Source organism: Aeromonas sp. CA23 (assembly GCF_002587065.1).
In the GTDB taxonomy this organism is placed as follows: domain Bacteria; phylum Pseudomonadota; class Gammaproteobacteria; order Enterobacterales; family Aeromonadaceae; genus Aeromonas; species Aeromonas bestiarum.
The window spans coordinates 275,001-386,960 of the sequence record NZ_CP023818.1 but is presented as its reverse complement, the minus strand read 5'-3'; the positions used below and the strand labels follow the sequence as shown (position 1 = coordinate 386,960).

113 protein-coding genes and 1 pseudogene are annotated in these 111,960 nt (G+C 60.2%); 80 read left to right on the top strand and 34 right to left on the bottom strand.

Going from position 1 to position 111,960, the window contains the following annotated elements; all coding sequences use genetic code 11:
• Positions 1-83: 83 nt before the first annotated feature.
• The gene (locus CK910_RS01815) at positions 84-383 is read right to left on the bottom strand and encodes a hypothetical protein (RefSeq protein WP_005313598.1); all 300 of its coding nucleotides are present in this window, start codon (positions 381-383) and stop codon (positions 84-86) included.
• 50 nt (positions 384-433) lie between these two features.
• The gene (locus tag CK910_RS01810) at positions 434-808 is read right to left on the bottom strand and encodes a YacL family protein (RefSeq protein ID WP_043140571.1); all 375 of its coding nucleotides are present in this window, start codon (positions 806-808) and stop codon (positions 434-436) included.
• Positions 809-1,016: 208 nt separating this feature from the next.
• Between CK910_RS01810 and CK910_RS01805 the strand changes: the two genes are divergently transcribed.
• From CK910_RS01805 to CK910_RS01775, 7 genes are all read left to right on the top strand, one after another.
• The gene (locus tag CK910_RS01805; protein ID WP_098980801.1) at positions 1,017-2,132 is read left to right on the top strand and encodes a sugar diacid recognition domain-containing protein; all 1,116 of its coding nucleotides are present in this window, start codon (positions 1,017-1,019) and stop codon (positions 2,130-2,132) included.
• Positions 2,133-2,251: 119 nt separating this feature from the next.
• The gene (locus CK910_RS01800) at positions 2,252-3,514 is read left to right on the top strand and encodes a GntP family permease (RefSeq protein ID WP_042869080.1); all 1,263 of its coding nucleotides are present in this window, start codon (positions 2,252-2,254) and stop codon (positions 3,512-3,514) included.
• Between the two features lie 9 nt (positions 3,515-3,523).
• A complete protein-coding gene (locus CK910_RS01795) occupies positions 3,524-4,657 on the top strand; it encodes a glycerate kinase (protein WP_098980800.1) in 1,134 nt (377 codons plus the stop codon).
• A gap of 212 nt (positions 4,658-4,869) precedes the next feature.
• The gene (locus CK910_RS01790) at positions 4,870-5,433 is read left to right on the top strand and encodes an NnrU family protein (RefSeq protein ID WP_098980799.1); all 564 of its coding nucleotides are present in this window, start codon (positions 4,870-4,872) and stop codon (positions 5,431-5,433) included.
• A gap of 65 nt (positions 5,434-5,498) precedes the next feature.
• A complete protein-coding gene (locus tag CK910_RS01785) occupies positions 5,499-6,032 on the top strand; it encodes a glutathione peroxidase (protein WP_098980798.1) in 534 nt (177 codons plus the stop codon).
• An 82-nt stretch (positions 6,033-6,114) separates the two neighbouring features.
• On the top strand, positions 6,115-7,050 hold the full coding sequence (locus CK910_RS01780) for a LysR family transcriptional regulator (protein WP_016349403.1): 936 nt from the start codon (positions 6,115-6,117) through the stop codon (positions 7,048-7,050).
• Between the two features lie 182 nt (positions 7,051-7,232).
• Positions 7,233-8,429, top strand: coding sequence for a NupC/NupG family nucleoside CNT transporter (locus CK910_RS01775; RefSeq protein ID WP_098980797.1), 1,197 nt, complete (start codon positions 7,233-7,235; stop codon positions 8,427-8,429).
• A gap of 298 nt (positions 8,430-8,727) precedes the next feature.
• Here the strand turns inward: CK910_RS01775 and CK910_RS01770 are convergent, their stop codons facing one another.
• Together CK910_RS01770 and arfB are read right to left on the bottom strand one after the other, a co-directional pair.
• Positions 8,728-9,222, bottom strand: coding sequence for a methylated-DNA--[protein]-cysteine S-methyltransferase (locus tag CK910_RS01770; RefSeq protein ID WP_043557503.1), 495 nt, complete (start codon positions 9,220-9,222; stop codon positions 8,728-8,730).
• Between the two features lie 43 nt (positions 9,223-9,265).
• Positions 9,266-9,682 carry an alternative ribosome rescue aminoacyl-tRNA hydrolase ArfB gene (gene arfB, locus CK910_RS01765; RefSeq protein ID WP_042038790.1) on the bottom strand — a complete coding sequence of 139 codons (417 nt, stop codon included), beginning with the start codon at positions 9,680-9,682 and terminating at the stop codon, positions 9,266-9,268.
• 201 nt (positions 9,683-9,883) lie between these two features.
• Here arfB and glnK point away from each other — a divergent pair, with 201 nt between their 5' ends.
• The 6 genes from glnK to CK910_RS01740 all read left to right on the top strand — a co-directional run bounded on the left by glnK (position 9,884) and on the right by CK910_RS01740 (position 15,418).
• The gene (gene glnK, locus CK910_RS01760) at positions 9,884-10,222 is read left to right on the top strand and encodes a P-II family nitrogen regulator (RefSeq protein ID WP_042869091.1); all 339 of its coding nucleotides are present in this window, start codon (positions 9,884-9,886) and stop codon (positions 10,220-10,222) included.
• Between the two features lie 251 nt (positions 10,223-10,473).
• Entirely contained in the window at positions 10,474-11,481 is a 1,008-nt protein-coding gene (locus tag CK910_RS01755; RefSeq protein ID WP_098980796.1) for a Fe(3+) ABC transporter substrate-binding protein, read from the top strand.
• A gap of 39 nt (positions 11,482-11,520) precedes the next feature.
• A complete protein-coding gene (locus CK910_RS01750; RefSeq protein WP_098980795.1) occupies positions 11,521-13,146 on the top strand; it encodes an ABC transporter permease in 1,626 nt (541 codons plus the stop codon).
• 74 nt (positions 13,147-13,220) lie between these two features.
• The gene (locus CK910_RS24480) at positions 13,221-13,355 is read left to right on the top strand and encodes a hypothetical protein (RefSeq protein ID WP_276329632.1); all 135 of its coding nucleotides are present in this window, start codon (positions 13,221-13,223) and stop codon (positions 13,353-13,355) included.
• A gap of 20 nt (positions 13,356-13,375) precedes the next feature.
• Positions 13,376-14,410 (top strand): ABC transporter ATP-binding protein, encoded by a 1,035-nt coding sequence (locus CK910_RS01745; protein WP_098980794.1) that lies wholly within the window; start codon positions 13,376-13,378, stop codon positions 14,408-14,410.
• Between the two features lie 102 nt (positions 14,411-14,512).
• Positions 14,513-15,418, top strand: a complete 906-nt coding sequence (locus CK910_RS01740; RefSeq protein ID WP_098980793.1) for a Dyp-type peroxidase — start codon at positions 14,513-14,515, stop codon at positions 15,416-15,418.
• 88 nt (positions 15,419-15,506) lie between these two features.
• Here CK910_RS01740 and argR read toward each other — a convergent pair whose 3' ends face one another.
• Positions 15,507-15,977, bottom strand: coding sequence for a transcriptional regulator ArgR (argR, locus tag CK910_RS01735; RefSeq protein WP_005308670.1), 471 nt, complete (start codon positions 15,975-15,977; stop codon positions 15,507-15,509).
• A 201-nt stretch (positions 15,978-16,178) separates the two neighbouring features.
• Here argR and CK910_RS01730 point away from each other — a divergent pair, with 201 nt between their 5' ends.
• The 7 genes from CK910_RS01730 (at position 16,179) to CK910_RS24015 (ending at position 21,413) form a co-directional block, all read left to right on the top strand.
• Entirely contained in the window at positions 16,179-16,919 is a 741-nt protein-coding gene (locus CK910_RS01730; protein ID WP_043557508.1) for an ATP-binding cassette domain-containing protein, read from the top strand.
• Between the two features lie 25 nt (positions 16,920-16,944).
• Complete coding sequence (locus CK910_RS01725; RefSeq protein WP_043140605.1) at positions 16,945-17,682, top strand: transporter substrate-binding domain-containing protein; 738 nt, start codon at positions 16,945-16,947, stop codon at positions 17,680-17,682.
• A gap of 3 nt (positions 17,683-17,685) precedes the next feature.
• Positions 17,686-18,336 carry an arginine ABC transporter permease ArtQ gene (artQ, locus tag CK910_RS01720; protein WP_043140609.1) on the top strand — a complete coding sequence of 217 codons (651 nt, stop codon included), beginning with the start codon at positions 17,686-17,688 and terminating at the stop codon, positions 18,334-18,336.
• A gap of 2 nt (positions 18,337-18,338) precedes the next feature.
• Positions 18,339-18,464, top strand: coding sequence for a hypothetical protein (locus CK910_RS24475; protein WP_301336237.1), 126 nt, complete (start codon positions 18,339-18,341; stop codon positions 18,462-18,464).
• A gap of 2 nt (positions 18,465-18,466) precedes the next feature.
• Entirely contained in the window at positions 18,467-19,129 is a 663-nt protein-coding gene (gene artM, locus CK910_RS01715) for an arginine ABC transporter permease ArtM (protein ID WP_043140611.1), read from the top strand.
• A 221-nt stretch (positions 19,130-19,350) separates the two neighbouring features.
• Positions 19,351-20,286, top strand: coding sequence for a malate dehydrogenase (mdh, locus tag CK910_RS01710; RefSeq protein ID WP_098980792.1), 936 nt, complete (start codon positions 19,351-19,353; stop codon positions 20,284-20,286).
• A gap of 527 nt (positions 20,287-20,813) precedes the next feature.
• Positions 20,814-21,413, top strand: coding sequence for a tetratricopeptide repeat protein (locus tag CK910_RS24015; RefSeq protein WP_043140619.1), 600 nt, complete (start codon positions 20,814-20,816; stop codon positions 21,411-21,413).
• Between the two features lie 97 nt (positions 21,414-21,510).
• On the opposite strand, the gene hmpA is transcribed toward CK910_RS24015, so the two are convergent.
• The gene (hmpA, locus tag CK910_RS01700) at positions 21,511-22,704 is read right to left on the bottom strand and encodes an NO-inducible flavohemoprotein (protein ID WP_098980790.1); all 1,194 of its coding nucleotides are present in this window, start codon (positions 22,702-22,704) and stop codon (positions 21,511-21,513) included.
• 111 nt (positions 22,705-22,815) lie between these two features.
• On the opposite strand from hmpA, the gene CK910_RS01695 reads away from it, so the two are divergent.
• Positions 22,816-23,283, top strand: coding sequence for an Rrf2 family transcriptional regulator (locus tag CK910_RS01695; protein WP_042869116.1), 468 nt, complete (start codon positions 22,816-22,818; stop codon positions 23,281-23,283).
• 31 nt (positions 23,284-23,314) lie between these two features.
• Here the strand turns inward: CK910_RS01695 and CK910_RS01690 are convergent, their stop codons facing one another.
• Both CK910_RS01690 and CK910_RS01685 read right to left on the bottom strand, forming a co-directional pair.
• Entirely contained in the window at positions 23,315-24,595 is a 1,281-nt protein-coding gene (locus CK910_RS01690) for an HlyC/CorC family transporter (RefSeq protein ID WP_043140623.1), read from the bottom strand.
• A 43-nt stretch (positions 24,596-24,638) separates the two neighbouring features.
• Positions 24,639-25,430 (bottom strand): cytochrome C assembly family protein, encoded by a 792-nt coding sequence (locus CK910_RS01685; protein WP_065402074.1) that lies wholly within the window; start codon positions 25,428-25,430, stop codon positions 24,639-24,641.
• 202 nt (positions 25,431-25,632) lie between these two features.
• On the opposite strand from CK910_RS01685, the gene ffh reads away from it, so the two are divergent.
• The 5 genes from ffh to rplS all read left to right on the top strand — a co-directional run bounded on the left by ffh (position 25,633) and on the right by rplS (position 29,153).
• On the top strand, positions 25,633-27,009 hold the full coding sequence (gene ffh, locus CK910_RS01680; protein WP_042038808.1) for a signal recognition particle protein: 1,377 nt from the start codon (positions 25,633-25,635) through the stop codon (positions 27,007-27,009).
• Between the two features lie 182 nt (positions 27,010-27,191).
• Positions 27,192-27,440, top strand: coding sequence for a 30S ribosomal protein S16 (gene rpsP, locus CK910_RS01675; RefSeq protein WP_021141082.1), 249 nt, complete (start codon positions 27,192-27,194; stop codon positions 27,438-27,440).
• A 24-nt stretch (positions 27,441-27,464) separates the two neighbouring features.
• Positions 27,465-27,986: a ribosome maturation factor RimM gene (gene rimM / locus CK910_RS01670; RefSeq protein WP_098980789.1), complete on the top strand. Its 522-nt coding sequence runs from the start codon at positions 27,465-27,467 to the stop codon at positions 27,984-27,986.
• A gap of 34 nt (positions 27,987-28,020) precedes the next feature.
• Positions 28,021-28,770: a tRNA (guanosine(37)-N1)-methyltransferase TrmD gene (trmD, locus tag CK910_RS01665; RefSeq protein WP_042652118.1), complete on the top strand. Its 750-nt coding sequence runs from the start codon at positions 28,021-28,023 to the stop codon at positions 28,768-28,770.
• Between the two features lie 35 nt (positions 28,771-28,805).
• The gene (gene rplS, locus CK910_RS01660; protein ID WP_005313505.1) at positions 28,806-29,153 is read left to right on the top strand and encodes a 50S ribosomal protein L19; all 348 of its coding nucleotides are present in this window, start codon (positions 28,806-28,808) and stop codon (positions 29,151-29,153) included.
• A 129-nt stretch (positions 29,154-29,282) separates the two neighbouring features.
• Here rplS and CK910_RS01655 read toward each other — a convergent pair whose 3' ends face one another.
• Positions 29,283-29,606 carry an isoamylase early set domain-containing protein gene (locus CK910_RS01655; RefSeq protein ID WP_043141863.1) on the bottom strand — a complete coding sequence of 108 codons (324 nt, stop codon included), beginning with the start codon at positions 29,604-29,606 and terminating at the stop codon, positions 29,283-29,285.
• An 83-nt stretch (positions 29,607-29,689) separates the two neighbouring features.
• Entirely contained in the window at positions 29,690-30,364 is a 675-nt protein-coding gene (gene mutH / locus CK910_RS01650) for a DNA mismatch repair endonuclease MutH (protein WP_098980788.1), read from the bottom strand.
• 733 nt (positions 30,365-31,097) lie between these two features.
• Between mutH and rppH the strand changes: the two genes are divergently transcribed.
• From rppH to CK910_RS01610, 8 genes are all read left to right on the top strand, one after another.
• On the top strand, positions 31,098-31,625 hold the full coding sequence (gene rppH, locus CK910_RS01645; RefSeq protein ID WP_043141866.1) for an RNA pyrophosphohydrolase: 528 nt from the start codon (positions 31,098-31,100) through the stop codon (positions 31,623-31,625).
• A gap of 13 nt (positions 31,626-31,638) precedes the next feature.
• On the top strand, positions 31,639-33,918 hold the full coding sequence (ptsP, locus tag CK910_RS01640; protein ID WP_098980787.1) for a phosphoenolpyruvate--protein phosphotransferase: 2,280 nt from the start codon (positions 31,639-31,641) through the stop codon (positions 33,916-33,918).
• Between the two features lie 67 nt (positions 33,919-33,985).
• Entirely contained in the window at positions 33,986-34,813 is an 828-nt protein-coding gene (gene lgt / locus CK910_RS01635; RefSeq protein ID WP_043141870.1) for a prolipoprotein diacylglyceryl transferase, read from the top strand.
• A gap of 91 nt (positions 34,814-34,904) precedes the next feature.
• On the top strand, positions 34,905-35,699 hold the full coding sequence (gene thyA / locus CK910_RS01630; RefSeq protein ID WP_098980786.1) for a thymidylate synthase: 795 nt from the start codon (positions 34,905-34,907) through the stop codon (positions 35,697-35,699).
• 225 nt (positions 35,700-35,924) lie between these two features.
• Entirely contained in the window at positions 35,925-37,115 is a 1,191-nt protein-coding gene (nhaA, locus tag CK910_RS01625; protein ID WP_098980785.1) for a Na+/H+ antiporter NhaA, read from the top strand.
• Positions 37,116-37,135: 20 nt separating this feature from the next.
• Entirely contained in the window at positions 37,136-37,516 is a 381-nt protein-coding gene (locus CK910_RS01620; RefSeq protein ID WP_172955414.1) for a hypothetical protein, read from the top strand.
• Positions 37,503-38,435: a transcriptional activator NhaR gene (gene nhaR / locus CK910_RS01615; RefSeq protein ID WP_043557518.1), complete on the top strand. Its 933-nt coding sequence runs from the start codon at positions 37,503-37,505 to the stop codon at positions 38,433-38,435. The genes CK910_RS01620 and nhaR overlap by 14 nt, the downstream gene beginning before the upstream one ends.
• A 49-nt stretch (positions 38,436-38,484) precedes the next feature.
• Positions 38,485-38,787, top strand: coding sequence for an ArsR/SmtB family transcription factor (locus CK910_RS01610; protein WP_042869139.1), 303 nt, complete (start codon positions 38,485-38,487; stop codon positions 38,785-38,787).
• Between the two features lie 49 nt (positions 38,788-38,836).
• Here CK910_RS01610 and rpsT read toward each other — a convergent pair whose 3' ends face one another.
• Entirely contained in the window at positions 38,837-39,100 is a 264-nt protein-coding gene (gene rpsT, locus CK910_RS01605; RefSeq protein WP_005892298.1) for a 30S ribosomal protein S20, read from the bottom strand.
• 191 nt (positions 39,101-39,291) lie between these two features.
• Between rpsT and murJ the strand changes: the two genes are divergently transcribed.
• The 12 genes from murJ to CK910_RS01545 all read left to right on the top strand — a co-directional run bounded on the left by murJ (position 39,292) and on the right by CK910_RS01545 (position 53,161).
• Positions 39,292-40,851, top strand: coding sequence for a murein biosynthesis integral membrane protein MurJ (gene murJ, locus CK910_RS01600; RefSeq protein WP_098980783.1), 1,560 nt, complete (start codon positions 39,292-39,294; stop codon positions 40,849-40,851).
• Between the two features lie 171 nt (positions 40,852-41,022).
• Positions 41,023-41,997, top strand: coding sequence for a bifunctional riboflavin kinase/FAD synthetase (gene ribF / locus CK910_RS01595; protein WP_098980782.1), 975 nt, complete (start codon positions 41,023-41,025; stop codon positions 41,995-41,997).
• Positions 41,997-44,858, top strand: a complete 2,862-nt coding sequence (ileS, locus tag CK910_RS01590; RefSeq protein ID WP_098980781.1) for an isoleucine--tRNA ligase — start codon at positions 41,997-41,999, stop codon at positions 44,856-44,858. Before ribF ends, ileS begins: the two co-directional genes overlap by 1 nt.
• Complete coding sequence (gene lspA / locus CK910_RS01585) at positions 44,858-45,358, top strand: signal peptidase II (RefSeq protein WP_043141560.1); 501 nt, start codon at positions 44,858-44,860, stop codon at positions 45,356-45,358. The genes ileS and lspA overlap by 1 nt, the downstream gene beginning before the upstream one ends.
• A gap of 8 nt (positions 45,359-45,366) precedes the next feature.
• Positions 45,367-45,819: an FKBP-type peptidyl-prolyl cis-trans isomerase gene (gene fkpB / locus CK910_RS01580; protein ID WP_216640194.1), complete on the top strand. Its 453-nt coding sequence runs from the start codon at positions 45,367-45,369 to the stop codon at positions 45,817-45,819.
• Positions 45,819-46,754 (top strand): 4-hydroxy-3-methylbut-2-enyl diphosphate reductase, encoded by a 936-nt coding sequence (ispH, locus tag CK910_RS01575; RefSeq protein ID WP_098980779.1) that lies wholly within the window; start codon positions 45,819-45,821, stop codon positions 46,752-46,754. Before fkpB ends, ispH begins: the two co-directional genes overlap by 1 nt.
• A 110-nt stretch (positions 46,755-46,864) precedes the next feature.
• On the top strand, positions 46,865-47,272 hold the full coding sequence (tppA, locus tag CK910_RS01570; protein WP_098980778.1) for a type IVa pilus pseudopilin TppA: 408 nt from the start codon (positions 46,865-46,867) through the stop codon (positions 47,270-47,272).
• A 3-nt stretch (positions 47,273-47,275) separates the two neighbouring features.
• Complete coding sequence (gene pilV, locus CK910_RS01565) at positions 47,276-47,848, top strand: type IV pilus modification protein PilV (protein ID WP_290021784.1); 573 nt, start codon at positions 47,276-47,278, stop codon at positions 47,846-47,848.
• Positions 47,845-48,837: a PilW family protein gene (locus CK910_RS01560; RefSeq protein ID WP_098980777.1), complete on the top strand. Its 993-nt coding sequence runs from the start codon at positions 47,845-47,847 to the stop codon at positions 48,835-48,837. Before pilV ends, CK910_RS01560 begins: the two co-directional genes overlap by 4 nt.
• Positions 48,834-49,268 (top strand): pilus assembly PilX family protein, encoded by a 435-nt coding sequence (locus CK910_RS01555; protein ID WP_098980776.1) that lies wholly within the window; start codon positions 48,834-48,836, stop codon positions 49,266-49,268. Before CK910_RS01560 ends, CK910_RS01555 begins: the two co-directional genes overlap by 4 nt.
• A gap of 12 nt (positions 49,269-49,280) precedes the next feature.
• Positions 49,281-52,883, top strand: coding sequence for a pilus assembly protein (locus CK910_RS01550; protein WP_098980775.1), 3,603 nt, complete (start codon positions 49,281-49,283; stop codon positions 52,881-52,883).
• Positions 52,883-53,161, top strand: a complete 279-nt coding sequence (locus tag CK910_RS01545; RefSeq protein WP_098980774.1) for a TapY2 family type IVa secretion system protein — start codon at positions 52,883-52,885, stop codon at positions 53,159-53,161. The genes CK910_RS01550 and CK910_RS01545 overlap by 1 nt, the downstream gene beginning before the upstream one ends.
• A 3-nt stretch (positions 53,162-53,164) precedes the next feature.
• On the opposite strand, the gene CK910_RS01540 is transcribed toward CK910_RS01545, so the two are convergent.
• Entirely contained in the window at positions 53,165-53,686 is a 522-nt protein-coding gene (locus CK910_RS01540; protein WP_253852790.1) for a GspH/FimT family pseudopilin, read from the bottom strand.
• A gap of 121 nt (positions 53,687-53,807) precedes the next feature.
• On the opposite strand from CK910_RS01540, the gene CK910_RS01535 reads away from it, so the two are divergent.
• The 4 genes from CK910_RS01535 to luxS all read left to right on the top strand — a co-directional run bounded on the left by CK910_RS01535 (position 53,808) and on the right by luxS (position 56,961).
• The gene (locus CK910_RS01535) at positions 53,808-55,430 is read left to right on the top strand and encodes an NAD+ synthase (RefSeq protein WP_098980772.1); all 1,623 of its coding nucleotides are present in this window, start codon (positions 53,808-53,810) and stop codon (positions 55,428-55,430) included.
• Between the two features lie 9 nt (positions 55,431-55,439).
• Positions 55,440-55,778, top strand: coding sequence for a nitrogen regulatory protein P-II (gene glnB, locus CK910_RS01530; protein WP_005308848.1), 339 nt, complete (start codon positions 55,440-55,442; stop codon positions 55,776-55,778).
• 61 nt (positions 55,779-55,839) lie between these two features.
• Positions 55,840-56,433: a transglycosylase SLT domain-containing protein gene (locus tag CK910_RS01525; protein ID WP_276203889.1), complete on the top strand. Its 594-nt coding sequence runs from the start codon at positions 55,840-55,842 to the stop codon at positions 56,431-56,433.
• Between the two features lie 18 nt (positions 56,434-56,451).
• Entirely contained in the window at positions 56,452-56,961 is a 510-nt protein-coding gene (gene luxS / locus CK910_RS01520; protein WP_042869168.1) for an S-ribosylhomocysteine lyase, read from the top strand.
• A 62-nt stretch (positions 56,962-57,023) separates the two neighbouring features.
• Here luxS and CK910_RS01515 read toward each other — a convergent pair whose 3' ends face one another.
• Complete coding sequence (locus tag CK910_RS01515; protein ID WP_172955203.1) at positions 57,024-58,046, bottom strand: GGDEF domain-containing protein; 1,023 nt, start codon at positions 58,044-58,046, stop codon at positions 57,024-57,026.
• Positions 58,047-58,180: 134 nt separating this feature from the next.
• Here CK910_RS01515 and rnr point away from each other — a divergent pair, with 134 nt between their 5' ends.
• The 6 genes from rnr (at position 58,181) to CK910_RS01485 (ending at position 64,447) form a co-directional block, all read left to right on the top strand.
• Complete coding sequence (gene rnr / locus CK910_RS01510; RefSeq protein ID WP_098980771.1) at positions 58,181-60,574, top strand: ribonuclease R; 2,394 nt, start codon at positions 58,181-58,183, stop codon at positions 60,572-60,574.
• Positions 60,571-61,320 (top strand): 23S rRNA (guanosine(2251)-2'-O)-methyltransferase RlmB, encoded by a 750-nt coding sequence (rlmB, locus tag CK910_RS01505; protein ID WP_098980770.1) that lies wholly within the window; start codon positions 60,571-60,573, stop codon positions 61,318-61,320. Before rnr ends, rlmB begins: the two co-directional genes overlap by 4 nt.
• A gap of 10 nt (positions 61,321-61,330) precedes the next feature.
• Positions 61,331-61,897, top strand: coding sequence for a Crp/Fnr family transcriptional regulator (locus CK910_RS01500; RefSeq protein WP_098980769.1), 567 nt, complete (start codon positions 61,331-61,333; stop codon positions 61,895-61,897).
• A 57-nt stretch (positions 61,898-61,954) separates the two neighbouring features.
• Positions 61,955-62,404, top strand: coding sequence for a GNAT family N-acetyltransferase (locus CK910_RS01495; RefSeq protein ID WP_098980768.1), 450 nt, complete (start codon positions 61,955-61,957; stop codon positions 62,402-62,404).
• 217 nt (positions 62,405-62,621) lie between these two features.
• A complete protein-coding gene (locus tag CK910_RS01490; RefSeq protein ID WP_172955202.1) occupies positions 62,622-63,482 on the top strand; it encodes a DMT family transporter in 861 nt (286 codons plus the stop codon).
• 128 nt (positions 63,483-63,610) lie between these two features.
• Positions 63,611-64,447 (top strand): DMT family transporter, encoded by an 837-nt coding sequence (locus tag CK910_RS01485; RefSeq protein ID WP_098980767.1) that lies wholly within the window; start codon positions 63,611-63,613, stop codon positions 64,445-64,447.
• 45 nt (positions 64,448-64,492) lie between these two features.
• Here CK910_RS01485 and CK910_RS01480 read toward each other — a convergent pair whose 3' ends face one another.
• The gene (locus tag CK910_RS01480; protein ID WP_098980766.1) at positions 64,493-65,341 is read right to left on the bottom strand and encodes a hypothetical protein; all 849 of its coding nucleotides are present in this window, start codon (positions 65,339-65,341) and stop codon (positions 64,493-64,495) included.
• Positions 65,342-65,451: 110 nt separating this feature from the next.
• Positions 65,452-66,675, bottom strand: a complete 1,224-nt coding sequence (locus CK910_RS01475; protein WP_172955201.1) for an Nramp family divalent metal transporter — start codon at positions 66,673-66,675, stop codon at positions 65,452-65,454.
• 237 nt (positions 66,676-66,912) lie between these two features.
• Between CK910_RS01475 and rpsF the strand changes: the two genes are divergently transcribed.
• The 4 genes from rpsF (at position 66,913) to CK910_RS01455 (ending at position 68,903) form a co-directional block, all read left to right on the top strand.
• Positions 66,913-67,302: a 30S ribosomal protein S6 gene (gene rpsF, locus CK910_RS01470; protein ID WP_005313395.1), complete on the top strand. Its 390-nt coding sequence runs from the start codon at positions 66,913-66,915 to the stop codon at positions 67,300-67,302.
• 30 nt (positions 67,303-67,332) lie between these two features.
• Complete coding sequence (rpsR, locus tag CK910_RS01465) at positions 67,333-67,563, top strand: 30S ribosomal protein S18 (RefSeq protein ID WP_005313392.1); 231 nt, start codon at positions 67,333-67,335, stop codon at positions 67,561-67,563.
• Between the two features lie 49 nt (positions 67,564-67,612).
• A complete protein-coding gene (gene rplI / locus CK910_RS01460; protein WP_043135484.1) occupies positions 67,613-68,059 on the top strand; it encodes a 50S ribosomal protein L9 in 447 nt (148 codons plus the stop codon).
• A 100-nt stretch (positions 68,060-68,159) separates the two neighbouring features.
• Positions 68,160-68,903, top strand: coding sequence for a ferredoxin--NADP reductase (locus CK910_RS01455; protein ID WP_098980764.1), 744 nt, complete (start codon positions 68,160-68,162; stop codon positions 68,901-68,903).
• 53 nt (positions 68,904-68,956) lie between these two features.
• On the opposite strand, the gene CK910_RS01450 is transcribed toward CK910_RS01455, so the two are convergent.
• Positions 68,957-69,286, bottom strand: a complete 330-nt coding sequence (locus CK910_RS01450; protein WP_098980763.1) for a hypothetical protein — start codon at positions 69,284-69,286, stop codon at positions 68,957-68,959.
• A 345-nt stretch (positions 69,287-69,631) separates the two neighbouring features.
• On the opposite strand from CK910_RS01450, the gene CK910_RS01445 reads away from it, so the two are divergent.
• Positions 69,632-70,630: a Preprotein translocase subunit SecY gene (locus CK910_RS01445; RefSeq protein WP_172955200.1), complete on the top strand. Its 999-nt coding sequence runs from the start codon at positions 69,632-69,634 to the stop codon at positions 70,628-70,630.
• Positions 70,631-70,679: 49 nt separating this feature from the next.
• On the opposite strand, the gene CK910_RS01440 is transcribed toward CK910_RS01445, so the two are convergent.
• Positions 70,680-70,847 carry a hypothetical protein gene (locus CK910_RS01440; protein WP_172955186.1) on the bottom strand — a complete coding sequence of 56 codons (168 nt, stop codon included), beginning with the start codon at positions 70,845-70,847 and terminating at the stop codon, positions 70,680-70,682.
• 44 nt (positions 70,848-70,891) lie between these two features.
• On the opposite strand from CK910_RS01440, the gene CK910_RS01435 reads away from it, so the two are divergent.
• The 5 genes from CK910_RS01435 to CK910_RS01415 all read left to right on the top strand — a co-directional run bounded on the left by CK910_RS01435 (position 70,892) and on the right by CK910_RS01415 (position 78,320).
• Complete coding sequence (locus tag CK910_RS01435) at positions 70,892-71,881, top strand: NADP-dependent oxidoreductase (protein ID WP_098980761.1); 990 nt, start codon at positions 70,892-70,894, stop codon at positions 71,879-71,881.
• On the top strand, positions 71,878-72,315 hold the full coding sequence (locus tag CK910_RS01430) for a YqaA family protein (protein ID WP_043135490.1): 438 nt from the start codon (positions 71,878-71,880) through the stop codon (positions 72,313-72,315). The genes CK910_RS01435 and CK910_RS01430 overlap by 4 nt, the downstream gene beginning before the upstream one ends.
• Positions 72,316-72,341: 26 nt before the next feature.
• Complete coding sequence (locus CK910_RS01425) at positions 72,342-75,155, top strand: M16 family metallopeptidase (RefSeq protein WP_098980760.1); 2,814 nt, start codon at positions 72,342-72,344, stop codon at positions 75,153-75,155.
• Between the two features lie 59 nt (positions 75,156-75,214).
• Positions 75,215-76,813, top strand: a complete 1,599-nt coding sequence (gene gshA, locus CK910_RS01420; protein WP_098980759.1) for a glutamate--cysteine ligase — start codon at positions 75,215-75,217, stop codon at positions 76,811-76,813.
• A gap of 292 nt (positions 76,814-77,105) precedes the next feature.
• Positions 77,106-78,320 carry an aldose 1-epimerase family protein gene (locus CK910_RS01415; RefSeq protein WP_098980758.1) on the top strand — a complete coding sequence of 405 codons (1,215 nt, stop codon included), beginning with the start codon at positions 77,106-77,108 and terminating at the stop codon, positions 78,318-78,320.
• 63 nt (positions 78,321-78,383) lie between these two features.
• On the opposite strand, the gene CK910_RS01410 is transcribed toward CK910_RS01415, so the two are convergent.
• The gene (locus tag CK910_RS01410; RefSeq protein ID WP_098980757.1) at positions 78,384-80,174 is read right to left on the bottom strand and encodes an AMP-dependent synthetase/ligase; all 1,791 of its coding nucleotides are present in this window, start codon (positions 80,172-80,174) and stop codon (positions 78,384-78,386) included.
• Positions 80,175-80,360: 186 nt separating this feature from the next.
• On the opposite strand from CK910_RS01410, the gene CK910_RS01405 reads away from it, so the two are divergent.
• The gene (locus CK910_RS01405) at positions 80,361-80,906 is read left to right on the top strand and encodes a hypothetical protein (protein ID WP_098980756.1); all 546 of its coding nucleotides are present in this window, start codon (positions 80,361-80,363) and stop codon (positions 80,904-80,906) included.
• 9 nt (positions 80,907-80,915) lie between these two features.
• Here the strand turns inward: CK910_RS01405 and rimI are convergent, their stop codons facing one another.
• On the bottom strand, positions 80,916-81,365 hold the full coding sequence (rimI, locus tag CK910_RS01400; protein WP_098980755.1) for a ribosomal protein S18-alanine N-acetyltransferase: 450 nt from the start codon (positions 81,363-81,365) through the stop codon (positions 80,916-80,918).
• 58 nt (positions 81,366-81,423) lie between these two features.
• Entirely contained in the window at positions 81,424-81,912 is a 489-nt protein-coding gene (locus tag CK910_RS01395; RefSeq protein ID WP_416016144.1) for a hypothetical protein, read from the bottom strand.
• Positions 81,913-82,149: 237 nt separating this feature from the next.
• Between CK910_RS01395 and CK910_RS01390 the strand changes: the two genes are divergently transcribed.
• A complete protein-coding gene (locus CK910_RS01390) occupies positions 82,150-83,757 on the top strand; it encodes an ATPase RavA domain-containing protein (RefSeq protein ID WP_043135499.1) in 1,608 nt (535 codons plus the stop codon).
• A gap of 52 nt (positions 83,758-83,809) precedes the next feature.
• Positions 83,810-85,264 carry an ATPase RavA stimulator ViaA gene (gene viaA / locus CK910_RS01385; protein WP_098984954.1) on the top strand — a complete coding sequence of 485 codons (1,455 nt, stop codon included), beginning with the start codon at positions 83,810-83,812 and terminating at the stop codon, positions 85,262-85,264.
• On the opposite strand, the gene CK910_RS01380 is transcribed toward viaA, so the two are convergent.
• A complete protein-coding gene (locus CK910_RS01380; RefSeq protein ID WP_098980753.1) occupies positions 85,211-86,134 on the bottom strand; it encodes a DMT family transporter in 924 nt (307 codons plus the stop codon). The two genes, viaA and CK910_RS01380, sit on opposite strands and share 54 nt — an antisense overlap.
• A 137-nt stretch (positions 86,135-86,271) precedes the next feature.
• Between CK910_RS01380 and CK910_RS01375 the strand changes: the two genes are divergently transcribed.
• A complete protein-coding gene (locus CK910_RS01375) occupies positions 86,272-86,724 on the top strand; it encodes an Lrp/AsnC family transcriptional regulator (RefSeq protein ID WP_098980752.1) in 453 nt (150 codons plus the stop codon).
• Positions 86,725-86,730: 6 nt separating this feature from the next.
• Here the strand turns inward: CK910_RS01375 and CK910_RS01370 are convergent, their stop codons facing one another.
• Complete coding sequence (locus CK910_RS01370; RefSeq protein WP_098980751.1) at positions 86,731-87,735, bottom strand: sensor domain-containing diguanylate cyclase; 1,005 nt, start codon at positions 87,733-87,735, stop codon at positions 86,731-86,733.
• A 213-nt stretch (positions 87,736-87,948) separates the two neighbouring features.
• On the opposite strand from CK910_RS01370, the gene CK910_RS24010 reads away from it, so the two are divergent.
• Together CK910_RS24010 and prfC are read left to right on the top strand one after the other, a co-directional pair.
• Complete coding sequence (locus tag CK910_RS24010; RefSeq protein ID WP_172955413.1) at positions 87,949-89,811, top strand: GGDEF domain-containing protein; 1,863 nt, start codon at positions 87,949-87,951, stop codon at positions 89,809-89,811.
• A 298-nt stretch (positions 89,812-90,109) separates the two neighbouring features.
• Positions 90,110-91,699, top strand: coding sequence for a peptide chain release factor 3 (gene prfC, locus CK910_RS01355; protein ID WP_098980750.1), 1,590 nt, complete (start codon positions 90,110-90,112; stop codon positions 91,697-91,699).
• Positions 91,700-91,821: 122 nt separating this feature from the next.
• On the opposite strand, the gene CK910_RS01350 is transcribed toward prfC, so the two are convergent.
• Complete coding sequence (locus tag CK910_RS01350; RefSeq protein WP_241325772.1) at positions 91,822-92,286, bottom strand: MarR family winged helix-turn-helix transcriptional regulator; 465 nt, start codon at positions 92,284-92,286, stop codon at positions 91,822-91,824.
• A gap of 92 nt (positions 92,287-92,378) precedes the next feature.
• On the opposite strand from CK910_RS01350, the gene CK910_RS01345 reads away from it, so the two are divergent.
• Entirely contained in the window at positions 92,379-92,837 is a 459-nt protein-coding gene (locus tag CK910_RS01345; RefSeq protein WP_098980748.1) for a carboxymuconolactone decarboxylase family protein, read from the top strand.
• A 54-nt stretch (positions 92,838-92,891) separates the two neighbouring features.
• Here CK910_RS01345 and CK910_RS01340 read toward each other — a convergent pair whose 3' ends face one another.
• Both CK910_RS01340 and CK910_RS01335 read right to left on the bottom strand, forming a co-directional pair.
• A complete protein-coding gene (locus CK910_RS01340; RefSeq protein WP_098980747.1) occupies positions 92,892-93,830 on the bottom strand; it encodes a bifunctional helix-turn-helix transcriptional regulator/GNAT family N-acetyltransferase in 939 nt (312 codons plus the stop codon).
• A 206-nt stretch (positions 93,831-94,036) separates the two neighbouring features.
• The gene (locus tag CK910_RS01335) at positions 94,037-95,074 is read right to left on the bottom strand and encodes an alkene reductase (RefSeq protein WP_172955199.1); all 1,038 of its coding nucleotides are present in this window, start codon (positions 95,072-95,074) and stop codon (positions 94,037-94,039) included.
• Between the two features lie 187 nt (positions 95,075-95,261).
• Between CK910_RS01335 and CK910_RS01330 the strand changes: the two genes are divergently transcribed.
• On the top strand, positions 95,262-95,828 hold the full coding sequence (locus CK910_RS01330; protein ID WP_005313321.1) for a TetR/AcrR family transcriptional regulator: 567 nt from the start codon (positions 95,262-95,264) through the stop codon (positions 95,826-95,828).
• A 130-nt stretch (positions 95,829-95,958) separates the two neighbouring features.
• Here the strand turns inward: CK910_RS01330 and CK910_RS01325 are convergent, their stop codons facing one another.
• A complete protein-coding gene (locus CK910_RS01325) occupies positions 95,959-96,294 on the bottom strand; it encodes an endonuclease domain-containing protein (protein ID WP_098980745.1) in 336 nt (111 codons plus the stop codon).
• Between the two features lie 317 nt (positions 96,295-96,611).
• On the bottom strand, positions 96,612-97,565 hold the full coding sequence (locus CK910_RS01320; protein ID WP_098980744.1) for a LysR family transcriptional regulator: 954 nt from the start codon (positions 97,563-97,565) through the stop codon (positions 96,612-96,614).
• A gap of 203 nt (positions 97,566-97,768) precedes the next feature.
• On the opposite strand from CK910_RS01320, the gene aguA reads away from it, so the two are divergent.
• Together aguA and CK910_RS01310 are read left to right on the top strand one after the other, a co-directional pair.
• Entirely contained in the window at positions 97,769-98,866 is a 1,098-nt protein-coding gene (gene aguA / locus CK910_RS01315) for an agmatine deiminase (protein WP_098980743.1), read from the top strand.
• A 268-nt stretch (positions 98,867-99,134) separates the two neighbouring features.
• A complete protein-coding gene (locus CK910_RS01310; protein ID WP_098980742.1) occupies positions 99,135-100,838 on the top strand; it encodes an amidase in 1,704 nt (567 codons plus the stop codon).
• 214 nt (positions 100,839-101,052) lie between these two features.
• Here CK910_RS01310 and CK910_RS01305 read toward each other — a convergent pair whose 3' ends face one another.
• Positions 101,053-101,781, bottom strand: coding sequence for an HNH endonuclease (locus CK910_RS01305; protein ID WP_216640172.1), 729 nt, complete (start codon positions 101,779-101,781; stop codon positions 101,053-101,055).
• A gap of 792 nt (positions 101,782-102,573) precedes the next feature.
• Here CK910_RS01305 and cphA point away from each other — a divergent pair.
• Positions 102,574-103,338 (top strand): CphA family subclass B2 metallo-beta-lactamase, encoded by a 765-nt coding sequence (cphA, locus tag CK910_RS01300; RefSeq protein WP_098980740.1) that lies wholly within the window; start codon positions 102,574-102,576, stop codon positions 103,336-103,338.
• A gap of 224 nt (positions 103,339-103,562) precedes the next feature.
• Complete coding sequence (locus tag CK910_RS01295; protein ID WP_098980739.1) at positions 103,563-104,834, top strand: hypothetical protein; 1,272 nt, start codon at positions 103,563-103,565, stop codon at positions 104,832-104,834.
• Between the two features lie 88 nt (positions 104,835-104,922).
• Here the strand turns inward: CK910_RS01295 and CK910_RS01290 are convergent, their stop codons facing one another.
• Both CK910_RS01290 and CK910_RS01285 read right to left on the bottom strand, forming a co-directional pair.
• Positions 104,923-106,176: a DEAD/DEAH box helicase gene (locus CK910_RS01290; RefSeq protein ID WP_098980738.1), complete on the bottom strand. Its 1,254-nt coding sequence runs from the start codon at positions 106,174-106,176 to the stop codon at positions 104,923-104,925.
• A 182-nt stretch (positions 106,177-106,358) separates the two neighbouring features.
• Positions 106,359-107,245: pseudogene (locus CK910_RS01285) on the bottom strand (LysR family transcriptional regulator).
• 223 nt (positions 107,246-107,468) lie between these two features.
• Here CK910_RS01285 and CK910_RS01280 point away from each other — a divergent pair.
• A complete protein-coding gene (locus CK910_RS01280) occupies positions 107,469-108,698 on the top strand; it encodes an MFS transporter (RefSeq protein ID WP_098980737.1) in 1,230 nt (409 codons plus the stop codon).
• Between the two features lie 12 nt (positions 108,699-108,710).
• Here CK910_RS01280 and CK910_RS01275 read toward each other — a convergent pair whose 3' ends face one another.
• Complete coding sequence (locus tag CK910_RS01275) at positions 108,711-109,166, bottom strand: hypothetical protein (RefSeq protein WP_098980736.1); 456 nt, start codon at positions 109,164-109,166, stop codon at positions 108,711-108,713.
• Between the two features lie 170 nt (positions 109,167-109,336).
• Between CK910_RS01275 and CK910_RS01270 the strand changes: the two genes are divergently transcribed.
• Positions 109,337-110,245 (top strand): SAM hydrolase/SAM-dependent halogenase family protein, encoded by a 909-nt coding sequence (locus tag CK910_RS01270; RefSeq protein WP_098980735.1) that lies wholly within the window; start codon positions 109,337-109,339, stop codon positions 110,243-110,245.
• A gap of 53 nt (positions 110,246-110,298) precedes the next feature.
• Here CK910_RS01270 and CK910_RS24240 read toward each other — a convergent pair whose 3' ends face one another.
• From CK910_RS24240 to CK910_RS01255, 3 genes are all read right to left on the bottom strand, one after another.
• Positions 110,299-110,562, bottom strand: coding sequence for a DUF6515 family protein (locus CK910_RS24240; protein ID WP_367582015.1), 264 nt, complete (start codon positions 110,560-110,562; stop codon positions 110,299-110,301).
• Positions 110,563-110,731: 169 nt separating this feature from the next.
• The gene (locus CK910_RS01260; protein ID WP_172955198.1) at positions 110,732-111,025 is read right to left on the bottom strand and encodes a hypothetical protein; all 294 of its coding nucleotides are present in this window, start codon (positions 111,023-111,025) and stop codon (positions 110,732-110,734) included.
• 146 nt (positions 111,026-111,171) lie between these two features.
• The gene (locus CK910_RS01255) at positions 111,172-111,732 is read right to left on the bottom strand and encodes a gamma carbonic anhydrase family protein (RefSeq protein ID WP_042869323.1); all 561 of its coding nucleotides are present in this window, start codon (positions 111,730-111,732) and stop codon (positions 111,172-111,174) included.
• Positions 111,733-111,960 lie beyond the last annotated feature (228 nt).

Here is a 111,960-nt window from a genome sequence, read left to right as displayed (position 1 = left end):
CGGAGCTGAGGCTCCGGCTTTTCTGATACGGCATTGCCAGGTCTGGGGCATTTTCGCGGCCCGCCCCGGCAATTACCCGGGATTTATCGACCGGATTCGGCGATGACGCGGGCTATGATGTCGGCACGCTTGGTGGCTTCCAGCTCGCCCAGGGCGATGAGGCCGGCCTTGAAGATGACGTTCTTCGGCAGGCTGACGTCGTCCAGAGTGGTGATGGCTTCGACGTGCAGGCCGTTCAGACGGCTGGCATCGCGCGGGCTCAGGTTGACCTGAGTGTTCATCACCTGCTTGCCTTTCTTCTTGGCAGGCACGGCCTGTTTGGTCTGGTCCTGCTCGTCTTCCGGCTGTTCTGGTTGTTCGCCGTCAAAATCGTAAATAGACATAGTCAATCCTGTTGGGTTGCAAGGGGCATGCTCGCCCGAAATGTGGGTATTCAGCCCATATCCTCGTTGCGGATAAAGGCGCGCCAGGAGCCGAGCACCTGGGCAAAGTCTTCCAGTCCGCACATGGCCAGCTGCTCATCATCGTAGTAGGCGAGATCGTCGAGATCCTCATCCAGCTCGATATTGAGGACGTTGGCCTTCACTTCGGCCTCCTCAGGGGTGAGCAGCAGTGAATAGTCACCGCCGTGCAGCAGGTATTCAGTGCGGGTGCGATTGGACAGCTGGTCGATGATGGAGAAGAGCTCGTCGAGCTTCTCCTCATCCTTGCCAACTTCATCGATCAACCACTGACCGATGGCCTCATGGCCCATGGAGAACCGGGCGCGATAGCCACCGAACGGGTCGCGGCGAAATTCATAGTCCATAGCGGAGTCCATATCGGAAGGATGAAGCCACCACGCCACACAGCGGCATAACGCCAGATCCATGATCCATGGTGGGGCACACATAGCGTAAAGTGGCCTATTCTAGCGATCCCCCCCGCGCTTGTCTTGATGATGTGGGATCTTTGCGCGTCGGCCCATGCGATTGTGGGCCCCCAGGCGTCATGCCAGCTTGTTGTCCGGAGATGTTATGCAGCTAAACGATACCCTGGCCCGTCAGATTGTCAGTCGGGCGATGAAGATATTGTCGTTCTCGGTCAACGTGATGGATGAACACGGTTTGATCATCGCCTCCGGCAATCCCGAGCGCCTGCATCAGCGCCACGAAGGGGCCGTGCTGGCGCTGACCGAGAACCGGGTGGTGGAGATAAGCGAGGCGACCGCCCGGCAGCTCAAGGGGGTGAGGCCCGGCATCAACCTGCCCATCGCCTATCAGGGGGAGCTGCTCGGCGTCATCGGTATCTCGGGCGATCCGGACGAAGTGCGTGCTTACGCAGAGCTGGTGCGCATGACGGCCGAGCTCATTCTGGAGCAGGCGGCGCTCACCGAGCAGTTGCAGTGGGACAAGCGCCACAAGGAGGAGCTGGTGCTGCAGCTGATCCGTGGTGAGGGGCGGGTCGATCAGCTGCAGCAGGCGGCCCGTTTCCTCGAGCTGGATCTCGACCAGCCTCGGGTGGTGGCCGTGCTGGCGCTGGAGGAGGCGGATCCGGCCCGCCTGCGGGAGCTGGTGCACCTGCTGGAAAATCCGGAGCGGGACAACCTGGTGGCCATCAACGGCCTCGACGAGATAGTGGTGCTCAAGCCGGCCCAGCTCAGCGAGGGTGTCTGGCAATCGGAGCAGGAGCGCAGCCGCATCAAGCAGTTGCTGGCCCGCATTCCCCACTTCAAGGTGCGCATCGGGGTGGGTGATTACTTCGGCGGCATAGACGGGCTGGCACGCTCCTACCAGACGGCGCGGGATACCTTGCGCCGGGGCATGCGGCAGGCGCCGCGCAAGCAGGTCTACTTCTTCGAGGATTACCGGCTGCCTGTGCTGCTCGGCAGTCTGGCGGACTCCTGGCAGGCGGATCAGCTGCGGGCCCCCTTGCTCAAGCTGGCGCAGGAGGACACAAAGGGAACGCTGCAAAAGACGCTACGCCAATATTTCTTGCAGGATTGTGATCTGCATCCCTGTGCCGAAGCCCTGTTCATCCACCCCAATACACTGCGCTACCGGCTGACCCGGATTGAGCAGATAACCGGGTTGAATTTCAACAAGTTAGATGACAAGTTCCTGCTCTACCTCGGGCTCAATCTCGATAGCTGATTTGTTGTAATGAACAAGAAACATCTCTTTAGAGAGACCTTATTTGGCTTTTTAGCCAAAGCATTCCGATCCCGGATCACCATAATGGCCACCACTCACTCATTTGAAAGGTGCCCGTCATGATCCCTGTATCCGCGCTTGGCGCTCTCGCCGCGCTCTCCATCGCCATCTTCCTCATCCTGAAGAAGGTGCCGCCCGCCTACGGCATGATAGTCGGCGCCCTGGCCGGTGGCCTGATCGGCGGGGCCGATCTGACCCAGACGGTCGCCCTGATGATAGGTGGCGCCCAGGGGATCACCACGGCTGTGATGCGGATCCTGGCGGCCGGTGTGCTGGCGGGCGTGCTGATCGAATCGGGCGCCGCCACCACCATAGCCGAGACCATAGTCAAGAAGCTGGGCGAGACCCGCGCCCTGCTGGCGCTGGCACTGGCCACCCTGATCCTGACCGCGGTCGGCGTCTTCGTGGACGTGGCCGTTATCACGGTCGCCCCCATAGCGCTCGCCATTGCCCGTCGCGCCGATCTCTCCAAGGCCGCCATACTGCTGGCCATGATAGGGGGCGGCAAGGCGGGCAACGTCATGTCCCCCAACCCGAATGCCATAGCCGCATCCGACGCCTTCCATCTGCCCCTCACCTCTGTGATGGCGGCCGGCATCATCCCGGGTCTGTTCGGGCTGGTGATGGCCTACTGGCTGGCCAAACGGCTGAACAACAAGGGCAGCAAGGTCGCCGCCGACGAGGTGGTTAGCTTCAGTGGCAGCAAGCTGCCCGGCTTTGCCGCCGCCATCAGTGCCCCCCTGGTCGCCATACTGCTGCTGGCCCTGCGTCCGCTGGCCGGTATAGTCGTGGATCCGCTCATCGCCCTGCCCCTCGGCGGTCTGGTCGGCGCCCTTATGATGGGCAAGTTCAGCAAGGTGAACCAGTTTGCGGTCTCGGGCCTGGCCCGCATGGCGCCGGTGGCCATCATGCTGCTGGGTACAGGTACTCTGGCGGGCATAATAGCCAACTCGGGTCTGAAGGATGTGCTGATCAGCGGCCTGACCGCCTCAGGTCTGCCCTCCTACCTGCTGGCCCCCATCTCGGGCGCCCTGATGTCGCTGGCGACCGCCTCGACCACGGCCGGGACTGTAGTGGCTTCCAACGTGTTCAGCTCCACCCTGATCGAGCTCGGCATCAGCAGCCTGGCGGGGGCCGCCATGATCCATGCCGGTGCCACCGTGTTTGACCACATGCCCCACGGCTCCTTCTTCCATGCCACCGGCGGCAGCGTCCACATGGGCGTGGGTGAGCGGCTCAAGCTCATCCCCTACGAAACCGCGGTCGGCCTGACCATTGCTGCCGTCTCCACCCTGATGTTCGGCGTGTTTGGCCTCGCCTAAGGAATTGATATGAAAATTGTTATCGCCCCCGATTCATTCAAGGAGAGCCTCAGCGCCATGGCGGTGGCCGATGCCATCGAGGCGGGTTTCAAGCAGGTGTTGCCAGATGCCACCTACATCAAGCTGCCCATGGCCGATGGCGGCGAGGGCACTGTGCAATCCCTGGTGGATGCCACGGGGGGCAGCATACTGCCGTTTTATGTGACAGCGCCGCTCGGCAACCAGGTGCAGGGCTTCGTCGGCCTGCTGGGGGATGGCGAACGCGCCGTCATCGAGATGGCGGCTGCCTCCGGCCTGCACCTTGTCCCCCCCGAGCTGCGCAATCCGCTGCACACCTCCAGCGTCGGCACAGGTGAGCTGATCCTGGCGGCCCTCGACATGGGGGTGAAGCACCTGATCCTCGGCATAGGCGGCAGTGCTACCAACGATGGCGGTGCCGGCATGATACAGGCGCTCGGCGGCAAGCTGCTCAAAAGCGATGGCACCCCCATAGCGCCGGGCGGCGCCGGGCTGGCGGAGCTGGCCACCATAGATCTGAGCGGGCTGGATTCGCGTTTGAGCAAGATCACCATAGAGGTGGCCTGTGACGTGGACAATCCGCTGTGCGGCCCGACAGGCGCCTCCGCCGTGTTTGGCCCGCAGAAGGGAGCCAACGCCGAGATGGTGGCCCAGCTGGATGCCAACCTCTCCCACTACGCCGACTGCATCGAGCACGCACTCGGTTGCCAGGTGAAGGCGATCCCGGGGGCCGGCGCTGCCGGTGGCATGGGCGCGGCCCTGGTGGGCCTGCTCGGTGCCGAGCTGAAACCCGGCATCCAGATCGTCATAGCGGCGTTGAAACTGGCCGAGGCGGTGGCCGATGCGGATCTCGTCATCACGGGGGAGGGACGCATCGACAGCCAGACCATTTACGGCAAGACGCCAATCGGTGTCGCACGCTGTGCCAAGCAGTTTGGCAAGCCGGTGATAGGTATTTCGGGCTGCCTCACCGACGATTACGGTGTGGTGCATGAGCACGGACTGGATGCGGTGTTCGCCGTGGTCAACCGCGCCATGTCCCTGCCGGAGGCGCTGGCCACCGCCACCACCAACCTGCAGCTCACGGCCCGCAACGTGGCCGCGCTCTATATGCTGCGCAGTTAATCCTTTTCTGGCTGGTGCCTGGCACCGGCCAAATCCTGCCCCGTGTCGCGGTGATGACCGGCATCCACTGCCGGTCTGCCCGAAACACCTTGCCGATCTGTCGATCGGCTTTTTTCATTATCCTGCTGTATCCCCACCACTTTTCTGCGGTTTCTGTGTTCCGGTTGCGCACTTTGCGGCATAGTGATCCCCCATAGTACAAGGAGCAACCCATGATCTTGCTGACCCTGGGGGTACTGCTGTTTACCCTTATCCACCTCTACCCCTGCTTCGCCGCTGCCCACAGGGACCGCCTGCGCGACCGGCTGGGGGAGAATCGTTACAAGGGACTCTTCTCGCTGCTGGTATTTGTCGCCATCGGCTTCATTCTTGCCGGCTGGCGCAGTGCCAGCCCCATGCCGCTCTACTTGCTGCCCGCCTGGGGGCCGACCCTGATGATGGCCGCCATGCCGATCGCGCTGATCCTGTTTTTCTCCGGCCAGGGGCCCAATCACCTGCGGCGCTGGCTGGTGCATCCCCAGTTGCTCGGCACCCTGATCTGGGCCGGTGCCCATCTGGCGGTCAACAGCGAGGCCCGCTCCCTGGTGCTGTTCGGTGGCATAGGTCTGTGGGCGCTGATCAGCATCATCTGGATTTCGGTGCGTGACTGGCAGCGTCATCCCCGTCCCGCGGCGAACTGGGTTGGCACCGGGATAAGCGTGGGGGCCGGGCTCGCGGTCACGGCGCTGCTGATCTTCTGGGGCCATGGCTGGCTGACCGGCATTCCGCTGCGCTGAGGCAGGGTTGAACCGGCTGCGCCGTTTGTGCGTATGACGCTCATCTGTTCAAAAGGAGTTGCCCGATGAAATGGTTCACTTTGTTATTGCTGCTCGGTGCGGGAGCCGTGTCTGCCGCCTGTCCCGACTACTTCAATGTGGAGATGCGAGAGCTCAACAACACCCAGCGCCACAACCTCTGCCAGCTGACCGAGGGCAAGGTGGTATTGGTGGTCAATACCGCCTCCTATTGTGGCTATCGCGGCCAGTTTCGGGATCTGGAGCAGCTCTACCAGACCTACAAGGACAAGGGATTGATAGTGCTGGGCTTTCCGTCCAACGACTTCTGGCAGGAGGCGGGGGATGAGGGCAAGACAGCCGCCGTCTGTCGCCGTGACTACGGGGTGACCTTCCCCATGTTCAACCGGCTGGCGGTGCGCGGTGACGATGCCAGCCCGCTCTACAAGGGGCTGGCCGCGGCGGCGGGCGAGGCGCCGGGCTGGAACTTTCACAAGTACCTGATCGGGCGCGACGGCAAGCTGGTCGCGAGTTATGGTGCGAACCAGAATCCGGCCGACGATCCCCTGCAAAAAGAGGTCAAACGGGCGCTCGGTCTTTAGGCCTACCCCGCTGCGGGCGGCTCTGGAATAATGGAGGCCCGCTTTCCTATCTGGTAATCCCGTGCTGCAACGTCTGCCCCAAATGGTGATCTTCGATGCCCTGGTCCGTGAACAGGGCATCTCGGCGGCCGCGCGACGGCTCGGCGTCTCCAAGTCCCACATCAGCAAGCAGCTGGCCCAGCTTGAGACCGAGCTCGGTGCCCAGCTGGTGCAGCGCACCACTCGCCGCTTCTCCCTGACCGAACTCGGCCAAGAGTATGCCCGTCACTGCCGCGCTCTGGTGGCGGTGGCGCTGGAGGCGGACTCCATGGTAGCGGAGCGCCGTGGCAAGGTAAGCGGCATCCTGCATCTGGGGGTCGGTCAGTCATTTGGCCGGTTGCACGTGATCCCGCGCCTCAAGGCGTTTCAGGATCGCTACCCAGAGCTGGAGCTGGAAGTCTCCCTGTTCGATCACAGAACCAACCTGGTGGATGAGGGGCTGGATCTCTGGATCACCACCTATGAAGACAAGCCAGAGGCGCTGGTGGGGCAGCGACTGGCGGATATCCACTTCGTGCTGGTGGCCTCGCCGGACTATCTGCTGAGCCACGGCACCCCGCTGCACCCCAGGGATCTGGCCCAGCACAACTGCATTACCTACCAGAGTCGGGAGCGGCGCTACCATGAGTGGTCGTTTCGCCAGGGCAAGGAGCGCCAGACGGTGCAGGTGGCCGGCAACTACCGGGTGGATCTGGCTGAGGCGGTACGGGATGCCGCCCTGGCTGGGCTCGGCATCGCCTATGTCGCCAACTACTTGCTGGACAAGGAGTTGCAGTCCGGCCAGTTGATCCCCCTGCTGCCCCAGTGGCGGCCGAACCAGAAGATGGCGGTGCACGCCGTCTACGCCAGACGCGAACATCTGGATCCCAAGATCCGGCTGTTCATCGATTTCCTCAAGGAGAGCTTCGGCCCGAATCCCTACTGGGAGCAGCGACTCGCCCCCTGGCTCGGTGGCAAATTGTCCGGCACAGAGGAATAATCGTTTCCATACACGAACACTGGCTTTCGCGTGATACCAAAATTGAACCAAATCAGCGGGTTGGCGCAACCGGTATCGTGCAAACGTTTTTGCTAACAGGGCTGTAACCAAGCGGGCTTGCAGTGGCGGAGCATGGAGCGCAGAATCCGCGCCCATCTTTTGCCCCACCTGATGGAATCCCTATGATAGCCCTGCTCGGCATACTGAGTATCCTGGCCCTGGCCGTGCTCTGCTCTGATAATCGTCGTCGTATCCCGTTGCGAACAGTGGGTCTCGCCCTCTGCCTGCAAGTCCTCTTCGCCGGCCTGGTGCTCTGGCTGCCTGCCGGTCAGCACGTGCTGAACGGGGTCAGCGAGAGCGTCAGCAGCGTGATCGGTTACGGTCAGGAGGGGATCGCCTTCCTGTTCGGCGATCTGGCCAAGTTCAAGCTGGGCTTCATCTTTGCGTTCAACGTACTGCCGGTCATCATCTTCTTCTCCGCGGTGATCGCCATCCTCTACCACATAGGCCTGATGCCGCGCGTCATAGCCCTGCTGGGCGGCGGCCTGCAGAAGCTGCTGGGTACCGGCCGTGCCGAGAGCCTCTCCGCCACCGCCAACATCTTCGTCGGCATGGTGGAGGCGCCGCTGGTGGTCAAACCCTATCTCTCCAAGATGTCCGACTCCCAGTTCTTCGCCGTGATGAGCTGCGGTCTCGCCTCCGTGGCCGGCGGCACTCTGGTGGGCTACGCCAGCATCGGGGTCGAGCTGAAATACCTGATAGCCGCGGCCTTCATGTCGGCCCCGGCCGGTCTGGCCATGGCCAAGATCCTGGTACCGCCCGGAATCGGCGAGGTGGATCACCATCAGGACGTGGAGATCCCCCGTGCGACCAACGTGATCGAAGCGGCGGCCGACGGTGCCATGGCTGGCCTCAACATAGCGGTCGCGGTCGGTGCGACTCTGCTGGCCTTCGTCGGGGTGATCGCCATGCTCAACGGCCTGCTGGGCTGGGCCGGTGATCTGGTGGGGCTGGAGCTGAGCTTCCAGATCATCCTGGGCTGGCTGTTCGCCCCCGTCTCCTGGCTGATCGGCGTGCCCTGGGATCAGGCCCAGGCCGCTGGCGCCCTGATAGGGACCAAGATAGTCATCAACGAATTCGTCGCCTTCATTGCCCTGGTGCAGGATCAGACTCTGAGTGAGTCGAGCAAGGCCATAGTCACCTTCGCCCTGTGCGGTTTCGCCAACATCTCCTCCATGGCGATCCTCATCGGTGGTCTGGGTGCCATGGTGCCGGAGCGCAAATCCTTCATCGCCCGTTACGGCATGCGCGCCATACTGGCGGGTGTGCTGGCGAACCTGATGAGTGCCTCGCTGGCGGGGCTCTTCCTCGCACTCTGATTGACCCTGAAGTTAGCACCTTCCGGTCAGAGCCCGCTTCGGCGGGCTTTTTTGTGGCCGCGTTCGGGCAAAAAAAAAAGCGCCTCAGAGGAGGCGCGGGGAAAAAAGACAGATTGGAAGCGTCACATGGGTGCCACTTGAATGAGGGATGAGCCATGCCATCCAAGTGTGAAGCCATGATGCCTGACCCTGTCTGAAGCCCTTCTGAGGCGATTCTTCATACTGTGTTCATTTTGCTAAACGCAAAACGGGGCCAAACCAGCGGCTGAAGCCCACGTTTACAGGGATGCCGCTGTTGTCAGGGAGTCAATTCAAATGAACCAGCGGTCTGTTGTTCCAGTGCCAGCAACCAGCGTTTGATGGGTATGCCGCCGGCATAACCGGTCAGCTCGCCACTGCGCCCTATCACCCTGTGACAGGGCACTATGATGCTGAGGGGGTTGCGGCCATTGGCTGCGCCCACCGCCCGCACCGCCTTGTGGTTGCCGATGGACTGGGCTATTTCGAGATAGCTGACGGTCTCGCCGTAGGGAATGTCGCACAGGGCGCGCCATACCGATTGCTGGAACGGGGTGCCTTTGGCGGCGAGCGGCAGCTCGAAGCGCTGCAGCCGGCCGGCGAAATAGGCGGCGAACTGTTCGACATAGGGCGCCAGCGCCAGATCATCCTGACGCCACTGCTGGGTCGGCATTATGGGACGCTCACCCTGCATGAACTCCACGTGGCGCAGGCCATCTTTATCGATGGCGATGAGCAGGGGGCCGTGGGCGCTGTCGCAAAAACTGTATCTCATCTTCTCTCATCCTTGGCGTGGGCAAGTCGTAAGGCTGGCGGTATTACTCCAGCACGGGTTTGCCGCGGGCCGACTTGATGTCGCCCTTGCGCTTCTTGGCGTCGACCCGCTTGCGCTGGGAGCTGCGGGTCGGCTTGGTGGCATGACGGGCCTTGGGGCGCCAGGCGGCCTTCTTCAGCAGCTCCACCAGGCGGCTCATGGCCTCCTTGCGGTTCATGTCCTGGCTGCGATGGGTCTCGACGCGGATCTGGATAAAGCCGTCGTGTACCCGGCTGTCGCTCAGCTTGTCGAGTCCCTCCTTGTAGAGATCCGGCAGGCTGGGGGAGCTGCGGTAATCGAAGCGCAACCAGACGGCGGAGTCGGTCTTGTTGACGTGCTGGCCGCCGGCACCCTGAGCCCGCATGGCTTGAAACTGCAGCTCATGCCAGGGCAGGGTCACGCTGTTGGAGATGACTAACATACTGCTGTGCTCTTGTTTGGTGCATCGGGAGAGGCTGGTTCAGCTTGGTGCCTCATTATGGGGCGAGATGCGCTCCCTTGGTGATGTTGGGGGGTATCTATCCCGGACACAAACACTATCCTTTTGAAATTAAACAATAAAAAGACTTGGCACAAGAATTGATTCCCAATTCATGACATACCATGGATTGGGAGCAACCAGATGAAGCTGATTACTGCGATTATCAAACCCTTCAAGTTGGACGATGTGCGCGAAGCCGTCGCCAACCTGGGGGTCGAGGGTCTGACCGTGTCCGAGGTCAAAGGGTTTGGCCGCCAGAAGGGGCACACCGAATTATACCGGGGAGCCGAGTACCAGGTCGACTTCTTACCCAAGGTGAAGCTGGAAATAGCGACGGCCGATGACAATGTCGAAGGTGTGATAGAGGCGATCTGCAAGGCGGCCTACACAGGCAAGATCGGTGACGGCAAGATCTTCGTATACGACCTGCTGCAGGCGGTGCGCATTCGCACCGGCGAGAGCGACGACGAGGCGCTCTGATCCCTCGCGCCTGATACCGGTTCGAGCAAGGGCACTCTGTTACTGATTGGCCGGACCGGACAGATTGCCGATGTGAAGTCGCGGATGGACTCCATGGTGGGGCTGGATAGGATTCTATCCGGCCCTTTTGTTTGCACGGCGTTTAAATATGTGATCCCGCACTCGATGTTTTCTTGATCCCGCTGTCGCGGCCAATGCAAAATACAAACAGCAATGGTTATCACTCGATATAGCAACTCAAGGAATGGATGATGAAAATGAAGATGCTGGCTCTGGTTTTCTCGACTCTGGCTGCTCAGGGAGCGTTGGCGGCAGGGGAGGTGAACGTCTACTCCAACCGGCAGGATGAGCTGATCAAGCCCATCATCCAGCAGTTCGAGAAGGAATCGGGTATCAAGGTCAACGTGGTGTTCGCCAAAGAGGGGTTGAACGAGCGTCTGGAGCGGGAAGGCAAGCTCTCCCCGGCCGATCTCATGCTGACCGTCGATATCAGCCGGTTGACCGATCTGGTGGACAAGGATCTGGTGCAGCCGGTGGACAGCAAGATACTGCAGGAGAATATCCCCGCCATCTATCGCGATCCGGACAACAAGTGGTTTGCCCTGACCACCCGGGTGCGTGCCATCTATTCCAGCAAGGATCGCCTCGGCAAGCTCGACACCATCAGCTATGAAGATCTGGTGAAGCCTGAATTCAAAGGGAAAATTTGTACCCGCAGCGGCAAGCACGAGTACAATGTGGCGCTGGTCTCCTCCATGATCGCCCATCACGGCATGGCAGATGCCAAGACCTGGCTGGAAGGGGTCAAGGCCAACCTGGCGCGCAAACCGCAGGGCAACGACCGGGATCAGGTCAAGGCGATCAAGGATGGCATCTGTGACCTGTCGCTCGGCAACAGCTACTATCTGGGCGCCATGCTGAAAGATCCGGCGCAGAAGTCCTGGGCCGATGCGGTCTACATCAACTTCCCGAACCAGGCCGACCGCGGTGCCCACGTCAACGTGAGCGGCGTGGCCATGACCAGGTACGCCAAGAACAAGGATGAAGCCCGCAAGCTGATGGAGTTTCTGGCTGGCGACACTGCCCAGCACATGTATGCGGACGTGAATGCCGAGTATCCGGTCAAGGCCGGGGTGGCGCCGTCCGCCATGGTCAAGTCCTGGGGCAGTTTCAAGTCTGACCCCATGCCGGTCAGCGATTATGCCAAGCACCGCAAAGACGCCTTGCAGCTGCTGGATGAAGTGAAATTCGACTTGTAATCAGATGGGGCCAAGGGCCCCATCAACTTCTGTGGTCTCATGAAAAATTGTGGATGGATTGCCGGCAGCTGGGCCACCGCCCTGCTGCTGGGTTTGCCGGTGCTCGCCCTGATCTTCTCCGCCTTCTCGGCAGAGGAAGACCTGTTTCGCCACCTCGCCGATACGGTACTGCTCGACTACCTCGGCAATACGCTGGGGCTGGTGGCGGGTGTGGTGCTGCTCAGCCTGCTGTTCGGGGTGCCCACCGCCTGGCTGGTCGCCATGTGCCAGGTGCCGGGGCGCCGCGCCCTGCAGTGGGCGCTGATGCTGCCCATGGCCATGCCCTCCTATATCGTTGCCTACGTCTATACCGACCTGCTCGACTACTCGGGGCCGCTGCAGGCGGGATTGCGAACCCTGTTTGAGTGGAGCAGACCGACGGATTACTGGTTCCCGGCCATTCGATCCCTCGGTGGCGCCGCCTGGGTGCTGGCGCTGGTGCTCTTCCCCTACGTCTATCTGCTGGCCCGCGCCTCGTTTCTGGAGCAGTCGGTCAGCCTGATCCACTCCAGCCGTTTGTTCGGCTGTACCCCCTGGCAGAGTTTTCGTCGTCTCAGCCTGCCGCTGGCGCGACCGGCCATCATGGTGGCCATCTCCCTGGTGGCGATGGAGACCCTGGCCGACTTCGCCACAGTCCACTTCTTTGCCATCAACACCCTGACCACGGCGGTCTACGACACCTGGCTCGGCTACGGCAGCCTGGCCACCGCCGCCAAGCTCTCCTGCCTGATGCTGCTGGCCGTGGTGCTGCTGATCGCCGTCGAGCGTCGCTCCCGTCGCCGGCAGCAGGTGTTCCAGAAATCCATGGGTCATGAGCCGCCGCTACGCTACCCGCTCAAGGGAATGAGTCGTTGGCTGGCCGGTCTCTGGTGCTGGGGACTGGTACTGGCCGGTTTCGGCCTGCCGTTCGTCATCCTGCTTGATTACGGGGTGCGCTATTTCGAACTCTCCTGGACGCCGGAGTTTGTCCGCTTCGCCGGCAACAGTCTGCTCATCTCGACGCTGACCGCTCTGCTCGCCATGGGCATAGCCCTGCTGCTCGGCTTCTTCCGCCGCCTCGATGGCGGAGTCAGGAGCCTGCTGCCCCTGCGCATCTCTGCCATGGGGTACGCCATGCCGGGCACTGTGCTGGCCATCGGCGTGCTGGTGCCGCTGACGGCCCTCGATTTTGCCATCAACGATCTGGCCGAGTGGCTCGGCCGCCAGGGCCCCGGCCTGCTGCTGACCGGCACCATCACCGCCATCGTGTTCGGCTACCTGGTGCGCTTCGTGGCCATCGCCATCGGCTCGGTAGAGAGCAGCATGGGCAAGATCTCCCCCAGCCTTGACATGGCGGCCCGCTCCCTGGGGCAGGGGGATGGCGGCATGCTGCGACGGGTTCATCTGCCGTTGGTGCGGCGCGGCCTGTTTGCCGGCGCCATGCTGGTGTTCATCGAATCCATGAAGGAGCTGCCCGCCGCCCTGCTGCTGCGGCCCTTCAACTTCGATACCCTGGCGACCCACGTCTATCAATTCGTCTCGGACGAGATGCTGGAGCGGGGGGCGCTCGGCGCCATCGTCATAGTGCTGGTGGGCTTGCTGCCGCTGATCTGGGTCAACCGCAGCCTGGACAGTCCGGGCCACTGAACGGGCAGATGAATCTCTGCAATCTTGTCCGGCCGCAGGTCGGTTCGAACCAAAAGAATATGAGGAAGTCAGCCGTGTCTTGCTTGCAGGTTGAAAATGTCAGTTGCCGTTACAACGGCCGCAATGTGCTGGAGCAGCTCTCCCTGACGGTGGCCGACAACGAGATCGTCTGCCTGTTTGAGGGTAGCGAGTGGTTGCGTCGAATTTAAAATATAAGGGGAAGCCAGCCGTGTCTTGCTTGCAGGTTGAAAATGTCAGTTGCCGTTACAACGGCCGCAATGTGCTGGAGCAGCTCTCCCTGACGGTGGCTGACAACGAGATCGTCTGCCTGCTGGGGGCGAGCGGTTGCGGCAAGACCACGCTGCTCAAGGCCATTGCCGGTCTGCTGCCGCTGGCAGGGGGCGCTATTCGCCTTGGCGATACCCTGCTGGATGGGCCCGGTGGCTGCGTGCCCCCCGAGGCGCGCAACATCGGCATGATTTTTCAGGATTACGCCCTCTTTCCGCACCTGACGGTGGCCGACAACGTCGGCTTCGGCCTGACCCGGCTCGATCGCAGCGCTCGCCAGCAGCAGGTGGATGAGGCGCTGACGCTGGTCAATCTGCAGGGGCTGGGTGCGCGTTATCCGCATGAACTCTCCGGCGGCCAGCAGCAGAGGGTCGCCATCGCCCGCGCCCTGGTGTGCAAGCCCAGGCTGATGCTGCTGGACGAGCCTTTCTCCAACATAGATACCCAGGTGCGGATGAAGCTTATTCTCGAGATCCGCGCCCTGCTCAAGCAGCAGGGGATAGGCGCCATCTTCGTCAGCCACAGCAAGGAGGAGGCGTTTGCCTTCGCCGACCGGCTGGCGCTGTTTCGGGCGGGTCACATCGAGCAGGTGGGCCAGCCGGAGCAGCTCTATCGTCGCCCGCAGAACCGCTTCGTGGCGGAGTTTCTCGGCGGGGTCAACTACCTGGCGGCCGAGGTGGTGGACAGCCACTGCGTGCAGACGTCGCTGGGGGTGGTGTGCGGCACCGAGCCTCACGGCCGTGCCGTGGGCGAGCTGCTGCAATTGATGCTCAGACCCCAGCAGCTGTTGCTGGAGGCCGTCGACGGCGGTGAGCTGGCGGTGCTGGAGCAGCAGTTCCTCGGCCATCACTGCCGGGTGTTGTTCGAGTGTGGCGGCCAGCGGCTCGAGGCCAGCATTGGCGAGCCGCTTGGCGGGATGCGGGCCAGGGTCAACCTTGCCCCGCATGCGCTGGTGCTGTTTGATCCATTGCCGTGACAGACCTGATATCGTTGTGAAATCAAGGAACTGGATTCACTCTGGTTTATAATCGCGCAACGCAACGCCAACATAGCTAATGCCTGTTCAGGGGAGAGATATATGAAAGCCCAAGCCGGGATCTGTGCAGAGCCGAATCTGCACGCCCTCTATCTGATGTTCAATCGCACCGGTGACGGAGCCGAACTGGTGGCCCGTCTGGCCAGCTTGCCTGCCCTGTGGGAAGCAGTTGCCGCCGATTTCCCCGATGCCAGTTTCAGCGGTCTGGTCGCCGTCGGCGCCGATGCCTGGGATGGTCTCTACCCTGCCGCCCGTCCGCCCCAGTTCCGTGGCTTTATGGCTCAGGAAGCCAATGGTCATAAGGCGCCGAATACCCCGTTTGATCTCTTCGTGCAGCTGCGCGCCGATCGGGTCGATGTGCTGCACCACGCCGGTCAGCGCGTGATGGCCCTGCTGGCGGGGCTGGTGGCCCTGGCGGAAGAGGTGCGTGGTTTCCGCAATCTGGATTGCCGGGATCTGACCGGCTTCGTCGACGGCACCGAAAACCCGCAGGATGAGCATAGGGCCGAAGTGGCGCTGCTCGAGGGGGGCGAATTTGCCGGTGGCTCCTATATCCACGTCCAGCGCTGGGTGCACGCCATGAGCGACTGGGAGAGGCTGGCCCTGAAAGAGCAGGAAGACATCATAGGTCGCACCAAGGCCGACAACATAGAGTATGAGTCGGCCGACAAGCCGCTGACCGCCCACATCAAGCGGGTCAACCTCAAGACCCCGAAGGGCGAGTCCATGGAGATACTGCGCCAGAGCATGCCCTGGGGCACCATGACAGAGCAGGGGCTCTACTTCATCTCCTGCTGTCGCACGCCGCAGCACTTCAACGCCATGCTGGCCAGCATGTACAAGGGGGAGGGCAGTCACTTCGACCACCTGCTGCGCTTCACCAGCGCCGTGACCGGGGCCGCCTTCTTCGCGCCGTCCGAGGATTATCTGGTGTCGCAGGGTAAATAAGCGCGGTTGAGATGACCAACAAAAATCCCGGCCTTGGCCGGGATTTTTCGTTCAGGGGGCGTCACCACAGCGGGACGGACGTGCCTGATTAAGGGGTCTGTTCGAACAGCTCGAGGGCGGAGAGGTAGAGCTCTTCGATGTCGGTGTCGCTGGTCGGGGTGATGAAGATGGTGTCATCACCGGCTATGGTGCCGAGGATCCCTTCGGCCTTGCCGAGGGAGTCGAGCAGGCGGGCGATGAGCTGGGCCGCCCCCGGACTGGTGTGGATCACCACCAGGGCGCCGTTGTGGTCGACGTCCAGTACCAGGTTCTTGAGCGGGCTGGAGGTGGTGGGCACGCCCAGTTCCACCGGCAGGCAGTAGACCATCTCCATCTTGGCATTGCGGGTGCGAACGGCGCCGAAGCGGCTCAGCATGCGCGATACCTTGGACTGGTTGATGTTTTCGAAGCCCATCTCTTGCAGGGCAGTCACTATCTCTGCCTGGGAGCCAAATCGTTCTTCTTTCAGCAAGGCTTTAAAGGCCTTGGCCAGTTTTTCTTGCTTGTCGTTATGCTTCATCTTGGACTCACGAATGAGGAGGTGTGGCTGCCTGTCACGCTCAGGCGGCAGATATGAACAGCGTGCCCATTTTGCATTCATGTGCCTATTTTTGCAAGGAAGCGGCGCTTGTTCTGCATATTGATTCAAAATTAGCTTGCATCCACCCATGTTGGGGCTAAAATCGGGACGAAATTTTGAAAACTTATTCAATTGGGCTGTATGGGTATTGAATTAATCGGTATCGAAAAATCCTGGCACAAGGTGCCGGTACTGCAAGATGTCAGCTTTCGGACTGCACCCGGTGAGACCTTGGTGCTGCTGGGCCCGAGCGGTGCCGGCAAGAGTTCGCTGCTGCGCATGATGAACCTGCTGGACACCCCGGATGCCGGTGTATTGCGCATAGGTGAAAGTGAATTTTCTTTCCCGTCCAGCCTCTCTGCCGCCGAATTCAACCGTCAGGCACAGGCGCTGCGCCGCAAGGTGGGCATGGTGTTTCAGCAGTACAATCTGTGGCCACATCTGACCGTGATGGAGAACCTGATCGAGGCCCCCGTCAAGCTGCTCGGCATGAGCAAGGCGGCGGCCACCGAGAAGGGCGCCTACCTGCTGACCCAGTTGCAACTGGCCGACAAGCGCGATGCCTGGCCTGCCCGGCTCTCCGGCGGCCAGCAGCAGCGGGTGGCCATCGCTCGTACCCTGATGATGGATCCCCAGGTGCTGCTGTTTGACGAGCCGACGGCGGCCCTCGATCCCGAGATCACCAAAGAGGTGGCGGAGATCATCCGCAATCTGGGCCAGACCGGCATCACCCAGGTGGTGGTGACCCACGAGGTGGAGTTCGCCCGCAAGGTGGCCAGTCAGGTGATCTATCTGGAGAAGGGACGGATCATCGAATCCGGCTCCGCCGCCATTTTCACATCCCCGCAAACCAGCCGGTTTGCCGAGTTCTTGATGCATTGATATTCAAATCGATAAGGAAGCTGTCATGAAAAAGAGTCTGTTGCTGGTTGCTGCCATGGGCCTGTTGAGCACCTCGGTGCTGGCCAAGGAGATCAAGTTCGCCACCGAGGCCACTTATGCTCCGTTCGAATACCTGGATGACAAGAACGAGTTCCAGGGTTTTGACATCGATCTGGCCCGTGCCATCTGCACCCAGGCCAAGCTGGAGTGCAGCTTCCACAACCAGGCCTTCGACAGCCTGATCCCCAGCCTCAAGTTCCGTCGCTATGACGCCGCCATCGCCGCCATGGACGTGACCCCGGAGCGGGCCGCCCAGGTCGACTTCTCCGACATCTATTACGAGAACTCCGCCGTGTTCGTGGCCAAGAAGGGCGCCTTCAAGGGGCCGGAAGAGCTGGTGGACAAGACGGTCGGCGTGCAGAACGGCACCTCCCACCAGTCCTATCTGGTGGACAACTGGATCAGCAAGGGCCTGCTGACCGTACCCTACGCCAGCTACCAGAGCGCTTTCCTCGACATGATGAACGGCCGTACCGACGGCGTCTTTGCCGATACCGCAGTCGCCGCCGACTGGCTCAAGCAGCACAAGGAATATGCCGTGATCGGCACCCCTGTGACCGACGCCAAGTATTTCGGTACCGGCTTTGGCATCGCGGTCGCCAAGGGCAATCAGGAGCTGTTGACTCAGCTGAACAAGGGGCTGGCCGAGATCAAGGCCAATGGCACCTATCAGAAAATCTTCGACAAATACTTCGCGCACTAAGCCATGTTGAGCCTGTTGTTGGATGCAGCCTGGATGACCCTGGGGCTGGCCTTGGCATCACTGGTCGGGGGCATGGTGCTGGCGCTGGCGTTCAGCGCCGCCGAACTGAGCAAGCAGCGCGCGCTGGTGTGGCCGGTGGCCACACTCACCACGCTGATCCGTGGCCTGCCCGAGTTGTTGGTGGTGCTGTTCATCTACTTCGGCTCGACCCAGGTGCTGTTCCTCATCACCGGCGAGTATGTGGAGTTCAGCCCGTTCGCCTGCGGCGTGCTGGCGCTCTCCCTGCTGTTTGCCAGCTATGCCACCCAGACCCTGCGGGCTGCGCTCAATGCGGTGCCCGCCGGACAGCGGCTGGCGGCGCTGGCGCTCGGCCTTGGCAAGGGACACATCTTCTTTCGCATCGTGCTGCCCCAGGCCTGGCGTCATGCCCTGCCGGGGCTCGGCAACCAGTGGCTGGTGCTGCTCAAGGACACGGCGCTGGTCTCCCTCATAGGGGTGAACGAGATGATGCGTCAGGCCCAGATGGCCTCGGCCAGCACCTATGAACCCTTTACCTGGTATGCCGCCGCGGCCCTCATCTATCTGGCCATCAGTCTGGTGAGTGAGTTCGGCCTCAAGCAGGCAGCCCGCTATACCCGCCGCTACGGAGGTTGACCATGCAGGACTATCTCATGACTCTGCTGGGGGGATTGGTGATCACCCTGCAATCGACCGTCTTCAGTCAGCTGAGTGAATGCGGTTTTAAGCAGACAGCTCGCTATACCCATCGCTACGGAGGTTGACCATGCAGGACTATCTTATGACGCTGCTGGGTGGGCTGGCGATTACCCTGCAACTTACGGCACTGAGCTTGCTGCTCGGCGTGCTGCTGGCCGCCGCCATGACCTGGGTGCTGGAACGACGGATTCCGGTGGCGACCCAGCTGGTACAGCTGTGGGTGCTGATCTTCACCGGCACGCCGCTGCTCATCCAGATCTTCCTCATCTATTACGGGCCGGGCCAGTTCGAGTGGCTCAAGTCCGGGCCGCTCTGGCCGCTGCTCAAGCAGCCCTGGTTCTGCGCCGTGCTGGCCCTTGGCTTCAACACGGCGGCTTACTCCACCCGGTTGTTCAAGGGGGCGCTGGATGCCATTCCATCCGGCGAGGTGGAGGCGTGCCGTGCACTCGGTTTCTCGGCCGGGCAGACCCTGTGGATGAAGGTGCGCCACGCCGCACGGCGGCTGGTACCCGCCTATTCCAACGAGGTGATCCTGGTGCTCAAGGGGAGTTCGCTCGCCAGCACCATCACCATCATGGATGTGATGGGTCTGGCCCAGCGCCTCAACGCCCAGACTTATGACACTCTGGCGGTGTTCACCGTGGCCGGTGGCCTCTATCTGACCATGAACGGATTGTTAACAATTGGGTTTCGCTGGTGTGAACGGCGAGCCCTGGCATTCCAGGCCTGAGTTCGGTAGATCTACCTATTTATGGTAAGGGGAAGTGCAGGGAATCTGTGCTTCCCCTCTGATTTTCTGCATTTCCCCCCATTTTTATTCACCGCCTGTTTCTTGGCTCACAGAACCCGTGATTGCAACTGTTATCAGATTGTTTTTTAGGGGGGGATCCATTAAGGTTGGGCCCACAACAAGAAACAACCTTAAACCTACGCTTAAACATGGAGTTGATCATGAAAGTTGCCGTTCTGGGTGCCGCCGGTGGCATAGGCCAAGCCCTCGCTCTGCTGTTGAAAAATCGCCTTCCTGCCGGTTCCGAACTGAGCCTGTATGACATAGCCCCGGTCACTCCGGGTGTGGCGGTCGATCTGAGCCATATCCCGACTGACGTGAAAGTAAAAGGTTTCTGCGGTGAAGATCCGAGCCTGGCTCTGGTCGGCGCCGATGTGGTGCTGATCTCCGCCGGTGTGGCGCGCAAGCCCGGTATGGATCGTTCCGATCTGTTCAATATCAACGCCGGTATCGTCAAGAATCTGGTGGAAAAATGTGCCGCTACCTGCCCGAAAGCGCTGATCGGCATCATCACCAACCCGGTCAACACCACGGTTGCCATCGCCGCCGAAGTGCTGAAGAAAGCTGGTGTCTATGACAAGCGCCGCCTGTTCGGTGTCACCACCCTGGACGTGATCCGTGCCGAGACCTTCGTGGCCGAGGCCAAGGGTCTGAACGTCGACAAGGTGCGTGTCAACGTGATCGGTGGCCACAGTGGCGTGACCATTTTGCCGCTGCTGTCCCAGATCGAAGGCGCCTCCTTCACTGCTGAAGAAGTGGCTGCCATGACCAAGCGTATCCAGAACGCCGGTACCGAAGTGGTGGAAGCCAAGGCCGGTGGCGGATCTGCCACCCTCTCCATGGGCCAGGCGGCCTGCCGTTTCGGTCTGTCGCTGATCAAGGGTCTGCAAGGCGAAGCCAACGTCATCGAGTGCGCCTATGTGGAAGGCGACGGCAAACATGCGACCTTCTTCGCGCAACCCATACTGCTGGGCAAGAACGGCGTCGAAACCGTACTGGACTACGGCAAGCTGAGTGCCTTCGAGCAAGCGGCTATGGATGGCATGCTGGCCACCCTGAAAGCCGATATCCAGCTGGGTGTCGACTTCGTCAAGTAAGCCGTATGGCTGACAAACAAGGGGAGCTTCGGCTCCCCTTTGTCATGGGTGACAGATGCAGATGGCGACGGGCTAAGGGGATGGGGCCGGCTGCCGATAACAGAGAGCAGCAGGAGAACCTTATGATGAAACCACTTACCCTTGTCGGCCTTGTCTGTTTGCTGACCACCCAGGTACAGGGCGCTGAGCCTCAGGCGTCCGCCGCCACCCCCACAGCGAGCAGCGCGGTTTCCGCTGCCGAGCAGGCGATGGCATCCCAGAGCGCAGTGTCTGCCGCCGAGTCGCCAGCGGTTACAGCCCAGAGCGCAGTGTCTGCCGCCGAGTCGCCAGCGGTTGCAGTCCAGAGCGCTGTGTCTGCCGCTGCCCAGCCTGCCGGATCCGGCGCTGTTCCCGCTGCCGCGCCCTTGCCTGTTGCGTCCGAGTCGACACCCGCAGCTGAGCCCGCTCCCGTTGCGACGGGATCTGCGCCTGCGACCCCATCCCCCGCCGCCACAGCGGAGAGCGGACTCTCTCCGACCAGCCGGCCCATGACCAGCACGCCATCGGGTGGCGGCGGTCTGGGCATCGACAGCAGCAATTTGCAGGCGGTCCCCCTCTATCGCCAGGACGAGCTGCTCAACTGGATTGAACAGGGTCGTCACTTGCAGCAGGTGAAGCAGGACAGGTGCCAGCTTACTCAGGACATAGAGGTGCGGGCCGAGGTGATGAAGGTGCCGGCCTATCAGTTCCTGTGGGGCGACATGCTGGCCTGGGGTGTCTGCATCAAGCCTGATGCCGAGCTCGGGGTCAAATTCATGTGGGAGGCGGCCAATCAAGGGCTGGCGCCGGCGCTGGAACAGCTGGGCCGCTACTACTGGAAGGGCACCCTGGTGCAGAAGGATCTGGTCAAGGCCGAGACCCTGATGCGTGAAGCCGCCAGTCTGGGATTTCAACGGGCACAGGTCGAGTGGGTCGAGATGCTGCTGCAGGGGATGGGCAGCCCGCTGGATTATGAAGAGGCCTACCACTGGCTGCACAGCACTGTGATCGGTGACAAGGCGCTGCATCAGAAGGCGACCAGCCTGCTGAGCCGCCTGGCCAACCGCATGCCGGCCAATGCCATCGCCCGTGCCAAGGCGATGCACTGAATAAAAAATGACCCACAGATCTGCATCTGTGGGTCCGGATCCGGCCGCCGTGCCATGACAGGCTGGATCCTCCTTGCTTTATAGGGGGCTGCCTCGTTTAAAGATCCTGATGGGGACCAAAAACTTCGTAGTGCAGCTGATCGGCCGGTATGCCCGCCGCGCTCAACTGCGCCTTGATCGCCTGCATGAAGCCAAGCGGACCGCAGAAGTAGTAGTGGGCCTGCGGCGCCAGCAACTCGGCCACCTGGCTCAAGTCCATGGTGCCGTGGAAGTCGTAGTCCTTCCCTTGCTCATCCTGAGCCTCCGGCTCCCGATACCAGACCCGGCTCTGCAGCTGGTCGTGCTGCTCGTGCTTGTGCCGGATATCCTCCTTGAAGGCGTGCAGTGCACCCTGTTCACAGGCATGCAGCCAGCAGATGTCGGCCGCATGGCCCTTGGCCAGCAGCTGGTTGAGCATGCTCAGCATGGGGGTGAGGCCCACGCCGGCAGAGAGCAGTACCACGGGCGTGCTGGCATCGGCCTGCAGGAAGAAGTCGCCGGTCGGTGGCATCAGTTCCACCTGATCGCCAGCATGCAGATGATCGTGCAGCAGGTTGGAGACCTGGCCCTGGGGCTCGCGCTTGACGCTGATGCGGTAATCGCGACCGTTCGGCGCATCGGAGAGGGAGTATTGGCGGATCTCCTGATATTCGAGCTCGGGGTGGGCCAGCTTGATGCTGAGGTACTGGCCCGGCTTGAAGTGCAGCACGGGTTTGCCATCGAGCGGCGCCAGTACGAAGGAGGTGATGAGCTCGCTCTCGACCCGTTTCTCCTTGATGATGAAGGGGCGGGGACCCTGCCAGCCACCGATCTCGCTCGCCTTCTCCTGATAGATCTCGCTCTCCCGGCCGATGAAGATGCTGGCCAGTACACCGTAAGCCTTGCCCCAGGCATCCAGCACCTCTTCGGTGACCGCACTTCCACCCAATTCTTTGAGCGTGGCCAAGAGATGACTACCTACAATGTGATATTGTTCCGGCTGGATCATGAAACCCGTGTGTTTGTGGGCGATGCGTTCCACCGCGCCGGCCAGGGCTCCCAGGTTGTCGATATTCCTGGCGTAAGCCGCCACCGCATTGAACAGCGCCAGCGGTTGACCGCCGCTGCGCTGGTGCGCCAGGTTGAAAATATCCTTCAGTTCCGGGTTGTGACTGAACATGCGCTGGTAGAAATGCTGGGTGAGGGCAGGCCCCGCCGATTCGAGCAAAGGGATGGTGCTTTTGATGACGGCGATGGTGGCTTGGTCTAACATAGGAGGTCCTTGCTAATTGAACATCTAAAATGTCACTTAATAAGCTGCATCCTAGATGTTTATTTGATCTGAATCAATAATCAATTTTCCGCGTTATGCGACACAGGCACTATGAGACTAACTAGCTATACCGATTTTGGATTGAGAGCCCTGCTCTATCTGGCGACCCTGCCACAGGGCGAACTGTCGAGCGTGGCCAAGGTCTCCGCCTTGTATGGCGTCTCCCGCAACCACATGGTTAAGGTGGTAAATCAACTGGTGAAGCTGGGCTATCTGCAATCCCAGCGCGGCAAGAATGGCGGGATCCGCATGGCCTGCGCGCCGGAGACAGTCAATATCGGCCAGGTGATCCGGGCGCTGGAGGGCAATCTGGACGGCATCGACTGCAACTCGCCCGCCTGCCACATAGTCTCTGTCTGCTTGCTGAAGAATGCCCTGAAGGAGGCGATGAACGCCTTTTTGGCGGTGATGGACAGCTACACGCTGCAAGACCTGCTGGCCAATCGCGAGGAGCTGCAGAAGGTGTTCGGCGACTTGATCCCGACCCTGGTGCTGGAGCCGGACGAGGAGAGCGAGTGAGATAAAAAAGGCTGCCATCGGCAGCCTTTTTTCAATCTTCGAATCCCGACTCGTTGCGGTATAAATCAGGCATGATCCGCGCCATCTTCACCATGTTGTTCTCCACTTCCAGGATCTCGATGGGATAGCCGGCCAGCCGCAGGCTGATGTTGGGCTGGGGGATCTCCTCTAGGTACTCCAGGATGACACCGTTCAGGGTTCTGGGCCCGTCGATGGGCAACCGCCAGCTCATCTCCTTGTTCAGCTCGCGGATGCTGGCCGAGCCCTCCACCAGAAACGAGCCATCCGGCTGGGGGTGGATCTCGTCGCTGGGCGCCGGTGTCATGGAGGTGGTGAAGTCGCCCACTATCTCTTCCAGTATGTCATCCAGGGTGATCAGCCCCTGAATATCCCCGTACTCATCCACTATGAGGCCGATCCGCTCCTTGTTGCGCTGGAATTTGGCCAGTTGCACGTTGAGCGGCGTGCCTTCCGGGATGAAGTAGATCTCGTCCACTTCCCGCAGCAGGCTCGACTTGTTGAACTGATCCCTGGCCATCAGCCGCAGCGCATCGCGGGCGTGCAGGAAGCCCACCACATCGTCGATGTTGTCGCGGTAGAGCAGGATCTTGGTATGGGCACAGTGGGCCAGCTGACGCAGTATGGTCTTCCAGTCATCGTTGATGTCGATGGCGTAGATATCGCTGCGCGGCACCATGATGTGCTCCACCGTCATCTTGTCCAGATCCAGAATGCTGAGCAGCATCTCCTGATGGCGCTGGGGGATCAGGCTGCCCGCCTCGTTGACTATGGTGCGCAGCTCCTCGGTATTGAGGGAGTCATCCTTGTTGGGATGGAGCCTGAGCAGCTTGAGCAGACCGCTGGTGATGCCGTTGATCAGCCAGACAAAGGGGTAGAGCGGCACCATCAGCCCCTTGAGGATCCAGGAGGCGGGATAGGCGATCTTCTCCGGGTACATGGCCGCCAGCGTCTTGGGAGTCACCTCGCCAAACACCAGCACTATCAGGGTCAGGCCGAAGGTGGCGATGGCTACCCCGAAGGCGCCAAACAGCCTGATGCAGACTATGGTGGCGATGGCCGAGGCGAGGATGTTGACCAGGTTGTTGCCGATCAGGATCAGCCCCAGCAGACGATCCGGGCGGGACAGCAGCTTCTCTACCCGACGGGCAGCCTTGTGCTTGGTTTGAGCCAGATGCCGCAGCTTGTAGCGGTTGAGCGACATCATGCCGGTTTCAGAACTTGAGAAAAAAGCAGACAAGAGGATCAAAATAACGAGAACAATCAATAATGTGCTCGTTGATATGCTGTCCAAGAAGGGCTCCTGTGGGGGCTGGATGAGTAAAGGGGGGTGAGTATCAGCTCAGCAGGACTTCTTTGACGAAGCGGCTGCCAAAGTAGGCCAGGGTCAGGATGAAGCTGCCGATCAGGCTCAGGGTGATGACCTTGCGACCGCGCCAGCCACGGGTGTGATGACCCCACAGCAGCAGCACGTAGACGCACCAGGCCAGGATCGAGAGGATCGCCTTGTGGGATTTGCCCTGGGCGAACATGTCTTCCAGGAAGAAGAGGCCGGAGGCGATGGAGAGGGTCAGCAGGAACAGGCCTGCCGAGATGAGCTGGAACAGCCGTTTCTCCACCGTCATCAAGGGCGGCATGGCTGGCAACTGACTGATCTTGCGGGACTTCAGCTGTCTGTCCAGACAGGCGAGCTGCAGCGCGAACAGGCAGGCGATCATCAGCACCGAATAGGCCATCAGCGCGAGCCCTATGTGCAGCAGCAGTTGGGGATGGGCCTCCAGATGGGTGATATAGCGACCCGGGATCAGGGCGCTGGCGGCCAGCAGCAGGGCGGAGAAGCTGTAGACCACGGGCAGCAGGATCCAGCCGTTGAAGCGGCGGGTGACGCAGGTCATGAAGCAGCTGATGATGAGGCTGACCAGGGACGCGACGTTGAGCATGCTCAGGTTCTGGCCTGAATGGGTCACCAGCACTTCGCCGGCCACGGCGGCGCCGTGCCCAATCAGGGCCAGTCCGATACAGGCAAACAGGGGAGCTTGCCCCACAGGTTTGGCACTGAGCAGCAGGTGCAGCGAGGCGATGATGGCCAGCAGATAGAACGCCAGGGCCAGAACAGAGATCACGATCATAACCAGGTCGTTGTTGAACAGGCAGTTGGGAATAGGAGAGGCAGTATACCTTGCACAAGATGTGCTCGCCAGTTGTGCTACCGCCGATCTGCCCATATATAGGGAGCAGGTCCCCATTGCTGCCGTGCGGTGAATAATCGTCCTCGCGTCCGCTCTGGGTTATAATGCCCCCAATTTATTACGCCAAGAACCGGAATCCGTCATGTTTGAGAATTTGACTGAACGACTCTCGCGCACCTTGCGCAATGTCAGTGGGCGCGGTCGCCTGACCGAAGAGAACATCAAGGATACCTTGCGCGAAGTCCGCATGGCGCTGCTCGAGGCGGACGTCGCCCTGCCGGTGGTGCGTGACTTCGTCGCTCGCGTCAAGGAGCGGGCGGTCGGCCAGGAAGTGGCCAAGTCCCTGAGTCCGGGCCAGGCCTTCATCAAGATAGTGCACGGTGAACTGGTCTCGGTGATGGGCGAGGCCAACGAGCAGCTCAACCTGGCCGCCCAGCCGCCGGCCATCATACTGATGGCGGGTCTGCAGGGTGCCGGTAAGACAACGACCGTAGGCAAACTGGCCAAGCTGCTCAAAGAGCGCAGCAAGAAGAAGGTGCTGGTGGTCAGTGCCGACGTCTATCGCCCCGCGGCTATCAAGCAGCTGGAGACGCTGGCGAGCGACATAGGCGTCGATTTCTTCCCGAGTGATGCCAGCCAGAAACCGGTCGACATCGCCACCGCCGCCATCGATCAGGCGCGCAAGAAGTTCTATGACGTTGTGATAGTGGATACCGCCGGTCGTCTGCACGTCGACAGCGACATGATGGACGAGATCATCCATCTCCACGCCACCATCAAGCCGATCGAGACCCTGTTCGTGGTGGACGCCATGACGGGTCAGGATGCCGCCAACACCGCCAAGGCGTTCAACGAGGCGCTGCCGCTCACCGGCGTGATCCTCACCAAGGCGGACGGCGACGCTCGCGGTGGTGCCGCCCTTTCCGTGCGCCACATCACCGGCAAGCCGGTCAAGTTCATCGGTATGGGCGAGAAGACAGATGCGCTGGAGCCGTTCCATCCGGATCGTCTAGCCTCCCGCATCCTCGGCATGGGCGACGTGCTGTCGCTTATCGAGGAAGTGGAGCGCAATGTCGACAAGGAAAAAGCCGCCAAGCTGGCCAACAAGGTCAAGAGTGGCAAGGGCTTCGATCTGGAAGATTTCCGCGAACAGCTGGCCCAGATGCGCAACATGGGCGGCATGATGGGCATGCTCGACAAGCTGCCGGGCATGTCTGGTCTGCCGGACAACGTCAAGGATCAGATGGATGACAAGCTGACCGTGCGGATGGAGGCCATCATCAGCTCCATGACGCCCAGGGAGCGTGCCCATCCCGATCTCATCAAGGGATCTCGCAAGCGCCGTATCGCCGCAGGTTCCGGCATGCAGGTGCAGGACGTGAACAAGCTGCTCAAGCAGTTCACCGAGATGCAGCGCATGATGAAGAAGATGTCCGGCAAGGGCGGCATGCGCAAGATGATGGGGCAGATGAAGAACATGTTGCCGCCAGGATTCGGTGGCGGTCGCGGTCCCTTCTGATCCCGACCGTTTCAGCCAGGCCAGGGGCTCACCAGAGGTGGGCCCTTTTCATTGTGAGCCTTGTGCAAAAAATGGCTGGCTTGGTTGCAATTATTACGAATCCAAGTAGAATTACGCGGCTTATTTTAAGCTAGGGTCCGCGTGTTTGCGGGCCTTGTTCATTAGATGTTAATGAGGACGATATGGTAACCATTCGTTTACAACGTGGTGGCGCGAAAAAGCGTCCGTTTTACCAGGTAGTAGTTTCTGACAGCCGTTGCGCCCGTGACGGTCGCTTCATCGAGCGCGTTGGTTTCTTCAACCCGGTTGCTTCTGGTTCTGCCGAAAAGCTGAACCTGGACCTGGCTCGTATCGAGCATTGGGTTGCTACTGGTGCCGCTGTTTCTGACCGCGTTGCCAAGCTGATCAAAGACGCTGCCAAAGCTGCTTAATCAGCCAAACGGTAAGGAGTTAAGGTGGAAAAACCTATAGTTCTGGGCACCCTGGGTACCGTTTATGGCATCAAGGGCTGGCTTAAAGTGAACTCCTTCACCGATGTTGCCGAAGCGATTTTCGATTACAACCCCTGGCTGATCAATCAGAACGGGGCATGGCGTGAACTCAAGGTTTCGGCCTGGAAGCGTCACAACAAGGGTCTGATTTGCAAGATCGATGGTATCGATCTGCGTGAAGATGCCCTGGCATTGACCAATGTCGAGATTGGCGTTCCCGCCGATCTGTTGCCTGCGTTGCCTGAAGGTGAGTTCTACTGGCGTGACCTGATTGGTTGCTCGGTATCGACCACCAAGGGATACGACCTGGGCAAGGTGACCGAATTGATGGAAACCGGCTCCAACGATGTGTTGGTGGTTGAGGCCAATGTAAAAGATGCCTTTGGTGCAAAGGAGCGGTTGATTCCGTTCCTGGAAGAGCAGGTGATCAAGAATATTGATCTGACTGCTCGAACAATCGAAGTTGATTGGGATCCTGGTTTCTAGTTTCCCGCGGTAACACGAGTGCCGGAGGTTTCTTATGTGGATTGGGGTGATTAGCCTCTTCCCGGAAATGTTCCGAGCCATTACCGAGCACGGGGTAACGGGTCGGGCCGTCAAGAGTGGCCTGCTGCAGATTGAGTGCTGGAACCCCCGGGACTTTACCCACGACAAACACCGTACGGTCGACGATCGTCCTTATGGTGGTGGGCCCGGCATGTTGATGATGGTCCAGCCGCTGCGTGACGCGATTCATGCAGCCAAGCAAGCGGCGGGAGACGGGGCGAAAGTCATCTATCTCTCTCCTCAGGGACGCAAGCTGACTCAAGCTGGCGTAACCGAGTTGGCGACGAGTCAGAAACTGATTCTGGTAGCCGGTCGATACGAAGGTATCGATGAACGCGTGATACAAACCGAAGTCGACGAAGAGTGGTCTATCGGGGATTACGTGTTAAGTGGTGGCGAGTTGCCTGCCATGACCCTGATCGATGCGGTTTCGCGTCTGGTCCCAGGGGTTTTGGGCGATCAGGCCAGTGCCGAGCAGGACTCCTTCACGGATGGCTTGCTGGATCATCCCCACTACACTCGGCCGGAGTTGTTGGATGGATTGGCGGTGCCAGAGGCGCTGACAAGCGGCAATCACGAAGTGATTCGACGCTGGCGTCTCAAACAGTCGCTCGGACGAACCTGGCAAAGAAGGCCGGAACTTATTAACAACCTAGCTCTGACTGACGAGCAAGAATCACTTCTTGCCGAGTATGTCCGCGAAGTGCGTGACAGCGTTAAGTAGAGTTTTCAGTTTATCCTAGGAGGTAAGGAAAGACAATGAGCAAGATTATTCAGCAGCTTGAACAAGAGCAACTGCGTACCGACATCCCGGCTTTTGCCCAGGGCGACACCGTACGTGTTCAAGTTCGTGTTAAAGAAGGTGGTAAAGAGCGTCTGCAGGCTTTCGAAGGCATCGTTATTGCCAAGCGTAACCGCGGTCTGCACTCTGCTTTCACCGTTCGCAAGATCTCCAACGGCGAAGGTGTTGAGCGTGTATTCCAGACTCACTCTCCGCTGATCCACAGTGTAGAACTGAAGCGTCGTGGTGATGTTCGCCGCGCCAAACTGTACTACCTGCGCAACCTGTCCGGCAAAGCTGCTCGTATCAAAGAGAAGCTCAACTAATTCGATTCGAATTGGTGTCGGTATGTCGGCGAAAAGCTCGACAGGTAGTGAAAAGGCTCGCCAATGGCGAGCCTTTTTTGTGTCTGCAATTCGGATGCCGGCCAGACGCGCCAGTGTTCTGCTCGTCGCCTACTGACTAACCCGCACCACTGAGTTGTCACGTCCGAAGGGGCCGGGCACATAGTCGTCCGCTTCCCAGTCGTTGTCGTAGTGAGTCTCCCCGTTCGGTTGTACCAGCTGGTAGCAGTATTCGAAATGGCTGGGGCCATCGGTGGGCAGGTTGAGGGTGGTTCTGAACTCCCCGCTCTTCATCCGCTTGAGCTCTATGGGTTGCCACTGGCTGAATTCCCCCAGCAGCAGTACCTGTTCAGCCTCACCTGCAGCCACTTTTTCCACTGCGAAGGTCACCTTGACCTCGGGACGGGACTTGAGGAATTGCTTGTTGATCGGCATGACGCCTCCTTGTCATTGATTGCGAAGAAATGGCTTCTGGCTATTTTTATATCACTTTATGACAAGGATGTTTATAACGGAGATCAAAGGGGCAGGGCAAAGTGGCGTTGCAGCAGGCCGTGGGTGAAGCCTGTCTTGAGGTAAAAGCCCCGTGGCAGGGTCAGGATCGGCTGGCCATTGCGACCGATGGCACGGGTCAGTGCCTTGTTGTTGGCGGCCTTGGGACGCAGTTGCATCACCTGGCCGTGGCGAGCGCTGATCTGCTCCACCTCGCCCAGCACTATCATGTCCATCAGCTCCTCCCAGTCCTGGCGCAGCAGCTGATCCTCCTCCTCACTCGGGCTCCACATCAGCGGCATGCCGATCCGGCGCTCGCCTATGGGAATGTCGCGGCTGCCCTCCACCGGGATCCAGAGCACCCGGGAGAGCTTGTTGCGCACGTTCGACTGCTCCCAGCGCTGGCCGCTGACGCCGATCAGCGGTGCCACGCAGACGAAGGTGGTCTCCAGCGGTTTGCCCTGAGGATCTATGGGGATCGTCTTGAGCTCTATGCCGAGTTCGGGGAAGTCCTGCTCCGGCTTGCTGCCGGCGCTGGCGCCCAGTTGCCATTCGATCAGCTGGCCGACCCAGCCCTTGTCCCGCCTCAGATCCCGCGGGACGGCGAGGCCGGCATCGGCTGCCAGCTGTGCCAGCGTGAAGCCCGCCATGGCATGGGCTCGGCTCAATAACTCCTGCTCGGACTGGGGCTGGGTGGGCATGAATGACTCCTGCAAAGGGGGATTATTCTAGCAAGTCTGATCCCTGGTGAGGATCGCTGTTTTTATAACCGATCCTGCCGAGGGGTTGCACAGGGGGGGCGGTTTTGTGTGTAAGCACTTATCATAATGATTTTTAACGGATTTGTCTTTGTTGCGCCGATCTTTCCCACGCAGGATCCCGACTTGAAATAGTTGTCCAAGGGTTTGCTCATGCTGTTGCACAAAGTTATCCACAGAAATCTTGGATAACTGGCTCAAAGTGGTGATAGTCGGGGTGTTGTTACAAAAAAATGTGAAACTGCACCGATTTTTGCTGTGATGACAGGGCAGATAGTGTGCCACTCCTGTGGATAAATTAGCCGTGGTGGATCTTTGAGCAGCCGAACTTGTTCACAATCGGGATCCCGGATCTCCGGCCGGGAAAGACATGGATCTTGATCCAGTACTCTGCATTTAACACTATGTATTTAAATACATATTTAGTTTTTATTGCCATGCTGTATGCTGATGCTCTGGGTAGAGCAGATAAATAAAACTACTGTATATACCCGCTTGCTCACAGGCTTATGCACAGTCTGGGTGGGCAACTTGCGGGGCTTGATCCTCGGGTTTGTTTATAAGTCGGCTTGAAATTGAAAGTTATTCATGAGTGGGGGATTGCAGTCCTTGTTTGCTGCCACGGGGTGAATGTGGAACAATCTCCTTATAGATTCAGCCTTTATAAGGTGATCACGTGATAGATGGCGACGGGTTTCGTCCCAATGTCGGAATCGTGATCTGTAACCGTGACGGGCAAGTATTGTGGGCTAAGCGCTATGGGCAGCACTCCTGGCAGTTTCCGCAGGGGGGGGTTGATGACGGTGAGACGCCTGAGCAGGCCATGTATCGTGAGCTGTATGAGGAGATAGGCCTCAAGCCCGAGGATGTGACCATCATGGCCACCAGTCGCAACTGGCTGAAGTACCGCTTGCCAAAACGCCTTGTTCGTTGGGACAGTTCACCGGTCTGTATTGGCCAAAAACAAAAATGGTTCTTGCTACAGCTGGATCCGGGCAGGGAGTCCAGGATCCAGTTCGGCTGTCATGGTCACCCCGAGTTTGATGATTGGCGTTGGGTCAGCTTCTGGTATCCGGTACGCCAGGTTGTCTCCTTCAAGCGAGAAGTCTATCGACGGGTGATGAAGGAGTTTGCTCCGCTGGCGATGCCAGTGCCTGTGGTGCAAGTTAATCGGAAAGATGGGCGGCGCAACCGCTCTCGCTAAGGAGCACACCTAGTTGCTGACGGAACTCAGACGCATCGTCGAAAGCATGGCCGAAGCCAACACCCTGGAGCTGGCCCTGCAGGCATTGGTCAGCCAGACCCGGCTGGCCATGATGGTGGACTGCTGTTCCGTCTATGTCTCTGAACCTGACATGCGCCGCTACCGGCTTGCCGCGACCGATGGTCTGGCCGAGTCGGCGGTGGGCAAGGCGACCCTGCCATTCGAGCAGGGCATAGTCGGTCTGGTGGGTCAGCGCGAAGAGCTGATCAACCTGGCCGATGCCCCCTCCCATCCCAGTTTCAAATTCCTGCCCGATGTGGCCGAAGAGGCGTTTCGCTCCTTCCTTGGCGCCCCCATCATGCATCAGCGCCAGGTGGTGGGCATTCTGGTGGTGCAGCAGAAGGACAGTCGCCTCTTCGATGAGGGGGAGGAGTCCTTCATGGTCACGCTGGCGGCCCAGCTGGCGGCCCGCATCGCCCAGGCACAGGCCAAGGGCTGGTTGCAGAAGACCGACTGGAGCAAGCCGCTGCGTGGCATCGCCGGGGCCAGCGGCATTGCCATGGCCAAGGCCTGGGTGTGGCGGCCCCGCAAGGAGCTCAGCTCCATCACCCCGCGCAAGGACGAGGAGCACGCCAAGCAGCTGGATCGGCTGAATGTGGCGGTGGAAGAGGTACGCCACGATCTGGAGAGTCTGGCGCTGCGGTTTCGCGAGAGCTACAGCCAGGATTCGGTCGCCATCTTTGACATCTATCTGCATCTGCTGAACGATCCCGGTTACATCAAGCCCATCCGCAACAAGGTGAGCAAGGAGCACTGGACGGCCGTGTCGGCGGTCAAGCTCATCAGCGACCGGCTGATCGATCAGTTCAAGGGGATGAAGGATCCCTACCTGCAGGAGCGCTCCACCGATGTGAAGGACATAGCCCAGCGGCTCATCAGCCGGCTGGTGCAGAATGAACCTGAACACATCACGGTCGGCGAGCCCGTGGTGCTGGTCGCCGACGAGGTGACGGCCACCATACTCGCCGAGGTGCCGCGGGAATTCCTGACCGGGGTTGTCTCCCTCAAGGGGGGCACCAACTCCCACGCCGCCATTTTGGCCCGTGCCATGGGGGTGGCGGCCATCATGGGGGTGGATCTGCCGCTCGGCGACATAGGCGGTCGCATGCTGGTCGTCGACGGCTACAGCGGCGATCTCTTCATCGAGCCCAATCAGGTGATCCTGACCGAGTATCGGCAACTGCTCAACGAGGAGCGGGCGCTCGATACCCTGGTGCGCAGCGTCGACAACCAGCCATCGGAAACCGCCGACGGCACTCCTGTCTCCTTGCTGCTCAACGCGGGCCTGAGCGCCGACACCGAGATCTCCCTCAATCATCTGGCGGACGGGGTTGGGCTCTATCGCACCGAGATCCCCTTCATGCTGCAGGACAGCTTCCCCTCCGAGTGGGAGCAGACGGCGCGCTATCGCGGCATCCTGGAAACCTATCGCAATCGTCCTGTCTGCATGCGCACGCTGGACGTGGGGGGCGACAAGCAGCTGCCCTATTTCCCCATCGTCGAGGAAAATCCCTTCCTTGGCTGGCGGGGGATCCGGCTCACCCTGGATCACCCCGAACTGTTCCTGGTCCAGCTCAAGGCCATGCTGCGGGCCAGCGAGGGGCTGGACAACCTGGCCATCATGCTGCCGATGATCAGCAGCGTCAGCGAAATCAGGGCCTCCCGCCGGCTGCTGGATCAGGCCTGGCGAGAGGTGTCGGAAGAGGCGGCCAGCCGCGATGCGGTGATCCGCTACCCCAGCCTGGGGGTGATGATAGAGGTGCCATCCGCTCTCTATATACTGCCCGAGATGGCGCCGCTCATCGACTTCTGGTCGGTGGGCAGCAATGACCTGACGCAATACCTGCTGGCGGTGGATCGCAATAATGCCCGTGTCGCCAACATCTACGATGCCTTCCATCCCGCGGTGATCCGCGCCCTGCAACTGCTGGTCGATGCCTCCCATCGCTACCAGAAACCTGTCTCCGTGTGCGGCGAGCTGGCCGGCGATCCGGTCGGTGTGCTCTTGCTGCTGGCCATGGGCTATCGGCGCTTCAGCATGAACACCCACAACATAGCCAGGATCAAGTACGTGCTGCGTCAGTCCACCCTGAGCGAGCTGACCGCGCTGATGGCCGATGGCCTCAAGCACGACAATCCTCACGTGCTGCGCGGCCTGTTTGCCCGTTACCTGGAAGAGCACGGTCTGGGCGGCTTGCTGCGGGCCGGTCACAAAACGAAACAGACTGATTGATAATCATGCCTTGTCCCTGCTGACGAATGATCGGAAAATGCGGCTTTTCTTATGACTGGGGCCGCATATGCAGCACGATGGATATTGGGTTTTCTCGCAGGTTGATCCTGTAGCATTCAGTTTGGGGCCACTATCGGTACGCTGGTACGGTCTCATGTATCTGTTTGGTTTCGCCTTTGCCATGTGGTTGGCGGGGCGTCGCGCCGATACACCGAACAGCGGCTGGACCCGCAACGAGGTCTCCGATCTGCTGTTTTACGGCTTCCTCGGGGTGATCCTGGGTGGTCGGGTCGGTTACGTGCTGTTCTACAACTTCGACATGTTCCTGGCCGATCCCCTCTACCTGTTCAAGATCTGGACCGGCGGCATGTCGTTCCACGGTGGCCTGATCGGGGTCATCACCGCCATGATCTGGTTCGCTCACAAGACCAAGCGCCACTTCTTCACCGTGGCCGACTTTGTGGCACCGCTGATCCCGTTTGGCCTCGGCGTGGGTCGCATCGGCAACTTCCTGAACGGCGAGCTGTGGGGCCGGGTCACCGATGTGCCCTGGGCCATCATATTCCCCGAGGCTGGCCCTGAGCCGCGTCATCCTTCCCAGCTCTATCAGTTCGCGCTGGAAGGTGTGGTGCTGTTCATCATCCTCAATCTGTTCTGGCGCAAGAACCCGCCCCGTGGTGCCATCTCAGGCATGTTCCTGCTGTTCTACGGTCTGTTCCGCTTCCTGGTGGAGTTCGTGCGTCAGCCGGACAGCCAGCTGGGTCTCTACTTCCAGGAGATCAGCATGGGCCAGATCCTCTCCATGCCGATGATCATCGTCGGTGCCATCATGATCTGGGTCGCCTACAAGCGTCCTCAGTTGTTCGGCAACGCCGCGAAGGAGGCAAAGCAATGAGAGCCTATCTCGGTCTTATACAGAAGATCCTGCCACAAGATACCTGCGGGAGTGTGAGGATGTTTGGTGATGCCGTGAAGGAGGCCAAGCAATGAGGGCTTATCTCGACCTGATGCAGAAGATTCTGGATGAGGGCACGGTCAAATCCGACCGCACCGGTACCGGTACCGTCTCCCTGTTCGGCCATCAGATGCGTTTCAATCTGGCGGACGGCTTTCCGCTGGTCACCACCAAGAAGTGCCACCTGCGCTCCATCATTCATGAGCTGCTCTGGTTCCTCAACGGCGATACCAACACCGCCTATCTGAAAGAACACGGCGTCAGCATCTGGGATGAGTGGGCCGATGAGCACGGCGATCTGGGGCCTGTCTATGGCGCCCAGTGGCGCTCCTGGCCGGCGGCCGATGGCACCGTCATCGATCAGATCCAGCGGGCTGTGGATGACATCAAGCACAATCCGGATTCGCGCCGCATCATAGTCTCCGCCTGGAACGTGGGCGAACTGGACAAGATGGCGCTGGCTCCCTGCCACGCCTTCTTCCAGTTCTATGTGGCGGACGGCAAGCTCTCCTGCCAGCTCTACCAGCGCAGCTGTGATGTGTTCCTCGGCCTGCCGTTCAACATCGCCAGCTATGCCCTGCTGACCCACATGATGGCCCAGCAGTGCGATCTGGAAGTGGGCGATTTTGTCTGGACCGGTGGTGATGTGCACCTCTACTCCAATCACATGGAGCAGACCGCGCTGCAGCTCTCCCGTGAGCCACGGCCCTTGCCGCAGCTGGCGATCAAGCGCAAGCCGGACTCCCTCTTCGACTACAGGTTCGAGGATTTCGAGATCCTGGGGTACGACCCCCATCCCGGCATCAAGGCGCCCGTCGCCATCTAATGTAAAAGGCGCCTTGAGGCGCCTTTTTTATGCATAAAAATAACTGAAAATTCATTTTATTGATTGCGTCATCAAGGGGGTCTGAGTGCAGTAAAACCTGCTTATAGCAGGCACCTTCTGTTTTGCCTTCGGTTTTCTCGTTGTATTCAGCAGTAAGAAACGATTTTCCATTAATTGTTATGGGATATAGACTCAAATCAAAGTAATACTGTGGATAATTTAACCATGAGCAAGGTAATAAAGAAGTTTCTGCAGCTGGAGGCCGCCTCCGGAATAATTCTGATCATGGCAGCCATACTGGCGATGGTATTGGCCAACACGGGTCTGGCCGGTGGCTATCAGGCATTCCTCGATACGCCGGTGCAGGTGCGCATCGCCGCACTCGACATCAACAAGCCGCTGCTGCTCTGGATCAATGACGGTTTCATGGCGATCTTCTTCCTGCTGGTCGGGCTTGAGGTCAAGCGCGAGATGCTGGAAGGGGCGCTCTCTTCCCGGGTACAGGCGACCTTCCCGGCCATAGCCGCGGTCGGCGGCATGCTGGCCCCCGCGCTCATCTATGCCTTCTTCAACTACTCGGATGAAGTGGCGCGCGCCGGCTGGGCTATCCCCGCCGCGACCGATATCGCCTTCGCCCTCGGGGTGATGGCGCTGCTGGGCAAGCGGGTGCCGGTCAGCCTCAAGGTGTTCCTGCTGGCGCTGGCCATCATGGACGACCTGGGTGTCATCATCATCATAGCGCTCTTCTATACCCAGCAGCTGTCGCTGACGGCGCTGGCGGTCGGCATACTGGCGACCCTGACCCTGCTCTGGATGAATCGCCGTGGGGAGGACAGGATCGGCCTCTACATGCTGGTGGGCCTGGTGCTCTGGGTCGCTGTGCTCAAGTCCGGCGTCCATGCGACCCTGGCTGGCGTCATAGTGGGCTTCATGATACCGCTCAACGGCAAGCGTTATGCCTCGCCGCTCAAGCATCTGGAGCACTCGCTGCACCCGTGGAGCGCCTACCTGATACTGCCGCTGTTCGCCTTTGCCAATGCGGGGGTCTCGCTGGACGGGATAGGCCTGTCGTCCCTGCTGAGCCCTGTTCCTCTTGGCATCATGCTGGGACTGTTCGTGGGCAAGCCGCTCGGGGTGTTCACCATCAGCTGGCTGGCGGTCAAGCTGGGCATCGCCCAGTTGCCGGGCGGGGTCAACTTCAAGCAGATTTTTGCGGTCAGCATACTGTGTGGCATCGGCTTTACCATGTCGATGTTCATCGCATCGCTGGCGTTCGAGCACGGCGGATTGGATTACGGCAGCTATTCACGCCTCGGGATCCTGGTGGGATCCACCCTGGCGGCAGTGGTCGGTTATCTCGCCCTGCGGATGTCGCTTCCCAACCGGGAGGCGGATCAAAGCACGGAGGGATTATGAGAAGAGTGATAGGGTTGGTCATGCTGGCGAGCCCGGGGCTCTGGGCGGCCAGTCTGGAGGATTGTCAGCAGGATGCGGCATCAAGCAGCTGCTCCGCCTATCTCAACGGGGTGGTCGACAGCGCCGTCATGCTGGGGGACAAGCAGGCCAAGGCCCAATTCGGTGAGACCTTCGCCGAGCGGGCCCTGAGCAGCCGGGCCGGTGAGCGGGTCAAGCAGTCCAACAAGCGCTACTGCGGCGAGCGGATGCCTGACAAGGTGCGCCTCAAGGCCAACCTGCAGGCACAGTTCACCGCAAACAAGGTTGACTCGATCAGCGACATGTATGACATTCTGGCGGCTGAACTCAGCTGCTACCGGAGTCCGCGTACCGCGGGAACCCCATCGGATGTCACACCTTAATTACAATCACCTCTACTATTTTTGGATGACTCAGAAGAAGGGCTCCGTCACCCAGGCGGCGGAAGCCCTCTTCTTGACCCCGCAGACAGTCACCGGCCAGATCAAGCTGCTGGAGCAGCGCCTGGGCGGCAAGTTGCTGATGCGCAAAGGACGCTCCCTCGAGGCTACCGAGCTGGGCCAGCTGGTGTTTCGCTATGCCGACAAGATGTTCAGCCTTTCCTACGAGATGCTGGATATCGTCAACTACCGCAAGGAGAGCCAGATACTGTTCGATGTCGGCATCGCCGATGCACTCTCCAAACGCCTCGCCAGCCGGGTACTGCTCTCGGTCATTCCCAACGATGGCTCCATCCACCTGCGCTGCTTCGAATCGACCCACGAGCTGCTGCTGGAACAGCTGAGCGAGCACAAGCTCGACATGATCCTCTCCGATTGCCCGGTGGACTCCAGCCAGCATGCGGGCCTGCTCTCCAAGCGGCTCGGCGGTTGTGGCGTCAGCTTCTTCTGCAAGGCGCCGCTGCCCGAGAAGCCCTTTCCCGCCTGTCTGGAGGAGCGCAAGCTGCTGATCCCGGGACGCCGTACCGCCATGGGCCGCCAGCTGACCCAGTGGTTCGAGCAGCAGGGCATCTCCCCCAGCATCCTCGGCGAGTTCGACGATGCGGCCCTGATGAAGGCCTTCGGTTTCTTCAATCAGGGCATCTTCATGGCGCCGACCATCTATCGGGAGGAGATCCTGGAAGGGGAGGAGGTGATGCTGATCGGGGAGACCCAGGATCTGATGGAGGAGTATTACGTCATCTTCGCCGAGCGGATGATCCAGCATCCGGCGGTAAAACGGGTATGCGAGAGTGATTTCTCCTTCCTGTTCGCCGGGCGGGAGGACTTCACCATGATTCAACCGGCAACCCTGGCATTTTAAATCAGCGGGTCACAGAGTATGATTCTTGCCTCGGACGAGAGGGGATGAGATGCAACTGGAAGAGATGGAGGCGAATGCGAGCCGGGCTGTGGCGCTGCTCAAGGCTCTGGCCAATGAACGACGACTGTTTATTCTGTGCCAGCTGCAGGATCGGGAACTGTCGGTGGGGGAGCTCAACGAGGTGCTCGGATTGAGCCAGTCAGCCTTGTCGCAGCACTTGGCCGTGCTTCGGCGGGATGAGTTGGTGGAGACGCGAAAAGAGGCCCAGACGGTCTACTATTCGCTGCGCAGCCACGAGGTGCGCGAAATGATTGCCCTGCTGCACAAGCTTTACTGCAGCGCAGATAAATAAAAACCGGCACTGAGGCCGGTTTTTTTTAGCTTTATACAGCCGAAGCTGATTAAGCCATAGCTTTGATCTGGGCAGACAGGCGGCTCTTGTGACGAGCAGCTTTGTTCTTGTGGATCAGGCCTTTGGTAGCCATGCGATCCATGATCGGCTGAGCGGTAGCAAAAGCAGCAACGGCAGCAGCTTTGTCGCCAGAAGCGATGGCAGCAATTACTTTCTTCAGATAGGTACGGGTCATTGAACGACGGCTGGCGTTGTGTTGACGACGTTTCTCTGACTGAATCGCGCGCTTCTTAGCAGATTTGATATTAGCCAAGGTAAAACTCCTAAAACTGTCTTAGCGAGTGTATTGAAAAGGCCCGGAAATATGCCTTCTCAACCACATATTGTCAAATGATTTGTGCAAATAAACACCGCCCCCCGGTGGTGTGTCTGTTGGGAGGCGGTTAAACTGTCGGCCGATTCTACCAGCATTCTTTCCATTCTGACAGTTCCAGAGGCTTCGTCTTGAGTAAGAAATTGATCAAATCCGGCATGATAGTGTCCGCAATGACGCTGGCGTCCCGTGTGATGGGCTTGGTTCGCGATGTGGTCATCGCCAATCTGCTCGGCGCCGGGGTGGCCGCAGACGTCTTCTTCTTTGCCAACCGCATTCCCAACTTCCTGCGCCGGCTGTTCGCCGAAGGGGCCTTCAACCAGGCGTTTGTTCCCGTAATGACGGAGTACAAGAAAAAGGGCGACGAGCGCGAGGTGCGTGAATTGCTGGCCGCCGTGGCGGGTACGCTCGGTGGCATAGTCACCATAGTCACCCTGCTCGGGGTGCTGGGCTCGGGCGTGCTGACGGCCCTGTTCGGCTGGGGCTGGTTCTGGGACTGGCTGCATGGCGGGCCGGCGGCCGAGAAGTTCGAGCTGGCCAGCCTGATGCTCAAAATCACCTTCCCTTACCTCTGGTTCATCACCTTCACCGCCATGGCGGGGGCCATACTCAACACTTTTGGCCGCTTTGCCGTCTCCTCGTTTACGCCCGTGTTTCTCAACCTCACCATGATAGCGGCGGCCTGGTGGATAGCGCCCTTGATGGAGCGGCCAGAGATAGCCCTCGCCATCGGTGTCTTTCTCGGCGGTCTGGTGCAGTTCCTGTTCCAGTATCCCTTCCTGCGCCAGATCAACATGCTGGTGTGGCCCAAGTGGGGTTGGCATCATCCCGGGGTGATCAAGATCCGCACCCTGATGATCCCGGCGCTGTTTGGCGTCTCGGTCAGCCAGATCAACTTGCTGATCAACACCATGCTCGCCTCCTTCCTCGCCACCGGCGCCATCAGCTATCTCTATTACTCGGATCGGCTGCTGGAGTTTCCCCTCGGCCTGTTTGCGGTGGCCATCAGTACCGTGATCCTGCCTGCGCTGGCCAAGAAGCACGTGGATGAGGACCCGGCCGACTTCGCCCGTACCATGGACTGGGGGGTACGCATGGTGATGCTGCTCGGCCTGCCGGCCATGGTGGGGATAGCCGTGTTGCGCGAGCCCATACTGCGAGTGCTCTTCATGCGCGGCGAGTTCGGCATGCACGAGGTGAGCATGTCCAGTGCCAGCCTGCTGGCTTCCACCACGGGCCTGCTCTCCCTGATGCTGATCAAGGTGCTGGCGCCGGGCTACTACGCCCGCCAGGATACCAAGACGCCGGTGCGGATCGGGGTGATGTCCATGATTGCCAACATGGTGTGCAACCTCATCTTCATCTTCCCGCTCGGCTATGTGGGGCTGGCGCTGTCGACCGCCTGCTCGGGCACCTTGAATGCGGCCTTGCTGTTCAAGGGCTTGTATCAGCAGTCGGTCTACCGTCCGTCCCGCCATACCGGGATCTTCTGTCTCAAGCTGCTGGTGGCGACCGTGCTGATGGGGGGGCTGCTTGGCTACCTGTCGCCGGATCTCGCGCAATGGGGCGCCTGGGGCATGGGCAAGGCCAGCATGCAGCTGACCATGTTGCTCTGTCTGGGCGGGGCCCTGTATGGCGTCATACTGCTGGCGCTGGGCATTCGGCCAAGACACCTGAGATCGGGTCAGTAGCCGCAGTGACACTGCCGCCATGGGCGGGTGAAACTTGCAGGGGGTGGCTCTGATGGCGCTCGGCATTCGGAATTTGACCAGGATGCCTGAAATCGGACCATGAGGGCTGACCCTGCCTGCTGCCTGTTATATAATCCGCCGATTTCCATGGCAGCAACGCACAAGGCACTGATGGAGCTTATTCGCGGTATTCACAATATCAAGCCCCGTCACCGGGGGTGTGTATTGACCATAGGCAACTTTGATGGGGTCCATCAGGGTCACCATGCCGTGCTGGCACGCCTGCAGGAAAAAGCCGTCCAACTCGGTCTGCCCGCCTGCGTCATGCTGTTCGAGCCCCAGCCCCTTGAGCTGTTTGCCGGGGCTGCAGCGCCTGCCCGCCTCAGTCGGCTGCGGGAGAAGTACGAGGCGCTCAGGGGAATGCAGCTCGATCGCATGCTCTGCGTGCGTTTCAACCATCGCTTCGCCGAGCAGTCCGCCGCTACCTTCATCGAGCAACTGCTGGTGGAGAAGCTAGGCGTGCACTATCTGGTGGTGGGAGATGATTTTCGCTTCGGCAAGGGGCGGCAAGGGGACTTCCAGCTGCTGGAGGCGGCGGGGCAGCGCTTCGGTTTCGAGGTGATCAGCACCCAGAGTTTCCAGCTATCCCGCCAGCGGGTCAGCAGTACCCTGGTGCGCGAAGCCCTCAAAGCCGGTCGGATGGCGGAGGTGGAGCTGATGCTCGGCCGCCCCTATACCATCAGCGGCCGGGTGGCCCACGGTGACAAGCTGGGCCGCACCATAGGTTTTCCCACCGCCAATCTGGCGCTCAAACGCCAGGTGATCCCGGTCGGTGGCGTGTTCGCGGTGGAAGTGGTATGTTCCGGCAAGACCTTCCCCGGTGTCGCCAATGTGGGTGTACGGCCGACCTTGAGCGGTACACAAGCCAGATTGGAAGTACATCTATTTGATTTTTCTGGCGATCTATATGGTCAACAGGTCAAGGTGCTGCTTCGCCACAAGCTGCGCGAAGAGCAGAAGTTTGCCTCTTTCACCGCCTTGAAAGAGCAGATCGAACGAGATGCCCTGGCGGCCCGAGCCTGGTTCGGGCTGCCACTACTCAATTTACCCAGCACTCTTTTAGAAAAGAAGGGAACCCAGGACTGATGAGCGACTATAAACATACCCTGAATCTTCCGGAAACCGAGTTTCCGATGCGTGGCGATCTGGCCAAACGCGAACCCAACATGCTGAAACGTTGGTACGATCAGGATCTTTACGGCGCCATTCGCCGCGCCAAAGCGGGCAAGCCCTCCTTTATTCTGCATGATGGCCCTCCCTACGCGAACGGCAGCATTCACATCGGTCACTCGGTCAACAAGATCCTGAAAGATGTCATCATCAAGTCCAAGGGCCTCTCCGGCTTCGATTCTCCCTATGTGCCCGGCTGGGATTGCCACGGTCTGCCCATAGAGCTGAAAGTGGAAGGCATGGTTGGCAAGCCGGGCGAGAAGGTTTCCGCCGCCGAGTTCCGCGCCGAGTGCCGCAAATATGCCAAGACCCAGATCGAAGCGCAGAAAACCGACTTCATCCGTCTGGGTGTGCTGGGTGACTGGGAACATCCCTACCTGACCATGGATTTTGGCACCGAAGCCAACATCATTCGCTCCATGGCCAAGATCGTCGAAAACGGCCACCTGCACAAAGGCTCCAAGCCGGTGCACTGGTGTACCGACTGTGGTTCTGCGCTGGCTGAAGCTGAAGTGGAGTACTACGACAAGAACTCCCCCTCCATCGATGTGCGTTTCAAGGCCGTTGACGAGGCTGCCGTTGCCGCCAAGTTTGACTGCCCCGAAGGCCACACCGGCAAGGGCCCGCTCTCTGTGGTGATCTGGACCACCACCCCCTGGACCCTGCCGGCCAACCGCGGCGTCGCCATGCACGCCGATCTGGACTATGCCCTGGTGCAGGTGGATGGCGAGCATCCGGAGCGCCTGATCCTGGCGGCCGAGCTGGTCAAGGACGTGATGGACCGCGCCGGTATCGAGCAGTTCCACAACCTGGGTTATGCCAAGGGTGCTGCGCTCGAGCTGCTGCGCTTCAACCACCCCTTCTACCGCTTCGACGTGCCTGTGGTGCTGGGTGATCACGTCACCCTGGATGCCGGCACCGGCGCCGTTCACACCGCCCCTGGCCACGGTCAGGAAGACTTTGTGGTCGGTCAGAAGTACGGTCTGGAAGTGGCCAACCCGGTTGGCAGCAACGGCGTTTACCTGCCGGATACCGAACTGTTTGCCGGCCAGCACGTGTTCAAGGCCAATGCGGCCGTGGTCGAGGTACTGAACGAACGTGGCGCCCTGCTGCATCACATGGTGTTCAACCACTCCTACCCGCATTGCTGGCGTCACAAGACCCCGATCATCTTCCGTGCCACTCCGCAGTGGTTCATCAGCATGGAACAGAAGGGTCTGCGTCAGCGTGCGCTGGAAGAGATAGAGCGCATCGAGAAAGACGGGATCACCCAGCACGGCCAGAGTGGCTGGGTACCGGCCTGGGGAAAGAACCGCATCCAGGCCATGGTCGAGAACCGTCCTGACTGGTGCATATCTCGTCAGCGTACCTGGGGCGTGCCCATCTCCCTGTTCGTTCACAAGGAGACTCAGCAACTGCACCCGGAATCCGTGCGCCTGATGCATGAAGTGGCCAAGCGGGTCGAGCAGGCCGGCATCCAGGCCTGGTGGGATCTGGACAAGGCCGAGCTGCTGGGCAGCGACGCCGACCTGTACGACAAGGTGCCTGACACCCTGGACGTCTGGTTTGACTCAGGTTCGACCCACTCCTCAGTGGTCGATGCCCGTCCCGAGTTCAACGGTCACTCCGCCGACCTCTATCTGGAAGGTTCCGACCAGCACCGTGGCTGGTTCATGTCCTCCCTGATGATCGGCGTGGCCATGAAAGACAAGGCGCCCTACAACCAGGTGCTGACTCACGGCTTCACCGTGGATGGTCAGGGTCGCAAGATGTCCAAGTCCATTGGCAACGTGGTCAGCCCGCAGGACGTGATGAACAAGCTGGGTGCCGACATCCTGCGTCTGTGGGTCGCCAGTACCGATTACACCGGCGAGATGACTGTCTCCGACGAGATCCTCAAGCGCTCTGCCGATGCCTATCGCCGCATCCGCAACACAGCCCGTTTCCTGCTGGCCAACCTGAACGGCTTCAATCCGGCGACCGACATGGTGGCTCCGGCTGACATGGTGGTGGTGGATCGCTGGGCCGTGGGTCGTGCCAAGGCGGTACAGGCCGAGATAGTGGCGGCATTCGACGAGTACAACTTCCACGGCGTGACCCAGAAGCTGATGCAGTTCTGCTCCATCGAGATGGGTTCCTTCTACCTGGACGTCATCAAGGATCGTCAGTACACCGCCAAGGCAGACAGCCTGGCTCGTCGCTCCTGCCAGACCGCTCTGTATCACATTGTGGAAGCCATGGTGCGCTGGATGGCGCCCATCATGAGCTTCACCGCCGATGAGATCTGGGCCCTGCTGCCAGGTGAGCGCAGCGAGTTCGTGTTCACCGAGGAGTGGTATGACGGCCTGTTCGGGCTGGATGCCGGCGAGCAGATGGGCGATGCCTTCTGGGCCGAGATCCTGACCGTGCGTGGTGAAGTGAACAAGGCGCTGGAAGCGGCCCGTGGCGAGAAGCGCATCGGCGGCTCCCTGCAGGCCGAACTGACCCTGTTTGCCAAGCCTGCGCTGGCCGAGCGCCTGAATGCCCTGGCCGACGAGCTGCGCTTCGTGCTGCTCACCTCCAAGGCCAAGGTCGTGATCGCTGACAGTGCACCGGAAGGTTCCGTTGCGACCGAGCGCGATGACCTCTGGCTGAGCGTGGCCCAGTCCGCCGCCGCCAAGTGCGACCGCTGCTGGCACCATGTGGAAGACGTGGGCACCATAGCCGGTCACGAAGAGATCTGTGGCCGCTGCGTCACCAACGTCGAGGGTGACGGCGAAACACGTCAATTTGCCTGATGAACATGACTCATAACAAGAGCGGCCTGCGTTGGCTGTGGCTGGCGGTGCTGGCATTCGTACTGGACCAGGCGAGCAAGCTCGCCGTGGTCAAGCTGCTGCCGTTTGGCTATCCGGGGGTGGAGATCACCCCCTTCTTCAATCTGGTGCACGTCTACAACAAGGGCGCTGCGTTCAGCTTCCTGGCCGATCAGGGGGGCTGGCAGCGCTGGTTCTTCGCCGTACTGGCGTTTGCCATCTGCGGGCTGCTGATCCACTGGCTGCGCAAGCAGTCGGTTACCCAGCGCTGGAGCGGCATCGCCTACTCCCTGATCATAGGCGGGGCCCTTGGCAACGTGTTTGATCGGCTGGTGCTTGGCCACGTGGTCGACTTCCTCGACTTTTACTGGCAGCGCTCCCATTGGCCGGCGTTCAACCTGGCCGACAGCTTCATCTTCATCGGCGCCGCCATGATAGTGCTGGAAGGCTTCCGTTCCGAGAAGAAGAGGGAGGTGGCATGAGTCAGCCTATCGCCGCCGAAATTACGGCCAACAGCAGCGTGCTGTTCCACTTCGCCATCAAGCTGGAAGATGGCTCGGTTGCAGACAGCACTGCGCTGCACGGCAAACCGGCCCGCCTGCGGATGGGCGATGGCAGCCTGACCAACACCTTCGAGCAGTGCCTGCTGGGTCTGCAACAGGGTGATGCCAAGAGCTTCACGCTGGCGCCGGAGCAGGCGTTCGGCCTCGCCAATCCCGACAACATCTACCATCTGGACCGAGCCAAGTTCGGCGCCGAGGTGGAGCCCAAGGTCGGCACCATCATACTGTTCGACCAGCCCAATGGCAGCGAGCTGCCCGGCATCATACGGGCGGTGGAAGGCATGTCGGTGACGGTCGATTTCAACCACCCCCTGGCCGGTCATACCGTCACCTTCGAGGTGGAGATCCTGGGCGTTGATGACGAGGAAGAGGTTCACTGATGGATATTCTGCTCGCGAATCCTCGCGGTTTCTGCGCCGGTGTCGATCGCGCCATCAGCATAGTCGAGAGCGCGCTGGAGAAGTTCGGTGCTCCCATCTATGTCCGTCACGAAGTGGTGCACAACCGCTATGTGGTGAACAAGCTGAAAGAGGCGGGCGCCGTGTTCGTCGAGGAGCTGGACGAGGTGCCGGACGACAGTATCGTCATCTTCTCCGCCCACGGCGTGGCCAAGACGGTGCGCGAGATGGCCAAATCCCGTGCCCTCAAGGTGTTTGATGCCACCTGCCCGCTGGTGACCAAGGTACACATGGAAGTCCATCGCGCCAGTCGCAAGGGCTCCGAAGCCGTGCTCATCGGTCACGCGGGTCACCCCGAGGTGATCGGCACCATGGGCCAGTACGAGAACCGCGAAGGCGGCATGTATCTGGTGGAAACGCCGGACGATGTGGCCAAACTCCAGGTGAAGAATCCGGATGATCTCTGCTTCGTCACCCAGACTACCCTGAGTGTGGATGAAACCTCGGATGTGATCGACGCCCTGCGCAAGCAGTTCCCCAAGATCCAGGGGCCACGCAAGGACGATATCTGTTACGCCACCCAGAACCGCCAGGATGCGGTGCGGGAGATGGCGGGGCTGGTGGACGCCATGCTGGTGGTCGGGTCACGCAACTCTTCCAACTCCAACCGTCTGCGCGAGCTGGCCGAGAAGGTGGGGGCTCGTGCCTACCTGATCGACGATGCCTCCATGATCGAAACCGGCTGGCTGGAGGGGGTCGAGCGCATCGGGGTAACGGCTGGCGCCTCGGCACCGGACGTGCTGGTGCAGAACGTTATCGCCCGTCTGCGCGAGCTGGGCGGCAATATGGTTGTCGAGCACCCAGGTCGCGAAGAGAACGTGGTGTTTGAAGTGCCGCCCGAGCTTAGAATTATTTGAGTGCAGCCAGGAAGGCTTAAGAATAAAGTATGATGATATTGACGCCGAGTTTGTCGTGGTGACAGGCTCGGCGTTAAACTTGTAAAGCCGTCAATCACCAAGGATTGGATATGATTGGGTTCTTTCGAGGCTTCTCTCTTGTTGAGCTGATGATTGTCGTCGCTATAGTCGCGATTCTTGGCACCATCGCTTATCCCTCTTATCAGCAGTACCTGCTGACCAGTCACCGTGTTGATGCCAAAAAGATGTTGCTGGACGCTGCCAACCGGCAGGAAACCTACTTTATGGATTTCAACCAGTATGCCTCTTCAGCGGCTGCTCTCAATATTTCTGAGAACTCTGATTCTGGATTTTATCATCTGGTCATTTCTGCAGCCAACAACACTTATACCTTGTCTGCAACGGCCTCTGGCGCTCAGGGCTCAGATCAGGACTGCATCATTTTCTCCATCGATCAGAATGGTACAAAAAGTGCGCAGAACATCAGTAACAGCGCCAACAATGATTGCTGGGACTAGCTTATGATGCCACATATTGCCCCACCCAGAACCGGATTCAGTCTGCTGGAAGTGATGATAGCGGCTGTGGTGCTCTCATTTGGCTTGCTGGGCTTGGTCGCCTTGCAGACTACCTCGAAATTTTCTGGCTATGAGGCTCGACAGAGAACAATAGCCAGTTGGCTAGCCACTGATATCGTAGAACGAGCAAGGATCAATCGTTCCGTCTGGGAGTTGCAGAGTACACAAGCTTGGATGGTAAGTGCAGGATCAGCTATTAATAAACCTAATTGCGGCAATGTGGATGGCACCATGGTTAGTTGTAGTCAAAGCGATCTATTTACCTTAGATATGTTCAATTGGCAGCAATCATTATTGGGTGTCGGTGTATCAGGATCCTCATCTTCAATGCAAAACCCTTTAGGTTGTATTATTCGTGGTAATAATAACGCAATGACCGTGGTATTAACATGGCAAGGCCGAGAGGCATTATCAGATGGTACTTCCGCCATCTCTAACAATATTCGTAATCTATGTGGTTTTGGTAATACCTTGATTCAGTCTCGGCATTATTACATGTTGGAGACCACACTATGAACACCAGAGGATTTACACTCGTTGAATGGTTGATTGCCATGGTTATTGGGATCTTTCTTTTGGGTGGTGTTTTAAGTGTGTTTGTTGCGTCTAGGGCAACGACAGAAGATGTATTCGATCAGAGTGAGCTACAGGAGAATGGCCGTTTAGCTATGCGTCTTGTTACTCAGGACCTTCGTTGGGCTGGTTTTTGGGGGGATTATACTGGCATGCCTATGCAGAGAGATGTCGGTGTCAGTTTGAGCACTGGTGCTGTTGTTTCTACTACCAGTGATTGTATTGATGAGAGAGGGGAGGGAAGTCTTCCTTCTACTGCGACGGTCACTCGTGCACTTTGGGTGGGGCGGGTTGATGCCAGTAAAAGCATGAGTGGTTTTTCATGTATTACCGCAGTCTCACGGATTGCTAATTCAGATGTTATCAGTATCAAACGATTGATCGGTCAACCCTTAGTGAGCGGCTTTGATACCAATAGATTTTACATGGCCACAACGACTCAAGCTGCCTATATATTTCGTGGAAATGAAGTTGCCCCGACGGAAGCTGCAATGCCGACTCGGCAAATATGGGAGTATCAACATTATATTTATTATCTTGCACTTGGTACAACAGGTATTCCAGAGCTACGCAAGAGGATGTTGACTGCAAATGGCGGTTCTGTTTTGATCACGGGGCCAGTGGCAGAAGGTATTGAATATATAGTTGTTTTGTATGGTGTAGACACAACTCTTGTTCAAGATGGTCAGATTGATAAATATGTTGGAACTACCAATGTATCGGCACAAGAATGGAATGAGGGGCGAGTTATCTCTGCCAGAGTATTCATTTTGGTTCGATCTCTACAGGCCTCTAGTAAATATAAAAATAACAATACGTATCAAGTAGGTAATATATCAATCTCTGGGGGGAATGATGGTTTTCGCCGATTACTGTTGGAAAGTAGTGTAGCTATTCGTAATCCGGCGGTGATCGCGGGAGGTGGAAAATGAAGTCTATAGATGGAATTGCATTGATTGTAGCACTGGTTATTTTAGTACCCTTAACACTGATTGCTGTCGTTGTAATGCAATCTAGCGGTATTGATTTGAGAATGGCAGGGGCTTCTGCCAGTTTTCAGAAAGCAGAGCATCAAGTGGAAGGAATAATTGAGAATGCTTTGCAGCAAACTGGTCTATCTACTCGTATTTCAACAATGGGTGCTAGTGCGGCCTTGAGTGTATCTGGCAACAATATTGCTACAACCGTTAATATGACACGACGTGCGGAAACAGTATGCAAGCGTAAATTTAATGCTAGTAGTCAGAATGTGATCCCTTCCTGCCGTTATATTGAGATGCAAGCGGGTGTTAATTATGGAAAGAATGCCCGTCCTTTGAGTTGGATTGCAGGTGTTGAGCAACCATTGCTCAAATCTGAATAAGGAGCATAGGATATGCTTAAACATATATGCACATCATTGTTTTTTTTCCTGATAGCGGTCATACCGGCTATTGCTGCAAATAGTTACTCTGATGATACAGAACTTTTTATCTATGACTTCTCAAAGGCTGGTGATTTTAGGCCAAAGATTCTTATTATTTTTGATAACTCTGGTAGTATGAGTGAAACCATGGAGGTAGTGAAAGAGGAATATAACCCTCTGACAACTTATGCTGCATTAAACCGTGATCCTGATACTGCCAATACTAAAAAATACATATATTACTCTACGGATGGCACTGTCCCTTCTATCACTAGTACGAAACGATTTCCTGATAAAATAAATGCCTGCGCTTCATCAAAAACTCCACTGAGCAATATAGGTTATTTTCAATCTCAGGTTTGGAGTTATTTGTTTTCAAGCTTTAATAATAGTGGTGTGCCACGGCAGGGCTCTTGGGTTTCAGTTTCTCCTTATGTTGAAAGTGAAATGTATTTGGTTGACTGCAAACAAGACATTACAGTTAGAAATACAGCTAACCCATTTACTGGGACTTTACCAGTAGGAAGCGTTACTACTGGCTACCCTATAAATAAAACAGCCAATAATTCAGGCTCTTGGTACTATACAGCCAATGTTGCCAATGCAGCTTCGGGTAGTAATACTAGCGTGACGCTGTACTCTGCTAACTATCTTCGCTGGTATTATGGTCCTACAGGTTATAGCGTTCAGTCCCGCCTAAAAATTGCCAAGGATGCGGTAAAGGGAATCATTTCGTCAACTCCAGGCGTCGATTTTGGATTGGCTGTATATAACTACAATGATAGTAATGGTGGAAAAAATGGTGGGCGTGTAGTTAGACGGATACTGAGTAATGATGAAGATATGGGGGGAGGGGTTACAGCGGAAAAAAATATATTGTCAACAATAGATAGTCTCGGCGCTGAAACAAACACTCCATTATGTGAGACATTATATGAAGCATATCGTTTCTTTGGTGGTCAGAGTGTTTTTTATGGTGATGATGATAGTTCACGTACGCCAGCAAGAGATACCTTAGCTGAAAATCCTGTAGGAACCTATAAGTCACCTTATGACAAGTGCTCTAATAATGGATATGTTATTTATATTACGGATGGTGAACCAACACAAGATACAGCAGCAAATACATTAGTTCAAGGTCTTATTAATACTCTTAGCAGCGATGAAAAAGCGGCTTATGGTACGACGGTTGGTTATGGATCCAGTGGAAGTAAAAGCTATTTAGCTGCTCTTGCCGGGTATATGAAACACAAGGATGTTAATGGTGGTTCGCCAGGAGTACAAACCGTTACTACTTTTACTGTAGGGTTTGGTGATGACGCCGTCAGCGGAGCTGGAAATCTGTTGGCTGAGACTGCCCGACGTGGTGGTGGAACTTATTATCCTGCGACAGATTCAACTGCATTAACTCAGGCTCTCAAATCATCTTTATTAGCGATTTTACGGATTAATACGTCGCTAGTTTCTCCAGCTATTGCAACTAATAACTTTGATCGCACGCGTAGCCTAAACAATATCTACTATGCTATGTTCGAGCCTGATTCAGGCCCGCGTTGGAAAGGTAATCTTAAAAAACTTATATTTTCAAATAAAGGATATGTTGTAGATATCAATGATCTACCTGCAATAAAAACTGATGGGACAATTATTGAGAGTGCTCAAACCTATTGGTCAGATGAACGTGATGGGAATGTTGTGGTTAAGGGGGGGGCGCAAGCTATGCTGGCAGAGAAATCTTCAAGAAATTTATATGTTATCAACAATTCTCAAGTTAGACTGGATGCTCTTAATCGAACTAATCTGGAAAGCATTGCAGGCAATGCCTCTGCACTGAATACTCATCTGCAAGTGGCTGACTCAACAGAGGCAGATACATTGATTAACTGGGCTCGTGGGGTTGATGTTGACGATGAGGATTTCGATACGACGACGACGATTCGCCGTTTTATTCTTGGTGATCCGTTGCACTCTCGGCCACTTGTTATTAACTATGGTCCACCCTCAGGTAATCTAAATGACAGCCCCGATTTGAGAATTCTTATGGGGACTAACGCTGGTTTCTTACATATGTTCAAAGACTCAGGCGTGAGTATTGATGAAAGCTGGGCTGTCATTCCATATGAATTCATGGCAAATCAGCAAGATCTCAGAAAAAATGTGGAATCGTCAAGTCATATCTATGGAGTTGATTCATCACCCGTCGCCTTAATTAAGGATGCGAATAAGAATGGTATTATTAAGTCTTCTGAGGGGGACTTTGCTTGGCTATTTATGGGGTTGCGAGGAGGAGGGAAGAGTTACTACGCTTTCAATATATCAAGCCCAGATGTGCCAGCTTTAAAGTGGAGCATCAATAGTCAGACTACTGGTTTTAGCCAGTTAGGGCAAACTTGGTCGGTACCAGAAGTTGCTTTTGTTCCCGGTATTACTGATCCTGTTCTGATCTTTGCTGGGGGTTATGATATCAACAAAAGTAGTATCGGTTTGGGAGTGAGTGATGGCTCGGGTTCAGGCATATATATGGTAAATGCCAACACTGGATCTTTGATTTTCAGTGTAACTCCTGCTTCGGGCTCCACGACAAATCTGAACATGCCTGCAATGGCAGATAGCATGCCTGGTACTGTCGCTACGTTGGATAGTGATGGTGATGGAAAAATAGATAGAATTTATGCTGGAGATACTGGTGGTAATATCTGGCGGGTAGATCTTCCTTCTGCCAACAAGGCTGACTGGAGTGCTTTCAAGTTTGCTAGCTTAGGTTCTGACTCTGTACAGAGTGCAGATCGCCGGTTTTTCACTCAGCCGGTCATTGTTCGTACCATCAACAAGGAAGTGACACGAACGATAGTAAATGGAATGGATCAGTATACGTATAAGGAACGCCCATTTGATGCCGTACTGATTGGCAGTGGAGATCGTAACAGGCCATCCTCTGAGTCTACTGTTAAGAATGCCTATTTCATGCTGAGAGATTATAATGTTGTGGCCAAAGATTATAAAACTAATACCCCGGCTGCATTAGTTATTTCTGATCTCTATGATGTGACCAATGATCCTTTTGTTGGTACGACTACTGATTCTGAAATATTAAATGTGAGAGCTGCAATAACTGGTAAAAAGGGATGGGTTTACTGGTTAAATGAATCTGGAGAGAAATCCATGGGTGCTGGTGTTGTATTACAAGGGAAGCTTTACTTTACTTCATTCTTACCTCAGGTTCAGTCATTTCAAGAGTGTACGATCCAATCGATAGGTGCTATGCGTCAGTATATGATTGATATGCATTATGGTACTACATTCAGGTATGTTGTCGACCAAGATGGAAATGAAACCCCAGTGCGTTATGTAGAGGTTAACAATAAAGTTGCAGACGACCTTGTTGTTCATGCTGGTGATGATTCCAAAGTGCGTATTATTGGTGGCGCTCCAGGCGAAGAGGTTATCCTCAAAGATGAAGGTAATGGTGAGCCCGAGCGTTGTACCGCAGAGGGGGAATGTTCTCAAGGTGCTGATGAGGCTGAAATGGACATGGCACCCAAGAAAATATATTTATATGAAGGAGTGCAGTAATGAATGCCTTGTATGGATTATTCTTACTTTTTTTATCCTTCTCGGTCATGGCCACTGATATAAAGTGCTATGTAGAATTGGATAATGGACACAAGGTGATTTTGCAGAGTTCTATGGAAGGTAGTAATCAATCGGAGGTTTATAAGCACTTTAAAAAGAAAGGCTTTGAATATAATGGGCAGATAAGTAAGGTAAAGGAGGTCTTGGAATGTGTTGCTGTAAGTAGTCCATTTAGCTTGGATGCGGCATTACACCAAGAAAAAATACAGCCTCGTTAGTGTTCATGGGCATACATTCGCTTGAGGTGAGCTGGAGCTGCGCCCTGATTGGGCGGTGACAAGGTTTATCTGAGGTTGTCCTGTTTCACATAGAGAAAGGGTGGCATTGGTGCCGATGCTAGTGCCATCCAAACTGTAAGTTGTGGAAATTCTGTTTGCTGTCGCAGTGATCCCATCAGTCAACTGCTGGCTACGTGATAGTAGTGTTTCTCCAGAATTAAGTTCATTGTTGTTATTACTGTCGATGAAGACGAGATAGTAGGCCGGATTATTTTGCACACATTTATTTGATGCGTCAGCTAAACAAGCTGTTACAGTTTGTTGATTGTCAATCGCTTGGGAGCGCGCAAATCTCATATGTTTTAACAGCATTTGTGATTGAAATGACAGGCTGTTGCTATTGAGTAGGCTCTTGAGGGAGGGGATACCTATCCCAAGAAGAATAACCAGTAATGAAATCGTGATCATCAGTTCTAGCAGGGTAAATCCGTTATTTTTCATATGAACCTGAATATGTCGTTCCATGACTCTCTACAGCTTATCTCCCCCATGGGCTGCTGTCACACTGAACTCCTGACTTGAACTGGCAGATTGCCCCCCTTTTCTTTATCATTCCCCATCATTTTCGATTTTAAGATGCATCGCCATGGCAAAAGCCCTCTCCCTGATGCTTGCCCAGTTGAATCTGACGGTAGGCGCCATCGAAGATAACTGTGACAAGGTGCTGGCTGCGGCCGCCCAGGCCGAGCAGCAAGGCGCTGATCTGCTGGTGTGTTCCGAGCTGGCCCTGACCGGCTACCCGCCGGAGGATCTGCTGCTGCGTGCCGATCTGATGATCCGGGTCGATGCTGCGCTGGCTCGTATCGCGGCCTGGCAGGGCAACTGTGCCATTCTGGTGGGTCACCCCTGGCGTGAGGGGGCTTCGCTCTATAATGCGGCCTCTCTCTATGAGCAGGGCAAGCTGATCGCCCGTTACTTCAAGCAGGATCTGCCCAACTACGGGGTATTTGACGAGAAACGCTACTTCACCGCAGGCACTGATAGCTGCGTGGTGCCCTTCCGTGGCCATCAGCTGGGATTGCTCATCTGCGAAGACCTGTGGCAACCGGGCCCGGCGCTGGCCGCCAAGGCCGCAGGCGCCGAGCTGCTGCTCACCATCAATGCCTCGCCCTACGATCAGGAGAAACCCTGGATCCGCCATGAGCTGATGACGACCCGCTGTCACCAGACAGGTTTGCCGCTGGTCTATCTCAACCAGGTGTGTGGCCAGGACGAGCTGATCTTCGACGGTTGTTCCAAGGTGTTCGACGGTCGAGGCGAGCTGACACACAAGCTGGCCCCCTTCGCCGAAGAGCTTGCCCTGGTGCGTTTTGCCGCCGGGCAGCCGCTGAAAGAACGGGAGCCTGCCACGTCGCTCGACCCCTTGGCCGAGACCTATCAGGCACTGGTGCTGGCGGTGCGTGATTACATCACCAAAAACGGTTTCCAGGGCGCCGTGCTGGGTCTGTCCGGTGGTATCGATTCCGCCCTGACCCTGGCCATAGCGGCCGACGCCATCGGGGCGGACAAGGTGCAGGCGGTGATGATGCCGTTCCGTTACACGGCCCAGATGAGTGTGGAGGATGCCAAGGAGCAGGCCGAGCGGATGGGTGTCGAGTTCGACATCATCTCCATCGAGCCCATGTTCGAAGGTTTCATGACCCAGCTGGAGCCGCTGTTTGCCGGAACCGCCCGGGATACCACGGAAGAGAACCTGCAGGCTCGCTGTCGCGGCGTGCTCTTGATGGCACTCTCCAACAAGCGCCGGCGCATAGTGCTGACCACCGGCAACAAGAGCGAGATGGCCGTGGGCTATGCCACCCTGTATGGTGACATGGCGGGCGGTTTCGACGTGCTGAAAGATGTGCCCAAGACGCTGGTCTTCAAATTGTGCGAATATCGCAACTCGGTCGATTACGTGATCCCGCAGCGGGTCATCGACCGTCCCCCTTCGGCAGAGCTGGCGCCAGACCAGGTGGATCAGGACAGCCTGCCCCCCTACGACATCCTGGATGCCATCCTCAAGCGCTACGTGGAAGAGGATGCCTCGGTCGCCGATCTGGTGGCAGAGGGATTCGAGGAGGCCGTGGTACGCAAGGTGATCCGCTTGGTGGATCTCAACGAATACAAGCGCCGTCAGGCCGCCGTCGGGCCCCGTATCACGGCCCGCAACTTTGGTAAGGATCGCCGTTACCCCATCACATCCGGGTTTGGCAAACAGAACTGGTAAGGAGTCACCATGAAGAAGATTGAAGCCATCATCAAACCGTTCAAGCTGGACGATGTACGCGAGGCCCTGGCCGAGATCGGCATCAACGGCATGACGGTATCCGAAGTCAAAGGCTTCGGCCGCCAGAAGGGCCATACCGAGCTCTATCGCGGTGCCGAATACATGGTGGATTTCCTGCCGAAGGTAAAGGTGGAGCTGGTGGTGCAGGACGAGGACCTCGATGCCTGCCTGGAAGCCATCCAGAACACAGCCCGCACCGGCAAGATAGGTGACGGCAAGATTTTCGTCTGCGAGGTGGAACGTGTCATTCGTATTCGTACCGGCGAAGAGAACGAAGACGCGATTTGATGTGATGCATGTGCCTCGTAACGCTCAAGAGAACGAAGATGCAACACGGCTGATGTCATGGATGCGCCTCGCTGCGGTGGCCGGCCTGCTGGCTGGCCTGACCGCATGTAGTACCCGGCCGCCGGCCCAGCCGGAAAATCTGTGCCAGATCTTTAGGGAAAAACCCGAGTGGCACAAGGCGGCACTCAAGATGAACGAGAAGTGGGGCACACCGATCCAGGTGGTGATGGCCATGATGTATCAGGAGTCCTCCTTCGTGCATGACGCCCAGCCGCCGATGGGGTACTTCCTCTTCATCCCGACCGGGCGGGCCAGTTCCGCTTATGGTTATGCCCAGGTGAAAGATGAAACCTGGGACGATTACCAGCGGGAAACCGGCAACGGCTGGAGCAGCCGCGACGACTTTGCCGACGCCATCGATTTTATGGGCTGGTACACTAACAAGGCCCAGCGGCTGAACGGCACCTCCAAGTGGGATGCCTATGGCCAGTATCTCAACTATCACGAAGGGTGGGGTGGCTACCGGCGTGGCAGCTACCGCAGCAAGGGGTGGTTGATGAAGACCTCCCGCAAGGTAGAGGCTCGCGCCCAGCGCTACGGCGCCCAGTATCGACAATGCAAGGATCAGCTCTCCAGCGGGGGCTGGTTCTGGTAACCAAATCAGGAGTCAGAAATGCCGTTATTGGACAGTTTTACCGTTGACCACACCCGCATGGAAGCCCCTGCGGTACGCGTGGCCAAGACAATGCAGACCCCGAACAAGGACACCATTACCGTGTTCGATCTGCGTTTCTGCGTGCCGAACCAGGAGATCCTCTCCGAGCGCGGCATCCACACCCTCGAGCACCTGTTTGCCGGTTTCATGCGTGATCACCTGAACGGCAACGGAGTGGAGATCATCGACATCTCCCCCATGGGTTGCCGTACCGGCTTCTACATGAGCCTGATCGGCGCACCGGACGAGGCCCGTGTCGGCGCCGCCTGGCAAGCGGCCATGAGCGACGTGCTGACCGTGCAGGATCAGGCCAAGATCCCCGAGTTGAACGAATACCAGTGTGGCACTTTCAGCATGCACTCGCTGGAAGAGGCCCACGCCATCGCCCGTCACGTGCTGGAGCGCGGCATTGGTGTCAACCATAACGACGAGCTGGCCCTGCCGGAAGAGAAGCTGAAAAGCCTCTAAGTCTGACGTTGCAACGATGAAAAAGGCCGGTCATTGACCGGCCTTTTTGTTGTTTTGAAGGATCAGGAGGGCAGCGGCATAACGCGGTTGCGGCCCAGATCCTTGGCCTTGTAGAGCAGCTTGTCGGTACGTTCGACCAGGGCGTCACCCGTCTCCTGGCCATTGTACTCGCCCACCCCGAACGAGGCCGTGATGTGGTCGATGCGGCGGCCGGACTTGCGATCCAGAATGGACATCTTCTCGATGGCCCGACGCAGACTCTCGGCCATCTGGCGGCTCAAGGCCAGGCTGCGCATAGGCACCAGCAGGGCAAACTCCTCGCCACCGAGCCGGTAGGCGGTGATGCCCTCCTTGCAGGTTTCCCGCAGCCGCTTGCTGAAGGCGCGCAATACCTGATCCCCCAGCAGATGGCCATATTCGTCGTTGAAGTTCTTGAAGCGGTCTATGTCCGACAAAATGAGAGAGAAGGGGCGCTTGCTGCGGATCAGGCCGTCTATCTCCAGATCGAAGGCGCGTCGGTTGAGCAGGGAGGTGAGGGCATCTTCGTTGGCCAGCTTGCGAGTTTCATTCAGCGCCTCGCGCAGCTCCTTGATCTCCTTCTCGGCGCTGCTGAGCTGATTGCGAAAATGCATGGTCGACATGCGAACATCCCGCGACTCGCGTACCAGATCCCGCAGGATACCCATGGTATCCTCCAGGCTCAGCCCCTCATCGTCGATGAGGCTCAGCCGATCGAAGCTCTTGTCGAGCATCTCCTGGAACATGCCGGTGTCGGAGATGGCATCCTGCATGCTATGGCCGAGCTCGTTGGCCATGGCAGCCAGAGTGAGCTTCATCGCCTCCATCTGCTGCTCGTCCTCGGCGGCGAGATGCTGGTGGTAGAGCCGTTCGCAGGTGGTGAGAGAGCAGGTGCCCTGCAGCTTGATGGCCTGATCGATGGCCTGATTGAGCTCGGGCATGCTGGCGGCCACATAGTTATACCAAAGGGTGTAATTATCCGGCGTCGTGGGAATTTGATACTTGATCATCAGGGGAACCGCCTGCTTCAGATAGGCGGCGGATTGGGCGAACGAGTCCTTGCTCATGAGTTCCGTGTCTCATCATGCCTGCAAACTTTGCATAGTATGACAGAGAGATTGGCCAAAAGGCAGCCGATGGATGCCATTAGCTCCCCCCTTCGATATAATGTCTGCGTTATTACCTACCCTAAGGCCTGCTTATGTCTCAAAAAGATCCTTTCCTCCAACGCGAGGCCGAAAAATACGAAAACCCCATCGCCAGTCGCGAGATGCTGCTGGAGCTCATCAAGGGCCATGAAAAACCCATGTCCCGGGAAGAGCTGGCCAAGGCTCTCAAACTGACCGACGAAGAGCCGTTGGAAGCCTTGCGCCGTCGTCTGCGCGCCATGGAGCGTGACGGGCAACTCGTGTTCACTCGCAACCAATGTTATGCCCTGCCGGATCGTCTGAATCTGGTGAAAGGGTATGTACTCGGCCACAAAGATGGTTTCGGTTTTCTGCGCCCGGAAGGTGGTGGACCGGATCTCTATTTGAACAACCGCGAGATGCAGCGCCTGATGCATGGCGACTACGTGCTGGTGCAGCCGACCGAGATTGACCGCAAGGGTCGTCAGGAAGCGCGTCTGGTGCGTCTGCTCAAGTCCCGCGAGGCGGATATCGTCGGCCGTTACTTCGTCGAGAATGGCGTCGGTTTCGTGGTGCCGGATGACAGCCGCATCGGCCAGGACATCATCATCCCCGAAGGGGAAAACAAGGGTGCCCGCCAGAGCCAGGTGGTAGTGGTGCGCATCAACCAGCGCGCCACCTCCCGCATCAATGCGGTCGGTACCGTGCTGGACGTGCTGGGCGAGAACATGGCGCCGGGCATGGAGATCGAGATCGCCCTGCGTACCCACGGCATCCCGCATACCTGGCCGGAAGAGGTGACCAAGGAGGTTGCCGGTCTGGGTGAACAGGTACCGGAGAAGGCCAAAGAGGGTCGTATCGACCTGCGTGCCCTGCCGTTGGTCACCATAGACGGGGAAGACGCCCGTGACTTCGATGACGCCGTCTTCTGTGAAGCCAAGCGTGGTGGCGGCTGGCGCTTGTGGGTGGCCATCGCGGATGTCTCCTCCTATGTGAAGCCCGGCACTGCGCTGGATGCCGAAGCGTATCAGCGTGGCAACTCCGTCTATTTCCCCGAGTTCGTGGTGCCCATGCTGCCGGAGGTACTCTCCAACGGCCTCTGCTCCCTGAACCCGCAGGTTGACCGTCTGTGCATGGTGTGCGAGATGACCATCTCAGCCGCCGGCCGCATGTCCGGTTACAAGTTCTACGAAGCCGTGATGAACTCCCACGCGCGCATGACCTACAGCAAGGTGGCGGCGATCCTGGATGGCGAGCCCAAGCTGCGTCAGCAGTACGAGCCGCTGGTGGGTCACATCGAGGAGCTCAACAACCTCTACAAGGCGCTCAAGCACGCCCGTCACCAGCGTGGCGCCGTGGAATTCGAGAGCGAAGAGACCCGCTTCATCTTCAACGCCCAGCGCAAGATCGACCAGATAGTGCCGCTGGTGCGCAACGATGCCCACAAGATCATCGAAGAGTGCATGATCCAGGCGAACGTGGCCGCGGCCCGTTACATCGAGAAGAACGAAGCCTTTGCCCTGTTCCGGGTGCACGACCGTCCGGGCGAAGAGCGCCTGACCGGTTTCCGTGACTTCTTGGCCGAACTGGGTCTGGAGCTCAAGGGCGGCCTCGAGCCCGAGCCGAAAGACTTTGCCGAGCTGGCCGCCAAGTTTGAAGGGCGTCCGGATGCGGAGCTGCTCTCCACCATGCTGCTGCGCTCCATGCGTCAGGCCGTCTATCAGGCCGACAACATAGGTCACTTCGGTCTGGCCCTGAAGTCCTATGCGCACTTCACCTCGCCGATCCGTCGTTACCCCGACCTGATACTGCACCGCGCCATCAAGTACCAGACGGCCAAGGAGCAGCAGGGCAATCTGCGCCACAAATGGACTCCGAGCGGTGGTTACCACTACCAGCTGGAAGAAGTGGATCCCATGGGCGAGCACTGCTCCATGACAGAGCGCCGTGCCGACGATGCGACCCGCGACGTGGCCGACTGGCTCAAGTGCGAGTACATGCTGGATCACGTGGGTGACGAGTTCGACGGCGTCATCGCCAGCGTCACCGGCTTTGGTTTCTTCGTCCGTCTGGCGGAGATCCACATCGACGGTCTGGTGCACGTCAGCACCCTCACCAACGACTACTACCAGTTTGATCCCCTGCACATGCAGCTGATCGGCGAGAACTTCCGCCGTCGCTACCGTCTGGGCGACAAGGTACGCGTCAAGGTGATGGGCGTGAACCTGGACGATCGCAAGATCGACTTCGTGATGGTGGAAGAGCCGCTCCAGGCCACCGGCAAGAACGCCAAAGAGATGGCGCGCAAGCAGGCCGAGATCAAGAAAGAGAAGGCCAAGAGCGCCCAGCGCCACGAAAAACGCAAAGAGGGCAAGGAGATCGGCAAATCCGACAAGGGTGGCCGCGCCAAGCCCAGCAACAGACGACCGAGCAAAAAGGCTCGTGATAAGGTCAAGAGCACGAAATGAGTACTGAACTGATCTACGGCATTCACGCTGTATCCGCGCTGCTTGAGCGCACCCCGGAGCGTTTCATCGAAGTGTGGGCCCTCAAGGGCCGGGATGACGACCGGCTGCAACCCCTGCTGACCGAGCTTGAATCCCTCGGTCTCAAGGTGCAGAGCGTGAACCGCAAGACGCTCGATGACAAAGCCGAGGGCAACAATCACCAGGGCATCATGGCCAAGGTGATAGAGGCGCCCAAGCTGGCCGAGCACGATCTGGCCAGCCTGCTGGACAGCCTGGCGGTGCAAGAGACCGCCCCCTTCCTGCTGGTGCTGGACGGGGTAACAGATCCGCACAACCTGGGTGCCTGCCTGCGCAGCGCCGATGCGGCCGGGGTCCATGCGGTGATAGTGCCGCGGGACAAGGCCAGCGGCCTGACCTCTGTGGTGCGCAAGGTCGCCTGTGGCGCCGCCGAAGTGGTGCCGCTCATCCAGGTCACCAACCTGGCCCGCAGCCTGCGCGAGTTGCAGGAGCGCGGCGTCTGGCTGGTCGGCACCGCCGGTGAGGCGGATCACGACCTCTATCAGGCCAAGCTGACCGGTCCCATGGCGCTGGTCATGGGCGCCGAAGGCAAGGGCATGCGCCGCCTGACTCGCGAGCATTGCGACGAACTGGTGAGCATCCCCATGGCCGGGGCCGTCTCCAGCCTCAACGTCTCGGTGGCAACGGGCGTCTGCCTGTTCGAAGCCGTGCGTCAGCGTCTCGCCTGAGGCGAACGGGATGGACAGACCCCCGTTCAGCCGGGATCGGGTCATGAATGAGAAGGAGGCCACGCGCCTCCTCTCTTTTGCCCGCTCGTTGACCTTGAGCCCCCGCACCTGTCTCTGGCATGCGGGCGACAGGCCCGATCTGCTGGTCAGGGTGGAGAAGGGGTTGCTGCGGGCCAAGGTGGTGCTGGCAGATGGCCGCGAGTACATCAAGGAGTTCTACTGGGAGGGGGACGAGTTTATCGACTTCCACCATCTGCTCAGTGGTGAACCTGCCCGCTACAGCGTGGAGGCGCTGGAGCCCTGCCGGCTGCAACTCTTCAACCTCGGCGACTTGCGTCAGCTCCCTTGCTGGTCCGCCTGGTATCACCACCTGCTGGCGGTGCAACTGCGCATCAAGGAGGAGAAGGAATTGCTCTTGCTGACCGAGAGCCCCCAGGCCCGTTATCAGCACTTCCTGCAATGTTTTCCCGAGCTGGACGCCAGGGTGCCGGATCACCAGATCGCCGCCTATCTGGGCATCACCCCCATCAGCCTGAGCCGCATTCGCAAACGGCTGAAGGATCTTAACAAAGGTTAATGCCAGCCCCTTGCTGGCTGGCTATGCTGCCCTTCTCATCATGAGCAAGGAATCCCCATGAACTGGTCCCTCAAGTCTTTTGAACAACTCGACGTCAACGAACTGTATGAACTGCTCACCCTGAGATCCCGCGTCTTCGTGGTGGAGCAGACCTGCGTCTTCCTCGATCTGGACGGGGTCGACAAGCGTCCCGACGTGCAGCACCTGCTCGGCTGGCAGGATGGCGTGCTGGTGGCCTACGCCAGACTGATGGCGCCCGGCGTCGCCAAGGCGAATCAGGTGGTGATCGGTCGGGTGGTGACAGCGCCCGAGGCCAGAGGCGACGGTCTGGGTCATCAGTTGATGCAGCAGGCGCTGCTGGAATGCGAACAACTGTGGCCCGGGGTCAGCATCTATCTGGGCGCTCAGGCGCACCTGCAGGGTTTCTATGGTCGTCATGGCTTCACCGCCGTGGGCGAGCCCTATCTGGAAGATGACATTCCCCACATCGGCATGACCTCCTCTTAATATCTTTTAGGCATAACAATGAAATTATTATGTCTTGAGGTAGTAAAGAAAACGGGTGCTCGCCGCCATGTTACTGGGTACCCTCTGAGTGATTAATCGGCAACCGTTGATGGATAGGTTTAAAAATGGTTTTTTACCCCATTAATACAGAACAAGATTCAGCGATTGAGCCGTTGAGCCATTTTATCTGCGTTCGCCACACGAGTGGCTGTCGCTGATGGAGCTGTTGCGCAAGCGGTTCGCTCTGGACCTGCAAACCTTCGCCATCATCACCCTGGTGCTGGGCAATCTGGCCCAGGCCTTCTCCGATGTGCTGGTCAAGCTGATCGGCCCCGGTTTCAGCCCCTTCCAATACATGTTCCTGCGCCAGCTACTGACCCTGCTGGTGTTGCTGCCCTTCATGCTGCGGGTGCCGAGAGCAGCCTGGGGACTGGGTGCCTGGAAATGGCATCTGCTGCGCGGTCACCTCTGCCTGCTCGGCGGGGGCGGCATGATGCTGGCCCTGACCCAGCTGCCGCTGGCCACGGCCAACGCCATCTTCTACGTCTCTCCGCTGCTGACCCTGCCGCTGGCGGCCTGGCTGCTCAAGGAGAAGATCAATTCCCGGGTCTGGCTGTTGGGGGGCATGGGGCTGCTCGGGGTCGTGTTCGTGCTCAAGCCGGGGGATTTTCATCTGGCGGGGCTGGGTGCCCTGGTGACCGCCTTCACCCTGGCGCTGTTCAATGTGACCGGCCGCAAGCTGCCAGCGGGTATCTCTGTGGTGGCGACCCTGTTCTGGGCCAATCTGCTGGCGTTGCCGCTGACGGCGGGCTTGGCGGTGAATCAATGGCAGCCGGTGGACTGGCGTTTGCTGGCGCTGATCGGTGGCAGCGGCGTGATGCAACTGCTCTACCATGCCAGTTGCATCTATGCCTACCGGCAGGTCGAGGCCAACCGCATCGCGACGACCGAGTATTCCGGCCTGATGTTCGTGGTGCTGCTGGGGGTCTGGCTGTTTGGCGAGATCCCGGCCTGGAACCTCTGGGTCGGGGTGGGCTTTATTCTGCTGGCCATCCATTGGCAGCGCCGCCTGCGCTAGCGCTCTCTCCTCCATATGACAAACCGGCTGCTTGCCGGTGTGTCATATGAGCAGCTTATGAAGCCGATCCCGGTTGTGGCACCGAAAATAGGCTAGCCTGTCCCGCTCTCAGTGACAGGAACCCCATCGTGACACCCACCCTCTTTGCGGCCATCCTGCTGGCCGCGCTGCTGCATGCCCTCTGGAATGCGCTGGCCAAGCGCCAGGCCGAGGGGCGCGTCAGCGTCTTGCTGGTCTCCCTCTGCTCCGGGCTGTTTGCCGCCCCCTTCTTGCCGCTGGTGGGGTTGCCTGTGGCTGCCGAATACCCCTGGCTGGCGCTCTCCATCCTGCTGCATTGCGGCTATTGCCTGTTTCTCGGTCGGGCCTATCGACTGGGGGAGTTCGGCCAGATCTATCCGCTGGCCCGTGGCAGTGCCCCCCTGGTGACCCTCTTGCTCGGGGCCCTGCTGCTGGGGGAGGTGCCCGGTGGGCTGGCGGTAGCGGGTGCCCTGGTGCTGGTGAGCGGGGTGCTGTTGATGGCCTGGCGCGGCGGTATCAGGCTGGCGCCTGCGGCACTGCGGGCCGTGCTGATCACGGCGCTGTTCACCGCCGCCTATACCCTCTCCGACGGCGCTGGCGCCCGCTCGGCCGGTGAACCGATACGCTATACCCTCTGGCTGTTTGCCCTGACTGCGCTGATGATGCCGCTGCTGATGCGCTGGCAGAGCCGCACCGCCTGGCGCGCGCTCGATCTCGCGGCATGGCGTACCGGTGCCCTCGGCGGCGCCCTGTCACTGCTTGCCTACGGCATCGTCATCTGGGCCATGACCCAGGCGCCCATCGGGCTGGTGGCGGCGCTGCGCGAGAGCAGCGTGCTGTTTGCCATGCTGCTCTCCTGGTGCTGGCTGGGGGAGAAGCTGGGGCGGGTACGGCTGTGGGCCGCGCTGGTGATCCTCTGCGGTATCTTGCTGATCCGCCTCGGCTGATGGGTGACGACGTCAGGTCGGGATAGCCCCGGCCTGACGGTTGGCTCAGGGAGTGACCCGGGTCGTCAGGGTGAAGCCCTCCTCGCAGGGGGCTAGCTGCACCCGAACCTGGCCCAGCTCGGCCAGGCTGCCGACATGGGTGCCGCCGCAGGGGATGGTGACCTCTTTACCTTCAAGCATGCAGTGCCAGTAGCGCGAATCTATGATGGCCTCGCCGGCCCGGCTGCGGCGGATCTCGCCACCGGCCGCCAGCCAGTCTGCCAGCTGCTGGTTGATCCTCTCTTCTATCTGCGGCAGATCCGCCAGCAGCGCCTCGCTGTTGACCCCCTTCTTGCGCAGGCTCTTGCCGATGCGGTACTGCTCCTGGGATCCCATAGGCGCGACCCGCGAGGTCTGGATGGCGAGGCGGTCAAAGTCGGGCTGATCCAGCGCGTCTCGCTCGTTTACCTCTTTGCGCCAGTAGGGAACCAGCATCCGGTTGAGGGCCAGCGCCGCCAGATGGCAGCCGCTGTGGCCCAGGCTCAGGGCGTGGCGGACTGTGGCATCCACCTTCAGTTCAACCCGTGAGCCCACCGCCAGAGAGTGCCGGCCTGCCAGGGGATGCACCACCACGAAGGCCCAGCCTTCGGCGCCACGCTTGACCGGAATCTCTGTGTCCACGAACAGTTCGCCTTCCGGGCTGATGGCACCCATGCGGCAGGGGCCCACGCTGGCGTCGCCGTCATCCCAGCAAACCGTGCCCACATCGCCTGGCTGATCGGGCCAGAGGTGGCTCTGGGGGTGGAAAGGAGTGAGGTCGGTGACCAGCAGGCTGGTGTCGCCGCTCTGGCAGAAGAGCACGCTGGCCTGTTCATGATGGTGGCCCAGCACGAAGCTGGCTCGGGTATGTTCCATGGATGGCTCCTGCTAATCGAAGAGGAAGAGAGAGCCGCAGCATACGCCAAAGTGCAGACCGGCTCATTAACCCAGGTTAATGAGCCGGCCTGAATCGCGGGTTGTGAGCGCTAGATCATGGCGACCAGCAGGTAGGCGTTGAGCCCGATCACCAGCGCGACGATAAGGCGACCGACTGCCTGGGTCACCGGATGGTTGCGATACTCGCCCATCAGCGCCCGATCGCCGGTCAGGATCAGCAGTGGAATGAGCGCCAACGCGATACCGAAGCTCAGCACCACCTGGCTCAGCACCAATATTTCGGTGGTGTTGAGCCCCATGGCGATCACCACGAAGGCGGGGGCCATGGTGATGGCGCGGCGCAGCCAGAGCGGTATGGTGAAGCGCACGAAGCCTTGCATCACCACCTGACCGGCGAGTGTACCCACGACCGTGGAGGAGATACCGGAGGCCACCAGTGACAGGCCGAACAGGGTGGCGGCGGCCTGCCCGAGCAAGGGAGTGAGCGTCTGGTAGGCGGTTTCGAGTTCGGCCACGGGCTGGTTGCCGGCGCTGTGGAAGGCGGCCGCCGCCATGGCCATCATGGCCAGGTTGACGAAGCCGGCTATGGTCATGGCGATTGCTACGTCCACCCGGGTGGTGTGCAGTCGCTGGGGCACTGTGCCCTGATCCTGGGTGTGCTGGGTCAGCGCCGAGTGCAGGTAGATGACGTGAGGCATGACGGTTGCACCGAGTACGCCAGCGGCCAGATAGACGGCGTCGCTGTTGGGCAGACCCGGGAAGAGGGCGCCTTCCAGCAGGCTGGGCAGGTGGGGGCGGGAGAACACTAGCTCGACGATATAGGCCGCCGCCACGAACAGCAAGAGGCCGCCAACCACGAACTCCAGCGGCTTCTGACCGCGGGATTGCAGCATCAGAATGCCCCAGGTGACCACGGCCGTGATGCCGGCGCCTTCCAGCAGGGTGACCCCGAGCAGCAGCTTGAAGCCCACGGCCGCACCGATGAACTCCGCGAGATCCGTGGCCATGGCGATGATCTCCGCCTGTACCCAGTAGGCCCAGACCGCCGGTTTGGGCAGCCGATCGCGGATGTGTTCCGCCAGGTTCTTGCCGGTGACTATGCCGAGCTTGGCTGAGAGGGTCTGCACCAGCATGGCCATCAGATTCGCCCATACCACCACCCACAGCAGCTGATAACCGAAGGTGGAGCCGGCCTGGATATTGGTGGCGAAGTTGCCCGGATCTATATAGCCGATGGCGGCGATAAAGGCGGGGCCAAGCAGGGTCAGTTTGAATTTGCGGGCCGGGATGGCCGTGGTCAGCGCGGGTTGCATGGAATCACCCTCCATAAGATTATGGAGATAGAATAGATCTAAATGATAATTATTATCAATTGATGTTTTGTATGATACCTATAGATAAAAACATCTGTGGCGGCCAGTTGCAGTGAGGGATGTGATTTCGTACAATACGCCGCCCTAGAAAGCAGTGTCTAAACACACCATACGTTCCTTGCCTCCGAGGTCTGGCTGCACCTGGGCGGAGGCTGAATTAATCCGTAAGGAGCTAAAATGCGTCATTACGAAATCGTCTTCATGGTTCATCCGGACCAGAGCGAGCAAGTACCCGGCATGATCGAGCGTTACACCGGCGCTATCACCACCGCGGGTGGTACTATCCATCGCATGGAAGATTGGGGCCGTCGTCAACTGGCTTACCCGATCGACAAGCTGCACAAAGCTCACTACGTTCTGATGAACGTGGAAGCAGAGCAAGCCGTTATCGATGAACTGGAAACCAACTTCCGTTTCAACGATGCCGTTATCCGCAACATGATCATGCGCACCAAGCACGCCGTGACTGAAGTTTCTCCGATGGCCAAGGCCAAGGAAGAGCGCTTCGTCCGTCGTGACGACGAGCGCCGCGAAGATACTGTTGAAGCAGCGTCTTCCGAAGAGTAATTCTGGATCACTGAATAGAGGATAAAGGCCATGGCACGTTATTTCCGTCGTCGTAAGTTCTGCCGCTTCACTGCCGAGAACGTTACCGAGATCGACTACAAAGATATCGTTACTCTGAAAAACTACGTCACTGAATCTGGCAAGATCGTACCGAGCCGTATCACCGGTACCCGCGCCAAGTATCAGCGTCAGCTGGCACGCGCCATCAAGCGTGCTCGTTACCTGGCTCTGCTGCCGTACACCGATCTGCACAACAAGTAAGAATCGGCCCGGCACTTAAGCCTAACTCAACTTTTATAGAGGAAAGGTAATGCAAGTTATCCTGCTCGACAAAATCGCCAAACTGGGCGGTCTGGGTGATCAAGTCGCTGTTAAAGCTGGCTACGCCCGTAACTATCTGATCCCGCAAGGCAAAGCCGTTATGGCTACCAAGGCCAACATCGAGACTTTCGATGCTCGCCGTGCTGAACTGGAAGCCAAACTGGCTGCCGGTAAAGCTGCCGCTGAAGAGCGCGCTGCCAAGCTGGGTGAACTGGCTGCTGTTGTCATCGCCTCCAAATCTGGCGACGAAGGCAAGCTGTTCGGTTCCATCGGTACCCGTGACGTGGCTGAAGCCATCACTGCTGCCGGCGTTGCTGTTGCCAAGAGCGAGGTCCGCATGGGCAACGTTCTGCGTAACACCGGCGAGTACGAAGTTGTTGTTCAGCTGCACGCTGACGTCAAAGCAACCGTACAAGTTCAGGTTGTTGCCCTGTAATAGCGTTTCGCTTTTGCAGAAAAACCCGCGCACTTGCGCGGGTTTTTTATTTTGGGATCAAAGGGTAAAGTGAGGTTCTGTTCCTCTGGAGGAGATCCTTATGGCAGCCTGGGTCGAAGGTAGGGTCATCGAGCGCATCGAATGGACCCCCACCCTGTTTTCCCTGCGTGTGGAGGCCGAACTCGTCCCCTACAAGGCAGGTCAATTTACCAAGCTGGCCCTCGAGCAGGGTGAGCGCCGCATCCAGCGGGCCTACTCTTTCGTCAATCCCCCCTCTGCGCCTTACCACGAGTTTTACTTCGTCGAGATCCAGGGCGGTGAGCTGACGCCTTCCCTCGGTTCCCTGCAAACGGGCGACACTCTGCTGGTGCAATCCCAGGCGACCGGCTTTCTGACCCTGGATGAGCTTCCGCCCGGCCGCGATCTCTGGTTGCTCTCCACAGGTACCGCCATAGGGCCCTTCCTCTCCATGCTGGCGGACGGCGAGGCATTTGAGCGCTTCGAGAACCTGGTACTGGTGCACGGGGTACGCAAGGGGGAGGAGCTGAGCTACCGAGCGCTTATCGATGGTTTTTCCGAACGCCACGGCGAGCGCTTTCGCTACGTGCCCTTCGTCAGCCGCGAGGCCTGGCCCGATGCGATGGAAGGGCGGATCCCGGCGGCCATCGCCGACGGGCGACTGCAGGAGCGAGTCGGGCTCGCATTTTCACCCGAGCTGAGCCAGGTGCTGATCTGTGGCAATCCGGCCATGGTGAAGGAGACGCAACAGACCTTGCTGGCATTGGGGCTGGCCAAGAACCTGCGGCGGGCGCCGGGCAACATCAGTGCGGAGAATTACTGGTAGTCCAATGAACACAGGGGCCATGGGCCCCTGTGTGATGTCTGCAGTGGTTCCGGCTAGTTCTTCTTGCCGTTCCCATTCCCGTTGCCGTTGCCCTTCTGCTTGTTGTGGCCCTGACCCGGATTGTTGCCGCTGTGGATGCTGCGGTTGTAGTGATCGCGATACTTGCCATCCACCTTGTCGCAGTTGAGCTGGATCCGGCTGTCGCCTATGCCGAGATCCAGGCAGTTGTTCTGCCACCAGTCGTACTCTTTCTGATCCCAGTTGATGTCCAGCTTGATGTCATCGGTGGATAGCTTGACGCCATCGTTGTTCTTGGAGGGCGGCGCGGCAAAGGCCACGCCGTGGACCAGCAGGAGGGAGAGCAGCAGGGCGGTTTTATTCATGATGACCTCGGATTCAGGGTGATTGCTATCAGTCTAGAAGGTGCAGGCTTAACCTGAACGGAACCAGCCATCATTGTGGCTGCGCCGGCTTTGCGGCTTGGCACCTCACCTTGCCAGGGGGGCTGCGCCACTTCTTCGGTGCGACGGGCCCGCTTGTCATTGCGTCGAGGATGGCAGCTTGGGTTCGAGCCGTCATCATGCCGGTGGCGGCTATTTGCCCAATCTGGTCGCAGCCTGTCCATCCAGGGCAGTATCTGATTGAATTCAAACGATTAGCCTTCATTCTGTCGATGGGGGGACTATAATCGGCAGCCAACTTTTCCTGCACAGTATCCCCACTTCATCATGAATACACAGGCTTCCGCCATATTGCGCTACCCCAAGGGGTGGTTCGCTCTGACCACGGTGTACAGTTTTACCGGGTTGGCCATTCTGGCCTCCATCGTCTTCTCCCTGTTGCTGTTTCTCTCCATCGACGACAACCCCCTGATGAAGTGGCTGTTCGGCGGTCTGGCCATCATCTTCGAACTGGGCAAGTTCTACGTCTGGTACGAGTACGGCGAGTGCAAGGCGCGCCGCGATCTCGGCGGCGCCTTCTGGTCGCTGCTGTTCTACAGCGTGCTGGCCGCCATCTCCATCGGCGGCAGCATCGGCGGCATCAACAGTGCCACCAACACCATCTTGAGCCAGCAGGCGCGCCACGAGCGGGAGCTGGCCCGCTTCGACGAGCAGATCGCCAGCATAGAGCGGCAGATCCAGCTCAACGAGGAGGCGGCCCGCAAGTACATAGAGATGGCGCGTATCTCCAGCGGCGTCAGCGGCTTGCAGCAGGCCAACACCAAGCTCAGGTTGAAGCAGGATGAGTTGCGCCAGGAGCGGGACGCCAAGCCGGTCAACGAGCAATCCTCCATGCTGGGGCTGATGAGCAGTCTGGCGGACGGGGTGGGCATGAGTATCAGCCAGGTGCAGTTTCTGCTGGTCTGTTTCCTCTCGGTGCTGCTGGATGTGTTTGGCGCCTTCTTCGTCAGCCTGATCGGCGAGGAGAACCGCTTTCGTCGCATCTGGCTGTGGCAGCAGGCGCGGGAGCTGGCAGCGGCGCGGCTGGCGGAGGCGGCGATCACTGCGCCCCCGGTGGCGAGCAAGCCGGAACCTGAGCCGGCTGTGGTGGCCCAGGTGCGCTCCGTGCTGGAGAGCGGCGAGCTCAAGTGCAGCAAGCGCGGGGTAGCCGAGGCGTTGTCGCTGTCGCTGGAAGAGGTGGACAGGGTATTTCAGCATCTGCTGGCCCAGGGGGTGCTGGGGCAGGGCAGCAATCGCCACTACCACCTCAGCGCGCAAGCGGGTTGATGATCTGGCCACCTAGAGGTGGCCTTTTTGTTGCCGCGTGCGGGCGGCGCTAGTGAGTCAGCACCATCATCAGGCTGAGGAAGGCGGCCAGCCCCCCACCTATGCCGATGATCCAGTAAAACCCCTTGGCCCCCTGTTTGAGCGGGATGCGTAAGTAGAGCAGAAACGCCCACCACCCCAGGGCCAGCAACAGAGGAATAAGAAACATTCGAGCCATGGTGTCCTCGCTGTTATTCTGTTGACCCTTGATCAGTCAACAGGATGGATTGTGCAATGACGCAGCTACAGATTACCGCATTCGGCGACCCCTCGGTACTCAAGCTCAACCCTTCGCAGGGCAAGGTGCCCGCCGAGGGGGAAGTCCGGGTGCGCATCTGCTTTGCGGGAGTCAATCCCATCGATGCCAAGACCCGGGCCGGCCTTGGCTGGGCGGCGGCCCAGAACAAGGACAAGCTGCCCTGGACGCCGGGTTATGATGTGGCTGGCGTGATTGAGAAGGTGGGCCCAGGCGTGACCTCGCTGGCAGAGGGAGATCAAGTGTGCGGCATGGTGGGCTTTCCGCTGGCGGGCGGCGCCTATGCTGACAGCACTGTGGTGAGCGCAGAGGCGCTGGTCAAGCTAGATGGCATCAGCCTCAAACAGGGCGCCGCCCTGCCGCTGGCCGGTCTCACCGCCTGGCAGGGGCTGTTTGAACATGGTGCCCTCAAGGCCGGGCAGCGGGTGCTGATCCTGGCCGGTGCCGGCGGGGTTGGCCATCTGGCGGTGCAGTTTGCCAGCGCTTACGGCGCCAAGGTGGTCGCCACGGCCAGTCGTGACAATCACGGTTTTCTCCATGGCCTGGGGGCCGGTCATCTTGTGGATTACCACGACGCCGACTGGGTCGCGCAGATCCTGGCCCTGGGTGGTCAGGTCGATCTGGTGCTGGACCTGGTGGGCGGCGAGAGTGGCAAGGCGGCGCTGGCTTGCGTCAAGCCCGGTGGCCGTCTGGTGACTGTGCCGACCATCACGGCCCAGCAGATCAAGGATGCGGCGGTCGATGCCGGCATAGAGGTGCTCGGCATGCTGGTGCACCCCGACAGCAAACAGCTGGCCCAGATGCTGATCCTGCTGAGCCAGGGGGATGTGCACATCACGGTCGGTGGCGAGTTTGCCCTGGCCGAGGGGGCGCTGGCCCATCAGGCCATCGAACAGGGCCATGTGCGTGGCAAGCTGGTGCTGCGCATGCCTGCCGCCGATGGCCAGCCCGGATGACTGGCATTGCCGAGATGGGGCTGGGCTGGCTGTTTTTGAGCGCCTTCACCTCCGCCACCCTGCTGCCCGGCAGCTCGGAAGTGCTGCTGGGGGCCATGGCGGCCAAGGGCGAGTGGAGCATGACCAGCCTGCTGCTGTGGGCGACGCTGGGCAATACCCTGGGCTCCATGACCACCTGGTGGCTCGGCTGGCTCGCCACCTTCAAGAAAAAACCGGAAGATTTTCAAGGCCGTGGGGAACAAAAAGCCCTCGGCTGGCTCAAACAACATGGTCACTGGTGTCTGCTGCTGGCCTGGACGCCAGTGGTCGGTGATGGCCTCTGTCTGCTGGCCGGTTGGCTGCGTCTCTCCTTCTGGCGCTCTCTCATCCTGATCGGGCTTGGCAAATTATTGCGTTATGCCCTGGTTTTTCTGTTGGCCAGTCACATTTTCTAGCCCTTTTCTTCACTCACGAGGTAACCGTGAACAAACTCATTCCATTAAGTCTTCTTCTGGGCTTCACCCTGCCCGTGCTGGCAGCCCCCACCCTGGTGTCGGAGCAGGTCAAGGAAGAGGGCAAGCTCGGCATCCCTTACCAGATGTACAAGCTGGACAACGGTCTGACCGTGATCCTGGCGCCCGACAAGTCCGATCCCCTGGTGCACCTCGACGTCACCTATCACGTGGGCTCGGCCCGCGAGCAGGTGGGCAAGTCCGGGTTTGCCCACTTCTTCGAACACATGATGTTCCAGGGCTCAAAACACGTTGGCGATCAGGAGCATATGCGGATCATCAACGAGGCGGGTGGCGACATGAACGGCACCACCAACAAGGATCGCACCAATTACTACGAGACTGTGCCGGCCAATCAGCTGGAGAAGGTGCTCTGGCTGGAAGCGGATCGCATGGGCTTCCTGCTCGATGCGGTGAGCCAGAAGAAGTTCGAGATCCAGCGCGCCACCGTCAAGAACGAGCGCGCCCAGCGCATCGACAACCAGCCCTATGGCCTGGTGAGCGAGAAGGTGGGGGAGGCGCTCTACCCGCGCACCCATCCCTACTCCTGGCAGCCCATCGGTTATGTGGAGGATCTGGACCGGGTCGGGGTGGATGACCTCAAGCAGTTCTTCCTGCGCTGGTACGGCCCGAACAACGCCACCCTGACCCTGGGCGGCGACTTCGATACCAAGCAGGCACTGGCCTGGATCGAGCAGTACTTCGGTTCCATCCCGCGCGGTCCTGACGTGGCCGAGCCGACCCCGGAGCCGGTGAGCCTGCCCGAGACCCGCTACGTGACGCTGGAGGACAAGGTCCATCTGCCGCTGCTCTACATCAGCTACCCGACCGTCGCCCTCGGCGATCCGCAGGAGCCGGCGCTGGACATGTTTGCCGACGTGCTCGGCGGCTCCGCCAGCTCCATGCTCTACCAGTCGCTGGTGAAAACCGGCAAGGCCATAGACGTGGGCGCCTCCCACTACTGCGAGGAGCTGGCCTGCACCCTGACCGTTTACGCCTATCCCAACCCGGCGGTGGATGGCAGCCTCAAGACCCTCAAGGGGGAAGTGGACAAGGTGATCGGCGAGTTTGCCGGTCGCGGCCTCAAGCCGGAGGATCTGGAAAAGGCCATCAGCAGCTATCGCGCCTCGGCCATCTGGGGTCTGGACAGCGTCTCCGGCAAGGTGAGCCTGCTCGCCATGGGCCAGGTGTTCGCCCAGGATCCCAACTATGTGTTCAAGAGCCTGGATGCCATCGGCAAGGTGACCCCTGAGCAGGTCAAGGCGGCCTATGACAAGTTCATCGTGGACAAGGCGGCCGTGGTGCTGAGCGTGGTGCCCAAGGGCAAGACGGATTGGCAGGTGACCAAGCCGAACTTCACCCCTGCCAAGCGCGAGCTGCCCGATTACAGCCAGCATGGGGAGCCGCTGGCGCTGCGCCCGGTCAAGGACAACTTCGATCGCAGCGTGCAGCCCAAGGCGGCGGATGCGGTCAGCGTCAAGGTGCCCGCCATCTGGCACGGCAAGCTCGACAAGGGGATCGAGATCATCGGCACCCAGAGTGACGAGATCCCGGCCGTTTCCATCATGGTCGCCCTGCCGGGCGGCATGCGGGCCGAAGGCAAGGGGGAGCTGGGGCTCGCCAGCCTCACCGCCAGCATGATGGGACAGGGCTCGGTGCGCCTGACCGAGGCCCAGCTCAGCGACGAGCTGCAAAAGCTCGGCTCCAGCGTCAGCGTCTCCAGTGCCCAGTACAGCAACCTGGTCACCATCAGCAGCCTGACCGACAAGCTGCCCCAGACCCTGGCGCTGGTGCGCGAGGTGTTCGAGCGGCCCGGCATGCGGGAGGCGGACTTCGAGCGGGTCAAGGCGCAGATGCTGCAAGGCATGAAACAGAGCGAACAGCAGCCGGAGTGGCTGGCAGGCCAGGCGTTCCGCGAGCTGGTCTATGGCAAGCAGAACCGCCTCGGTCAACCGGGTGACGGTGTGCTGGCCGACGTCGAGAAGCTGACCCTGGCGGACGTGAAGCGCTTCTATCAGAACTACTACAACCCGACCAACGCCAAGGTGGTGGTAGTCGGGGATGTGGCTCAGCAGCAGGTGGAGGAGCAACTCGGTTTCCTGACCCAGTGGAAGGGCGCCACGCCGGTACTCGGCAGCCTCAAGCCCAAGGGTGAGCAGGCCAAGCCGGGCATCTATCTGGTGGACAAGCCGGGGGCGCCCCAGTCGGTGATCCGCATCGGTCGTCGCGCCATGGCGTTTGATACCACGGGGGATTACTTCACCGCCGGGCTGATGAACTTCAACCTGGGGGGCAACTTCAACAGCCGCATCAACCTCAACCTGCGCGAAGACAAGGGCTACACCTACGGGGCCAGCTCGGGCTTCTCCGCCAATCGCGAGGTGGGTACCTTTGCCACCGGCGCCAATGTGCGGGCCGATGCGACCGTGGATGCCATCCGTCAGTTCCTCAAGGAGATGGACAACTACCGCGCGACCGGCCCGACCCCGGTGGAGCTGGCCTACATGCGCAGCGCCGTTTCCCAGCAGGATGCGCTCTCATACGAAACCTTGGGCCAGAAGGCAGGCTTCCTGCTGCAGATGATCATGTATGACCTGAAGCCGGACTATGTGCAGGCCCAGAACCAGCTGATCAAAACGGTGTCACCCGAGGCGCTCAAAGCCAGCGCCGCCCGCTGGCTGGATCCGGCCGACATGGTGATTGTGGTGGTGGGTGACAAGCAAAAGCTTGAAAAACCCCTGAAGGAGCTTCATCTTCCCATCTATCCGCTGCAGCTGCCCTGAGGGCGCTTCATAAAAATAGCGCCGCCCCCCTGTGGGGCGGCCACACATGAGCCGTGAATATGACTACTACTAGCTTGTCACTCACCGAGTTGTTGACCGCCCTGGGTTCGCCGGAACGGCTGACTGCCCTCAAGGGGATCCGGCGTGGGATCGAACGTGAATGTCTGCGCATCACGCCGGAAGGGACCCTCTCCCAGACGGATCACCCCAGGAGTCTGGGCTCGGCCCTGACCCATGCCAACATCACCACCGACTACTCGGAGAGCCTGCTGGAGTTCATCACCCCGGCCACCGACTCCATCGACAGCCTGATCGAACAGCTGGGCGACATCCATCGCCACGCCATCCATCATCTCGGTGACGAGCGTATCTGGCCGCTCTCCATGCCCTGCTTCGTCGGTGACGAGGAGAGCATACGGCTGGCCCAGTACGGCAGCTCCAACATAGGGCGGATGAAGACCCTCTACCGGCAGGGGCTGAAGAACCGCTACGGCAGCCTGATGCAGGTGATCGCCGGGGGGCACTTCAACTTCTCCATGCCGGACAGCTTCTGGAGCGAGTGGCAGGATCTGGTGTGCGAGGGCTGCTGCAGCCAGCGCTTCATCTCCGACAAGTACATGGGGCTTATTCGCAACGTCTACCGCTTCGGCTGGCTGGTGCCCTATCTGTTCGGCGCCTCCCCGGCCATCTGCGACTCCTTCCTCAAGGGGCGCAAGAGCAGCCTGCCGTTCCAGAAGACCGGCAAGGGCACCCTCTATCTGCCCTATGCCACCGCGCTGCGCCTGTCCGATCTCGGCTACACCAGCAGCTCCCAGAGCAAGCTCAACATCAGCCATGACAACCTGCCCGCCTATGTGGCCAGCCTGCGCCGCGCCATCAGCACCCATGATCCCGAGTTTGCCAAGATAGGGGTCAAGGTGAACGGCGAGTACCGTCAGCTCAACGACAACGTGCTGCAGCTGGAGAACGAGCTGTACGCCCCGATCCGGCCCAAGCGCACCCCGCGCAGCGGCGAGAAACCCTCGGATGCGCTGGAGCAGCGCGGCATCGAATACATAGAGCTGCGCACCGTGGATGTGAACCCCTTCACCCCGTTCGGCATAGATGTGGATCAGATCCGCTTCTTCGATCTGTTCCTGGTCTGGTGCCTGCTGCGCCCGTCTCCCGTGCTGACCGCCGAAGAGATCGCCCGCAACCGCCGCAACCAGAACAAGGTGGTGCTGGAAGGGCGTCGTCCCGGCCTGGAGCTGGAAGACGAACAGGGCAATCCCATCGGCCTCAAGGAGTTCGGGCTCAAGCTGTTCGATGAGCTGGATCAGGTGGCCTCCCTGCTGGATCGCTGCTGTGGCCGCAACCGCTACCGCGAGACGCTGGCCATGCACCGCGAGAAGCTGCACAACCCCGAGCTGACCTACTCCGCCCGCCTGCTCAAGCAGTTGCTGGAGAGCGGTCAGGACAACGGCTGCTTCGGTGACGAGCTGGCGAGCCGCTACCGCGAGGAGATGCTGACCGGTGAGTTGCAATACTGGGATGAGGCCTACTTCGCTGGCGAGGCGCGGGAATCCCTGGCCAAGCAGCGGGAGCGGGAGCGCGGTGACAGCCTGTCGTTCGACGACTTCCTGGCCGACTACTTCGGTACCCGTCAGACCACGACCTGATCCGTCCGCCTTTCGATCCGCAAGCCGCTCCTGGAGCGGCTTTTTTATTGCGTCTCTCCCGCCTCTCTACGGCGTTTTTCCGTGGCCCGAGCGTTCGAAAATGTCGCCCGAAAATAAGTGTGAGTCAGCCTTCACTTCAGCAGGGCGGGTGGGGATTTTATTGTCAATCCGCTCACATTTCCCTCTTTTGCGGCTTGAGTCTTGCGCCGTGGACGCCTAACGTCACGACAACTGAAACGATTCAGCTTTCACAAAAACCATTCACAAGAACAAGAGACACGAGGATAAATCCATGTTGAAGAGACTCTCCATTACCGTACTGCTCGCCCTGGGCGCGAGCTCGGGCCAGGCCGCCGAATTTCTGCTGACCGACTCCCAGCAGGGGCTGGATGTGGGGGACTGGAAGATCAGCAGTGACAAGCTGGGGATCAAGAGTCCTGTGCCCTTCTCCGTCGAGAAGAAGCGCCTGCACGGCGGGCGTCAGGAGGGGGTGGATCTGCTCATCGTCGACAACGGCGTGATGAAGATTACCCTGGTGCCGACCCGCGGCATGGGGATCAAGGAGGTCAAGGGGGCCGATGTGCGCCTCGGCTGGGATTCCCCCGTCAAGGAGGTGGTCAACCCGGCCTTCATCGATCTGGAGAGCCGCGCCGGTCTCGGCTGGCTCGATGGCTTCAACGAGATGCTGGTGCGTTGCGGCTACGAGTGGACCGGTCACCCCGGAGTCGACGACGACGGTCGCCTCAAGAGCCTGCACGGCCGGGTGCAGAACATACCGGCGTCCGTGGTCAGCGTGACCATAGACGAGGAGCCGCCCTATGCCATTCACGTGCTGGGCCGGGTGGACGAGCGCACCTTCAAGATGAGCGAGCTGGTCACCTGGACCCAGCTGAGCGTAGTGCCCGGTCAGGCGGAGTTTGCCCTGCAGGACAAGCTGACCAACCACGCCGACTACGAGAACGAGTACCAGATCATCTATCACAGCAACTTCGGGACGCCGATCCTGGAGGAGGGGGCGCACGTCAGCACCCCGGTGAAGCAGATCTCCCCGTTCAACGACTACGCCAAGGCGGGGCTGAAGAGCTGGCAAACCTATCTGGGGCCGACCAGGGGCTTCGATGAGATGGTGTTCAATCTGGTGCCCTACAGCGACGCCGAGGGCAATACCCTGGCGGTGCTGAACAACCGGGCGGCTAGCGCTGGTGTGGCTGTGGGTTACAACACGCACCAGTTGCCCGTGCTGACCCTGTGGAAGAACACCGATACCCGGGCCCAGGGCTATGTGACGGGTATCGAGCCCGGCACCAGCTATGCCTACAGCACCAAGTACCAGCGTCCGCTGGGACTGGTTCCCAAGATCCAGCCGGGGGAGACCAAGACCTTCGATCTGACCTATCGCCTGCTGCGAAATGGGGAGGAGGTGAAGCAGGCGCTGGCCCAGGTGGATAAGATCCAGGCCGGCCGTCCCACAGAGCTGCGCGAGCAGCCGCTGGTCAAGCTGCCCTGAGTGGCAAGCAAACAGCAAAAAGCCGCTCTTGAAGCGGCTTTTTCATGTCAGGCGTGGGCATGCTCAGACATGGTTGTACATGGCCTCGATCTCGCTCTGGTACTTGGATTCGATGATCTTGCGGCGCAGCTTCATGGTGGGAGTGATCTCCCCCAGCTCCATGGAGAAGGCGCTCGGCAGCAGGGTGAACTTCTTCACCTGCTCGAACTTGGCCAGCTCCTTTTGCAGATCCTGGATGCGGGCATCGAAGAACTCCATCACCCGGGAGTTGCGCAGCAGCTCGGTCTTGCACTGGTATTGCAGGTTGATGGAGCGGGCGTACTCCTCCAGCGACTCGAAGCAGGGCACGATCAGCGCCGACACGAAGTGGCGGGCATCGGCGACGATGGCGATCTGCTCGATGAAGCGATCCTTGCCTATGGTCCCCTCCACCAGTTGCGGTGCCACGTACTTGCCGTTGGAGGTCTTCATCAGCTCCTTGAGGCGCTCGGTGAAGTAGATGTTGCCGTCGCCGTCGAGCTCGCCCGCATCGCCGGTGCGCAGGAAGCCGTCTTCGGTCATCACCTCGGCGGTGGCCTCCGGCTTGTTGTAGTAGCCGCGCATCACGGTCGGGGAGCGCACCAGCAGCTCGTTGCTCTCACCCAGCTTCACCTCTATGCCGCTGAGGGCAGTGCCGATGGAGCCCAGCTTGAACTGGTGGTCTTCGTAGCAGCAGACGGTGGCCGTGGTCTCTGTCATGCCGTAGCCGTACTTGAGGTTGAGCCCCATGGCCTGGAAGAAGAAGTTTACGTCGTCGGCGAGGCGGGCGCCCGCCACCGGCAGGAAGCGAGTGCGACCACCGAAGCGGGCGCGCAGCTTGCGAAACACCATTCGCTCTGCCAGCCAGAGCTGGGCGTAGAGCAGCGGCGAGGTCGCCTTGCCGGCCTGACGGCTGGCGACCAGCTGCTTGCCGACGCCGGTGGCCCAGCCAAACAGGGCACGGCGCAGGCGTGGCGCCTGAGCCACCTTGGCCTGGATCATGGCGTAGGCCTTCTCGTAGAGGCGCGGTACGGCGCACATCACGGTCGGCTGCACCTCGCCGATGACATCCATCACCTTCTGCGGATCGCGGATGTAGACGTTCTCGGCGCCGCAGTAGAGCACGTAGTAGGTCCAGGCGCGCTCGAATACGTGGCTGAGCGGCAGCATGCAGAGCGACACATCCTGCTCGTTGAGGTCCAGGCGGCTGTTGTGCATCTCGAAGCAGGCGGCGATGTTGGCAAAATCGAGCATGACCCCCTTGGGTTCACCCGTGGTGCCCGAGGTGTAGATCAGGGTCAGCAGGTCGTCCATCTGGTACTGTGTTTCCCGTACCCGCAACTCCTGCTCGCTGGCCTGATGGTTGCCGGAGACCAGAAAAGCCTGGAAGTGGCTGGCCGCCGGGCAGTCACGCAGGTTGACCTTGCCATCGAGGGCGACTATCTGGCGGATCTCGCCATCCTTCAACAGGGTGAGCGCCTGATCGAACTGGGCCTGTTCGCCGACGAACAGCAGGCCTATGTTGGCATCGCGTACGATATAGCGCAGTTGCTCAAGGGTGCTGGTGGGGTAGATGGGCACGCTGACGCCGCGGGCGGCCAGGATGCCGAGATCTGCCTGGGTCCACTCCGGCATGTTGCGGGCGTAGAGACCCACCATTTCGGTGGGCTGGTGGCCGGCGCGGATCAGCGCCTGGGCGCAGTAGTCCATGGCCTGTCCCAGGGTTCGCCAGCCGATGGCACGCCACTGGCCATCCTGTTGTACGCGCAGGGCGGCCTTGTTGCCAAGCCGGGCGATACGTTCACGCATCAGTTGAACCAGATGGAGTTTCGGCATCAGTCAAACATCCTCAAGTAACAGTTGTACGCCCGCAGGGGCACTAAAAATCGCGCTGGAGTTTAAACTCTAAGATTACAGCTTACAAGTGTGCGCTGTTTGTCCTGGATCACAAAGTCAGCAATCCGGGCGAGCTTGAGGCATGATGGTCGATGACCAAGAGGAGCCATTCAGGGAGGGTGAACAATGAGTGTCGGGATCAAGGGCGTGGTCACGGGGGCATTGCTGTTGCTGGCCGGGGCCGGCGGGCTCTGGTTTGCGCTGGGGGATATGGCCAGCGAGCAAGACAACCCCTGGCTGAGCGGCGCCGACGGATACGCCAAAGCGCAGCAGCTGGCCCTGCACAAGGGCTATCCGCTGCTCTATGTGATCGAGCGCGCCAAGTGCCGACGCTGCAAGGGACTGGACGCCACACTGTGGCAGTCGGAGGAGATGGCGCCCGTGCTGGCCAGGCTGGTCAAGGTGCGGCTCAACCCGGATGCGGGGGATGGCAGCGAGCACATACTGCGGCGCTTCCCGCAGGTGGCGACTCCGCCCGGCATCTATGTGCAGCAGCCGGGGGAGCCGCTCAAGCCCATCAAGATAGTGGTGGATCTCCAGCAGATCTGGATGCCGGGCGTCACCTGGCGGCGCGGCTTCTTCATGCCGTTGTCGGCGGCCGGCTTCGAAGCTGTGCTGCACACCACTCAGAGCCTGCAGGATCCGGCCCTCGACAATGCGCCGTTGCTGTAGGGCGGCGGGCTAGCCGAAGTCGAACAGGCGGGACATGAGCACGGCGTCTTCCCGATCCTGGCCGGTGCCGTAGTAATCGGCGCGGCGGCAATACTCGGCAAAGCCTTCGCTCTCGTAGAGACCGATGGCGCGCTTGTTGCTGTCGCGCACCTCCAGGAACCAGGCCTCGGCCCCCTTCGCCTTGCTGCGCGCCAGATAGGCCTTCAGCAGCGCACGTCCCAGCCCCTTGCCCTGAAAGTCGGGGTGCACGCAGATGTTCATCAGCGAGCTGTCGCCCGCCACCAGATCCGAGATGTAGAAACCGGCGGGGCGGCCATCCAGCAGCATCAAGCCATTGAGATAGCGCGGCCCGAAGCAGGAGATCAGGTTGGCCTGGCTCCAGGGCTCCTTGTGGGCGGCCTGTTCTATGGGGTAAATCAGCTCGAAATCTGTTTCGAGCAGGGGACGAAACTCAGGCATGGTGGCTCCGGGTCGGGGCGGCGGAAGGAAAGGGGGCAGATCCGGGCGACAGGGTCGCTTAACCGAGGCGCGATCTGAGTTGCTGCCACAGCGCCCGTTTCTGGGCCGGTGTCGGCGTGAGCGGGCAGACCAGCGCATCGGGCCAGGCGGGGTCGGCCCGTTCCAGCCAGAGCTGGGGAGGCTTGTGCCCGGCGGGCAGCGTGGTCAGCAGCGTTACCTCGTCGACGCCTATGCCGAGCAGCTGGCAGAGATCGGCCAGCAGGGTCGGGGCGGGCAGGCGAGGGGCCAGGATCCAGAGCTTGCCGGCCGGCGGCGTGTCGAGCTCAGGCTGGGCCAGTTCGACGGAGGGCAGATCCCGAGCAGGGGCTGGCTCGGCGGCCTCCTGGTGGCCTGGGGCGGCATGGGCCCCCAGCAGGGCCGGGCGGCGCAGTTGCCAGCTCTGTATGCCCATACGGGCCAACAGGGTTTGACGCATCAGGTCGGGCGTGAGGCCGCTTTGCTCAAGGGATGGCGCTTGATGTGCGTTCTGACGCTCGGGATCTTGCATGGCTGTGGCTCTGTCTTGATCTGCATTGGTGAAAAAAGCTCTGCGCAGGGTACACTCGAACGCGTTTTGCTGCATCTTTTGCGGTATGTTTTAGCCAGGAGTGGTGGCCCAGCGCCCATGCGCCCGCCGGTTTTTCCCGCAGGTGGCCTCGACACAATACAATAAGCAGAACAGGGAACATTCGACCGAGTCGCGGGTGTGCCGGTTCCAGACAACCCCAGTATCGGAAGTGCGCTTATGCCACCTTTAGCACCACAGAATCTTCGCCTTGCCCCCATTCATGAACGCTTGCCACGCCTGTTGTCGGCCCTCGGCGAGGGATTGTATGAGCGCCAGGATGCCCTGCGGCTCGGTCTGCTGGCCGCCCTCAGCGGCGAGAGCGTCTTCCTGCTGGGCCCGCCCGGCATTGCCAAGAGCCTGATCGCCCGCCGCCTCAAGCTGGCCTTCCATGAGGCGCGGCACTTCGAATACCTGATGACCCGCTTCAGCACGCCGGAGGAGGTGTTCGGCCCCCTCTCCATTCAGGCGCTGAAGGAGGATGGCAAGTACCTGCGGTTGACCACGGGCTACCTGCCGGAGGCCGAGGTGGTGTTCCTCGACGAGATCTGGAAGGCGGGTCCCGCCATCCTCAACACCCTGCTCACCGCCATCAACGAGCGGCAGTTTCGCAACGGCGACAGCCAGCACCCCATCCCCATGCGGCTGTTGGTGACTGCCTCCAACGAGCTGCCGGCGCCGGACAGCGGGCTGGAGGCGCTTTACGATCGCATGCTGGTGCGGATCTGGATGGACAGGGTGCAGGAGAAGGCCAACTTCCAGGCCATGCTGGCCAGCGATGGCCAGTCCCATCAGAACCTGCCGCCCTCGGTGCAGATCCACAGCGAAGAGTATGAGGCCTGGCAGGTGCAGATCGACCAGGTGCGGCTGCCTGACGACTGCTTCGAGCTCATCTATCAGCTGCGCCAGCAGCTCGACAGCCAGCTGGCCCACAGCTGCTACGTGTCGGATCGGCGCTGGAAGAAGGCGGTCAGGCTCATCAAGGCGAGCGCCTTCTTCAACGGCCGCGACGAGGTGGCCCCCCTGGATCTGCTGCTGTTCAAGGATTGCCTCTGGCACGACGATGCCTCCCGCACCGCTCTGCTGGAGATGATGACCGAATTTTCCCGCCTCTATGGCTACCAGCAGCTGGCCATGACCCGCCAGCTGATGGGGCTGCGGGATCAGTTCAAGCAGCTCAGGAGCGCTGTGGCCCAGCGCCTGTGCTGCAAGGCGAAGCAGCGCCAGCAGTGGTTCGGACGCCGCGCCCGCGGCATCCAGATCCCGCTGGCCAACGCTCGTCCGTTTGGCAAGCTGGTGCACTTCAACCTGCTTACCCCGGCGGCGCTGGATGGCGACGATCCGGAGCGGCTGATCGAGACTCTGGTGTTCGATCGCACCCTGCTGTCGCACTGGCACCCCACCGGCGAGGCGCTGGTGGGCTGGCCGCTCGGCAACCCCAAGGAGGGGCACTACGAGCTGGTGCTGGACGACGAGCTGCGACTGCAGGTGCTGGACCTGCAACGCCAGCAGATCCCGCTGGTGCTGGTGGAGCGCACTGCCATCCCCGAGGTGGTGATAGCCCCCTGGCAGGCGGCGCTCACCGGACTGCTGGCCGAGAGCGGCCTGCTGCAACAGGAGCTCAAGCGTCAGCGCGGCCTGTTCGAGCGCCATCAGCAGCACCTCTTCATCGGCCGCCACTGGCTGCAGCAGGTGGAAGACAGCTTCTTCGTGCTGAACCGGGATCTGGAGCAGCTGCGCAGCGATATCAGCCACTGGCACGATCGCCTGCCGAAGCTGGACGCCTGAGCAATGGGGAGCGTGAGTGGGGTAGCCATGAGCCATGTCTGCGGAGGTCGCCATGCTTGAGATCGGCATGATGGACTTGGGGCTGCTCATCGGCGAGGGGGAGCTGGCGGGGGAGATGGCGCTGCTGCTCGCCTCGGCGCCCAAGATCTCAGAGTTCATCAAGCGCTCCCCGCTACAGGGCAAGCTGTTGCAAAAGCGCATCCGGCGCTGGAGCGAGCAGCTCGGTGAGGAGATGCGCCACAAGCCGGTGCCGGTGGCGCTGGAGCAGGAGTACCGCTTGTATCAGGCGCACAAGGGCCTGTCGCTGGCCGAGCTGATGGGGCGGCTGCCGACCCTGCTGGACGGGCTGGAACAGTTCAGCCCCTTCGCCGGCGAGGCGCGCAGCCTGGTGCGCCAGATCATGGCCCACCCCACCGACAGTCAGCGGTTGTTGCTGATGGAGAAGTGGCGCACCAGCCTGGTGGGCAGCCTGCTGCAACTGCAGCAGCAGATCGCCGAGGCGGAGCGGGAGAAGCAGCGTCAGGAGATAGAAGATCAGCTGTTGGCGAGCCGCACCCTGGCCGATGCGCTGGATCCGAACCAGATCTCCGCCGGCGGCCTCTGGGATCTGGCCCAGGGCAGTTGGCACAAGCGCAGCCTGGTGCTGATCAAGCAGTACGCCCGCATGCTGCAGCGCGAACCCCTGCTGGCCGAGATAGCCAACCTGCTGGGGCGCAGCGAGCAGGACAACCGGGCCAACGAATCCCCGGTGCCGCCGGTGCAGGTACACGAGCTGGAAGAGGTGCAGACCGACGACGTACCGGACGATCTGGTGGGCATACACCCCGCCAGCGATCTGATGCGGCTGTTGCCGAGCGAGGCCGTGATGCTGGCCCTGCCGGAGCTGGAGCTGGAGTTCTATCGCCGCTATCTGGAGCGGCGCCTGCTCAGCTACCAGTCACGGGGCACCTTGCCGCGCCAGCGTCTGCTGCTGCGCACTCCCGAGCTGGGAGGCCATCAGCTGCAGCAGCGGGGCCCTTTCATCGTCTGCATCGATACCTCGGGCTCCATGGGCGGTTATCCGGAGGAGTGCGCCAAGGCGCTGTTTCTGGCCCTGCTCAAGGTGGCGATGGACGAGAAGCGGGGCTGCTATCTGATGCTGTTTTCTACCGAGGTGGCGACCCTGGAGATCACCGCAGACACGGGGCTGGACAAGGCGGAGCGCTTCCTCTCCATGAGTTTTCACGGCGGCACCGATCTGGTGCCCTGCCTCGAGAAGGCGTTGATCAAGCTCGATGATCCCGCCTTCGCCAGGGCCGACGTGCTGGTGGTTTCCGACTTCATCGCCCAGAGCCTGCCGCACGCCCTGCTGGATCGGATGAACCGCCAGCGCAAACAGCAGACCCGTTTCCACGCCGTTGCCATGTCCCGCCACGCCAAGCCGGCGCTGCTGCGGGTGTTCGACAACAGCTGGCTACTCGACTGCGGCCTGCGCGGGCGCCTGCTGCGACGCTGGCAGCGCAGCTGAAACGCGCCGTACCGGCAGACTGGCCAGCACAACCCCGACACACAAGAGGCCAAGCGCCAGCCACACCGGCGGCGTGACGGCTTCCCCCAGCAGCCACCAGGCCAGCATGGCCGCCATCACGGGCGTGAGCGAGCCCAGCGCCGAGCTGACCTCGGCACCCAGGGTGCGGATGGCGTGGGCGTAACAGAGCGCCGCCAGCAAGCCGGCACCTATCCCTTGCAGCAGGCCCTGCCATAGCCAGACGCTGGCATGGCTCACCGCGGGCAAGGGGCTCCACAGGAGCGTCGGCAGCAGCAACAGGGCCGACGGCACCGCCACCAGCGCGGCCGCATCCAGCGCCGCCAGTCCGCTGCGCCTGACCGCCAGGGTAAACAGGGCCCACAGCAGGGCCGCCCCCAGAAAGCAGACTTGTCCCTGCCACAATCCCGGTTTTCCGCCCAGCAACAGGGTAGCGGTGGCCAGCGCTATGAGGGCAAGCCCCCAGCGCCGCTGCGCGGGGCAGGGGGCGCGCCACAGCAGCAGGCCCAGCAGGCTGACCATGAGGGGCACAGTGCCCGGGATCAGGGCGCTGCCCTGGGCTACAGGGGCCAGCTGCATGCCGGTGGCGCCGAGCCAGAAGAAGGGCAGGCCGGCCCCCGCCAGCATGGCCAGCTGCCAGCGCAGGGGCGTGCGGCGCAGGCGGATGCGGTGACGCCAGTAATAGGGGAGCAGCAGCAGGGCCGGAATGCCGAAGCGCAGCAGCGCCAGCGCCTGTGGCGGGAGCTTCTCCTCGGCGCCGAGGCGCAGGGAGAGAAAGAAACCGGACCAGAGCAGCACGGTGGCGAGGGCGGCGGCCCAGCCGCTGCAACGGGGTGACAGTGTGAATGACATAGGGCTCCCTCCATGGCGTGTCCCGGGTCATTATCTCGCCAGGGGGGAGGGTGTTGCAGGGCAAACTGTTTGAGAAATTCGGGTGTAATTGCTAGTTTCAGCCAACCCAAAATGGATTTTTACCGGATATCACCAATATGCTCGACAGGATTGATTTACATCTGCTGCGGCTGCTGCAACAGGATGGGCGCCTCACGACAGTGGAGCTGGCGGAGCGGGTCGGGTTGTCTGCCTCCCCCTGTGCCCGGCGTCTGAAGCGGCTGGAGGGGGAGGGCCACATACAGGGGTATCGCGCCGTGCTGGCGCGGGAGAAGCTCGGCCTTGGCATCACCATCTTCGTCAACGTGCGGCTCAGCCAGCACAGGGAGCCGCTGGTGGAGGCCTTCGAGCAGGCGGTGGCGGCCATGGCGGAGGTGATCAGCTGTCACACAGTCTCCGGCAACTACGACTACCTGCTGGAGGTGGTGGTGCCCGACCTGCCCGCCTACGAGCAGTGGATCCGGCGGTTGCAGTCCCAGGACATGGTCAACGACATCAGCAGCCACTTCGCCATTCGCGCGGTCAAGGTGATGGGGCCGCTGCCCATTTGACCAGGTTCAGGTACAGGGCTGGTGGCCGAGCCCGCGCTCGTTCACCTGCTCCTGATCCAGCAGCGGCTGACCGCTCGGCTGGGAGACGTAAAAGCCCCGCTTGCCGCTGCGCTTGACCCGATACATGGCCTGATCGGCCCGGGCCAGCGCGGTGCTGAAGTCATCCTGTGGCCGGATCGCCGCTATCCCCATGCTCAGCCCCACGGCGGCGTCGCCGTTGGGCAGCTCGAACGGGGTCGAGATGGCATCTATGCAGCGGCGGGCCAGGTGGCTGGTGCGGGGATCCTCGCTGGCCCAGGGCAGCAGCAACACGAACTCGTCGCCGCCGAGGCGGCCGATCCTGACCCCCTCCTCGCAGCAGGCCTTGAGTCGCCGGGTGAGGGCGATCAGCAGCTCGTCTCCGGCCCTGTGCCCCAGGTTGTCGTTGACCTGCTTGAAGTCGTCGAGATCGATGAAGCAGATGGCCTCGAACGTCTGCGGGAACTGGCGTTGCAGCGCGGTGCGGTTGAGCAGGCCGGTGAGGGGATCCCGGTGGGCCAGCTGGGCCAGCTGCTGCTCATACTCCTTCTCGTGGGTGATGTCGATGTGGGTGCCCATCACCCGCAGCGGCTTGCCCTCTTCATCCCACTCCACCACCCGGCCCCGATCCAGCACCCAGGTGATCTTGCCATCCTTGGCGATCATGCGGTGCATCGCCTGATAAAACGGGCTCTTGCCGCTCAGGTGATCGAAGAAGGCCTGCAACACCCGCTCCCTGTCCTCCGGATGCAGGTGTTCGCGCCACACATCGAAGTGGGCCGACAGCTCCTTGGGCTGGTAGCCGAGCATGGCGCCCCAGCGCCGGTTGAAGATGATGAGCTTGCCGGTGGGCACGTGATTCTGCCAGATGCACAGGCCTGTGCCGTCCATGGCGGCCTCCAGCTTCTCCCGTGCATCCTCGGCCACCCGCTTCAGCCGCTCATTCTCCTGCAGCAGCCTGTCATAGGCGGCCTGCAGCTCCTCGTGTGTCATGAAGGCACTCTTCCCTGTGGTGAATGTCGCTATAGTCGATGCTGATTTTCCTCCTGTAAAGGGGATGAGATCGCCAGTGTGAGGGCCAGCCTGAACCTGTGGTTTTTCTCTCCCTCACTCTGGTTGCTGTGCCCATGGGCAAGGAGAGATATGATGGGGCATCCGAGTGCCAGCACCATCGAATGGGGAAACCGAACCGGCATGAAACGCATCATGACCTTGATCCTGCTGACCTGCCTGTGCGGTGCTCCCGCCTGGGCGGCCAGGGTGCCGCTCGTCGAGCCGCAACTGTCCCGAGAGTTGCAACTGCTGGAGGAGGGATTCCAGCCAGACCGCATGTTCCGCTTGCGCATCGCCGCCCTGGTTGCGAGCCGCGCCGCTTACCCGCCCGAGGTGCAGGGCCGCATAGTCCGGCTGCAGTGCTGGGCCATGTCTGCCGAGCGGGACAGCGAATATCGCGCCGTGGTGGCCTTTGCCGACCAGGAGCTGGCCCTCGCCCGTGAGCGCAAGGACAGGATCACCGAGAGCGGCCTGCTCACCTGTCGCGGTTTTCATCAGCAGATGCTGGGCAACATGGAGCAGGCCGGGGTCGATTACGAGCAGGCGCTGGTGCTGGCGCGCAGGCTGGGGGATAGGGTGCAGGAGGCCGACATCCTCAGCTACCGTGGCGACATGAAAGCCTATCAGGGGGAGTTGGCCGAGGGGCTGATGGAGCTCATCGAGGCACACAAGCGCTTCGAGGCGCTGGGGCAGGATGGCAAGGCGCGGGAGGTGTTGTCCCAGATCGCCAACGCCTACCGGCGCATGGGGCTTTATGCACGGGCCGAAGGCTACTTTCAGGAGCTGGAGCGCGACTACAGCACTCTGGGGGATCAGGAGCGGCTGGTGGACATTCGCTCCCAGCAGGGGCTGCTCTATGCCGAGATGGGGGAGTTCAACCGCGCCCTGCCGCTGATGGCGCAGGCCGAGCAGCTCTATCGTTCGCAACACAAGGAGGGCTTGCTGGCCTGGATCCAGATCGAAATGGCCACCATCCTGATCAACCAGGGCAAGGTGGCTGAGGCCATGGCCAGACTGCAGCAGGCCGATGTCATACTGCGCAGCCGCGAGGATGTCGACAGCGTGACCCTGGCCCATTGGCAACTGGTGATGGGCATGGCGGAGGACGCACTGGGCCATCCGACCAAGGCGCTCTACTACCTGACGCACGCCGAACCCATCTTTGCCAGGGAGAAGAACCAGCGCTTCCTGGCACGGGTCTACGAGGTGCGGGCCCGCATTCTCGAACAGCAGGGCCAGGTCAATGCGGCCCTGGCCAGCCTCAAGCTGTACGTGCAGACCCGGCACGCCCTCGAGCTGGTGCTCAGGGAGCAGCGCTCCCTGCAGATGCGCTTCGAGTTCGATCTGGCCCGCAAGGAGCTGGAGAACCAGGCCCTCAAGACCAAGCAATTGTTGCAGGAGGCCAAGCTCAAGCAGTTGCAGGAGCGGCGGCAATGGCAATACCTGGTGGTGATCCTGCTGCTGGTGGTGATGGGCATGCTGGCGCTGTACCAGTTCAACCGCTCCCGCAAACTGCGTCGGCTCGCCATGACAGATGACCTCACCGGCATCCACAACCGCCGCCAGATCCAGGCCCAGGGGCAGGCCTGGTTCAAGCAGGCGAGGGAGCAGGGCAAGTCCCTGTGCGTGCTGATCCTGGACATAGACCACTTCAAGCAGGTCAACGACAGGCTGGGCCACCACATGGGGGATCAGGTGCTGGCGGCCGTCGCCAGGAGCATAGCCGCCCAGCTGCGCACCCTGGACAGGGTGGGGCGCAACGGCGGCGAGGAGTTTCTGGTGCTGTTGCCCGACACCTGCATGGCGGAGGCGGTCGAGGTGGCGGAGCGGATCCGCCATCGGGTCTCCCAGCTGCGCATCGAGGGGATGCCGGAGGGGCATCCGGTGCACGTCAGCATAGGCTGTGCCCAATACAGCCCCCTCGACGACAGCCTGGGGGATCTGATCCAGCGAGCCGACGAAGCCATGTACAGGGCCAAGCAGGCCGGCCGCAATCAGGTGATGCGGGCCGAGTAGGGCGCTCCGGCGCCCTTCGCGAACGGCCCTAAGCCGGGCTGGGTATTTTTCACTCGCGCGGGTATAATGTCGCGCAATTTTGCTTTGACTCAGGCGAGAAGACCCATGTAATGCAACCCGCTTCCCCTGTCCCACCCGGTTGGCCTCGGTGCCGGCCCGTGTGGCGTTAGTTGCATGCAGTCCTGTGTATGCCGGCGGACCCGAGGCCGCATACATGCAAATGTGCCGTGAGTCGAATGCGGCATCCCGGATTTATTCCCACGGTGGCCAAGGCCATCGCTCAATAGAAGAACGTTGAATTATGTCAGCTGAATTTCTGAGTGAAGTCTCCAAGAGACGCACTTTTGCGATCATCTCGCACCCGGATGCGGGTAAAACCACCATCACCGAAAAAGTCCTGCTGTTCGGACAGGCCATTCAGCGCGCCGGTACCGTCAAGGGCCGTGGCTCAGGCCAGCACGCCAAATCCGACTGGATGGAGATGGAGAAGCAGCGCGGTATCTCCATCACCACCTCTGTGATGCAGTTCCCCTATGCCAACTGCCTGGTCAACCTGCTCGATACCCCGGGTCACGAGGACTTCTCCGAAGATACCTACCGTACCCTCACCGCGGTCGACTGTTGCCTGATGGTCATCGACGCCGCCAAGGGTGTTGAAGACAGAACCCGCAAGCTGATGGAAGTCACCCGTCTGCGGGACACCCCCATACTCACCTTCATGAACAAGCTGGACCGCGAAGTGCGCGATCCCATGGAAGTGATGGACGAGGTGGAGCGCGAGCTGAAGATCATGTGCGCCCCCATCACCTGGCCCATTGGCTGCGGCAAGTCCTTCAAGGGTGTCTATCACCTCTACAAGGATGAGGTCTATCTGTACCAGACAGGTCAGGGCCACACCATCCAGGAGAAGCGGGTGGTCAAGGGCCTGCACAACCCGGATCTGGACGCCGCCATCGGCGAGGATCTGGCGGCGCAGCTGCGCGGTGAACTGGAGCTGGTGCAGGGCGCCTCTCCCGAGTTCGATCACGAAGCCTTCATCGCCGGCGAGATGACCCCTGTCTTCTTCGGTACCGCGCTCGGCAACTTCGGCGTCGACCACATGCTGGATGGCCTGACCGACTGGGCGCCTGCGCCCATGCCGCGCAAGGCCGAGAGCCGTCTGGTCGAGGCGACCGAGGAGAAATTCTCCGGCTTCGTGTTCAAGATCCAGGCGAACATGGATCCGAAACACCGCGACCGTATCGCCTTCATGCGCGTGGTGTCCGGCACTTACAGCAAGGGCATGAAGATGCGCCATGTGCGCATCGGCAAGGACGTGAACATCTCCGACGCCGTCACCTTCATGGCCGGTGATCGGGAGCAGGCCATCGAGGCCGTCGCGGGCGATATCATAGGTCTGCACAACCACGGCACCATACAGATAGGCGACACCTTCACCCAGGGTGAGGATCTCAAGTTCACCGGCATCCCGAACTTCGCCCCCGAGCTGTTCCGCCGCATCCGCCTGCGCGATCCGCTCAAGCAGAAGCAGCTGCTCAAGGGGCTGGTGCAGCTCTCCGAAGAGGGCGCCGTGCAGGTGTTCCGTCCGCTTATCAGCAACGATCTCATCGTCGGCGCCGTCGGTGTGCTGCAGTTCGATGTTGTGGTTTCGCGTCTGAAGAGCGAGTACAACGTCGAGGCGCTGTACGAGGCGGTCAACGTCTCCACCGCCCGCTGGGTGGAAGGGACCGACGTCAAGAAGTTCGAGGAGTTCAAGCGCAAGAACGAACTGAACCTGGCGCTGGATGGCGGTGACAACCTCACCTACATAGCCCCGACCATGGTCAACCTGCGTCTGTCTCAGGAGCGTCACCCGGACGTTCACTTCCGTCAGACTCGCGAGCACTGATAAGCGCTTGCCAGATAGGCAGACAAGATAAAAAAAGACCCCGCCCAGGCGGGGTCTTTTTTTGCATGGCGATCAAGGATCGGATGGGTGGATGGGCCAGCTGGAGACCGGCCTGGATGGCGTCAGGTCTCGTCCTCCATGCCGCTGGCGAGGCTCGCCAGCCAGCGTTTGACCAGCCGCAGCTCGGTTTCATCGAGGGGGGCCGCCAGCGCCTGCTCCAGCAGGGCGACCCTGGCCTTGGCCTGCGCCAGCAGTTCAGCCCCGGCGGGACTGAGGCTGAGCTGCTGGATGCGGCCATGGACCGCGTGAGGGGTGCGGGCCAGCAGGCCGCTGCGCTCCAGGCTGGTCACCATGGGGCTTATCGTCTGAGGGGTGAGCAGGGTCAGCCGGGCGAGCTCGGCGTTGGAGCTGCCGGGGTAGGCATCCAGCATGGTCAGCAGGGCAAACTGGGGGGCCGTGACGGGCAAGTCCGCCAGTGCCCGTTCCATGCGCAGGCGCTGGGCGGCAGCGGCCTGGCGCAGCAGATAGCCGAGGTGGCCCGCCTCGCCACGCTTGCCTTCGCCGGGGGCGGGAGTCTCTGGTTTCAATCCAGTCTCAACAGGGGGCTTGTCTATCATGTCAGGGGGCTGATATGTTGTTCGTGTCCTGATATTAAGCCATGACGAAGGAGAACACCAGAATGAGCACCCGCATCGATTACCCCCACTTTCGCCAGCTGCTGCCGGCAGCCCACGATGCCCTGATCGCCGCCGGCAAGGCGGTGGACGACGCCGGCCTCGACAAGGAGCTGAGCGAGCTGGTGAAGCTGCGCGCCTCCCAGCTCAACGGCTGCAGCTTCTGCCTGCAATATCATCTCAACATCGCCCGTCGCAGCGGGGTGGGGCAGGCCAGGCTGGATCAGCTGGCTGCCTGGCGCGATGCCACCGTCTTCACTGCATCTGAGCGGGCGGCCCTGGCCTGGACCGAGTGCCTGACCCGTTTGCCCGAGGCCGGGGTGCCCGATGCGCTTTATGGGGAGCTGCGCGAGCACTTCAGCGAAGCCGAGATAGTGCAGCTGTCGGTGACGGTTGCCACCATCAACAGCTGGAACCGGCTCGGGGTGGCGCTGCGCTTCGTGCCGCCTGCCGCTCAGCTTTAAGCAGAAGCAAAGGGCGGCACCATGCCGCCCTTTTCTCATCCTTGACCCCATGCCTCAGGCGAGCGTCTGGCCATCGCTGGTGCCAAGCGCCAGCACCATGCAGATCTCGCAGGCATCGTGGCCGGTGCAGCCGAGCGGCCCCGGCAGGTGCTCGAAACCCAGCGACGCGTAGAGCGTGGTCGCCTCGCGCAACACCTCGGTGGTTTCCAGATAGCAGCGCTGGTAACCCAGGATTCTCGCCTCGTCCAGCGCCTGCAACACGAGTCGCCGCCCCAGTCCCAGCCCGCGCAGGGAGGGCATGAAGTACATCTTCTGCAGCTCGCAGACCCGATCCTCTTCCCCTGCCAGCGGCGCTATGCCGCCGCCGCCGAGGATGGTGCCATCGGGCCCCTCGATCACCCAGTAGCGGCTCTTCTCCCCTTGGTAGGTCTCGTGCAGCCGATCCAGGTTGGGGTCGGCCACGCCATAGCCCTTGTCGGCGGTGAGGCCGTATTCGGCGGAGACGGCGCGCACCACGGCGGCGATATGGGGGTTGTCGGCGGCTGTGATGGGACGGATGCGGTAGCCCTGCTGACGGCGGGCGCGGGAGAGGGCGCTGCGGTAGAGACGCAGGCCGGCCCACAGCTGCTCGCGTTCGCTCAGGGTGAGCTGGGCCAGGGTCTCTTCCATGGCGTTGTCCATCTCCTGATGCAGATCCAACAGCTGGGCCTGGCCGGCGATGGTGAGGCGCGCCTCCTTGCTACGGCCATCGGACGGATGGGGGTGCCAGCTGATGAGTTCGCGCTCGGCGAGCCGCGCCAGCGGACGGCTGGCGTTGGATTTGTCGATGCGCAGCCGCTCTGCCAGCTGCTGGTTGGTGGCGGGGCCGTTCTCCAGCTCGATCAGCAGATGGGCTTCTAGCGGGGTGAGCGCCAGTTCGCCGCACTGCTGGGAGAGCATGCCGAGTTCGCGAACCAGATCGCGCGACAGGGCGCGCAGGGGACGGGGATCCATATCAGGGCTTCCTATTTGGTTGTCTTCAACAACCAATATAGTCAACAAGTTGTCACTAGCAACCTTTTTATGGGGCTTGAGTGGTGGAGCAGGAGGCGGGCAAGGAGAAGATGGACATAAAAAAAGGGCCCGTAAGGGGCCCAAACATTGGAAACCCGCGCCCGGAGGCGCGGATCCCATCCTTGGTCGGTCATGAACCGGCGTGCTTACACCAGCTCGGCCAGCATGGCGTCGGCATAGGGAACCAGCGTCTCGCCCTTCTGCACCCTGGCGATGTAATCCGGGTTGGCGATCAGCGGGCGGCCGATGGCGACGAGGTCGAAGCGGTTGGCCTTGATGGCATCCAGCGCTGTGTCGGCGCTGTAGTTGCCCACCCCCACCAGATGACCGTCGTAGTGGGCGCGCAGGTAGTCGGAGGCACGGCCATCCAGATAGTCGAAGGTGAGGCTGTCATCGAAGATGCCCAGATGCACATAGGCCAGGGCGCGCCGATTCAGTTCGCTCAGCAGATGGTCGAACACGGCGCGATCCCGCTGGTCACCCTCAAGGTGCACATAGGCACCGGGGGAGAGGCGCAGGCCAACCCGCTCGGATCCGATGCGGGCGTTGACCGCATCCACCACTTCCAGTGCGAAGCGGCTCATGTTCTGCGGGCTGCCACCGTACTGATCGCTGCGCAGGTTGCTCGAATGGTGCAGGAACTGATCGATGAGGTAGCCGTTGGCGCCGTGGATCTCCACCCCGTCGAAGCCCGCTTCGATGGCGTTGGCGGCGGCCTGGGCGTAATCCTCGGCCAGCTGGGCGATTTCGCTCTCGGTCAGGGCGCGTGGCACCTGATAGACCAGCTCGCGCATGCGCGGCACCGTGCCTTCATGAGCGACGGCAGACGGTGCCAGCACCTCGCCATGGTGGAAGAAGGGGTGGGAGAGGCGACCCACGTGCCACAGTTGGGCGAAGATCTTGCCGCCATTGGCGTGCACGGCGCTGGTGACTTTTTTCCAGCCTGCGATCTGCTCCGGGCTGTAGATCCCCGGGGTGTTGGGATAGCCCTGGCCGTCCGGACGAATGATGGTGGCTTCGGAGATGATGAGGCCGATGTCGGCACGACGGGCGTAATAGGCGGCCATCTGCTCGGTGGGCACCAGGCCCGGGCCGGCCATGCAACGGGTAAGCGGTGCCATCATGAAGCGATTCGCGAGGGTGAGGGTGTCGTTGAGGCGATAGGGCTGAAACAGGGTATTCATGATCGTCTGTCCTGAGGGAGTGATTCTTGAACGTGCATTCAAGACGTTTTTTGTTTTGTGTGCAAGTCTTTTTTGAACGAGCATTCAAGATGGGTTGGTCTTGCCTGCCCGCTGGGGTAAACTTGCCGCCCTTTTTGTTCCCCCTCATCGGCTCTGCGCCGGTGATCGCTTTTTCAACGGAGAAACCATGCGCAGCGCCGAGTTCAACCGGGACGACGTCTTGCGAAATGCCATGGAGGCATTTCGGGCCAAGGGTTACGCCAAGACCACCATGCAGGAGCTGGTGGCGGCGACCGGGTTGCATCCGGGCAGCCTTTACGCGGCGTTTGGCAACAAACGCGGCCTGCTGCTGGCGGCGGTCGATCACTATGTGCAGGAAAAAAGCGCGCTGCGCCGTGGCTTCTTTGCCGGCCAGAGCCCGTTGGCGGGGGTGCAGGCCTACCTCAGCCAGATAGTGAACGATGCCCTGTGCGGCACCTGTCTGGTGACGCGCACCCTGATGGAGCTGGCGGAGCAGGACGAAGAGCTGCACCTGCGGCTCAAGGCCATCTATGCCGAGCTGGACGCCGATCTGGCGCAGATCCTGAGTCTCGCCCAGCAGCGCGGCGAGCTGATGGCCGACCGCGACATCCCGACCCTGACCGCCTTCCTGCTCATCAACATCCAGGGTCTGGTCACCTTCGCCCAGTGCCGCCCCGACCGCGCCCTGCTCGACGGTGTCGTCACCCAGCTGATGACGGCCCTGCGGGCATGATGACAGGCAGAGAAACAACAGTGGCTCCCGCGGGAGCCACTGTTGTTTCTGGGGATGTTACACGCAGCCGGGTTGTTTGCTCCCTTTCCCCCTCACGGGAGAAGGGTTGGGGATGAGGGGCAGTCTCTGCTCAGCGCAATGAGAGCAAAAGAAGTCCCAGTACGGCCTCCATCCGACTCAATACATCGTTATTCCACACCCTGATCACCTGAAAGCCCTGCTCATTGAGGTAGGCCGTTCTTGTTTCATCATGATGCCGCCCTGCCGGTTCGTTGTGCTGCGACCCATCTACCTCGATGATCAGCCTTTGCTCAAGAGAGATGAAATCGACAATGTAGGGCCCGATGGGCATCTGACGACGAAATTTCACTCCCGCCAGACGGCGGTTGCGCAATTGCTGCCACAGCTTCTGTTCGGCAAGGGTGGCTTCTCGCCTCATGCGTTTGGCAAACGGATGGGTCTTCATGGTGCCTATCCAGAGCTATTCGACCCTATTAGATATAGCCATTCTCCTGTTTGGTCACAGACGGTGGATGCATCCCCCTCACCCTGGCCCTCTCCCAGAGGGAGAGGGGACAGCTCGAGGCATCGTTGCGAGCCGGGGACAAGAGCCCCCGCTTTGGAGGCATGGAGAGCGAAACCAAACTAGCGGGCAGAACAGGAAAGCTAACGATGACTCAAGGTTATCTGCGGGCACTGTGTGCTCCCTTCTCCCCTTGCGGGAGAAGGGTTGGGGATGAGGGGGGGGCATTTACAGCGGAAGAGAAGGGGCTCGAGAGAGCTTTATTCGGGCCGCACCAACTCCTTCATCAGCCCTTTTAACCACACCAGAGCCGGTTGTTGCGCATGCACCGGGTGCCAGACGCAGTTGAGGTGATAGTCGGGCACATCCGCAGGCAGTGGCAGGCTTTTCAGCGGCCAGTGGCTGGCGAGCAGTTCGGCCACCATGCTGGGCAGCACCAGCAGGTGGTCGCTCTGGCTGACGATGGCGGCGGCGGACATATAGCTCTGACTGTTGACCGAGATGGTGCGACTAAAGCCCAACGTCTTCAGATAGCGATCGAGGCTCGCCTCCGAAGTGCCGAGCGGCGAGTGGAACACATGGGGCATGGCGATAAGCTGCTCAAGCGTGATGCGCTCCTGCCATTGGGAGGGATCGCTCTCGGCCCCGGTGGTCGCCGATTTGGCAATCGGCAGATCGGCGCGCACCAGCCCGGCCAGCGGCTCTGTGAGCCAGGTCTCCTTGCCCAGATACCCAGGCACCTGCATGTATTCGTCAAAGCCCAGCACCAGATCGATTTCGCCGCTCGCCAGCTCCGCCTCAGGCAGAGTGTCGCGCAGTATGCGGATCTCTATGGTGACCCCGGGCGCCAGCGTCTTGAGGCGCTGAATGAGCGGCGGGATCAGCACGCACTCCACATAATCCGTGGTGCAGAGCACGAAGCGGCGCTTCGACTGGCTCGGCTCGAATACCTCCTCGTCGGAGAGCTGCTGTTCCAGCAGTCGCAGCGCCTGCTGCACCCCCAGATGCAGCCGCTGGGCGCGCGGGGTGGGCAGCATCCCCTGCGGGGTGCGCACCAGCAGCGGATCGCCAAAGAAGGTGCGCAACCGACCGAGGGCATGGCTCATGGCGGGCTGGCTGATAAAGAGTGTCTCGGCGGCGCGGGTGACGCTGCCTTGCGTCATCAGGGCGTCAAAGGCGAGCAACAGATTGAGGTCGAGCTGGTGCAGTTTCATGGTGGGATCATTTGCCGTGCTTATGGGACAATCCATCCTATTCATTTGATGGATAGGTGCGCAACTTCTTACACTGCGGGCCACGCTTATTTTTTTCAGGGGGCGCCCGTCCGGCACGCTGTCGGGGCGGGGGCCCGCCCGTTTTCCCCATTACCGGCCCCGTGAGGCGTGCATCGCCATCACAGGCCCGCAAGGATATTGCGATGAGCATCAAGACGATCAACTCCACCCCAGTCGCCGACGGCTTCACCATGCCCGCCGAGTGGGCACATCAGCAGGCCGTCTGGATGATCTGGCCGTTCCGTCCGGACAACTGGCGTGAAGCCGGTCGCTTCGCCCAGAGCACCTTCGCCAAGGTGGCCGATGCCATCGGTGGCGCTACTCCGGTCTTTATGGGGGTGCCAGCCGAGTTTATGGAGCAGGCCCGCGCCATCATGCCCGCCCACGTTACCCTGGTAGAAATGGCCAGCGATGACTGCTGGGCACGCGACACAGGCCCGACCGTGGTCACCAACACCGCAGGCGAGTGCCGTGGGGTGGACTGGGGCTTCAATGCCTGGGGCGGCCACAAGGGCGGTCTCTATTACCCCTGGGATCAGGATGAAAAAGTGGCGGCCCAGATGCTGGTCCAGCACGGCATGGATCGTTACGCTGCGCCGCTCATTCTGGAAGGGGGCTCCATCCACGTCGATGGCGAAGGCACCTGCATGACCACAGCCGAGTGCCTGCTCAACGAAAACCGCAACCCGCACCTGAGCAAGGAGCAGATCGAAGCTTATCTGCGTGACTATCTGGGCGTGAAGAGCTTTATCTGGCTGGGCGAGGGCGTCTACATGGACGAGACCGACGGCCACATCGACAACATCTGCTGCTTCGTGCGCCCGGGTGAAGTGGCCCTGCACTGGACCGACGATCAAAACGATCCCCAGTACGCCCGCTCCCTGGCCGCCCTCAAGGTGCTGGAAGCGGCGGTGGACGCCAAGGGTCGCCAGCTGAAAGTGTGGAAGCTGCCCCAGCCGGGCCCGCTGTTCTGTACCGAGGAAGAGTCCGCCGGTGTCGAGAGCGGCACCGGTGTGCCGCGCGAGGCCGAAGGCCGTCTGGCCGGTTCCTATGTGAACTTCCTCATCACCAACGATCGCATTGTCTACCCGCTGCTGGATGCAGCCACCGATGGCGAAGCCCAGCGCATTCTGGAAGAGATCTTCCCGGATCACACCGTGATCGGCGTACCGGCTCGCGAGATCCTGCTGGGCGGTGGCAATATCCACTGCATTACCCAGCAAATCCCCTCTGGCAAGTAAGAACCGGATGACGATCCTGCTGCGAGGCCGTGATCAAGGCTCATGTGCTGCTCGGAATCCTCATGTATTCACATACACTCCGGTTCCTGCGCTGCTCTTCACCTTGCTGACGGCCTCTCGCGACGGGTCGTAAACCGGTTCCAAGCCAGCCGAGGTTGGTATTCAAAACCCCACGCTGGTGGGGTTTTATCTCTTGATGGTGTGATGGTCGCAGGCGCTGATGCGGCGACCACCATCACAAACAGTCACCCTTTTACAGGAGATCCCCATGATCGAAGTGACAGAGGTTTCCATTGCCGAGCTGCGCGGTGCGCTCGAAGCAGGCCGCACTACGGCGGTCGAACTGGTCAAGGCCTATCTGGCCCGTATCGCCGCCTACAACGGCCCCGAGACACAAACCCGCCTCAATGCCCTGGTGGTCGCCAACCCCGATGCACTGAAAGAAGCGCAAGCGTCCGATGCCCGCCGCGCCCGTGGCGAGACCCTGAGCCCGCTGGACGGCATCCCCTACACCGCCAAAGACAGCTATCTGGTCAAGGGGCTTACTGCCGCCTCCGGCAGCCCGGCCTTCAAGGATCTGGTCGCCCAGCGCGATGCCTTTACCGTTGAGCGCCTGCGCGCCGCCGGTGCCATCTGCCTTGGCAAAACCAATATGCCGCCCATGGCCAATGGTGGCATGCAGCGCGGCGTCTATGGCCGTGCCGAGAGCCCCTACAACGCCGACTACCTGACTGCGCCGTTTGCTTCCGGCTCCTCCAACGGTGCCGGTACCGGCACAGCCGCCAGCTTCTCAGCCTTCGGTCTGGCGGAAGAGACCTGGTCGAGCGGCCGTGGCCCGGCCTCCAACAACGGCCTGTGCGCCTACACACCGTCCCGTGGCGTCATCTCGGTGCGCGGCAACTGGCCGCTGACCCCGACCATGGATGTGGTGGTGCCCTACGCCCGCACCATGGCAGATCTGTTGGAAGTGCTTGACGTAGTGGTGGCGGACGATAGCGAGACCCGTGGCGATCTGTGGCGCCTGCAGCCCTGGGTCAAGATCCCCAAGGCCTCCGAGGTGCGCCCGGCCTCCTATCTTGAGCTGGCCGCCGGTGCCTCTGCCCTCAAGGGCAAGCGCCTCGGCGTGCCGCGCATGTTTATCAACAAGGATGAACTGGCCGGCACCAGCGAAAACCCCGGCATCGGCGGCCCGACCGGCCAGCGTATCCATACCCGTCCGTCGGTGATCGCCCTGTGGGAACAGGCCCGTCAGGCGCTGGAAGCCGCTGGCGCGATCGTTGTCGAAGTGGACTTCCCGCTGGTCTCCAACTGCGAAGGGGACAGACCCGGCGCGCCGACCGTGTTCAATCGCGGCATAGTCACCCCCGAGTTCCTCAACGACGAGCTGTGGGAGCTATCCGGCTGGGCGTTCGACGACTTCCTGCGCGCCAACGGCGATCCCAAGCTCAATAAGCTTGAGGACGTGGACGGGCCCAAGATCTTCCCCCACGATCCGGGCACGCTGCCAAACCGCGAGGGCGATCTGGCGGCGGGCATGGACGAGTACGTCAATATGGCCAAGCGCGGTCTCAAGCGCTTCGACGAGATAGCCTCGGTGCCGGACGGCCTGCGTGGTCTGGAAAAGACCCGCAAGCTGGATCTCGAGGACTGGATGGACGAGCTCCAGCTCGACGCCGTGCTGTTCCCCACCGTTGCCGACGTCGGCCCGGCTGATGCGGATGTGAATCCGGCCTCCGCCGATATCGCCTGGAGCAACGGCATCTGGGTCGCCAACGGCAACCTCGCCATTCGCCATCTCGGCGTACCGACCGTGACTGTCCCCATGGGCGTCATGGCCGATATCGGCATGCCGGTGGGCCTGACCTTCGCCGGTCGCGCCTATGACGACAACAAGCTGCTGCGCGTTGCCTCGGCCTTCGAGTCCACCGGCAACAAGCGCAAGGTGCCGCCGCGTACTCCGCCGTTGGGTTGATTGCAGTGAGGACTAGATAGCGCGGGGTTGTCCGCTCATAACGAAAATAAAGCCACTCGCTATATGGCGGGTGGTTTTTAATTTTTGAAATTGGTTGTGGAAAAACGATTTATATTGCGCAGGTTACGTGAAATATATTCCCTCCCTTTATCTTTATGCTTCCTAAAATCATTGATGATAAAAACACGTATTATATGGAGTGACGTTGTTTGTTTTAATACCAAGTTTGATAAAAGCTTGACGTAATTGCATCACCACCATGCTTATCGTTTTGATTGCATTGTTTACATAGTAACTGTATGTTTGATATGTCATTAAAACCAAAATTTGACAAAGGTACAATATGGTCATAGTTCGCTATATTATCCAAGTTTAATGTGCCTGAAAGATCTTTGTTACAGAGTACACAGCGCCCCCTATCTCTAAAATAAACGGCTTTTCTAACCCAGCTTGGAATGTTTTTCCTTTTTAGCTTGCCATTTTTCCTTATCAGATCATCTGATTTTGATTCAGCAGTATGTTCACGTTCCAAAGCGTTTGCCATCATTGTGTTAAACACAAGCATTAACATGCGATTTTGAAATAGAACATGGAATACTTCTTTTGATGTATGCTCAATGAGTTGTTCAAACGTTCCGCTAAACCTTAGTTCAAGAAGATAATCATAAATATCATCATTATCGCATGTCGTAAATTTCTTATCTCTTTCATGCAGAAAACTTGAGAAGCTTTCGTATTCCAACCCATGAAATGTCAACGCCAGTTCAATAGGTAAAACATCCCATTTTAAATGTTTATTTATTATTGGGAGATGAATATTATTTTTTATTAACTGTTGTCGTTCCTCCAAGTCAATATCACAGGTGTTATCCCAAGTGACATCATCTATTACAAACTCTAAAAAGTCATGAAAAACAGAGTGCTTTCTAAATGGTTGCAGCATATTTAGTATATTTCCATCGCCATGAAAGTCATGAAGGCTACGTAAATATGAGTCTTGCTCCATTAGAATGTTGGAAATTACGTTACAGAAATAATATGTTTCATAATATTTCACATTGAGCACTTTGTCCTCCTAACCTTAAGTGTTTTTTATAAAATAGTATTTTTAGTTTTATTTATTAAAATGGCTTTAGATATATAACCGCGTAGTCTACCTCAAAATAGCTGTAGATCCGAATAACGAAGCATATTCGGAATATCGCGAATAGGAGGTCACCGAGAAGCCGCTGGAGTCTAGGATTTCCAGCCTGTCTTGCCATGACTCGATGTGTGGCGGTAAACGGACGATTACGCTGCGCTAATCGTCCCTACATCATTGGGTTTATTGTGTTACCTCCCCCTCATCCCCGGCCCTTCTCCCACAAGGGGAGAAGGGGGCAGATATGCTCCGCTGATTGTGTGTTGGCTCTGTGGTGCGAGTGAATATGACTGGCTTGGAATTGGCACGGACCATCCCCTCTCCCTCGGGAGAGGGCCAGGGTGAGGGGCCGCTATCTGTGTTGTAGGTTCGTTTTGAGCCTTTACCTCCCTCCACTCTCCGCACCATCAATCGCAATGTTGGTTGTGGTTCGCAGCTGTTCTCTCCTGATTTTTTCTGAATTCCACCTGACTTCACCCAGACTTCACAGAACCCCATTTTCCCTTCACAAATCCCCCGTATTTTCTGCCCACTGCTGAAAAGGCCCGGCTTGCCACAGGGGTGGCGAGGGGGCGGTTGGTTCGAGGGAGCAAGATGATGAAAGGTTGGATGAAATGTGGGCTGGCCGGGGCCCTGGTGCTGGTGGCGAGCTTCTGGGGTGGCAGCGTGCATGCGGCGGCGATCTCCCTCACTCAGGTGAGCGGCCCCGTGTATGTGGTGGAAGACAACTACTACGTCAAAGAGAACTCCATGGTCTATTTCGGGGCCAAGGGGGTGACGGTAGTGGGGGCGACTTGGACGCCGGATACCGCCCGCGAGCTGCACAAGCTGATCAAGCGGGTCAGCAGCAAGCCCGTGCTGGAGGTGATCAACACCAACTATCACACCGACAGGGCGGGGGGTAACGCCTACTGGAAGTCCATCGGCGCCAGGGTGGTATCGACCCGCCAGACCCGGGATCTGATGAAGAGCGACTGGGCCGAAATTGTCGCCTTTACCCGCAAGGGGCTGCCTGAGTACCCGGACTTGCCACTGGTGCTGCCAAACGAAGTGCACGATGGCGACTTCACCCTGCAAGAGGGCAAGGTGCGCGCCTTCTACGCGGGCCCGGCCCACACGCCGGATGGCATCTTCGTCTACTTCCCCGACGAGCAGGTGCTCTATGGCAACTGCATCCTCAAGGAGACGCTGGGCAACCTGAGCTTTGCCGATGTGAAGGCCTATCCGCAGACGCTGGCGCGGCTCAAGGCGATGAAGCTGCCGATCAAGATTGTGGTGGGTGGTCACGACTCGCCGCTGCACGGCCCCGAGCTGATTGATCACTACGAGACGCTGATCAAGGCCGCGCCGCAGGCATAGAGAACCAGGCCGCAGGGGTAACAAGAGACGCCTCACCCTTGACAGGTGCTGGCCAGAGAAAACGCCCGAACGGGCGTTTTCCTGTTTTCAGCGTACCGGATTTCCTGTGGCCGATCTCCGAGTCTTGCCAATCGGCAGCCGGCCCCCGGCATTAAGGCTGTTCAAGCCGGGTGCGCTTTCATAAGATGGATTCCTCTCTGGCCAGCCATTAACAAGCAATTGATATGCAATATAAATCCCTCGAGCGGCTGAAGCAGGCCTTTGTCACCGGCATGTGGGCGTCGCTTGCCAGCATAGTTATCGGCTTTGCCTTCAAGGTGTGGCTGGCGCAGTGGGTGGCCAAGGGGGATCTGGCGCTGTTCAACAGCGTGGTGGATTTGATCTCCTTGTCGCTGATCCTGATGACCGGCTTTCGCTCCTCCATGGTGGTGAGCTACTCCCAGACCAAGAACGATAGAGACATCATCAATATCTTCCGCTACTTCCTCATCGGCATGGTGCTGCTCACCTGGGGGCTGGTGATCCCCTATATCAAGCACGGGCTCCATATCCGGGTGGAGTACCTGCAACTGGTGGGGGTCATCTTCGGGCTGGGGCTCAAGGTCTATTTCACCAATCTGGTGGCCATGTACCGCATGTACGATATCTCCAACAGGGTCACCTGGCTGGAGCCGCTCGCCAATGCCCTGCTGTTTATGGCCTGCTACTTCGGGCTGGGGATGGATGCGCTCTCGTCGCTCTTCTACGGGCTGACCTCCTCTTCGCTGGTCATCGCCGGTTATATGTATCTCTATCGGCGCAGGGCCATCGCCACCCGGCCGCTGGCCAAAGTCGAGCTCGGCCCCGAGATGCGCAGCTATGTGAAGAAGAGCTTTACCGCCTCGCTGGAGGCAGGGGCCAGCATCCTGATGATCTACATTACCGTGCTGCTCACCATACGCCACTTCAGCATCGACGAGCTGGGGGATTTCCAGGTGGTGGTGCGCCCCATCTTCACCTATATGACGCTGCTGTTTGTGTTCCCCATCTACCGCTTCGTGCTGCCCGAGCTGGCAGTCAATCTGCGCAACGGCGATCACCGCCAGATCAGGATGATCCGCCGCTGGATCTTCCGCCTCTCCGCCATCGTCAGCCTGGTGTTCTTTGTGCTGATGCTGCTGGCGGGCAAGCCGCTGGTGTTGCTGCTGTTCCCCGTCGACTATGTGGGGGCCGTGCCCGTGCTGTTCCATTTCTCCATCTTCTTCATCTTCATGATGCTCAACGGCTATCAGCTCGCCTATATCAAGGCCCACGGCCACTTCACCCAGAGCCTGCTGATCCGCCTGGTCGGCATAGTGGCGCTGGTCGCCGCCTACTATCTGGTGGCCCAGTTCACCAGCAACGTGGTGGCCATTATCGTGGCGCTGGGGCTGGGCTATATGGTGATGTTTATCCTCTCCACCCTGGCGGAGCGGCAGATCCTGAAATCCCTGCCACTGGTGCTGGCGGCCCGCTAGCTGATCAGTCGCAAAGGGTGGCGCTGGCCTGTATCGGACAATAAAAAACGCCCATGCGGGCGTTTTTTATTGTCGGCGTTGGGGCGGCTTAACGCTTGGCCTTGCCGCTCTTGTTGCCACCGCCGAGGGCCTGCTTTCTGGCTCGCTGCTTCTGGGCCGCCTTGCCGTTGCGGCGTGGCTCGGGTTCGAAGCGGGTGAGGTCGGGCTCAAAGCCCGGGAACCACTGCTGGGGCAAGCGGGTGTCGAGCACGGCTTCCACCTTTTCCAAGAGCGGCGCATCTTCCGGGCTGAACAAGGTGATGGCCAGCCCTTTGTTGCCGGCGCGGCCGGTGCGACCGATGCGGTGGACGTAATCCTCTGCGACAAACGGGAACTCGAGGTTGATCACGTAGTTGAGATCGCTGATATCGAGGCCGCGGGCCGCCACATCGGTGGCGACCAGGGCCTGCAGGGTGCCGGCGCGAAACTCCAGCAGCACCTTCTCCCGTGCCCCTTGCGACAGATCGCCGTGGAAGGCCAGCGCATTGATGCCCGCCTTGCCGAGCTGCTGGGCCAGCTTGTCGGCCCCCTGCCGGGTGCGGCTGAAGATAAGCACAGGCGCCCAGCCCTTCACCTTGATCAGGTGCTCCAGCAACGCCAGCTTGCGCTCGCCATCCACCGCATAGATCCGCTGCTCCACCTCGGCCGCCGTGGTGTTGCGCGGTGCCACTTCGATCAGTTCGGGGTCGCGCAGCAGCACACGGCTCAAGGCAAACAGGTTGTCGTCGCAGGTGGCGGAGAAGAGCAGGGTCTGGCGATCCGCCGGTATCTGTTTGAGCAGCGCCTTTATCTCGTCCATAAAGCCCATGTCGAGCATGCGATCCGCCTCGTCAAACACCAGATGGCTGAGGTGCTCAAGGCTCAAGGCCCCCTGGCGCAGATGGTCGAGCAGCCGACCCGGGGTGGCGATCAGCAGATCCACCCCGGCTTTCAGCGCCTCCACCTGCGCGGCTATGCTGACCCCGCCATAGACCAGGGCGCTGGTGAGGTTGGTGCCCTTGGCGTAGCGCGCGACGCTCTCGTGCACCTGCACCGCCAGCTCGCGGGTCGGCACCAGCACCAGGGCGCGGATCGGGCGGGATGCATCGCTCGCCGGGTGCTGCATCAGTTGCTCCAGCAGCGGCAGCACGAAGGCGGCTGTCTTGCCTGTGCCTGTCTGGGCCCCCGCCATCAGATCGCGCCCCGCCAGAATGACGGGGATGGCGCTGGCCTGGATCGGGGTGGGCGCGGCATAGCCGAGTTCGGTCAGGGTCTGCTGCAGACGGGGGGAGAGGGCCAGTTCGGCAAAGGAGGCAATGGACATAGGGGCACCAGTGTGGGGTTATCGCGGCCAGGGCCACGACAGAAACAATCGTAGTGGCCGGCATGGTAACAGAAGCGGGGGCATGGGCAGAAGGCGGGCGAGAGGAGTGGGCCTCTATCTCGCGCCGCGCCCTGCAGGTCGGGCTCGGGAGCTGCACCATGGCGAGCAGCTCCCTGTGGCGGTCAGCGGCAGTGAAACACCTCTTCCAGTGCATCCACCACGGCGCGTACCCGGCTGGCCTTCTGCAGGTCGGGGTGGAGCACCAGCCAGATGTCGACCGGATCGCTGAGGGCGGGCAGGACGCGCACCAGCTCAGTTTCTTTGTCTGCCAGAAAGGTGGAAAGCAGGGCTATTCCCAGCCCCTGGCGGGCCGCCGCCAGCAACAGCAGCTGGGCATTGCACTGCAGCACCACGTTCGGTTCGTGCAGCGGCTCCCCGCACAGGCTGTGCCAGTGGCGGGAGACCAGCTCCTTGGCAAACAGCAGCAGGGCGTGCTGACTCAGGCCGTGGCCGCTCTTGGGCGTGCCGTGGCGAGCCAGATAGTCGCGAGAGGCGTAGAGCCCCATCTCTATGGTGGTGAGCCGCTTGATCACCAGCTCGTCGTTGTCGGGGCGCAGCCCCCGGATGGCGAGATCGGCCTCCCGGTAGGCGATGTCGCTGACGCTGACCGCCGTCTGCAGGCTGAGCCGGATACCTGGGTGGCGCTCGCGCAGCAGGGTGAGGGCGGGCAGCACGAAGGCCTGGGCCAGGGTGTCCGTGGTGGCAATGCGCACCTCGCCGCACAGGCTCTGATCCCCGGCGCTCGCCTTGCGCTCTATGGCCTTGATGGCCTGTTCCATGGCGCTGGCATCCGCCAGCATGGTTTCGCCTAGGGGGGGGGGGGGGGGGGGGGGCTCAGATCATAGAGTTTGGGGGTACGGATAAAGAGCTTGGAGCCCAGATTCTGCTCCAGTGCCGTGATGCGGCGCCCGACGGTGGCCTGATCGACCCCCAGCACCCCGGCCGCGCCACGCAGTGTGCCCTGTCGTGCCAATGCGAGAAAAAAACGTGCGTCGTCCCAGTTGATCATCGAGCCTCCCACTCAAAGTGCCCCCTCGGGGCGAGCCCATTAGAAGCCAGCGCAGGCGGGATCACAAGGCGAGCGTGGCCTTGTTGGCATGCAAATAGATGTCATCGGTATGCATTATTGAAGCAACATGATGCATTTGTGCCGCTGTCGGGAGGGATAGACGGGCGCTATCATGGCCGACTCTCGTCAGCGGGGCTCGGCCTCGCGTTCATCGGAGTTGTGCATGTCATCATCCCTCTGTGCCGCCCCCTCTGCGGCGGCTACCTCTCATCGCGCCATCCTGCTGTTTCTGCCGCTGGCCCTGATGTCGGCGTTGCTCAACAGCAGCGTGCCCACCCCCCTCTATCCCCACTACCAGCAGGTACTGGCGCTGAGCGATGTCAGCCTCACCCTGATCTATGGCGGCTACGCGGCCGGGGTGCTCATCTCCTTGTTCGGGGTGGGCAATCTGGCGGGGCGGGTGGCGGACTTGCGCGCCATGATATTGCCGGCGCTGCTGGCGGTTGCGGGGGGCGCCCTGCTCTTTTCCCTGGCCGATTCGTTCTGGTCGCTGCTGCTGGCACGGGTGCTGGCCGGGATTGGCACGGGAGCCCTGACCGGCGCCGCCAATGTGGCCCTGCTGCGTTTCGGCCCCCGCGACGGCGGCAAGCGGGCGGCCCTCAGTGCGACCCTCTCCTTCACCGCCGGACTGGCGCTCGGCCCGGTATTCAGCGGGTTGGCGTTGCAGCTGGACTTCTATCCGACTCAGCTGCCCTTCCTGCTCATCATGGGGCTGGCGGCCTGCGCCATGACAGGTGTTGTGCTGAGCTGGCCCGCCAGCGCGCAAGGGACGCCGGCCGCGGCGCACGGGCAGGGCAAGGGATCCCTGGGGGAAGGGCTCAAGGCCACTGGCGTTGCATTCTTTCTCTGCGCGGCGGCCCTGTTTACCGCCTGGGCGGTGGCGGCCAGCCTGCTGGCAATCGGCCCCAAGGTGGTGAGCCAGTTGCTGGGGCTGCGGGATCTCGGCCTGTTCGGCTATCTGATCGCGGCTTATATGGTGCTCTCCGGCCTGTGCCAGCTCTGGGCCCGCCGCCTCGATGCCCGCCATACCCTGCAGAGCGGTTGCCTGGCGCTGGCACTCTGCGTGCTGCTGTTTACCGGCGCCGTGCACGTCCAGTCGCTCTGGTTGGCGGGGCTTGGGCTGCTGGTGGCAGGTTACGCCCAGGGCGCCGTGTTTGTCGGCAGTGCGACCCTGGTCAACCGCATCTCCCCCGGCGCCAGCCACGCCCGGCTGGTGTCGCTCTTCTATGTGATCGCCTATGTGGCGAACTGGGTGCCTGTGCTGCTGGGCTGGGTGAGTGACAGTGTCGGCCTGCGGGCGGCGGTGGATCTGCTCGCCGTCGGCAGCGTGTTGATCAGCCTTGGGCTAGCCTGGGGGGTATGGCGCAGTCGCTTCGAGCGGGCTGCGACTTGATAGGCTCACCCATCAATCCGCCAGCAACACGCGTTTGGCATCCAGATGGTGCATCCATTCCCGCAGGATCAGCAGCACGGCGGCAAAGCGTCGCCCCTTGGGCAGCTGGGCCGCCGCCAGCGGATCCCCTTCCACCATGGCGGCACACTGGCCGAACAGCTGCTCTATGCTCTCCCGGCTCAGCTCATGGCTGCCGAGCTCGCCAGCCAGCGGGAGCGGGCTGTGCAGCGTCACCAGCTCGTGGGCCGGAATGCGGGCCGCCAGCGGCATCAGCACATCCTCCACCACCATGATGGCTTGCTCCAGTTCGAGTGCGCTTGGCGGATCCTGGCGAAACGGGGCCGGCGTCATGGCCTCGAGACCAAATGCCAGCTTGTAGGTGATGGTGATGCCGTCTGCCTGGGTGATCTGCACCTTGCTGGTTTGCTCCCCCAGCTTCAGCATGATGGCGGGGTGGCTGCTTGTCATGGGATCTCCTTGCCGTGTTGATGACCAGCTCTATCCATACACCCGCCCATGCTCGCTGGCGAGGGCTTTCAGCTCCCCCATCCGGGTGATACGGCTTGCAAACTTGGTTATTGATGGCATTCTGGATGTCTAAATGGCTATTTTCATCTCTACGCTTCAGGAGTTCTGATATGGATATTCGCACCGCTCCCCGCGCTCTCGCGCTCGCCCTCCTGCTGACCAGCAGTCTCGCCTGTGCCAATGAGGCCCTGGTGATCCAGACCGATTTTGGTCTCAAGGATGGCGCCGTGTCGGCCATGAAGGGGGTCGCCTTCGGTGTGGATCGCACCCTGCCGCTCTATGATCTGACCCACGAGATCCCGGCCTACAACATCTGGGAAGCCTCCTACCGCCTCTATCAGACCATCAACTACTGGCCCAAGGGCACAGTCTTCGTCAGCGTGGTGGATCCGGGCGTGGGCACGGCGCGACACTCAGTGGTGCTCAAGACCAGGAGTGGTCACTACATAGTCTCGCCGGACAACGGCACCCTGACCCTGGTAGCCGAACACTTCGGCATCGAGGCGGTGCGCCAGATCGACGAGAAGCGCAATCGCCTCAAGGGCTCCGAGAAGTCCTACACCTTCCACGGCCGCGACGTTTACGCCTACACCGGCGCCCGGTTGGCCTCCGGTGCCATCAGCTATGAGCAGGTGGGCCCGCTGCTGCCGGCCGAGGTGGTGAAGATCCCTTATCAGCCGGCAGTGGCCGAGCAAGACGACACCGTCAAGGGCACAATCCCGATCCTGGATGTGCAGTACGGCAACGTCTGGACCAACATAGACGAGACACTGCTCACCAAGGCGGGCGTCAACAAGGGGGATCAGGCCTGCCTCAAGATCAGCGAAGGGGACGTGCTCAAGTACGAGGGCAAGGCCCCCTACGTCAGCAGCTTCGGCGATGTGCCACAAGGCCAGCCGCTGGTCTACCTCAACAGCCTGCTGCAGGTCTCGGTGGCGCTGAACATGGACAGCTTCGCCGCCAAACATCAGGTGCAGTCCGGTGCCAACTGGCATATCAGCCTGAAGAAGTGCTCATGATCATCAGCTGACACCACTCACAGCGGGCGCCACGGCGCCCGTTTTGTTGCTGCTTACCGCAGTGCGGCGGGGGGAGGCACTTCTATATAGCGCCCGTCCAGCTCCCTCTGGTAGTAGTGGCCGGCTCTGACGTAGTAGCGACGGCCATCCAGATCCAGCGGGATGAGGCTCGCGTCCGTTTGCACCTCGACAGCCTGGCTTGGCGGCGTGACCACCACATAGTGACTCTCCTGCTGCTGGTAATAGATGCCGCCGAGCACATAGTAGGTGAGCCCGGCCAGCAAGACTGTCTCCACCCCGCCGGGCAGCAGATCGATGCGATGGCCCGGCGCGGGGGCGGACTAGGGGCCTGCATAGTGGCCATGGCGGGTCGCGGGAGGCGACATCTCCCGTCCCGGCGGGCCGCCAGGTCCACCCCCGCCAGCACTCGCGGGGAGGGTGATGAGCAGCGCCAATGCCCAGGGCAAGGAGCTATCCCTGTTCATCCTATTGGCCCTTGAGCGGGGCTGTGGCGGACTGGAGCCTAATTGGCTGGGGTGGCAGCTCCCGCACGCTGACCATCACCTCGTAACCTTTGTTGGCCTCGGCGGCGGGGATGTTCTTGAACAGCTCCTGGGCCGTGGCCCGGGGATCCTTGCTCTGCTTGCTGGCCTGATAGAGAACCGGGGGTGGCGCCGGCATCTGAGCGCCGGGGTGGCCTGGCATGGGGGGCGGCATGTCGCTGGCGTGTACAGACAGGCTGCCGAGCAGCAGGGGCAACAGGAGGGCTTTGCATGACATGGGATGACTCCGTCCGGGTGAATATGGCCCATCAAACGCCAGCCAGGCTCTGCGCTCAATCGCTTTTACACCCTCTTTTCACCCCCTTTACAGTTGTGACAACGGGCGCCTGGGCGCCCGTTGCGTGTCATGGGAGGAGGTCGGCCTCAAAACTCGTTGGAGAGCGCCTTGTAACCCTTGACCAGATCTATGTTGGTGTGGGCCACGTCCTCGGAGAACTCGGTGGCATCCACTGTGACCCTGGGGATCTCGGCCAGATCGCTCTGCTGGTTGATGCGAGTGGTGGAGGGCACATAGAAGCCGGGCGGCAGATCGCAGCCATCCACCACAGAGTTGTGGCGCACCACCGAACCTTCACCTATGTGGCAGTTGAACAGCACGCTGTTGAAGCCGATGAAGACCCGGTTTCCCACTTCGCAGGGCCCGTGCACTATGCTGCGGTGGGCGATGGATGTGTACTCGCCTATGGTGACGGCGGCGCCGGACTTGGAGTGGATCACCACACCGTCCTGAATGTTGGAGTTGGCGCCTATGATGATGGGCTCCATGTCGCCACTGGCATCCACCTCGTCGGCGCGGATCACCGCATAGGGGCCGACAAACACGTTTTCCTTGATGATCACCTTGCCACAGATGATGGCAGTCTTGTCGATATAGGCTGATTCGTCGATGACCGGCAGGTGGCCGGAAGGATTCTTGCGGATCATGTTACATCCTGTTGAAGATGAAATCGGGACGGGGAAAAGGCGAGACCACTGGCCTGCCGGTGGGTCAGCTTACGCCTGTGGGCCGGGAGGGGGAACCCTTTACTGGTCTGACCCTTGGGGTGGTGCGCTCATCTTCTCGGGGTGTTCCCGACGCGCAAATTATGGGAGCATGATTTCTGCCGAACGGGCCGCGTGGCCCGCCTGGTACTCTTTTGATATAAGGCTGGA

What these genes read in the sequence shown, in the direction of transcription:
- CK910_RS01435 (WP_098980761.1), top strand. Translation starts at nt 70,892, where the DNA reads ATGGATTGTGCAATGACGCAGCTACAGATTACCGCATTCGGCGACCCC.
- CK910_RS01550 (WP_098980775.1), top strand. Translation starts at nt 49,281, where the DNA reads ATGCTTAAACATATATGCACATCATTGTTTTTTTTCCTGATAGCGGTC.
- thyA (WP_098980786.1), top strand. Translation starts at nt 34,905, where the DNA reads ATGAGGGCTTATCTCGACCTGATGCAGAAGATTCTGGATGAGGGCACG.
- CK910_RS01730 (WP_043557508.1), top strand. Translation starts at nt 16,179, where the DNA reads ATGGGTATTGAATTAATCGGTATCGAAAAATCCTGGCACAAGGTGCCG.
- ispH (WP_098980779.1), top strand. Translation starts at nt 45,819, where the DNA reads ATGGATATTCTGCTCGCGAATCCTCGCGGTTTCTGCGCCGGTGTCGAT.
- CK910_RS01395 (WP_416016144.1), bottom strand. Translation starts at nt 81,912, where the DNA reads ATGCAAGATCCCGAGCGTCAGAACGCACATCAAGCGCCATCCCTTGAG.
- viaA (WP_098984954.1), top strand. Translation starts at nt 83,810, where the DNA reads ATGCTTGAGATCGGCATGATGGACTTGGGGCTGCTCATCGGCGAGGGG.
- CK910_RS01325 (WP_098980745.1), bottom strand. Translation starts at nt 96,294, where the DNA reads ATGAAGACCCATCCGTTTGCCAAACGCATGAGGCGAGAAGCCACCCTT.
- CK910_RS01390 (WP_043135499.1), top strand. Translation starts at nt 82,150, where the DNA reads ATGCCACCTTTAGCACCACAGAATCTTCGCCTTGCCCCCATTCATGAA.
- CK910_RS01555 (WP_098980776.1), top strand. Translation starts at nt 48,834, where the DNA reads ATGAAGTCTATAGATGGAATTGCATTGATTGTAGCACTGGTTATTTTA.
- CK910_RS01750 (WP_098980795.1), top strand. Translation starts at nt 11,521, where the DNA reads ATGAAAAATTGTGGATGGATTGCCGGCAGCTGGGCCACCGCCCTGCTG.
- CK910_RS24475 (WP_301336237.1), top strand. Translation starts at nt 18,339, where the DNA reads ATGCAGGACTATCTCATGACTCTGCTGGGGGGATTGGTGATCACCCTG.
- nhaA (WP_098980785.1), top strand. Translation starts at nt 35,925, where the DNA reads ATGAGCAAGGTAATAAAGAAGTTTCTGCAGCTGGAGGCCGCCTCCGGA.
- CK910_RS01340 (WP_098980747.1), bottom strand. Translation starts at nt 93,830, where the DNA reads ATGGATCCCCGTCCCCTGCGCGCCCTGTCGCGCGATCTGGTTCGCGAA.
- CK910_RS01415 (WP_098980758.1), top strand. Translation starts at nt 77,106, where the DNA reads ATGTTGAAGAGACTCTCCATTACCGTACTGCTCGCCCTGGGCGCGAGC.
- CK910_RS01535 (WP_098980772.1), top strand. Translation starts at nt 53,808, where the DNA reads ATGGCAAAAGCCCTCTCCCTGATGCTTGCCCAGTTGAATCTGACGGTA.
- lgt (WP_043141870.1), top strand. Translation starts at nt 33,986, where the DNA reads ATGCAGCACGATGGATATTGGGTTTTCTCGCAGGTTGATCCTGTAGCA.
- CK910_RS24010 (WP_172955413.1), top strand. Translation starts at nt 87,949, where the DNA reads ATGACCTTGATCCTGCTGACCTGCCTGTGCGGTGCTCCCGCCTGGGCG.
- CK910_RS01320 (WP_098980744.1), bottom strand. Translation starts at nt 97,565, where the DNA reads ATGAAACTGCACCAGCTCGACCTCAATCTGTTGCTCGCCTTTGACGCC.
- aguA (WP_098980743.1), top strand. Translation starts at nt 97,769, where the DNA reads ATGAGCATCAAGACGATCAACTCCACCCCAGTCGCCGACGGCTTCACC.
- CK910_RS01410 (WP_098980757.1), bottom strand. Translation starts at nt 80,174, where the DNA reads ATGCCGAAACTCCATCTGGTTCAACTGATGCGTGAACGTATCGCCCGG.
- glnK (WP_042869091.1), top strand. Translation starts at nt 9,884, where the DNA reads ATGAAGCTGATTACTGCGATTATCAAACCCTTCAAGTTGGACGATGTG.
- CK910_RS01810 (WP_043140571.1), bottom strand. Translation starts at nt 808, where the DNA reads ATGGACTATGAATTTCGCCGCGACCCGTTCGGTGGCTATCGCGCCCGG.
- CK910_RS24015 (WP_043140619.1), top strand. Translation starts at nt 20,814, where the DNA reads ATGACCAGCACGCCATCGGGTGGCGGCGGTCTGGGCATCGACAGCAGC.
- CK910_RS01405 (WP_098980756.1), top strand. Translation starts at nt 80,361, where the DNA reads ATGAGTGTCGGGATCAAGGGCGTGGTCACGGGGGCATTGCTGTTGCTG.
- nhaR (WP_043557518.1), top strand. Translation starts at nt 37,503, where the DNA reads ATGTCACACCTTAATTACAATCACCTCTACTATTTTTGGATGACTCAG.
- CK910_RS01695 (WP_042869116.1), top strand. Translation starts at nt 22,816, where the DNA reads ATGAGACTAACTAGCTATACCGATTTTGGATTGAGAGCCCTGCTCTAT.
- CK910_RS01345 (WP_098980748.1), top strand. Translation starts at nt 92,379, where the DNA reads ATGAGCACCCGCATCGATTACCCCCACTTTCGCCAGCTGCTGCCGGCA.
- CK910_RS01740 (WP_098980793.1), top strand. Translation starts at nt 14,513, where the DNA reads ATGAAAGCCCAAGCCGGGATCTGTGCAGAGCCGAATCTGCACGCCCTC.
- CK910_RS01370 (WP_098980751.1), bottom strand. Translation starts at nt 87,735, where the DNA reads ATGACACACGAGGAGCTGCAGGCCGCCTATGACAGGCTGCTGCAGGAG.
- CK910_RS01330 (WP_005313321.1), top strand. Translation starts at nt 95,262, where the DNA reads ATGCGCAGCGCCGAGTTCAACCGGGACGACGTCTTGCGAAATGCCATG.
- CK910_RS01450 (WP_098980763.1), bottom strand. Translation starts at nt 69,286, where the DNA reads ATGAATAAAACCGCCCTGCTGCTCTCCCTCCTGCTGGTCCACGGCGTG.
- CK910_RS01655 (WP_043141863.1), bottom strand. Translation starts at nt 29,606, where the DNA reads ATGCCGATCAACAAGCAATTCCTCAAGTCCCGTCCCGAGGTCAAGGTG.
- mutH (WP_098980788.1), bottom strand. Translation starts at nt 30,364, where the DNA reads ATGCCCACCCAGCCCCAGTCCGAGCAGGAGTTATTGAGCCGAGCCCAT.
- CK910_RS01515 (WP_172955203.1), bottom strand. Translation starts at nt 58,046, where the DNA reads ATGAGCAAGGACTCGTTCGCCCAATCCGCCGCCTATCTGAAGCAGGCG.
- luxS (WP_042869168.1), top strand. Translation starts at nt 56,452, where the DNA reads ATGCCGTTATTGGACAGTTTTACCGTTGACCACACCCGCATGGAAGCC.
- rnr (WP_098980771.1), top strand. Translation starts at nt 58,181, where the DNA reads ATGTCTCAAAAAGATCCTTTCCTCCAACGCGAGGCCGAAAAATACGAA.
- CK910_RS01455 (WP_098980764.1), top strand. Translation starts at nt 68,160, where the DNA reads ATGGCAGCCTGGGTCGAAGGTAGGGTCATCGAGCGCATCGAATGGACC.
- CK910_RS01480 (WP_098980766.1), bottom strand. Translation starts at nt 65,341, where the DNA reads ATGGAACATACCCGAGCCAGCTTCGTGCTGGGCCACCATCATGAACAG.
- CK910_RS01755 (WP_098980796.1), top strand. Translation starts at nt 10,474, where the DNA reads ATGAAAATGAAGATGCTGGCTCTGGTTTTCTCGACTCTGGCTGCTCAG.
- ileS (WP_098980781.1), top strand. Translation starts at nt 41,997, where the DNA reads ATGAGCGACTATAAACATACCCTGAATCTTCCGGAAACCGAGTTTCCG.
- CK910_RS01495 (WP_098980768.1), top strand. Translation starts at nt 61,955, where the DNA reads ATGAACTGGTCCCTCAAGTCTTTTGAACAACTCGACGTCAACGAACTG.
- CK910_RS01525 (WP_276203889.1), top strand. Translation starts at nt 55,840, where the DNA reads ATGCGCCTCGCTGCGGTGGCCGGCCTGCTGGCTGGCCTGACCGCATGT.
- CK910_RS01620 (WP_172955414.1), top strand. Translation starts at nt 37,136, where the DNA reads ATGCTGGCGAGCCCGGGGCTCTGGGCGGCCAGTCTGGAGGATTGTCAG.
- ribF (WP_098980782.1), top strand. Translation starts at nt 41,023, where the DNA reads ATGGAGCTTATTCGCGGTATTCACAATATCAAGCCCCGTCACCGGGGG.
- CK910_RS01815 (WP_005313598.1), bottom strand. Translation starts at nt 383, where the DNA reads ATGTCTATTTACGATTTTGACGGCGAACAACCAGAACAGCCGGAAGAC.
- CK910_RS01380 (WP_098980753.1), bottom strand. Translation starts at nt 86,134, where the DNA reads ATGTCATTCACACTGTCACCCCGTTGCAGCGGCTGGGCCGCCGCCCTC.
- lspA (WP_043141560.1), top strand. Translation starts at nt 44,858, where the DNA reads ATGAACATGACTCATAACAAGAGCGGCCTGCGTTGGCTGTGGCTGGCG.
- cphA (WP_098980740.1), top strand. Translation starts at nt 102,574, where the DNA reads ATGATGAAAGGTTGGATGAAATGTGGGCTGGCCGGGGCCCTGGTGCTG.
- arfB (WP_042038790.1), bottom strand. Translation starts at nt 9,682, where the DNA reads ATGTTAGTCATCTCCAACAGCGTGACCCTGCCCTGGCATGAGCTGCAG.
- CK910_RS01610 (WP_042869139.1), top strand. Translation starts at nt 38,485, where the DNA reads ATGCAACTGGAAGAGATGGAGGCGAATGCGAGCCGGGCTGTGGCGCTG.
- CK910_RS01800 (WP_042869080.1), top strand. Translation starts at nt 2,252, where the DNA reads ATGATCCCTGTATCCGCGCTTGGCGCTCTCGCCGCGCTCTCCATCGCC.
- trmD (WP_042652118.1), top strand. Translation starts at nt 28,021, where the DNA reads ATGTGGATTGGGGTGATTAGCCTCTTCCCGGAAATGTTCCGAGCCATT.
- rplI (WP_043135484.1), top strand. Translation starts at nt 67,613, where the DNA reads ATGCAAGTTATCCTGCTCGACAAAATCGCCAAACTGGGCGGTCTGGGT.
- rplS (WP_005313505.1), top strand. Translation starts at nt 28,806, where the DNA reads ATGAGCAAGATTATTCAGCAGCTTGAACAAGAGCAACTGCGTACCGAC.
- hmpA (WP_098980790.1), bottom strand. Translation starts at nt 22,704, where the DNA reads ATGTTAGACCAAGCCACCATCGCCGTCATCAAAAGCACCATCCCTTTG.
- CK910_RS01440 (WP_172955186.1), bottom strand. Translation starts at nt 70,847, where the DNA reads ATGGCTCGAATGTTTCTTATTCCTCTGTTGCTGGCCCTGGGGTGGTGG.
- CK910_RS01310 (WP_098980742.1), top strand. Translation starts at nt 99,135, where the DNA reads ATGATCGAAGTGACAGAGGTTTCCATTGCCGAGCTGCGCGGTGCGCTC.
- CK910_RS01560 (WP_098980777.1), top strand. Translation starts at nt 47,845, where the DNA reads ATGAACACCAGAGGATTTACACTCGTTGAATGGTTGATTGCCATGGTT.
- CK910_RS01805 (WP_098980801.1), top strand. Translation starts at nt 1,017, where the DNA reads ATGCAGCTAAACGATACCCTGGCCCGTCAGATTGTCAGTCGGGCGATG.
- rpsP (WP_021141082.1), top strand. Translation starts at nt 27,192, where the DNA reads ATGGTAACCATTCGTTTACAACGTGGTGGCGCGAAAAAGCGTCCGTTT.
- CK910_RS01795 (WP_098980800.1), top strand. Translation starts at nt 3,524, where the DNA reads ATGAAAATTGTTATCGCCCCCGATTCATTCAAGGAGAGCCTCAGCGCC.
- CK910_RS01270 (WP_098980735.1), top strand. Translation starts at nt 109,337, where the DNA reads ATGGATATTCGCACCGCTCCCCGCGCTCTCGCGCTCGCCCTCCTGCTG.
- ffh (WP_042038808.1), top strand. Translation starts at nt 25,633, where the DNA reads ATGTTTGAGAATTTGACTGAACGACTCTCGCGCACCTTGCGCAATGTC.
- CK910_RS01545 (WP_098980774.1), top strand. Translation starts at nt 52,883, where the DNA reads ATGAATGCCTTGTATGGATTATTCTTACTTTTTTTATCCTTCTCGGTC.
- mdh (WP_098980792.1), top strand. Translation starts at nt 19,351, where the DNA reads ATGAAAGTTGCCGTTCTGGGTGCCGCCGGTGGCATAGGCCAAGCCCTC.
- pilV (WP_290021784.1), top strand. Translation starts at nt 47,276, where the DNA reads ATGATGCCACATATTGCCCCACCCAGAACCGGATTCAGTCTGCTGGAA.
- CK910_RS01785 (WP_098980798.1), top strand. Translation starts at nt 5,499, where the DNA reads ATGAAATGGTTCACTTTGTTATTGCTGCTCGGTGCGGGAGCCGTGTCT.
- rpsF (WP_005313395.1), top strand. Translation starts at nt 66,913, where the DNA reads ATGCGTCATTACGAAATCGTCTTCATGGTTCATCCGGACCAGAGCGAG.
- CK910_RS01275 (WP_098980736.1), bottom strand. Translation starts at nt 109,166, where the DNA reads ATGACAAGCAGCCACCCCGCCATCATGCTGAAGCTGGGGGAGCAAACC.
- rimI (WP_098980755.1), bottom strand. Translation starts at nt 81,365, where the DNA reads ATGCCTGAGTTTCGTCCCCTGCTCGAAACAGATTTCGAGCTGATTTAC.
- CK910_RS01375 (WP_098980752.1), top strand. Translation starts at nt 86,272, where the DNA reads ATGCTCGACAGGATTGATTTACATCTGCTGCGGCTGCTGCAACAGGAT.
- CK910_RS01780 (WP_016349403.1), top strand. Translation starts at nt 6,115, where the DNA reads ATGGTGATCTTCGATGCCCTGGTCCGTGAACAGGGCATCTCGGCGGCC.
- artM (WP_043140611.1), top strand. Translation starts at nt 18,467, where the DNA reads ATGCAGGACTATCTTATGACGCTGCTGGGTGGGCTGGCGATTACCCTG.
- CK910_RS01295 (WP_098980739.1), top strand. Translation starts at nt 103,563, where the DNA reads ATGCAATATAAATCCCTCGAGCGGCTGAAGCAGGCCTTTGTCACCGGC.
- CK910_RS01335 (WP_172955199.1), bottom strand. Translation starts at nt 95,074, where the DNA reads ATGAATACCCTGTTTCAGCCCTATCGCCTCAACGACACCCTCACCCTC.
- CK910_RS01290 (WP_098980738.1), bottom strand. Translation starts at nt 106,176, where the DNA reads ATGTCCATTGCCTCCTTTGCCGAACTGGCCCTCTCCCCCCGTCTGCAG.
- rpsR (WP_005313392.1), top strand. Translation starts at nt 67,333, where the DNA reads ATGGCACGTTATTTCCGTCGTCGTAAGTTCTGCCGCTTCACTGCCGAG.
- rlmB (WP_098980770.1), top strand. Translation starts at nt 60,571, where the DNA reads ATGAGTACTGAACTGATCTACGGCATTCACGCTGTATCCGCGCTGCTT.
- CK910_RS01430 (WP_043135490.1), top strand. Translation starts at nt 71,878, where the DNA reads ATGACTGGCATTGCCGAGATGGGGCTGGGCTGGCTGTTTTTGAGCGCC.
- CK910_RS01255 (WP_042869323.1), bottom strand. Translation starts at nt 111,732, where the DNA reads ATGATCCGCAAGAATCCTTCCGGCCACCTGCCGGTCATCGACGAATCA.
- CK910_RS01725 (WP_043140605.1), top strand. Translation starts at nt 16,945, where the DNA reads ATGAAAAAGAGTCTGTTGCTGGTTGCTGCCATGGGCCTGTTGAGCACC.
- tppA (WP_098980778.1), top strand. Translation starts at nt 46,865, where the DNA reads ATGATTGGGTTCTTTCGAGGCTTCTCTCTTGTTGAGCTGATGATTGTC.
- CK910_RS01770 (WP_043557503.1), bottom strand. Translation starts at nt 9,222, where the DNA reads ATGAGATACAGTTTTTGCGACAGCGCCCACGGCCCCCTGCTCATCGCC.
- CK910_RS01445 (WP_172955200.1), top strand. Translation starts at nt 69,632, where the DNA reads ATGAATACACAGGCTTCCGCCATATTGCGCTACCCCAAGGGGTGGTTC.
- CK910_RS01260 (WP_172955198.1), bottom strand. Translation starts at nt 111,025, where the DNA reads ATGTCATGCAAAGCCCTCCTGTTGCCCCTGCTGCTCGGCAGCCTGTCT.
- CK910_RS01540 (WP_253852790.1), bottom strand. Translation starts at nt 53,686, where the DNA reads ATGGAACGACATATTCAGGTTCATATGAAAAATAACGGATTTACCCTG.
- CK910_RS01490 (WP_172955202.1), top strand. Translation starts at nt 62,622, where the DNA reads ATGGAGCTGTTGCGCAAGCGGTTCGCTCTGGACCTGCAAACCTTCGCC.
- CK910_RS01475 (WP_172955201.1), bottom strand. Translation starts at nt 66,675, where the DNA reads ATGCAACCCGCGCTGACCACGGCCATCCCGGCCCGCAAATTCAAACTG.
- CK910_RS01500 (WP_098980769.1), top strand. Translation starts at nt 61,331, where the DNA reads ATGGACAGACCCCCGTTCAGCCGGGATCGGGTCATGAATGAGAAGGAG.
- CK910_RS01280 (WP_098980737.1), top strand. Translation starts at nt 107,469, where the DNA reads ATGTCATCATCCCTCTGTGCCGCCCCCTCTGCGGCGGCTACCTCTCAT.
- argR (WP_005308670.1), bottom strand. Translation starts at nt 15,977, where the DNA reads ATGAAGCATAACGACAAGCAAGAAAAACTGGCCAAGGCCTTTAAAGCC.
- CK910_RS01305 (WP_216640172.1), bottom strand. Translation starts at nt 101,781, where the DNA reads ATGCTGCAACCATTTAGAAAGCACTCTGTTTTTCATGACTTTTTAGAG.
- glnB (WP_005308848.1), top strand. Translation starts at nt 55,440, where the DNA reads ATGAAGAAGATTGAAGCCATCATCAAACCGTTCAAGCTGGACGATGTA.
- CK910_RS01775 (WP_098980797.1), top strand. Translation starts at nt 7,233, where the DNA reads ATGATAGCCCTGCTCGGCATACTGAGTATCCTGGCCCTGGCCGTGCTC.
- artQ (WP_043140609.1), top strand. Translation starts at nt 17,686, where the DNA reads ATGTTGAGCCTGTTGTTGGATGCAGCCTGGATGACCCTGGGGCTGGCC.
- CK910_RS01685 (WP_065402074.1), bottom strand. Translation starts at nt 25,430, where the DNA reads ATGATCGTGATCTCTGTTCTGGCCCTGGCGTTCTATCTGCTGGCCATC.
- CK910_RS01790 (WP_098980799.1), top strand. Translation starts at nt 4,870, where the DNA reads ATGATCTTGCTGACCCTGGGGGTACTGCTGTTTACCCTTATCCACCTC.
- gshA (WP_098980759.1), top strand. Translation starts at nt 75,215, where the DNA reads ATGACTACTACTAGCTTGTCACTCACCGAGTTGTTGACCGCCCTGGGT.